This window comes from Rhodanobacter aciditrophus (assembly GCF_042679525.1).
Classification (GTDB): domain Bacteria; phylum Pseudomonadota; class Gammaproteobacteria; order Pseudomonadales; family Marinomonadaceae; genus Marinomonas; species Marinomonas aciditrophus.
In genome coordinates this window covers 340415-454917 of sequence record NZ_JBHTMN010000007.1, presented here as the reverse complement: position 1 = coordinate 454917, position 114503 = coordinate 340415, and the positions used below count along the sequence as shown (strand labels likewise).

Annotated in this window: 118 protein-coding genes and 1 riboswitch (1 of these 119 cut by a window edge); of the genes, 41 read left to right on the top strand and 77 right to left on the bottom strand. The window is 49.3% G+C overall.

What is annotated here, in order from left to right; translation table 11 throughout:
- Window positions 1–297 precede the first annotated feature (297 nt).
- Complete coding sequence (locus tag ACFQ45_RS07495; RefSeq protein WP_377366381.1) at window positions 298–2433, top strand: FAD-dependent oxidoreductase; 2136 nt, start codon at window positions 298–300, stop codon at window positions 2431–2433.
- 1 nt (window position 2434) lies between these two features.
- Here ACFQ45_RS07495 and ACFQ45_RS07490 read toward each other — a convergent pair whose 3' ends face one another.
- The gene (locus ACFQ45_RS07490; protein WP_377366380.1) at window positions 2435–3469 is read right to left on the bottom strand and encodes a DUF5666 domain-containing protein; all 1035 of its coding nucleotides are present in this window, start codon (window positions 3467–3469) and stop codon (window positions 2435–2437) included.
- Window positions 3462–4283, bottom strand: coding sequence for a DUF6502 family protein (locus ACFQ45_RS07485; RefSeq protein WP_377366379.1), 822 nt, complete (start codon window positions 4281–4283; stop codon window positions 3462–3464). Before ACFQ45_RS07485 ends, ACFQ45_RS07490 begins: the two co-directional genes overlap by 8 nt.
- 153 nt (window positions 4284–4436) lie before the next feature.
- On the opposite strand from ACFQ45_RS07485, the gene ACFQ45_RS07480 reads away from it, so the two are divergent.
- Window positions 4437–5000: a hypothetical protein gene (locus ACFQ45_RS07480; protein WP_377366378.1), complete on the top strand. Its 564-nt coding sequence runs from the start codon at window positions 4437–4439 to the stop codon at window positions 4998–5000.
- Between the two features lie 33 nt (window positions 5001–5033).
- Window positions 5034–5597: an outer membrane beta-barrel protein gene (locus tag ACFQ45_RS07475; RefSeq protein ID WP_377366377.1), complete on the top strand. Its 564-nt coding sequence runs from the start codon at window positions 5034–5036 to the stop codon at window positions 5595–5597.
- Window positions 5598–5675: 78 nt separating this feature from the next.
- Here ACFQ45_RS07475 and ACFQ45_RS07470 read toward each other — a convergent pair whose 3' ends face one another.
- The 11 genes from ACFQ45_RS07470 to ACFQ45_RS07420 all read right to left on the bottom strand — a co-directional run bounded on the left by ACFQ45_RS07470 (window position 5676) and on the right by ACFQ45_RS07420 (window position 15512).
- Entirely contained in the window at window positions 5676–7004 is a 1329-nt protein-coding gene (locus tag ACFQ45_RS07470; protein ID WP_377366376.1) for a hypothetical protein, read from the bottom strand.
- A gap of 40 nt (window positions 7005–7044) precedes the next feature.
- Complete coding sequence (locus ACFQ45_RS07465) at window positions 7045–7983, bottom strand: DMT family transporter (RefSeq protein WP_377366375.1); 939 nt, start codon at window positions 7981–7983, stop codon at window positions 7045–7047.
- 128 nt (window positions 7984–8111) lie between these two features.
- Window positions 8112–8256: riboswitch (FMN riboswitch) on the bottom strand.
- Between the two features lie 88 nt (window positions 8257–8344).
- Window positions 8345–9403: a methyltransferase gene (locus ACFQ45_RS07460; RefSeq protein WP_377366374.1), complete on the bottom strand. Its 1059-nt coding sequence runs from the start codon at window positions 9401–9403 to the stop codon at window positions 8345–8347.
- The gene (locus ACFQ45_RS07455; protein WP_377366373.1) at window positions 9393–9992 is read right to left on the bottom strand and encodes a gamma-glutamylcyclotransferase family protein; all 600 of its coding nucleotides are present in this window, start codon (window positions 9990–9992) and stop codon (window positions 9393–9395) included. Before ACFQ45_RS07455 ends, ACFQ45_RS07460 begins: the two co-directional genes overlap by 11 nt.
- Window positions 9993–10119: 127 nt before the next feature.
- Window positions 10120–10629: a DUF2867 domain-containing protein gene (locus ACFQ45_RS07450; RefSeq protein WP_377366372.1), complete on the bottom strand. Its 510-nt coding sequence runs from the start codon at window positions 10627–10629 to the stop codon at window positions 10120–10122.
- A gap of 75 nt (window positions 10630–10704) precedes the next feature.
- Window positions 10705–11271, bottom strand: a complete 567-nt coding sequence (locus ACFQ45_RS07445; protein ID WP_377366371.1) for a copper chaperone PCu(A)C — start codon at window positions 11269–11271, stop codon at window positions 10705–10707.
- A gap of 39 nt (window positions 11272–11310) precedes the next feature.
- Window positions 11311–11721, bottom strand: a complete 411-nt coding sequence (locus tag ACFQ45_RS07440; protein WP_377366370.1) for a hypothetical protein — start codon at window positions 11719–11721, stop codon at window positions 11311–11313.
- A gap of 100 nt (window positions 11722–11821) precedes the next feature.
- Entirely contained in the window at window positions 11822–13345 is a 1524-nt protein-coding gene (locus tag ACFQ45_RS07435; RefSeq protein ID WP_377366369.1) for a DHA2 family efflux MFS transporter permease subunit, read from the bottom strand.
- A 9-nt stretch (window positions 13346–13354) separates the two neighbouring features.
- Window positions 13355–14419, bottom strand: coding sequence for an HlyD family secretion protein (locus ACFQ45_RS07430; protein ID WP_377366368.1), 1065 nt, complete (start codon window positions 14417–14419; stop codon window positions 13355–13357).
- 38 nt (window positions 14420–14457) lie between these two features.
- Window positions 14458–14880, bottom strand: coding sequence for a MarR family winged helix-turn-helix transcriptional regulator (locus ACFQ45_RS07425; RefSeq protein ID WP_377366367.1), 423 nt, complete (start codon window positions 14878–14880; stop codon window positions 14458–14460).
- 212 nt (window positions 14881–15092) lie between these two features.
- The gene (locus ACFQ45_RS07420) at window positions 15093–15512 is read right to left on the bottom strand and encodes a GNAT family acetyltransferase (protein ID WP_377366366.1); all 420 of its coding nucleotides are present in this window, start codon (window positions 15510–15512) and stop codon (window positions 15093–15095) included.
- Between the two features lie 220 nt (window positions 15513–15732).
- Between ACFQ45_RS07420 and ACFQ45_RS07415 the strand changes: the two genes are divergently transcribed.
- A complete protein-coding gene (locus tag ACFQ45_RS07415) occupies window positions 15733–16221 on the top strand; it encodes a hypothetical protein (RefSeq protein ID WP_377366365.1) in 489 nt (162 codons plus the stop codon).
- Between the two features lie 17 nt (window positions 16222–16238).
- Here ACFQ45_RS07415 and ACFQ45_RS07410 read toward each other — a convergent pair whose 3' ends face one another.
- Both ACFQ45_RS07410 and pdxR read right to left on the bottom strand, forming a co-directional pair.
- Complete coding sequence (locus tag ACFQ45_RS07410; protein WP_377366364.1) at window positions 16239–16994, bottom strand: SDR family oxidoreductase; 756 nt, start codon at window positions 16992–16994, stop codon at window positions 16239–16241.
- Window positions 16995–17087: 93 nt separating this feature from the next.
- Complete coding sequence (pdxR, locus tag ACFQ45_RS07405) at window positions 17088–18587, bottom strand: MocR-like pyridoxine biosynthesis transcription factor PdxR (RefSeq protein ID WP_377366363.1); 1500 nt, start codon at window positions 18585–18587, stop codon at window positions 17088–17090.
- Between the two features lie 200 nt (window positions 18588–18787).
- Here pdxR and ACFQ45_RS07400 point away from each other — a divergent pair, with 200 nt between their 5' ends.
- Genes ACFQ45_RS07400 through tauA form a run of 3 tightly spaced genes read left to right on the top strand, consistent with a single transcriptional unit; the run spans window position 18788 to window position 21638 of the window.
- A complete protein-coding gene (locus tag ACFQ45_RS07400; protein ID WP_377366362.1) occupies window positions 18788–19645 on the top strand; it encodes a taurine ABC transporter ATP-binding protein in 858 nt (285 codons plus the stop codon).
- Window positions 19635–20591 (top strand): ABC transporter permease subunit, encoded by a 957-nt coding sequence (locus tag ACFQ45_RS07395; RefSeq protein ID WP_377366361.1) that lies wholly within the window; start codon window positions 19635–19637, stop codon window positions 20589–20591. The genes ACFQ45_RS07400 and ACFQ45_RS07395 overlap by 11 nt, the downstream gene beginning before the upstream one ends.
- Window positions 20592–20639: 48 nt before the next feature.
- A complete protein-coding gene (gene tauA / locus ACFQ45_RS07390; protein ID WP_377366360.1) occupies window positions 20640–21638 on the top strand; it encodes a taurine ABC transporter substrate-binding protein in 999 nt (332 codons plus the stop codon).
- A 57-nt stretch (window positions 21639–21695) separates the two neighbouring features.
- Here tauA and ACFQ45_RS07385 read toward each other — a convergent pair whose 3' ends face one another.
- Window positions 21696–22439, bottom strand: a complete 744-nt coding sequence (locus ACFQ45_RS07385; RefSeq protein ID WP_377366359.1) for a sulfite exporter TauE/SafE family protein — start codon at window positions 22437–22439, stop codon at window positions 21696–21698.
- 205 nt (window positions 22440–22644) lie between these two features.
- On the opposite strand from ACFQ45_RS07385, the gene ACFQ45_RS07380 reads away from it, so the two are divergent.
- Window positions 22645–24006 (top strand): aminotransferase family protein, encoded by a 1362-nt coding sequence (locus ACFQ45_RS07380; RefSeq protein WP_377366358.1) that lies wholly within the window; start codon window positions 22645–22647, stop codon window positions 24004–24006.
- A gap of 50 nt (window positions 24007–24056) precedes the next feature.
- Here ACFQ45_RS07380 and ACFQ45_RS07375 read toward each other — a convergent pair whose 3' ends face one another.
- The 5 genes from ACFQ45_RS07375 to ACFQ45_RS07355 form a co-directional block, all read right to left on the bottom strand.
- On the bottom strand, window positions 24057–24698 hold the full coding sequence (locus ACFQ45_RS07375; protein WP_377366357.1) for a LysE family translocator: 642 nt from the start codon (window positions 24696–24698) through the stop codon (window positions 24057–24059).
- A 143-nt stretch (window positions 24699–24841) separates the two neighbouring features.
- Window positions 24842–25570, bottom strand: coding sequence for an amino acid ABC transporter ATP-binding protein (locus ACFQ45_RS07370; protein ID WP_377366356.1), 729 nt, complete (start codon window positions 25568–25570; stop codon window positions 24842–24844).
- Window positions 25557–26207 (bottom strand): amino acid ABC transporter permease, encoded by a 651-nt coding sequence (locus tag ACFQ45_RS07365; RefSeq protein WP_377366355.1) that lies wholly within the window; start codon window positions 26205–26207, stop codon window positions 25557–25559. Before ACFQ45_RS07365 ends, ACFQ45_RS07370 begins: the two co-directional genes overlap by 14 nt.
- Window positions 26204–26866, bottom strand: a complete 663-nt coding sequence (locus tag ACFQ45_RS07360; RefSeq protein WP_377366354.1) for an amino acid ABC transporter permease — start codon at window positions 26864–26866, stop codon at window positions 26204–26206. The genes ACFQ45_RS07365 and ACFQ45_RS07360 overlap by 4 nt, the downstream gene beginning before the upstream one ends.
- A 10-nt stretch (window positions 26867–26876) precedes the next feature.
- The gene (locus tag ACFQ45_RS07355; RefSeq protein WP_377366353.1) at window positions 26877–27671 is read right to left on the bottom strand and encodes a transporter substrate-binding domain-containing protein; all 795 of its coding nucleotides are present in this window, start codon (window positions 27669–27671) and stop codon (window positions 26877–26879) included.
- Between the two features lie 349 nt (window positions 27672–28020).
- Here ACFQ45_RS07355 and ACFQ45_RS07350 point away from each other — a divergent pair, with 349 nt between their 5' ends.
- The 4 genes from ACFQ45_RS07350 (at window position 28021) to ACFQ45_RS07335 (ending at window position 31851) form a co-directional block, all read left to right on the top strand.
- Complete coding sequence (locus ACFQ45_RS07350) at window positions 28021–28710, top strand: PepSY domain-containing protein (protein WP_377366352.1); 690 nt, start codon at window positions 28021–28023, stop codon at window positions 28708–28710.
- 70 nt (window positions 28711–28780) lie between these two features.
- The gene (locus ACFQ45_RS07345; RefSeq protein WP_377366351.1) at window positions 28781–29470 is read left to right on the top strand and encodes a response regulator transcription factor; all 690 of its coding nucleotides are present in this window, start codon (window positions 28781–28783) and stop codon (window positions 29468–29470) included.
- Window positions 29400–30791: an ATP-binding protein gene (locus tag ACFQ45_RS07340; RefSeq protein ID WP_377366350.1), complete on the top strand. Its 1392-nt coding sequence runs from the start codon at window positions 29400–29402 to the stop codon at window positions 30789–30791. Before ACFQ45_RS07345 ends, ACFQ45_RS07340 begins: the two co-directional genes overlap by 71 nt.
- 247 nt (window positions 30792–31038) lie before the next feature.
- Window positions 31039–31851 carry a MurR/RpiR family transcriptional regulator gene (locus tag ACFQ45_RS07335; protein ID WP_377366349.1) on the top strand — a complete coding sequence of 271 codons (813 nt, stop codon included), beginning with the start codon at window positions 31039–31041 and terminating at the stop codon, window positions 31849–31851.
- 69 nt (window positions 31852–31920) lie between these two features.
- Here ACFQ45_RS07335 and ACFQ45_RS07330 read toward each other — a convergent pair whose 3' ends face one another.
- From ACFQ45_RS07330 to uraH, 8 genes are all read right to left on the bottom strand, one after another.
- Window positions 31921–32343 (bottom strand): DOPA 4,5-dioxygenase family protein, encoded by a 423-nt coding sequence (locus ACFQ45_RS07330; RefSeq protein ID WP_377366348.1) that lies wholly within the window; start codon window positions 32341–32343, stop codon window positions 31921–31923.
- A 67-nt stretch (window positions 32344–32410) separates the two neighbouring features.
- Complete coding sequence (locus ACFQ45_RS07325; RefSeq protein WP_377366347.1) at window positions 32411–33403, bottom strand: isopenicillin N synthase family dioxygenase; 993 nt, start codon at window positions 33401–33403, stop codon at window positions 32411–32413.
- 96 nt (window positions 33404–33499) lie between these two features.
- Window positions 33500–33973, bottom strand: a complete 474-nt coding sequence (locus tag ACFQ45_RS07320; protein WP_377366346.1) for a nucleoside deaminase — start codon at window positions 33971–33973, stop codon at window positions 33500–33502.
- A 24-nt stretch (window positions 33974–33997) separates the two neighbouring features.
- A complete protein-coding gene (locus ACFQ45_RS07315) occupies window positions 33998–34792 on the bottom strand; it encodes an ABC transporter permease (RefSeq protein WP_377366345.1) in 795 nt (264 codons plus the stop codon).
- Window positions 34770–35558, bottom strand: a complete 789-nt coding sequence (locus tag ACFQ45_RS07310; RefSeq protein ID WP_377366344.1) for an ABC transporter ATP-binding protein — start codon at window positions 35556–35558, stop codon at window positions 34770–34772. The genes ACFQ45_RS07315 and ACFQ45_RS07310 overlap by 23 nt, the downstream gene beginning before the upstream one ends.
- 5 nt (window positions 35559–35563) lie before the next feature.
- Complete coding sequence (locus ACFQ45_RS07305; protein WP_377366343.1) at window positions 35564–36547, bottom strand: ABC transporter substrate-binding protein; 984 nt, start codon at window positions 36545–36547, stop codon at window positions 35564–35566.
- 432 nt (window positions 36548–36979) lie between these two features.
- The gene (gene hpxO, locus ACFQ45_RS07300) at window positions 36980–38134 is read right to left on the bottom strand and encodes an FAD-dependent urate hydroxylase HpxO (RefSeq protein WP_377366342.1); all 1155 of its coding nucleotides are present in this window, start codon (window positions 38132–38134) and stop codon (window positions 36980–36982) included.
- Between the two features lie 199 nt (window positions 38135–38333).
- Window positions 38334–38690 (bottom strand): hydroxyisourate hydrolase, encoded by a 357-nt coding sequence (uraH, locus tag ACFQ45_RS07295; RefSeq protein ID WP_377366341.1) that lies wholly within the window; start codon window positions 38688–38690, stop codon window positions 38334–38336.
- Window positions 38691–38823: 133 nt separating this feature from the next.
- On the opposite strand from uraH, the gene uraD reads away from it, so the two are divergent.
- From uraD to ACFQ45_RS07260, 7 genes are all read left to right on the top strand, one after another.
- Window positions 38824–39366 carry a 2-oxo-4-hydroxy-4-carboxy-5-ureidoimidazoline decarboxylase gene (gene uraD, locus ACFQ45_RS07290; RefSeq protein WP_377366340.1) on the top strand — a complete coding sequence of 181 codons (543 nt, stop codon included), beginning with the start codon at window positions 38824–38826 and terminating at the stop codon, window positions 39364–39366.
- Window positions 39367–39444: 78 nt separating this feature from the next.
- Window positions 39445–40620: an amidase gene (locus ACFQ45_RS07285; RefSeq protein ID WP_377366339.1), complete on the top strand. Its 1176-nt coding sequence runs from the start codon at window positions 39445–39447 to the stop codon at window positions 40618–40620.
- A gap of 3 nt (window positions 40621–40623) precedes the next feature.
- On the top strand, window positions 40624–42210 hold the full coding sequence (locus tag ACFQ45_RS07280; protein ID WP_377366338.1) for a gamma-glutamyltransferase family protein: 1587 nt from the start codon (window positions 40624–40626) through the stop codon (window positions 42208–42210).
- Between the two features lie 44 nt (window positions 42211–42254).
- A complete protein-coding gene (locus ACFQ45_RS07275) occupies window positions 42255–43073 on the top strand; it encodes a sulfite exporter TauE/SafE family protein (RefSeq protein WP_377366337.1) in 819 nt (272 codons plus the stop codon).
- 9 nt (window positions 43074–43082) lie between these two features.
- The gene (locus tag ACFQ45_RS07270) at window positions 43083–44324 is read left to right on the top strand and encodes a pyridoxal-phosphate-dependent aminotransferase family protein (RefSeq protein WP_377366336.1); all 1242 of its coding nucleotides are present in this window, start codon (window positions 43083–43085) and stop codon (window positions 44322–44324) included.
- Complete coding sequence (locus ACFQ45_RS07265) at window positions 44321–45547, top strand: allantoate amidohydrolase (protein WP_377366335.1); 1227 nt, start codon at window positions 44321–44323, stop codon at window positions 45545–45547. Before ACFQ45_RS07270 ends, ACFQ45_RS07265 begins: the two co-directional genes overlap by 4 nt.
- Window positions 45548–45661: 114 nt before the next feature.
- Window positions 45662–46027, top strand: coding sequence for a cupin domain-containing protein (locus tag ACFQ45_RS07260; protein ID WP_377366334.1), 366 nt, complete (start codon window positions 45662–45664; stop codon window positions 46025–46027).
- Between the two features lie 57 nt (window positions 46028–46084).
- Here ACFQ45_RS07260 and ACFQ45_RS07255 read toward each other — a convergent pair whose 3' ends face one another.
- Both ACFQ45_RS07255 and ACFQ45_RS07250 read right to left on the bottom strand, forming a co-directional pair.
- Window positions 46085–46369 carry an addiction module antidote protein gene (locus tag ACFQ45_RS07255; RefSeq protein WP_377366333.1) on the bottom strand — a complete coding sequence of 95 codons (285 nt, stop codon included), beginning with the start codon at window positions 46367–46369 and terminating at the stop codon, window positions 46085–46087.
- A 125-nt stretch (window positions 46370–46494) separates the two neighbouring features.
- A complete protein-coding gene (locus ACFQ45_RS07250; RefSeq protein WP_377366332.1) occupies window positions 46495–46671 on the bottom strand; it encodes a type II toxin-antitoxin system RelE/ParE family toxin in 177 nt (58 codons plus the stop codon).
- Window positions 46672–46884: 213 nt separating this feature from the next.
- Here ACFQ45_RS07250 and ACFQ45_RS07245 point away from each other — a divergent pair, with 213 nt between their 5' ends.
- From ACFQ45_RS07245 to ACFQ45_RS07230, 4 genes are read left to right on the top strand one after another with little or no spacing between them, the layout of a single operon-like run.
- Window positions 46885–47226, top strand: a complete 342-nt coding sequence (locus tag ACFQ45_RS07245) for an antibiotic biosynthesis monooxygenase family protein (RefSeq protein WP_377366331.1) — start codon at window positions 46885–46887, stop codon at window positions 47224–47226.
- 26 nt (window positions 47227–47252) lie between these two features.
- Window positions 47253–47501, top strand: coding sequence for a DUF1272 domain-containing protein (locus ACFQ45_RS07240; RefSeq protein ID WP_377366330.1), 249 nt, complete (start codon window positions 47253–47255; stop codon window positions 47499–47501).
- A 17-nt stretch (window positions 47502–47518) separates the two neighbouring features.
- Window positions 47519–47941 carry a GNAT family N-acetyltransferase gene (locus tag ACFQ45_RS07235; protein WP_377366329.1) on the top strand — a complete coding sequence of 141 codons (423 nt, stop codon included), beginning with the start codon at window positions 47519–47521 and terminating at the stop codon, window positions 47939–47941.
- A 45-nt stretch (window positions 47942–47986) separates the two neighbouring features.
- Window positions 47987–49021, top strand: a complete 1035-nt coding sequence (locus tag ACFQ45_RS07230; protein WP_377366328.1) for an NAD(P)H-dependent flavin oxidoreductase — start codon at window positions 47987–47989, stop codon at window positions 49019–49021.
- A gap of 67 nt (window positions 49022–49088) precedes the next feature.
- Here the strand turns inward: ACFQ45_RS07230 and ACFQ45_RS07225 are convergent, their stop codons facing one another.
- The 5 genes from ACFQ45_RS07225 to ACFQ45_RS07205 all read right to left on the bottom strand — a co-directional run bounded on the left by ACFQ45_RS07225 (window position 49089) and on the right by ACFQ45_RS07205 (window position 54035).
- Entirely contained in the window at window positions 49089–49241 is a 153-nt protein-coding gene (locus ACFQ45_RS07225; RefSeq protein WP_377366327.1) for a hypothetical protein, read from the bottom strand.
- A gap of 15 nt (window positions 49242–49256) precedes the next feature.
- Entirely contained in the window at window positions 49257–50111 is an 855-nt protein-coding gene (locus ACFQ45_RS07220) for an ABC transporter permease (protein WP_377366326.1), read from the bottom strand.
- Between the two features lie 3 nt (window positions 50112–50114).
- Window positions 50115–51671, bottom strand: coding sequence for an ABC transporter permease (locus ACFQ45_RS07215; RefSeq protein WP_377366325.1), 1557 nt, complete (start codon window positions 51669–51671; stop codon window positions 50115–50117).
- A gap of 77 nt (window positions 51672–51748) precedes the next feature.
- The gene (locus ACFQ45_RS07210) at window positions 51749–52843 is read right to left on the bottom strand and encodes an extracellular solute-binding protein (protein WP_377366324.1); all 1095 of its coding nucleotides are present in this window, start codon (window positions 52841–52843) and stop codon (window positions 51749–51751) included.
- 91 nt (window positions 52844–52934) lie between these two features.
- A complete protein-coding gene (locus ACFQ45_RS07205) occupies window positions 52935–54035 on the bottom strand; it encodes an ABC transporter ATP-binding protein (protein ID WP_377366323.1) in 1101 nt (366 codons plus the stop codon).
- Between the two features lie 463 nt (window positions 54036–54498).
- On the opposite strand from ACFQ45_RS07205, the gene ACFQ45_RS07200 reads away from it, so the two are divergent.
- Window positions 54499–55539, top strand: a complete 1041-nt coding sequence (locus tag ACFQ45_RS07200; RefSeq protein WP_377366322.1) for a ParB/Srx family N-terminal domain-containing protein — start codon at window positions 54499–54501, stop codon at window positions 55537–55539.
- A 66-nt stretch (window positions 55540–55605) separates the two neighbouring features.
- Window positions 55606–56190 carry an HD domain-containing protein gene (locus tag ACFQ45_RS07195; protein ID WP_377366321.1) on the top strand — a complete coding sequence of 195 codons (585 nt, stop codon included), beginning with the start codon at window positions 55606–55608 and terminating at the stop codon, window positions 56188–56190.
- Window positions 56191–56204: 14 nt separating this feature from the next.
- Here ACFQ45_RS07195 and ACFQ45_RS07190 read toward each other — a convergent pair whose 3' ends face one another.
- Window positions 56205–57392, bottom strand: coding sequence for an MFS transporter (locus tag ACFQ45_RS07190; protein WP_377366320.1), 1188 nt, complete (start codon window positions 57390–57392; stop codon window positions 56205–56207).
- A 140-nt stretch (window positions 57393–57532) separates the two neighbouring features.
- Between ACFQ45_RS07190 and ACFQ45_RS07185 the strand changes: the two genes are divergently transcribed.
- Together ACFQ45_RS07185 and ACFQ45_RS07180 are read left to right on the top strand one after the other, a co-directional pair.
- Window positions 57533–58393, top strand: coding sequence for a LysR substrate-binding domain-containing protein (locus ACFQ45_RS07185; RefSeq protein WP_377366319.1), 861 nt, complete (start codon window positions 57533–57535; stop codon window positions 58391–58393).
- Window positions 58394–58647: 254 nt separating this feature from the next.
- Window positions 58648–59784, top strand: a complete 1137-nt coding sequence (locus ACFQ45_RS07180; protein WP_377366318.1) for a (R)-mandelonitrile lyase — start codon at window positions 58648–58650, stop codon at window positions 59782–59784.
- A gap of 50 nt (window positions 59785–59834) precedes the next feature.
- Here ACFQ45_RS07180 and ACFQ45_RS07175 read toward each other — a convergent pair whose 3' ends face one another.
- From ACFQ45_RS07175 to ACFQ45_RS07155, 5 genes are all read right to left on the bottom strand, one after another.
- Window positions 59835–60902, bottom strand: a complete 1068-nt coding sequence (locus ACFQ45_RS07175) for a methyl-accepting chemotaxis protein (RefSeq protein WP_377366317.1) — start codon at window positions 60900–60902, stop codon at window positions 59835–59837.
- 139 nt (window positions 60903–61041) lie between these two features.
- On the bottom strand, window positions 61042–62433 hold the full coding sequence (locus tag ACFQ45_RS07170) for an APC family permease (RefSeq protein WP_377366316.1): 1392 nt from the start codon (window positions 62431–62433) through the stop codon (window positions 61042–61044).
- Between the two features lie 72 nt (window positions 62434–62505).
- Window positions 62506–63798, bottom strand: a complete 1293-nt coding sequence (locus ACFQ45_RS07165) for an NAD(P)/FAD-dependent oxidoreductase (protein ID WP_377366315.1) — start codon at window positions 63796–63798, stop codon at window positions 62506–62508.
- A 26-nt stretch (window positions 63799–63824) separates the two neighbouring features.
- Window positions 63825–64247 carry a RidA family protein gene (locus tag ACFQ45_RS07160; protein WP_377366314.1) on the bottom strand — a complete coding sequence of 141 codons (423 nt, stop codon included), beginning with the start codon at window positions 64245–64247 and terminating at the stop codon, window positions 63825–63827.
- A 75-nt stretch (window positions 64248–64322) separates the two neighbouring features.
- The gene (locus ACFQ45_RS07155) at window positions 64323–65462 is read right to left on the bottom strand and encodes a tyramine oxidase subunit B (protein WP_377366313.1); all 1140 of its coding nucleotides are present in this window, start codon (window positions 65460–65462) and stop codon (window positions 64323–64325) included.
- Window positions 65463–65636: 174 nt separating this feature from the next.
- On the opposite strand from ACFQ45_RS07155, the gene ACFQ45_RS07150 reads away from it, so the two are divergent.
- Window positions 65637–66470: a helix-turn-helix domain-containing protein gene (locus ACFQ45_RS07150; RefSeq protein WP_377366312.1), complete on the top strand. Its 834-nt coding sequence runs from the start codon at window positions 65637–65639 to the stop codon at window positions 66468–66470.
- Window positions 66471–67203: 733 nt separating this feature from the next.
- Here ACFQ45_RS07150 and ACFQ45_RS07145 read toward each other — a convergent pair.
- The gene (locus ACFQ45_RS07145; RefSeq protein ID WP_377366311.1) at window positions 67204–68250 is read right to left on the bottom strand and encodes a helix-turn-helix domain-containing protein; all 1047 of its coding nucleotides are present in this window, start codon (window positions 68248–68250) and stop codon (window positions 67204–67206) included.
- 140 nt (window positions 68251–68390) lie between these two features.
- On the opposite strand from ACFQ45_RS07145, the gene ACFQ45_RS07140 reads away from it, so the two are divergent.
- Window positions 68391–68726, top strand: coding sequence for a DUF805 domain-containing protein (locus ACFQ45_RS07140; RefSeq protein ID WP_377366310.1), 336 nt, complete (start codon window positions 68391–68393; stop codon window positions 68724–68726).
- Window positions 68723–69289, top strand: coding sequence for a hypothetical protein (locus ACFQ45_RS07135; RefSeq protein WP_377366309.1), 567 nt, complete (start codon window positions 68723–68725; stop codon window positions 69287–69289). The genes ACFQ45_RS07140 and ACFQ45_RS07135 overlap by 4 nt, the downstream gene beginning before the upstream one ends.
- On the opposite strand, the gene ACFQ45_RS07130 is transcribed toward ACFQ45_RS07135, so the two are convergent.
- From ACFQ45_RS07130 to ACFQ45_RS07120, 3 genes are all read right to left on the bottom strand, one after another.
- Entirely contained in the window at window positions 69240–69857 is a 618-nt protein-coding gene (locus ACFQ45_RS07130) for a methyltransferase family protein (RefSeq protein WP_377366308.1), read from the bottom strand. The two genes, ACFQ45_RS07135 and ACFQ45_RS07130, sit on opposite strands and share 50 nt — an antisense overlap.
- A 117-nt stretch (window positions 69858–69974) precedes the next feature.
- Window positions 69975–70913: an allantoinase PuuE gene (gene puuE, locus ACFQ45_RS07125; protein ID WP_377366307.1), complete on the bottom strand. Its 939-nt coding sequence runs from the start codon at window positions 70911–70913 to the stop codon at window positions 69975–69977.
- A gap of 12 nt (window positions 70914–70925) precedes the next feature.
- Window positions 70926–71657, bottom strand: coding sequence for an aspartate/glutamate racemase family protein (locus ACFQ45_RS07120; protein WP_377366306.1), 732 nt, complete (start codon window positions 71655–71657; stop codon window positions 70926–70928).
- Between the two features lie 344 nt (window positions 71658–72001).
- On the opposite strand from ACFQ45_RS07120, the gene ACFQ45_RS07115 reads away from it, so the two are divergent.
- A complete protein-coding gene (locus tag ACFQ45_RS07115; RefSeq protein ID WP_377366305.1) occupies window positions 72002–73441 on the top strand; it encodes an NCS1 family nucleobase:cation symporter-1 in 1440 nt (479 codons plus the stop codon).
- 83 nt (window positions 73442–73524) lie between these two features.
- Here the strand turns inward: ACFQ45_RS07115 and ACFQ45_RS07110 are convergent, their stop codons facing one another.
- The gene (locus ACFQ45_RS07110) at window positions 73525–74721 is read right to left on the bottom strand and encodes a putative manganese transporter (protein WP_377366304.1); all 1197 of its coding nucleotides are present in this window, start codon (window positions 74719–74721) and stop codon (window positions 73525–73527) included.
- A 223-nt stretch (window positions 74722–74944) separates the two neighbouring features.
- Between ACFQ45_RS07110 and dld the strand changes: the two genes are divergently transcribed.
- Complete coding sequence (gene dld, locus ACFQ45_RS07105) at window positions 74945–76660, top strand: D-lactate dehydrogenase (protein WP_377366303.1); 1716 nt, start codon at window positions 74945–74947, stop codon at window positions 76658–76660.
- A gap of 371 nt (window positions 76661–77031) precedes the next feature.
- On the opposite strand, the gene cyoE is transcribed toward dld, so the two are convergent.
- The 8 genes from cyoE to ACFQ45_RS07065 form a co-directional block, all read right to left on the bottom strand.
- The gene (cyoE, locus tag ACFQ45_RS07100) at window positions 77032–77967 is read right to left on the bottom strand and encodes a heme o synthase (protein WP_377366302.1); all 936 of its coding nucleotides are present in this window, start codon (window positions 77965–77967) and stop codon (window positions 77032–77034) included.
- Window positions 77968–77979: 12 nt separating this feature from the next.
- Entirely contained in the window at window positions 77980–78303 is a 324-nt protein-coding gene (cyoD, locus tag ACFQ45_RS07095; protein ID WP_377366301.1) for a cytochrome o ubiquinol oxidase subunit IV, read from the bottom strand.
- Entirely contained in the window at window positions 78304–78912 is a 609-nt protein-coding gene (gene cyoC, locus ACFQ45_RS07090) for a cytochrome o ubiquinol oxidase subunit III (protein ID WP_377366300.1), read from the bottom strand.
- 2 nt (window positions 78913–78914) lie between these two features.
- A complete protein-coding gene (cyoB, locus tag ACFQ45_RS07085) occupies window positions 78915–80891 on the bottom strand; it encodes a cytochrome o ubiquinol oxidase subunit I (protein ID WP_377366299.1) in 1977 nt (658 codons plus the stop codon).
- The gene (gene cyoA / locus ACFQ45_RS07080; RefSeq protein ID WP_377366298.1) at window positions 80891–81853 is read right to left on the bottom strand and encodes a ubiquinol oxidase subunit II; all 963 of its coding nucleotides are present in this window, start codon (window positions 81851–81853) and stop codon (window positions 80891–80893) included. The genes cyoB and cyoA overlap by 1 nt, the downstream gene beginning before the upstream one ends.
- A 157-nt stretch (window positions 81854–82010) precedes the next feature.
- Window positions 82011–82400: a hypothetical protein gene (locus tag ACFQ45_RS07075; RefSeq protein WP_377366297.1), complete on the bottom strand. Its 390-nt coding sequence runs from the start codon at window positions 82398–82400 to the stop codon at window positions 82011–82013.
- A 363-nt stretch (window positions 82401–82763) separates the two neighbouring features.
- The gene (locus ACFQ45_RS07070; protein WP_377366296.1) at window positions 82764–83111 is read right to left on the bottom strand and encodes a DUF6404 family protein; all 348 of its coding nucleotides are present in this window, start codon (window positions 83109–83111) and stop codon (window positions 82764–82766) included.
- Between the two features lie 77 nt (window positions 83112–83188).
- Window positions 83189–83521 (bottom strand): DMT family transporter, encoded by a 333-nt coding sequence (locus ACFQ45_RS07065; RefSeq protein WP_377366295.1) that lies wholly within the window; start codon window positions 83519–83521, stop codon window positions 83189–83191.
- 112 nt (window positions 83522–83633) lie between these two features.
- Between ACFQ45_RS07065 and ACFQ45_RS07060 the strand changes: the two genes are divergently transcribed.
- Both ACFQ45_RS07060 and ACFQ45_RS07055 read left to right on the top strand, forming a co-directional pair.
- Window positions 83634–84074: a MarR family winged helix-turn-helix transcriptional regulator gene (locus ACFQ45_RS07060; RefSeq protein ID WP_377366479.1), complete on the top strand. Its 441-nt coding sequence runs from the start codon at window positions 83634–83636 to the stop codon at window positions 84072–84074.
- A 127-nt stretch (window positions 84075–84201) separates the two neighbouring features.
- On the top strand, window positions 84202–84624 hold the full coding sequence (locus ACFQ45_RS07055; protein WP_377366294.1) for an organic hydroperoxide resistance protein: 423 nt from the start codon (window positions 84202–84204) through the stop codon (window positions 84622–84624).
- A gap of 101 nt (window positions 84625–84725) precedes the next feature.
- On the opposite strand, the gene ACFQ45_RS07050 is transcribed toward ACFQ45_RS07055, so the two are convergent.
- From ACFQ45_RS07050 to ACFQ45_RS07000, 11 genes are all read right to left on the bottom strand, one after another.
- Window positions 84726–85592 carry an SMP-30/gluconolactonase/LRE family protein gene (locus tag ACFQ45_RS07050; protein ID WP_377366292.1) on the bottom strand — a complete coding sequence of 289 codons (867 nt, stop codon included), beginning with the start codon at window positions 85590–85592 and terminating at the stop codon, window positions 84726–84728.
- On the bottom strand, window positions 85589–86227 hold the full coding sequence (locus ACFQ45_RS07045; protein ID WP_377366291.1) for a 2-dehydro-3-deoxy-6-phosphogalactonate aldolase: 639 nt from the start codon (window positions 86225–86227) through the stop codon (window positions 85589–85591). Before ACFQ45_RS07045 ends, ACFQ45_RS07050 begins: the two co-directional genes overlap by 4 nt.
- On the bottom strand, window positions 86224–87153 hold the full coding sequence (locus ACFQ45_RS07040) for a 2-dehydro-3-deoxygalactonokinase (protein WP_377366290.1): 930 nt from the start codon (window positions 87151–87153) through the stop codon (window positions 86224–86226). The genes ACFQ45_RS07045 and ACFQ45_RS07040 overlap by 4 nt, the downstream gene beginning before the upstream one ends.
- Before the next feature lie 2 nt (window positions 87154–87155).
- Complete coding sequence (locus ACFQ45_RS07035; RefSeq protein ID WP_377366289.1) at window positions 87156–88664, bottom strand: aldehyde dehydrogenase (NADP(+)); 1509 nt, start codon at window positions 88662–88664, stop codon at window positions 87156–87158.
- A gap of 11 nt (window positions 88665–88675) precedes the next feature.
- Entirely contained in the window at window positions 88676–90421 is a 1746-nt protein-coding gene (araD, locus tag ACFQ45_RS07030) for an L-arabinonate dehydratase (protein ID WP_377366288.1), read from the bottom strand.
- Complete coding sequence (locus ACFQ45_RS07025) at window positions 90418–91182, bottom strand: SDR family NAD(P)-dependent oxidoreductase (protein ID WP_377366287.1); 765 nt, start codon at window positions 91180–91182, stop codon at window positions 90418–90420. The genes araD and ACFQ45_RS07025 overlap by 4 nt, the downstream gene beginning before the upstream one ends.
- Window positions 91179–92147 carry an AraD1 family protein gene (araD1, locus tag ACFQ45_RS07020; RefSeq protein ID WP_377366286.1) on the bottom strand — a complete coding sequence of 323 codons (969 nt, stop codon included), beginning with the start codon at window positions 92145–92147 and terminating at the stop codon, window positions 91179–91181. The genes ACFQ45_RS07025 and araD1 overlap by 4 nt, the downstream gene beginning before the upstream one ends.
- Before the next feature lie 12 nt (window positions 92148–92159).
- On the bottom strand, window positions 92160–93374 hold the full coding sequence (gene mmsB, locus ACFQ45_RS07015) for a multiple monosaccharide ABC transporter permease (protein WP_377366285.1): 1215 nt from the start codon (window positions 93372–93374) through the stop codon (window positions 92160–92162).
- Window positions 93375–93386: 12 nt separating this feature from the next.
- A complete protein-coding gene (gene mmsA, locus ACFQ45_RS07010) occupies window positions 93387–94910 on the bottom strand; it encodes a multiple monosaccharide ABC transporter ATP-binding protein (RefSeq protein ID WP_377366284.1) in 1524 nt (507 codons plus the stop codon).
- 73 nt (window positions 94911–94983) lie between these two features.
- Window positions 94984–96048, bottom strand: coding sequence for a multiple monosaccharide ABC transporter substrate-binding protein (gene chvE, locus ACFQ45_RS07005; RefSeq protein ID WP_377366283.1), 1065 nt, complete (start codon window positions 96046–96048; stop codon window positions 94984–94986).
- A gap of 182 nt (window positions 96049–96230) precedes the next feature.
- On the bottom strand, window positions 96231–97163 hold the full coding sequence (locus ACFQ45_RS07000) for a LysR family transcriptional regulator (protein ID WP_377366282.1): 933 nt from the start codon (window positions 97161–97163) through the stop codon (window positions 96231–96233).
- Window positions 97164–97318: 155 nt separating this feature from the next.
- Here ACFQ45_RS07000 and ACFQ45_RS06995 point away from each other — a divergent pair, with 155 nt between their 5' ends.
- The 6 genes from ACFQ45_RS06995 (at window position 97319) to ACFQ45_RS06970 (ending at window position 102937) form a co-directional block, all read left to right on the top strand.
- Window positions 97319–98332 carry an aldose epimerase family protein gene (locus ACFQ45_RS06995; protein WP_377366281.1) on the top strand — a complete coding sequence of 338 codons (1014 nt, stop codon included), beginning with the start codon at window positions 97319–97321 and terminating at the stop codon, window positions 98330–98332.
- Between the two features lie 49 nt (window positions 98333–98381).
- Window positions 98382–98735, top strand: a complete 354-nt coding sequence (locus ACFQ45_RS06990; RefSeq protein WP_377366280.1) for a metalloregulator ArsR/SmtB family transcription factor — start codon at window positions 98382–98384, stop codon at window positions 98733–98735.
- Window positions 98736–98747: 12 nt separating this feature from the next.
- Window positions 98748–99767 carry an ACR3 family arsenite efflux transporter gene (gene arsB / locus ACFQ45_RS06985; protein ID WP_377366279.1) on the top strand — a complete coding sequence of 340 codons (1020 nt, stop codon included), beginning with the start codon at window positions 98748–98750 and terminating at the stop codon, window positions 99765–99767.
- A 24-nt stretch (window positions 99768–99791) separates the two neighbouring features.
- A complete protein-coding gene (locus ACFQ45_RS06980; protein WP_377366278.1) occupies window positions 99792–100802 on the top strand; it encodes an ArsJ-associated glyceraldehyde-3-phosphate dehydrogenase in 1011 nt (336 codons plus the stop codon).
- A gap of 65 nt (window positions 100803–100867) precedes the next feature.
- Window positions 100868–102082, top strand: coding sequence for an organoarsenical effux MFS transporter ArsJ (gene arsJ / locus ACFQ45_RS06975; RefSeq protein WP_377366277.1), 1215 nt, complete (start codon window positions 100868–100870; stop codon window positions 102080–102082).
- A 369-nt stretch (window positions 102083–102451) separates the two neighbouring features.
- Window positions 102452–102937, top strand: coding sequence for a PH domain-containing protein (locus ACFQ45_RS06970; protein ID WP_377366276.1), 486 nt, complete (start codon window positions 102452–102454; stop codon window positions 102935–102937).
- A gap of 61 nt (window positions 102938–102998) precedes the next feature.
- Here ACFQ45_RS06970 and ACFQ45_RS06965 read toward each other — a convergent pair whose 3' ends face one another.
- Window positions 102999–103334, bottom strand: coding sequence for a zinc ribbon domain-containing protein YjdM (locus ACFQ45_RS06965; RefSeq protein WP_377366275.1), 336 nt, complete (start codon window positions 103332–103334; stop codon window positions 102999–103001).
- 134 nt (window positions 103335–103468) lie between these two features.
- Here ACFQ45_RS06965 and ACFQ45_RS06960 point away from each other — a divergent pair, with 134 nt between their 5' ends.
- Window positions 103469–104581, top strand: a complete 1113-nt coding sequence (locus ACFQ45_RS06960) for a heparin lyase I family protein (protein WP_377366274.1) — start codon at window positions 103469–103471, stop codon at window positions 104579–104581.
- Between the two features lie 26 nt (window positions 104582–104607).
- On the opposite strand, the gene ACFQ45_RS06955 is transcribed toward ACFQ45_RS06960, so the two are convergent.
- From ACFQ45_RS06955 to urtE, 10 genes are all read right to left on the bottom strand, one after another.
- The gene (locus ACFQ45_RS06955) at window positions 104608–105519 is read right to left on the bottom strand and encodes a response regulator (protein WP_377366273.1); all 912 of its coding nucleotides are present in this window, start codon (window positions 105517–105519) and stop codon (window positions 104608–104610) included.
- Between the two features lies 1 nt (window position 105520).
- Window positions 105521–108967, bottom strand: a complete 3447-nt coding sequence (locus ACFQ45_RS06950; RefSeq protein WP_377366272.1) for a hybrid sensor histidine kinase/response regulator — start codon at window positions 108965–108967, stop codon at window positions 105521–105523.
- 73 nt (window positions 108968–109040) lie between these two features.
- A complete protein-coding gene (gene ureG, locus ACFQ45_RS06945; protein ID WP_377366271.1) occupies window positions 109041–109688 on the bottom strand; it encodes an urease accessory protein UreG in 648 nt (215 codons plus the stop codon).
- 34 nt (window positions 109689–109722) lie between these two features.
- Window positions 109723–110400: an urease accessory protein UreF gene (locus tag ACFQ45_RS06940; protein ID WP_377366270.1), complete on the bottom strand. Its 678-nt coding sequence runs from the start codon at window positions 110398–110400 to the stop codon at window positions 109723–109725.
- Window positions 110381–110824 (bottom strand): urease accessory protein UreE, encoded by a 444-nt coding sequence (gene ureE / locus ACFQ45_RS06935; protein WP_377366269.1) that lies wholly within the window; start codon window positions 110822–110824, stop codon window positions 110381–110383. Before ureE ends, ACFQ45_RS06940 begins: the two co-directional genes overlap by 20 nt.
- 10 nt (window positions 110825–110834) lie before the next feature.
- On the bottom strand, window positions 110835–112541 hold the full coding sequence (ureC, locus tag ACFQ45_RS06930) for an urease subunit alpha (protein WP_377366268.1): 1707 nt from the start codon (window positions 112539–112541) through the stop codon (window positions 110835–110837).
- On the bottom strand, window positions 112541–112861 hold the full coding sequence (locus tag ACFQ45_RS06925; protein ID WP_377366267.1) for an urease subunit beta: 321 nt from the start codon (window positions 112859–112861) through the stop codon (window positions 112541–112543). The genes ureC and ACFQ45_RS06925 overlap by 1 nt, the downstream gene beginning before the upstream one ends.
- Before the next feature lie 12 nt (window positions 112862–112873).
- Complete coding sequence (locus ACFQ45_RS06920) at window positions 112874–113176, bottom strand: urease subunit gamma (RefSeq protein WP_055463059.1); 303 nt, start codon at window positions 113174–113176, stop codon at window positions 112874–112876.
- A 52-nt stretch (window positions 113177–113228) separates the two neighbouring features.
- Window positions 113229–114122, bottom strand: a complete 894-nt coding sequence (locus ACFQ45_RS06915; RefSeq protein ID WP_377366266.1) for an urease accessory protein UreD — start codon at window positions 114120–114122, stop codon at window positions 113229–113231.
- Between the two features lie 36 nt (window positions 114123–114158).
- A protein-coding gene (gene urtE / locus ACFQ45_RS06910) for an urea ABC transporter ATP-binding subunit UrtE (RefSeq protein WP_377366265.1) crosses the window boundary here: on the bottom strand, window positions 114159–114503 show its end. It continues 345 nt past the right edge of the window; 345 of the gene's 690 nt are visible here — the last part of the coding sequence; its start codon lies off the right edge, out of view; its stop codon occupies window positions 114159–114161.

Genomic DNA, 114503 nt, shown 5'->3' with positions numbered 1-114503 from the left:
CTGGCGTTACACTCCCTGTAAATTATTTGATTTGAGTTGATATATTTAGAGTAGAAACTATCTGGTCGTTAGGTAAAGAGAAATGAGCAAACTTCCTTAATTCTCATAATTCGCTTAAATTGTGCAAAGACCCAAAAAAGCTCAATATTTTCAATGATCTAGTTTTTAAATTTTCACGTAATTACATTTCTTTACGTTCTAAATTAGAAAGTAGATCACTATTAATTTGTAATAATATTGCTTGCTGGACGTCCAATCATGCATCTATGTAAACCGTCCGCACTCTGGAGCTCACTGATGAAAAAAGCGTTCACTGCCCTAATAATTGTTGCTTTGGCCACCTTGGGTATAAGCCAATATGGACACTTGCTCACCCTAGAATCGGTGCAAACCAACCTTGATCAGCTGCAACATTGGCGTGACCAACAACCTGTGTTCGCTTCATTGCTGTTTTTTATCCTCTATGTGGTGGCGACAGCACTCTCTTTTCCCGGTGCCACCATACTTACCCTTGCGGGAGGCGCTCTGTTTGGACTGGCTTGGGGCCTTACCCTGATTTCATTTGCCAGTGCCGTGGGAGCAACCATAGCGTTTTTACTGTCTCGATTTTTGTTTCGAGACTGGGTGCAAAAGCGCTTTCAACAACGACTTAAAACCATCAACCAAGGGGTTGAAAAGGACGGTGGCTTTTACCTGTTTACATTACGCCTTGTGCCGGTTTTCCCATTCTTTTTAATTAACTTGGTAATGGGGCTCACTCCTATCCGCACCTGGACCTTTTACTGGGTCAGCCAAGTGGGGATGTTTTTGGGGACTGCGGTGTACGTCAATGCAGGCACTCAACTGGCTCAGCTGGAAAGCCTCCGGGGCGTGTTGTCCGTCGAGTTAATTCTCTCTTTTGTACTGCTAGGACTCTTTCCTTGGCTGGCTAAACTCATCATATCGGGGCTGCAGAAGCGTCGCGTTTATCAAAAATACACGCCTCCCAAAAAGTTTGACCGAAATCTAGTGGTAATCGGGGCTGGTGCCGCAGGGTTAGTAAGCGCCTACATCGGCGCTACCGTAAAGGCTAAAGTCACCCTTATTGAACGTCATAAGATGGGAGGCGACTGCCTGAATTATGGGTGTGTACCAAGTAAGGCGATCATTAAAAGCGCCAAAGTCGCCGCACAAATGCGCCAGGCGGATAAATACGGTTTAACACCTCAGACACCTCAGTTTTCATTCAAAGGTGTCATGGCACGTATCCAAGAGGTGATCCGCGACATTGAGCCCCATGACAGCGTAGAGCGATACAGCGCTATGGGGGTAGACGTTCGTCAGGGGGAAGCAAAACTGATTGACCCTTGGACCGTCGCACTAACAGACGCTAAAGGTCACACCGAACAGATCACCACCCGCAGCATTATTTTGGCCACAGGGGCGCAACCTTTTGTGCCTGATATTACCGGTATCGAGACCATTCCTTACGTCACCAGTGACACCCTTTGGGAAACGTTTGCGGAATTAGAAGAACCACCCAAACGCCTATTAGTACTCGGCGGTGGGCCGATCGGTTGCGAACTGGCTCAAGCGTTTGCGCGCCTTGGCAGTCAAGTCACCTTACTCGAACGAAGCAGTCAGTTACTGAGTAAGGAAGACCCTGACATCAGTGCTCGAGTGCTTAAAAAGCTCACTGCTGACGGTGTGACAGTGCAGTTCAACGGGGAAGTTCAGGCCTTTGAAACCAGCGTCCAAGGTCATCTTGCTCAAACACAAAAAGGCTCGATCGAATTTGATTATGCATTAGTGGCCCTTGGGCGTGCAGCTCGTTTAGAAGGCTTTGGCCTAGAAGAACTAGGCATCCCAGCCACACGAACCCTAGACACCAATGACTACCTAGAAACCCTTTATCCAAATATCTATGCCGCAGGCGATGTGGCGGGCCCCTACCAACTCACCCACGTTGCCGCGCACCAAGCATGGTACGCCAGTGTGAACGCATTATTTGGGCAATTTAAACGCTTTAAAACAGACTATCGGGTGATCCCAGCGGTGACCTTCGTAGATCCTCAAGTAGCAAGGGTTGGACTCAACGAAACCGAGGCAAGCGCTCAAAACATTGCCTACGAGGTCGTGGAGTACGACGTATCGGACCTAGACCGAGCCATTGCCGAGAGCGCTGCAGAGGGAGTGATTAAGGTGTTAACCACCCCCAACAAAGACCGCATTTTGGGAGTGACCATAGTGGCGGAAAACGCTGGGGAAATGCTGCCAGAATTCGTACTGGCCATGAAACATGGTTTAGGCCTAAACAAGGTTTTGGGCACCATACATGCCTACCCAACGTGGGCAGAAGCCAACAAATACGCCGCGGGAGAATGGAAAAAAGCCCACGCCCCACAAGCGGCATTACGCTGGCTTGAGAAATACCATAACTGGCGTCGAGGTTAACTTAATGTCTCTTAGGACCATCGCCATGACGCCCGCCTGAGCTGCGATCACCTGAGGCTGGAGAAGACCCTTCTGTGTTTTTAGTGGGCTCCCCAAAGTGATTGCTGCGAGTATCATGCCTGTCTAAGTATGACCCTTGTCGATCGTCAGTAAATTCCATCCCATCATCTCCGCGGTGCTTAGGCTCCCCCTCTCGGGAGAAGCTTCGCTCAGGCTCCCGTTGCTGCATCTGTTTTAATTGATCGGCGGACCAATTTTTCACCGAGCGACCTTTTCGCAACGATGCATCCGGCGTTTCTATTAAGTAATTGGAGACTTGGCCTGCAAACGGTAACCGCTCATGCCTGACAAAATAAGCTGATTCACCTTGTGAAGTATTTCGCCCTCGCAAGGTGATGACCTCCCCATCTTTAGCGTCCAATATTTCCTCTGGCAGGACTCTCCCCGCCCAACGCCATTGGGTTTGTGACACAGCTTGCGCAGGTGCAACAATCTGCCATTGGTCCGTTTCAGGGATCTTTTCGATATCCGTTGCATAGAGTTGATCGCCAATAAAATAGCCGCTGACTCGAACGTTTTGCCCTAGATCTAACGATGGTAGCACCCCCGGCGCATCGGTGGCCGGAACAACGGATACTCCTTGAACCAGCCAACCTTCCGATTGACTCTCAACCACTTCGCCAATCACAGCATGTTGAATCCGCACCACACGTGCCCACCACTGGTCACCTTCTTGCGTGGCGAGCACAGCAACCTGTTGCCCAAGACGCAGATCTGACTCACTAGCAGCTCTACCGTCTCTGAGAATATTGGTCTTTTCATCAAGCTCTATCTCTAAACCATTTACCCAGATACTACCGAACTCTGTGATCGTACCAATTACCCCTGTGCCACCGATACCTCGGTCATCTCCTTGCGTATCCGATGGCTGCCCCATCATTTTACCGGTGCCGCCAATGCCTCGGTCATCGCTTGCCCAAATCACCAAGGACAGACTGAGAAGCAGGGTAAGTCCCCATCTAATCCAGTTAGCCATCTTGTTGATCCTGCTCACGGTAGAAATACACACCCAGAATAAATCTGTGATCGGCCTCCGCTTTGCCATCGTCTTCACGGGCCAGTTGTTGGGCTTGCTTATTGAGTTTCACGAGCAGGGCCTGGCTTTCATGGCTAGCAGTGTCTTGCAAAGCACTCACTGATTCGCAAGACAATCGGTTATAAAACACGGAACGTTCTGGTAATGGCGGCAGTTCGCCTCGAAGATTGTGTTCACAGGCAGCAATATGATCTGAGGTATTACGGGCAAAAAAGGAAACCTTTGTCGCCAAATCATCACTTGGAAATAAAGCATTTAAATTGAGCTGACATTGACCCTCTTGCTCCGTCAGCAAACCTCGATCCAACCACTCATCAAAGACTGTTCTAGGACGAATATCCACGCTGACTTCGCGAACTAAGCTCTCGAACGACAAGTCACCTTGCCGGGGCAGAAGGCAAGGCTCTCCCTGCTCGTCTAAAAAACGGCTATCTCCCACCCACAAACTAATTAATCGGGAAGTAAGGGATGATTTCTCCGGTACATACGACTCATCTGGGGCGTCTTCTAGAAGCCGCTTAACATCTTTTCTGTGCACTCCGCTGACCACACTGATACGACTTAAAGTGACTTTATCACCCTTGCGCTGCAGATCTTGGCGTACCTCATCCACATAAACCTTTTTCAACAACTCCAAAAACTCAGGATAAGTCACGCCATAACGAACAACCAAGCGAACTAAAGAGGATAAAACCTTCTTTAATGACTTAGTGATCAGCTGGCGCGTGCCTTGGCTAGGTGTGTCTTGGGACATATTGGCTCAATAAATAGTCAATTTTTCGAAATTTTATGTTGACGTGGGAAATTTATCCACTTAATTTAACCTCAATAATTAGTGGGAAAATATCCCACAAATAAAACAACACTCAATTATTACCCCATAACCCCCTCATATGGAGCAGCAGCCATGGCCAATTCCTCCTTACGTTTCATCGCTACTTTAGCGCTGAGCACTTTTCTATCATTTCCCCTTACCTCGCAGGTATACGCCAACGTTGTGGATGAAGAAGCTAACGCCACCAGCGACAGCAGTGCCACATCCGAAGACAGTACCGTCATAACAGAAGACACAACCACCAGTGATGAGAGCGCTACGAGCAGTGACACAAGTGGCGACGCCGCAAGTGAAGAAGGTACAACAAACTCTGATGAGACTTACTTAGCGGATGATAATAGCGTTGCTAGCGAGTCAGGCTCAGCATCAGATGAAACCTTTGTAGGAACGGACTCAGATAGCACAGTGACAGAAGAAGAGGCGAGCAACGCAAATCAGCAATCCTCTTCAGGGATCACATCCAAACAAAGCAATCGTCAACAAAACAGCGGTAGCCGCTCTGGTAGTCATAGCTCAGGCAACAAAAGCTCAGGGGGGCATAGTTCAGGTAGCAGAGGCAATGGCGGAAGCAAGAGCTCCGGTGGTCATAGCTCTGGTGGTCATAGCTCCGGTGGCCATGGTGGTAAGCGCCACTAATCACTTTTTTTCATTCATAATGAGGAATACATCATGTACTGCAAGAATCTTGTCTTTCTAACCGCTACCAGCTGCTTATTAATCACAGCTAACGCACAGGCTGAGACCAATGCCCAAATTGGTGGTGGTTACCATGCTCGCTATATTGAAGATGCAAGTAGCGATTACAGCGTAGATTTTGGCTCCCCTGTTTTCAGTGTGCGGTTGATCCCCCACGAAAATTTCGCGTTTGCGACAAATTATTACTACAACGGAAGTGGCTCTTATTCCCAAGGCTCTAACTCAGGCCCATCAGTATTTGAAACCTCCGGGCTAGAGCTCAACTTTTTGCTCGGTACATCATTTATCGACAAAGGGTTTTATGGGTACGCTGGACTTGGATATTTCAGCGAACATTGGGAATCTACCACCAGCAGCAGCGACTATATTGCTACCGGGTTACAAGCACCGATTGGCCTAGGCTATAACTTTGGTGACTTTGGCATGGAAGTCCAATATGCCTATCGTGACCCTAAGGCCTATCAAAAAGACGTATTCAGCGCGGAAAGTGACCCAAGCGCCAATACATTTCAAATCAAGTTGTTTGCCAACTTATAGACTGGCAGCTGCACCACAGATCTTCTCAAACAGCGGCGAAATGCCGCTGTTTTTTATGATACACACGTAAAGTATCCACTAAGGCAAGGTCCAAGTCAGTACCAACATGGCGAGAGCCACAACACCGGCCATTAACGCACCGTAGAACCAATTAGAGCGGGCAATCGCAAAGTTGTCTGCCCCATACTTGCCCGCCACCGAAAGGTTGATTCCTGACAAGGGACTGATGGCCGTACCCACGGCCCAGGTACACAAGGACACAAACGCCAACAAAGTATTGTCCGCACCGCTGGCTGGCACCATAGAACTCATCAAAGAGATCCCCACAATGGGGTGCAAGCCCATTAAAGAAATACCACAAATCACCAGAAAACACAGGTACGCCTCAAAGAAACCAAAGTGGTCAAACAAGGACCACCCTTCTCCCAGTAGACCCTGGAGCGCCAAGCTGACCGTAGTGGATAAAAACCCCGCCGCCAAAAATAACGACACCTCATTGGCCATATTTGGCAAACGAATGTGGGCATGGTCACGCAACCGCTGGCGGGTATGACGAGGACCACCTCTAAGAAATAAAAACAACACTACACTGATGGGACTTAACAAGGTGACAATGGACAAAATTGCCGCCTCTGGCATCACAAAATAATGAAAAATCAGCACCAAGGCCGCTAACAAAACGGGGAAGGCTAAGGAGCTCACTGATAAAGGAAACCCCTGAAAAGCCTCGATCTGACCGCTACGTTTAAACTCCCAGCAAGACAAGGCACAAGCCATAATAGAGAGGGGTAAACCAATCACAGCAAGGTGATGAAACTCTGCATCAGGGGCAATCGACAAGGCCACCGCAACGGACGCAAAAAACGGCGACCACCAACCAGCACTGGTCAAAGCGCGAACTAGAATCGAGTATTGAGGCCCAGATAACTGTCCGGACTGGCGTTGCAGCTTATCCCCCACCACAAACACCGCTGACATATTAATCACAGCGCCAAGTAACTGAATGCTCGCCCACGTGCTCGCAAAACCTTTTACCCCAGTCATAGGTGGCTTTGGCTTAGTCGAATCTGGCAATAACCCCAGCAAGGATACGCCCGTTAACATGGCCACAATGGCCAAGTTCCCCTGTAACAAAGAAAACACCGGCACAGTCACATCAGTAAAGACCGCCACCACCAGCGCCACAACCCCCACCACAAGTAAAAAGCCACATTGTCGTTTATTACGTCTGTTAAGACGCTGCCAAGCACTAACAAACACCGCCCAATAGACCATTCCAGACAAAATCAGCAGCCCACCCAGCCCAGGGATCAAGGCCAACAGAAACAAAGCGCAACCTAACGCTACCCCATATCCAGAGAGAGTTTTTATGTCGAGAGAAGCCAGCTTGAGCGACGGCAAACGCATAGGTACATCCTTTTAAAAACGGTTCAACCTATAGATTACATCAAGCACCTTGTGCCGTCAGGGTATCCTGCTGGGTGACTTTCGCATCTCGAAGGCGCAAGCCAATGTTGCCCGCGATTAATAAAATCGCCCCGGCAATTTGGTAAAGGGTGAGCGACATATCAAGAAACAACCAGTTAATGCCGGCCGCAAAGACAGGGAAAGTAAGCTCTGCGAGGGTCGCCAGTTGCGCTCGCACTGTCTTTAACCCTTGGTAGTACAACCACATGCCTAACAAGCCACTTAATAAGGCCATCACCACGAGTGCGCCCAAGTCCTCCGCTGGCATGGTGCTGATCTGATCTGTATTGCCCAAGGACAAAACTAACAGCACCAGCAAACCCGATAAGAAGCGCCCTGACATAATGGCGTTAGCAGGCACGCTTTGGTAAGACAGGTACTTACCACAAACGGTAGCGGCGCCCCATGCAGCCACGGCGAGTAGAGTAAAGCCGTAACCTTTTAGAACCTCCACTTCTTCATCACTGTAATGCCATTGTGCGTCTCCAAGTGCCATAATATCTGGGGCGATCATAAGGAAGCTTCCCCCAAGTATCACCAAGGACCAGCGCACAAAATGACCGCGGATCTGCTCTTTCAACACAGCAAAAGCCAACACAATCGCGATCACGGGCTGTAGTTTTTGCAGCAAGATCACTACTGTGGGATTCAGATAATGGAAGGCTTCAGTAAAGGCCAAGGTACCCAGAGCAGAGCCGACACCTCCGATGAAAAACAGACAAGCAAGGGATGCTCGGCGCATTTGTCGGTAATGATGACGATAACGCCAGATCAAGGGCGCAGTGATCAGTACTAAGGCCAGGTGCTCAAACAGCACGACCTGAAGAGTGCTATAGCCTACTCCCAGCAGAGGGTAGCGAATAAGGGTATCAAGGGCCCACGTAAAGCACGCAAGCATAATAAACAGTGTTCCTGCCATCTCTCATTCTCCAATAAATAAGAGTCACAGGGGTGATGATTGAACAGCCAAGTTGTAACCCACACGAGCGCATGGGTGAGCCTCGCCTTTAAAGGTGCGCCCATAGAGGCACCTTTAAAGGAGACTTGGTCGATCTTCTTTCATCCGGACTATAACCGTCGGCTCAGGAGTCACACCTGATCTGCTGACCCTTCCCAAAAGAAGGCGCTCGCGGGCTGTTTGCAAAGCAAAGTCACCGCCGGTGGGGAATTTCGCCCCGCCCCGAAGTTCGATTAATTAAAAATAAGCTAAAACTTTACCCCCAGCCTAACTGGGGCGCAATGCCCTAATATGAATACATTAGGGCAAATCTCAAGTGGGTCTAATTGCGCTTTTGTCGCGCGTGATACACCGCAAAGCCATTCTTACGCTCTAATTGCACGGACTTACTCAAGGCCGCATCCATCAAAGGGCTATAACGTAAGAAATCGTTAGCCACCACAAACACCTCACCATTCAAGGTAAGGTGTTGTTTTACATTGATAAAAAACTTCTCAGGGACACTGTAGTCTGTACTCACTCCCGTGTGGAACGGCGGGTTAGTGATCACATAATTAAAGCGTCCTTTCACTTCATTTAAACCATTGGAAGCTACCAAAGTCACAGCACCCACCGCTTGGTTCGCAGCAAACGTCAGCTCCGTGGCCGCCAAGGCCAAAGCGGAATCATCTAACGCATGGAGCTTGGCCCCTGTGTGCTTGTGCAACCACATACTGATGATGCCATCACCACAACCAAAATCTAACAAACGGGCATTGGCCACATCCGCCATAAATCGGTGGGATTGCATTTGCTCTAATAAGATCACAGTGCCACGATCTAGCTTACCGTGTCCAAAAACCCCTGGGATGCTGCACAAGGTAAAGGCTTGCCCCGCCACGTCTACATTCCAAGAAGTCACCCAATCCTCAAAGACAAAAGGCTTTGCTTCGTCGGCTTTTTGACCATTGAACAATAAACAATGCTTAGCGCCATCAAACTTACCAACGTGCTCTAAAGGCGACACCATACGCTTTGAAGACGATTTCACACCGCTTTTGTTGTCTCCAACGAGCCAAACTTGCCCTCCTTTTTTTAAGACGGGTAAGGTCGCCGCTAACAAATAATCCAGCAGTTCTTTTGCTTTGGGCTGATAAATAATGACGTGGTCAAAGTCAGAGGCAATCGTGCTGTCCCACTGGGCTGAAAACTGCACATTAGACTCAGACAGACCTACCCGTAAAAGCTGTTCGTAAACGGTATAGGACTGACACCAGGCAAACACTTCTGCCTGCCCTTTTAGCTCTTGAGGAAAAGCATCTTCAGGGTTGGCAAACAGCACTTTGCCGGTAAATTGCTCTGCGTTACGCTCCAGCAAAAGGCTGGGAGGATTAAGACTCATAAGTGATGGCTAACTCGTTTAAAGATAAAGTCGTAACCGGCGCTAACAATCGGTTGAGGCGCTCGGTCGATAAATTTGTTTGAGCACGAGGGTATCTCGGTTGCAAACGATCATTGTGTAGTGGCCCGCGCCACCCTTTTGTTAACGCTAAGAAATCCGTCGCAAAGGAATCCCCATGCTCAAGACAACCGGACAAAATCACGTCCACATAACTCAGTGCGATGGGGCATTCCGTATGGGGTTCTACCACTTCTTCCGTGTGATAAATCCAATAGGTACCGTCTGGCAACTCTTCGTCTAGGTAAGGAGTCAATTGCTCGCGCTCAATTTGCGTGCGTTGGTAGCCTTGTTCTCGTTCATCAAACAGGGTGAATTGATCTTCCGGTACTTCAATAAGAACACCATTGCAGGCTTTAGCATCCGACTTGACCACCGCAACAGAGCTCATCCCAAACTCTGATGTCATGATGGACCAATGACGCTCAAAACCATGCAGTTTCACCGGCCAAACTTGTCCTGTTTCACCGGTTTTAGCTCGGCTTTCTGAACTGATAAGGCTGCCATAGCCGAGAATGTAATGACGACTCATACTCTTCTCCTGTGCACGCAATTTAAAGTTTTTGGCCGCCGATAATAGCTTGGTCGATACACCAAAACCAGAGAAGATATATGACAACTGTCAGGGGCAATATGGTTTTTGCTAAGGAATCAATAGGTTACTGGCTTTTATAAATGGCACGGATTTGCGCCATAGAACGCCAAAGAATGAGTTTATGGATAGGAAAGACAGGAATCATATACAAACGACCAAGCCAATTTTTGACATGGACAACCGTTGTTACGGCTATGTGCGATTGATCACCCAAATCATTAATGTAAAAGGACACTCTCACATTTAGATGTTTATCGCAGTCCTCTAGCACCACCTCGTGATGTTCGTTTGAAACCACAGTAAAGATCCCCACCCGATCTCCTTTGATGTAGTCGCACGCATGCTTCACATGCAAAATTTCTTTAAAACTGCCGAGATTTTTAAGACCCACGGTGGCCCAGATATTATTGCGCAATTGCATCAAAGCATTCGCCCAACCAGGCATTCGGCGCATACTTTCAATATACAAGGTCATGGCGGTGATGTTTTTAGACGGAACGGATACAGACCAACTGTCCGCAAAGAAGGCGCGAGGTAGGTACAAAGCTATTTGAGATCCTTGAGGCACAGCCATCACACACTCCCTGATGTGATTGATAAAATATGATCAGGTCAAAGTATAACCAATGACCTGATCAATTGCCTTATCTTAATGGTGCTTTTTATCCGCCATGTCGCCGTGGCCTTGATGATCCATTTTGTCATGGTTCATCTTACTGTGATCCATGTCACCGTGATTCATATGATGCATAGACATACTGCCTGGGGCATAGGCAGCCATCTCATCAGGAGACAAAACAGGGGCAGACAACTTGATACGCTCACCGTTCTTCATCACTAAGGTAAGAGCAACGGAATCACCTGCTTTTAAAGGTTGTTTTAACCCCATAAACATAATGTGGTAACCACCCGGCTTTAATTGCGCATCACCATGAGCAGGGATCACCACCTGATCAACCTGATACATTTTCATGGTGTCCCCTTGCATCTCGCTTAGGTGAATCTCAACCTTATTTGCCACATTGCTTTCTGCAGCGACCAAAAAGCGCTCTTGATCCGAGTGGTTGATCAAGGTGACATAGCCACCACTAGTAGGCGCACCCGGTGGCGTAGCACGCACCGCAGGTGCGCTGAGTTCAATGGATGACGCCATCGCAATAGCCGAAGACATCCCTAGCGCTGCCAGCGCCAAACGAGAAATAAACCGTACAGACATAACTAACCCTTTCTTTTTTCAAGCAAAATTTTCGACAACTCAAACCGATGAAGGTGCTACGAAGAAAGGCGGGGCACGGGAGTAGTAATGAGGCACGAAAGTCGCAATAACGCGCTCATTATGGGGGATTGCCCAGAGTGACGGGGCAAAATCTCGTGGCGGCAACACAAAGTCAGCCGCAATCAAAGACATGTGATCCACGTTCAAGCCACACTTACAACTACCATGCAGCTGGCTGATGTGATCTTTGATTTGATTGTCTGAATACTCAGCAAGAGGGACTTTAATGAACTGAACACCGTTCATCAAAGTACATACCCGCAGTACGACAAAGTCGTCTTTTACCACTGGCTGGGTCGGCACCACTAGGGGGCCCAATAAGGACAAAGCCCAGGCGAATAACACCCAGCGTCCATATTTTCGTAACCGAGAAGCCAATGTCGTCGACATAGTCACACCACAAATAGAAGTGGCTGTATTGTAGAGAAGTTAGTTCGGAAAACCTAGAACCCAGTATTTTAATACTGGGTTCTTTGGATACTTAAGGTGACTAAGATGCTTGGCGCTTAGCAGGTCCACTTAAGATAAACACTAATGGCAAGGCACAGACTGTCACCCACATCATCAGACGGAAGTCCTGAAGGTAGGCTAAAGTTGCCGCTTGTACATTGACCATAGCATCCAACGCCGCTAGGCCCTGTGTGCTTTGAGTTGAATAAGTGCCGGCCTGCTCCGCCAATGACAGCCCCAAGTTGAATGGATTCACAAACTCAGAAAAGATCGCATGATTGATCTGAGTCTGCTGGGTCAAATAAGTGGCTACAATGGAGATACCGATACTGCTACCTATGTTCCGCAACAAGCTGAACAAGGAAGACGCTTCCGTACGCAAGGACGGATCCAAAGTCGAAAACGCAATAGTGGATAACGGTACAAAGACCAACCCTAGTCCTGCCCCCTGCACTACACCAGTACGAATAATATCGCCAGCGGTAGAGTCCAAAGTAAACTGGGTCATCTCCCACATGGAGAATATGATCAAAGACAGCCCGATAAAGATAAAGACCCTAGGATCTACCTTACCTGACAAACGCCCCACCAAGATCATCATTGCCATGGTGCCAAAACCACGGGGTGCGAGAATCGTACCGACGTCCACCACCGGATAGCCCATCAGGTTCTGCATAAAGGGCGGCAACAGAGCCATGGTCGCCAACAGAATCACACCCACAATAAAGATAAACACTAAGCCAACGGAGAAGTTACGATCACGGAACAGCCGAGTTTCGATAAAAGGCGTGCTGTGCGTATTGATGTGCACCACAAACATATACAAACACAATACCGCTAGCCCACACTCAATGATCACCTCAAGACTGCTAAACCAGTCCAGGGTTTCCCCACGGTCGAGCATCATTTGTAGGGCACCAATGCCAATAGCCAGCAAGAAGAAACCATAAAAGTCGAATTTTCGGTCTTTCTTCAGCTCCGTTTCTTTCACGAAACCACTGATCCCCATCCACGCCAAGATACCGAACGGCACATTGATGTAGAACACCCAGCGCCAGCTGTAATACTCGGTGAGCAAGCCCCCAAGGAATGGCCCCAAAATAGGCCCAACCATTACCCCAACGCCCCACATTGCCATGGCCGAGCCATGCTTCTCACGAGGATAGCTGTCAAGCAAGATAGATTGGGACAAGGGCACCAAGCTGGCACCGAAGACACCTTGCAATAAACGGAACAAAATAATCTGGTTGAGGGACTGGGCCATACCACACAGGATAGAGGTCACAGTAAAGCCAATCACCGACCATAGGAATAAACGCTTACGGCCAAAGCGGGCGGAGATAAAGCCAGTAAGAGGCATACAAATCGCCGCCGCGACGATGTAAGAGGTCAACACCCACGAGATCTGATCTTGCGTCGCCCCCATGGACCCTTGCATATGAGGCAGGGCCACGTTGGCAATGGTGGTATCCAGGGCTTGCATGATGGTGGCCAACATAACCGAGACCGTGATCATGATGCGCTGGAAATTGTCATCCCCTTGTTTTGCTTGGGTTAAGGTCATGGTGTCCCCCTAAAGCTTAACGCCAAGCAAAGAACGCTGATGCTCCGTATCTACCGTTACCGTCGTACTCAAACCACTGCGTAGCAAAGGCCCATTAGGGTCTTGTTCAATGTGAATACGGACCGGCACACGCTGGGTCACTTTCACCCAGTTACCCGTCGCATTTTCCGCAGGAATCACAGAGAACTCCGACCCTGTTGCTGGGCTAATGCTGTCCACTACCCCATGCCAAGTAATCTCTGGGTAAGCGTCTACTTCAATCTCAACGGCTTGTCCCGCATGCATATAGGTCATGTCTTTTTCTGGGAAGTTGGCTTCAATCCAAGGGGACTCATTACCAATCACAACCATAGCAACGGCCCCCGTGGAAACGTATTCCCCATGGTTTGGCACATTCGTCACAATGCCATTGGCCGGTGCATACACATTGACATGTTTAAGATCGATACGCGCCTGCTCTAAAGCGGCTTGCGCGGATTTATAGCTTGGATGCTCTTCTACTGGACGGGTCACATCACCGCCCAAGGACTCCTGCAAACGACGTAAATCTTTGCGTAGGGTGTTGATTTCCAACTGGCTGGTTTTTGTCGTTTGACTGGAAGCATCATACTGAGAATCAGAAATGTAATGCTGTTTTAGCAAGTCCGCCTGACGCTTCTCGTCACGCTGATTGTAGGCTAGGGTGTTTTCCGCTTGCTCGATTTGCGCTTGCTTCTCTTCGTAAGCCGCTTTTTGAGACAACAAGTCAATGCGTACCTGCTCAAGCTGCGCTTGTGCCTGGGCGACCGCAACGTTAAAAGGCGTCGGGTCCACAGAAAACAATAAGTCCCCCTGCTTCACCCATTGGTTTTCTTTGACGTTAAGGGTCTGAATCGTACCTGACACTTCTGCTGTGATCGGGGTTTTGTCGTTTTGGATGAAGGCGTTGTCCGTCTCAACGTAACGATCCCCATGCAGATAGATGTAAGTGGCAGCCAGCACGGCGACCACAGGGATCACAAACAGAAGAAAACGACGTTTGCCTTTTTGTGCAACCTGCTTAGGCACGTCAGGGGCAGTATTTTGGTCACTCATATAATGCTTCTATCCTCGTAGATGTCATGCAGCATGGATCATTCTTTGTCGCACAAATTGCTGTGCATGGTTTTTAACAAGCGAACCAATGTCTCTACTTCCTCTGCCGAGATCCCAGCGAGCGCCTTTTGGTTAACGTCAGCAACGAAAGAACCGATTTGGTCCAATCGTTGGCGTGCCCCCTCTGCCAAATACAGGCAATAAGCGCGGCGGTCAGTTGGGTCTTGGCGGCGAACCACCAAGTTATCTTCACTCAGTTGGTCGATGAGACGAGCCGTTGTGATGGGCTGAATTTCCAGGATTTCCGCCAATGCGACTTGCCGTATCCCTTCAAAACGTGACACGTAAACAAGGGCGCGAGCCTGCATCGGTGTGATGGGGGACTCACTTTTCAAATACTCGCGACGCATTAAACGTTTCACGTCAGCCAGCAGAAAACCTATTTCTCTTTCCAAACTCATACGGGGTTACTCATTTTATGTACAAGAATTATTATATACATTGCTTACTATATACAATGTAGCCTAACTAAGCTCCTCGCTTCTTTCCCAAACCACCCTAAATTGGCCTAAGTTTTTGCCCATTGCGCCGCGGAAGCATGGAGATATAACTAAATTGAAGGCAAAAAAAAGGCGACTTATTGTAAGTCGCCTTTTTCTTTAATCTGATTGGGTTAATCGTCGATCAGCTTACCCATACTAATACGCTGCTCAACTTTAAAACCAAGGGATTCGTAAAATGCCACCACTTCTGGGTTATTCACCTCACGAACTTGTAAATTCACCTTGATGCATCCAAGGGATTTTAGCGTATCAAAGGATGCGTTAATCAAGTTGGTCCCCACACCTTTACGACGGTGATCAGGGTGCACCGCAACCGCATACAACCAGCCACGATGGCCGTCATAACCAACCATGCACGCGCCAATCAGCACGCCATCTTCCCAAGCCACTAAAATCAAATCATCCACATCTAATTTAGTCGGTAGCATGGATCGCGGCGCGTTGTGCGACGGATCATCAGGGAAAACCATTTCCCATAGCTCAACCAGCGGTTCTAAATCGATTGGCTGTACTCTTCTTATTGTCATCATGTTATCTCCCATGAGCACACCATGTTGATAACAATATATACAAAACCGCGGCTCATGCCTATCACGCACCAAAATAGTTGCCATATGCTTTCTAAAAATTGCGCTGAAAATCAATCTCCCTTTCAAAATCTGCAATCACTTAGAACTCTTGTCTGCCTTCGCGGTCAATAAGAGGGTAAAATACGTCCTCGATTTTTAATTAAGTGAATAGAACTCTGATATGAAACCTTTTAGCAAAGCCGAATTGATTTTCTACGTAGGCGCCTTTGTCTCCGTCTTTGGCGTTGCCGCACTGGTAAAACTAATCCATTCAGAAGACCCTCTTCCGGATGCCCTCGGCCCCTGTAACTTAGACACAGGCCTGTGCACCCTGCAAGAAACCCCAGAACGCTTCAATGGTGCCACCATCCAATTTGATAAAGGCATCCAATTGAATCGCCGCATCGACACGGTACTCACCCTACCCAAAGCCGTGCAAAACGCCCAATCGGTTAACCTAGTACTAGAAGGTCGAGAAATGTATTTGGGTGTCTACGAATACCCATTAGTGAAACGCCCAGACAACACATGGCACAGCAAGGTCGTGGTCCCTTTGTGTACCGATGAACGTATGCAGTGGACACTCAAAGTCGAAATGAAAGACGCCATGGGGCGCGATAAAGAATGGGCCTACCTATTCAACATCGACAACCCCAATGAAGCGATTTAGTCTAAAAACTTAGGCTATTAGCGCTTAACCACGTTAAAATTGCTCCAAGCTTGTGACGTTGGCATTACTTCTAGACTATTGATATTAATGTGCGGTGGCTGACTCGCAATCCAAACCATGATGTTCGCAATATCTTCCGGTTGCAGTGCCTCTGCCCCAGCATACAGCTGATCATACTTTGCTTGGTCACCACCAAAGCGAACTAGACTGAATTCACTCTCGGATAGGCCGGGTTCCAGACTGGTCACACGAACGCCTTTACCTGCCACATCGGCCCGAAGATTTCTTGAGAATTGGGCTACAAATGCTTTGGATGCGCCATATACATGGCTACCAGGATATGGCCAGTTTGACGCAATAGAGGCTAGGTTAATAACGCTGGCCCCTTCTTTCTCCACCATTCGGGGCAGTATGGCATGGGTTACATTCACCAACCCTGTGATGTTTGTATCAATCATAGTATGCCAGTCTTTTAAGTCAGCCTCGTAACTTGGGCCTGCTCCCAAGGCTAACCCCGCATTGTTTACTAAACATTGGATACTCTGGAAAGCTTCAGGCAATGAGGCTACGAATTTGGCTACGGCGTCACCGTCTCTTACATCCAACACGTGAACCGATACAGGCACAAGGTCTTCTAGCTCTTCTTGTAAACGAAGCAGTCGGTCTTCACGTCTCCCGGTTAAAATAAGACGCCATCCTTCTGCGGCGAATTTTCTGGCTGCTGCCAACCCAAAACCAGAGGTTGCTCCCGTGATTAATACGCACCTTTTCATACACTACCTACTTAAACTGATACATTTGTCAGGCTAAGTTAGTAGAAGGCTTTCCCTTGCACTAGAACCAGTCTTAGTAACCTTAGGTACCAGTTAGTTCATGGTATGAGCATGTGTAGGAGCTTCTATTTGCAGTCGTTCAATAAGCTCTCCAAGGGTTTTAAGTCCTGAGTCTATTTTATTTTCGGGGATCGCAGAAAAACCAAGCCGCATGAAGTTTTTGGGGGCTGGATTCTGGGCAAACAGACTGTCTCCAGACTCCACCAAAATGCTGTAGTCTGAAGCAAGACGGACGAGATCCTCGCTTTTAATGGAAGACGGCAAACGTAGCCAAAAACAAAAACTGCCCCGAGTCTCCGTTACCTCACATTGGTAGAGGTATTTTTTGAGCCCCTCATGCATGAGATTCCACTTTGTTTCGTAGAGTGTTTTCATACGCCGTAAGTGGCTGTCATAGTAACCTTGGCTGATAAATAACGCTGCAACGGTCTGGTTGTTAGCAGGAGGATGACGATATTGTAGGCGACGAAGGGTTCTCAGCTCTTTAATCAATTCCGCATCGGCCACTAGGTAACCTATTCTCAATCCTGGTGACAAGGATTTAGAGAGGCTGCCTGTGTAAATGACTCGCCCTTCCTTATCCATACTTTTCAACGATGGCAGAGGCCGGTCGTGAAAATTAACCTCACTTTCATAATCGTCTTCAATGATAATAAAATCATCTTCAGACGCTTGAGCCAGTAGTTGTAAGCGACGTTCTATGGTCATTGTGACCGTTGTTGGATATTGATGGCTTGGCGTCACACACACATAATCACATTGACTGAGTTGGTCACCCACCACTACGCCTTGATTATCTAACTCTAAAAACTTCAGTCTCGATCTGGATGCACTAAAAATGTGCCTTAGATCTGGATAACCTGGGTTCTCTAGGCCCACTAACGTATCTTCATTCGTCAACACCCCTGCTAACAAAGAGAAGGAGTTCTGAGTTCCCATGGTCAATATGATCTCGCTAGGCGCTGCGGTAATGCCCCTTTTTGGCAAAATATTTAGACGAATCTGTTCTATCAGGGCTTTAGAGTCCATGTCCACATAGTCCTCTATCCACTCATGAACGGTTCCTCGGCTCTGAGCAATACGAGTACATTCACGCCATTGGTAAATGGGAAAATGCGTTGGCTCGATCTGACCATAGATAAATGGGTGAGAATACGTAATCCAGTTTTTGTCTTTACGTAGGGTGTTGAAATTTGCAGAGACTCGCTTAAACCTTTGCTGCCAAGCCAGTCCTGTAGGGGCTTCAAAAGAGACATCAGTAAGGGGCTGCGGTAGCTCATATTCACCCAGTTCAGGATTTACAAAGTAGCCGCTACGCTCTTTTGAGATAAGAAACCGCTCATCTACTAAACCTTCATAAACCAGCATCACAGTATTTCTTGAGACACCCAATAATTGAGCCATCTTTCGACTGGAAGGTAATGGCGCACTGCCAAAATAATCCTTCTGAATCAAATCAACGAGCTTCTCTCTAATCTGCTGCTGAAAGCTTCTTCCCGGTTGAAATTCAACGTTAATTAAATGATCAGTCATGGTTCAGCCTATTCAGAATGCACTGTTTCAAATATGCCTTGAAAGAAGCAAGAACCCCGCCAAGAGAAATCTATTTTGCTAACTGGACCATCAATTTAAACGATTGGCTCTATTGCTTATGGCAACAGACCCGTAACTTAACCTCCATGGTTTAACAGAAATATCTGCTCTAAGAGATCAAATTAGGATAGAGGTAAACAATGAATACATTAGATATTCGAGATGTATCAGTCATTTATCCGGCCTCTCAAGGGGGAGAAGCCGTCACTGCACTGTCAGACATCAATCTGACCATCGGCCAAGGGGATTTGGTCGTTGCTTTAGGGGCGTCAGGTTGTGGGAAAACCACTTTATTAAGTCTGATTGCAGGCTTTATTGCGCCAACCAAGGGTTACCTGACTCTGGGAGACAGCTCCATTAAAGGATACCCAAGGGTCGCTTGTGGTTTGGACCTTGGTGATGAAGTTCGAGGGCCAGGGGCTGACCGAGGTGTTGTATTTCAAAAGCATGCCTTATTGCCCTGGTTAGATGTCATAAGCAACACAGAGTTTGGCCTCAAGCTACAAGGTGTGGGTAAGCGAGAGCGCCGTGAGAAAGCGGCAGAATATTTAAAGCTCGTAGGCCTAGAAGATTTTCATCACCACCGGGGCTACCAACTATCAGGAGGCATGCAACAACGTGTGGGGATTGCCAGAGCGCTGACAAACAACCCTGAAATGTTGCTGTTAGACGAACCACTCGGGGCACTCGACGCCCTCACCCGTGAATCCCTACAAGAGCTGCTCCTCGATGTCTGGCAACAGACCAACAAGATGATGTTCTTTATCACACACAGTGTCGATGAGGCGCTCCTATTAGCGACACGATTAATTGTCATGTCCCCACGTCCAGGACGCATTACCCACCAGTTTGATTTGAGCTTTAACAAAGAATTTCTCGCCTGCCGCGATGCTCGAAAAGTGAAGTCCAGCGCTGCATTCATCAAAACCCGCGAAGAAATTCTATCCATCATTCATGGCGACGAAATGGAAACGCAAGAGGCTAAACATGAGCACTGAAACAATACTCCCAATGTCAAAAGCAGAGAGCAGCCCCAGCTCCAGCACTGGTAAACCGACCGAGAGTAAACCCCTAAAAGCGAAAGAATTCACGCCGCTGATTCAAAAGCTGTTGGTCTATATCAATCTAAAAATCCAAAAGCCATCGATTAAAAGTGGTGAGTTTTATGGCGCCCCCGGAGCGGGAGACAGCCGACTAATATCCGTCATTGCCACCCTCTTTTTTATTGGGGTTTGGGCACTTGTTACCGAGTTAGAAATGGTTGAACCCTTATTCCTACCATCCCCTGTAGATGTGTTTCAAAAGTTTCTAGACATTGCGAACAATGGCTTTGCAGGGGCGACCCTCTCCCAGCATCTATTTGCCAGCTTAACGCGTATTTTTGGGTCTTTCTTTTTCGCCTGTCTCATTGGCATTCCCCTAGGGATATTGATTGGTTGTAGCAATATTCTGCGAGGCATATTCGACCCACTTATTGAGTTCTACCGACCATTACCACCGCTTGCCTACTTACCCCTCATCATCATCTGGTTAGGGATAGACGAAGGCAGCAAGATGACTCTCATTTTCTTAGCCATGCTTGCGCCCATCATCTTAAGCGCTCGTTCGGGGGTTTCCTCGGTTCGAATCGAGCAGATTCAAGTTGCCTACTCAATGGGGGCGAGTCGTTGGCAGGTCATATTACAAGTCATTTCAAAAGGGGCACTACCGGATATTCTAACTGGGATGCGTATTGCCATAGGCTTTGGTTGGACAACGCTAGTGGCCGCAGAAATGGTCGCCGCTCAACGAGGCATCGGCTTTATGGTACTCAACGCCTCTGAATTCTTGCGCACAGATGTCGTGATCGCAGGGATCATTGTCATCGGCATTATCGCCTACTGCTTTGACTTATTCATGCGCTACTTAGAACGAAAACTCGTCCCATGGAAAGGGCATAACTAACACTTGGACAATCTTTTAAAAAAACAACTCATCACTTAAGGAGTGACTATGCGATTAATCAAAAAACTAGGCCTCATCGCAGGCGCAATGGCCTTCTCAGCCAGCCTTTTAGCAGAAGAAGTGACCATTGGTTACCAAGGTATGTTTAACCCCTACAAACAGATTATCGATGAAAAAATGGTCGAGGAAAAACTCGGTGTAACGGTCAATTGGCGCCGTTTTGATTCTGGCGCGAAGGCCATGACAGCTCTCGCTTCCGGTAGCGTCGATATCACTTCAGCAGGCTCAAGCCCTATCGCTGCAGCCGTGAGCAATGGCGTGGATGCGGAGCTGTTTTGGATCCTTGAAAACATTGGTGATGCCGAAGCCATGGTGGCTCGCAATGGTTCCAACATCATCAAGCCATCCGATTTAGTCGGTAAAAAAATTGCCGTTCCTTTTGTCTCTACAACCCATTTTCATACCATGTTTGCCCTAGAGCAGTTTGGTATCGAACCCAAGGACGTACAGCTACTGAACATGCAACCAAGTGCGATCGCAGCAGCATGGCGTCGTGGTGATATTGATGCGGCTTTTATTTGGGATCCAGTGTTAGGTGAGATCAAACAAACTGGACAGGTGCTCATCACCTCTAAGGCATTAAGCGCATGGGGCAAACCAACCTTTGATGGCTTAGTTGCAAACAAAAAATTCGCGGCCACTCACAAAGAGTTTTTAACCGACTTTGTTAAGTTAATCGCTTCCATCGATAAACAGTATAACGATAACAAAGCCAGCTTCACTGCTGACAATCCCATGGCGAAATCAATCAGCAAAGTGACTGGCGGCGATATCAGCACTGTGCCTGCGGTCATGGCGCTTTACGAATACCCATCCCTTGAAGCTCAAGCTTCTTGTGCTTGGCTAGGTTGTGGAGATAAAGGTGGTGCAGTTGCTTCGTTAAAATCCACTTCAGAGTTTTTACTTGAGCAAGATAAAATCAGTGGTCTAAAGGACAATTATGGGGACTTCGTCAACTCAGAATATGTTGAAGCAGCCTTAAATTAAGAACAGACGCTACGATAGTCAATCAAAGGCCAGTACTCACACATAAGTACTGGCCTTTTAACTCCCCCCAGCGAAATCACCGATTACATCGATTATTCCAACAACGGCCGTTACAGCCATCAGCGGCAATGACAAGGTTTTGAATGAACGCGGCGCGCGTTTATTAAAGCAATACTGACCAATCTTAACGCCCACCAGGGTCGGTAACAAAAGCCAAGCTATGGCATTTACCAACACTCCCGTTTGCAACAAACTCGCACCTAGCCCGATTAATGCAAGTACGTCGGACAACACAAAGAACAGCACCATGGTCGCTCGCTGAGTCACAACACTGAGGGGGCTAGAAAGCATGTAAAACAACACCATGGGGCCGCCTACTGAGGCACAGGTTGTACCGGCTCCAGAAGCAGCCCCCGTTACCATCTGACGCCAGCTAGAATCCTTTGTTTGCTTGGGAGACTTGCTCAGCAAGACGCCAATCAGACCTAGCACAAACAAGCAGATGAGCAATTTCAGCCAATAGCTAGGTAACATCAGCAGTAACGCCAAGCCGATAGGTGTTCCCATGGCCGCGCCAACAACCAGCCTTTTCAACACACTTAAATTTGCCTGCTTTAACGCCTGCCTTAACAAGCCAGCACTGCATAATAAATCCAATCCCAAAACAATCGGCACACTTTGAATGGGGGGCAAAAACACGTTTAAACCAATCACCGCAATCACCGCAAAACCGAATCCAGAATAACCTCGAACCAGTCCCGCAAAGAACACGATGGGAACTAGATACAGCAAATTTTCCATGGGTTTCTCACTCTTTCCAAAACCAAAATGATCACGGAGTATCGCAACCCACCGAGTCAAATCAGTAGAGCCAATTGGCAGTCTTCGTAGCACCAGATTTCACTTTTACCGCTGGCTCTATTGATTGCCTTTATTGGCTCTAAAGCCCTATAGATCAATCCGCTAAGCTGATTTTCACTACGAACAACACCTGTTGGAGAAAACTATGTCCCTCTTAGAGAGCCAAGCAATTGAGCAAGATAGAAATCACATCTGGCACCACCTGAGTCAGCACAGCGTGCTCAAAACTCAAGACCCTATGATCATGGTAAAGGGGGAAGGCTCTCGTGTATGGGATATAAAAGGAAACTCATATCTTGATGCCTCAGCGGGCGGCGTGTGGTGCGTCAATGTGGGGTACGGGCGCACTTCTATTGCAGACGCCATTCGCGACCAACTGTGCCAACTAAATTATTTTGCAGGCACCGCTGGCACCATACCTGGAGCACAGTTTGCGGAAAAATTGATCCAAAAAATGCCGGGGATGAGTCGCGTGTACTACGCAAGCTCAGGCTCAGAGGCCAATGAAAAAGCCTTCAAAATTGTACGTCAGATCTCCCACAAGAAATACGGCGGACAGAAGTACAAAATCCTTTACCGTGAACGTGATTACCATGGCTCCACCATTGCTGCATTAAGCGCCACGGGACAAGAAGAGCGCCGCGATCAATATGGTCCGTTTGTTCCAGGGTTTGTGTCCTTTCCCCATTGCAGTGAATACCGCAGCCAATTTGGCGACGTAGAGAATTATGGTGAACTCGCCGCATTAGAACTTGAGAAAGCCATTCTAAAAGAAGGTCCAGAGACAGTAGGCGCAGTCATTCTAGAGCCTATTACAGCCGGCGGAGGCGTCATCACGCCACCAGAAGGCTACTGGCCTAAGATCATGGAAATCTGCAAAAAGTATAATGTACTGCTGCACATCGATGAGGTCGTATGTGGACTTGGACGCACCGGTGAGTGGTTTGGTTACCAACATTACGGCATCCAACCAGATATTGTGACCTTAGCGAAAGGCGTTGCATCAAGCTATGCCGCCATTTCATGTACCGTGACCACCGAGGAAGTCTTTAATGAGTTTCTTGGAGAAGGCAGCGAGCGCGATGTCTATTTTCGAGACATCAGTACCTATGCTGGCTGTACCGGTGGCCCTGCTGCTGCCATAGAAAATATGCGCATCATCGAAACAGAAAATCTCGTGAAGAACAGTGCTGAAATGGGGCAATACCTATTAGAAGGTCTGGAGGCATTAAAACGTAAATTCAGCCTTATTGGCGATGTGCGAGGTAAAGGCTTACTGCTGGGAATCGAGCTAGTAGCGGACAGACAAACAAAAGAGCCTGTACCAGAATCCGTGGCCATTCGAGCCGTCGGTATGTGTATGCAAAAGGGACTGATTATTGGCCGTACCAACCGATCATTTGAAAAATTAAACAACACCCTTTGCTTATGCCCTGTGATGACATTAACCAAGGACGAAGCTAACTTTATCTTAACCACCCTTGAGTCGGTCTTCGAAGAACTCTAGTACCACACAACAAAGCGAAGCACCTTGCTTCGCTTTGTTCAAAAGACCGTCTAGCCGCTGCTTTTCATCAACGCCAGTTTTGATCCAAATCCGATAAATACCACGCCGATAAAAGAGTTTAGCCATTTCTTAAAGCGTTCACTCTGGGTCATGGACTTCACGCGCGACAGCATCATCACCATCAACACAAACCACAGCACGTTAACGATGGCGTGGGCAGTGACCAAGGCGTACGCCGTTAATGGGCTTTGATCAAGGGACATAAACTGAGGAAAAGCGGCCAAGTAAAACATGGAGACTTTTGGGTTCAAGACGTTAGTTAAGAAGCCTTCAAAAAAGGCTTTGCGTAAGGAGGCTCTTCGGGGCGCTGGTTTTGGGCCTTTCCCAGGGATCGGTTGGCCCTGTTTGAAGGCGCTACGCAAGGCTTTAATACCAATCCAGATCAGATAGGCCGCCCCTAATAGTTTGAAAACCATAAACGCTTGGGCCGATTGTACGAGCAATAAAGAGACGCCGAAGATAGACAAGGTGCCATGCACATAGAAAGCGGCAACAAACCCTGAAATATTAGCAAAGGCAGCATTGCGACCAAACATAGGCACAGTCTTGGCAATCAAAAAGCCATTTGGCCCAGGGGAAATCACCAGTAATGCGGCCACAGCCACAAAGGTCAAAATCGTTTGTAACTCCATCAAAGCTTCACTCCCTTTTTCTATCAAAGACTTCGCCCAGTGCGAGTCAATCTTCGACTTTACAGTAATTTTTCCACAAAAAAAGCGGCGCCTCTGGGAGATCGCCGCTTTTTATTTCATCTGAACTCATGACCTCTAAAAAGTTAGAGCACAGCACCAATAAATTGCTTCAGTTCTTCTGTCTCAGGGTTAGACAGCAACACTTTTGAGTTGCCCTCTTCCCACACTTTGCCTTGATGCATAAACACGACCCGATCACCCACGTCACGGGCGAAGTTCATCTCATGGGTCACTAGGATCAAGGTCATGCCTTCCTTCGCCAATTGTTCTAGGACTTTCAGTACGTCCCCGACCAATTCTGGGTCTAGGGCCGAGGTGATCTCATCACATAGCAGCACCTTGGGGTTCATAGCAAGAGCACGGGCGATGGCCACACGCTGCTGCTGGCCACCGGACAATTTCTCTGGATAACTGTCGAACTTATCCCCAAGCCCAACCTTCTCAAGCATAGCTCGGGCGGTCTTGGCAGCCTCTTCTTTGCTCTTTTTCAAGACAATCGTCGGTGCCAGCATGATGTTTTCACCCACGGTGAGATGGGGAAACAAGTTAAAGTTCTGGAAGATCATCCCCACACTCAGAGCCAAACGGCGCACCTGAATGTCTTCGGACGTTACTTCTTTGTCATCCACGGTAATACCGCCCTGCTGGTATTGCTCAAGGCCGTTAATACAACGCAACAGGGTGCTTTTACCCGAACCACTTTTACCGATGATGGAGACGACTTCACCCGCTTTGATATTCAGATCAATGCCTTTGAGCACATGGAAGTCGCCATAGTATTTATGGACCTGATTAAGTTTAACGAGCGACATGATATTTCTTCTCCAAATACTTGCTGCACAAAGACAGCGGGTAACACAAGGCAAAGTAGATAAGCGCCACAAAGGCAAATACCTTGAAGGGCTCAAACGTGGCATTGTTAAGCATGGTGCCAGCCTTGGTCAGCTCCACGAAGCCAATCACAGAAGCCAGTGCCGTGCCTTTTACCACCTGAACAGAGAAGCCAACGGTTGGCGCAAAGGCAACCTTAGTGGCTTGGGGTAAGATCACATGACGCAAGGTTTGTAGAAAACTCAACCCTAATACGCGGCTGGCTTCCCATTGTCCTTTAGACAAAGTATCGATACAGCCCCGCCAGATCTCCACCAAGAAGGCACTGGTGAACAAGGTCAGAGACAAGATCGCAGCGCCCCAAGCGGAGATTTCATAGCCAATCATGGACAAACCAAAGAAACACAAGAACATCTGCATAAGCAGCGGCGTACCTTGGAAAATCTCCACATAGATTTTGACCAATCGCAGCATGGCTGGGTTACGAGTTAAACGCATGGCCGTAAGCGTCAACGCCACGATGGAGCCACCTAGGAAAGCCGCGAGGGACAACAACACCGTCCACTGGGTCGCAAACAGCAGGTTACGCAGGATGTCCCAGTTACTAAATTCAATCATGGGGCCTCCCGATAGGCAAAGAAGCGTTTGCCAATTAGGCTAAAGATGTAGCGCATCAGCATCGCCAACCCAAGATACATCAAGGCTGTTACCACGTAGCTTTCAAATGCGCGGAAGTTACGGGACTGAACCAAGTTCGCAGCATAGGTCAAGTCTTGTACCGAGATCTGCGACAACACAGCAGAACCCAACATCACAATGATGCATTGGCTGGTCAGCGCCGGGTAAATCTTTTCAAACGCCGGGGTGAAAACAACGCGGGTCAGGGTCTGACGAAAGTTCATCCCCAACACCTTCGCCGCTTCCCACTGGCCTTTTGGAATATTGCTCAGTCCAGCACGGATAATCTCGGTACTGTAGGCACCAAGGTTAATCGTAAGAGCAATGACACTGGCTTGCCATGGTGACAACATCAACCCAATGGATGGCAGGCCAAAGAAAATGAAGAACAGCTGCACAATAAACGGCGTATTACGGATCAACTCCACATACGCCGCTACCACACGCTGACTGACGGGATCACCGTATTGGCGAATGGCGGCACATGCTGTGCCCACCAAGACGCCTAATACTGTGGTCAAAACGGTGAGTTGAATGGTGGTCATCAGACCCCCTAAAAACACATCCGTATAAGGTAATAGATCAGTAAAATTCAGCATGGCTTAAGCCTTATGCACCGAAGCCTTTAGGCAGTGGCGCTTTCAACCATTTCATGGAAATATCGTTTAGAGTGCCTTCAGATAGCGCTTTAGCAATGATGGCATTTACTTCCGCTTGCAGGGCTGTTTCGCCTTTCGCCATACCGATGTAGCAAGGAGAATCTTTCAACATGAATTTCGCTTCTGGCGCACGGGCTGGACGGCGTTTTGCGATTTCTGTCGCCACTAGGTTACCCGTTGCGATCAAGTTCACTTGGCCAGACAGGTAAGCCGTCAAAGTAGTGTTGTTGTCTTCAAAACGCTGCACGGTGACATCGCTCGGTGCATTTTTTTCCAGCTCAAGATCTTCTACTGAACCGCGTGTTACACCCACTGTTTTACCCGATAAATCCTGTAGAGAGCCCACGGCAACACTTTTTTCACCAAATACACCTAAGAAGAAAGGAGCATAAGGAGTAGAGAAGTCGATGGCTTTTTCACGCTCAGGGTTTTTACCCAAGCTAGAAATCACCAAATCTACCTTGTTGGTTTGTAGGTAAGGAATTCGGTTCGCGCTGGTCACTGGCACAATGGTCAGATCCACACCCAGTTGATCCGCAATGTAGTTAGCCATGTCCACATCGATACCCTGAGGTTTCAAATCCGCACCCACAGAGCCAAATGGAGGGAAATCCTGTGGCACAGCGATACGAATCTCGTCACGGGATTTGATGTCGCTCAGCACATCAGCTGCTGCAGTCATGGCAGTGCCTAAGCATGCGGTAGCGAGAAGGGTTTTTCCTAGCAGTTTCTTAAGTGATTTCATGTTGGGTTTGCCTCGTTTCATTTTATGTCGTTGTGAAACAGAGTTAGCAATCCGTATGCCAATATGAAACTAACGTTTCACACAAAGTGCATTTTGAGACATAAGTATCAGCTATTACTTACTTTTCTTTATTTTCACCTTCCATTTCGACGTAAGTATTTGACCGATAAGTCAAATTTATTTAAGAACCATTGTGACGCTCAAGCAGATAAAGCCGCACCAACATAATGCAAAGACACGCCCTAAGGAGAATTTCAATACATTAAAAAAGTTTAATGTGTCGTCCACCTTAGCGTTAAGCATGGTTGGCTATAGTGCATGTCAGGATCACGAAACAGAGGATTACATCATGAACCGCAAATCAAAATACGGCATCATCGCCACTAGCACTGTTACCACTCTATCTATGTACGCAGCATTGACTTCTGCACTTATGTTCGCAGGTCCTGCGTCTGCTGATGATTGGGAAAAAGAGCGTATGCATGACCGCGACCGTGGCCATGAAATGGAACGGGATCATAAGTTCGACAAAAAAGAGGGTCGTAAGCACCGTGACAATGAACTGGAAATGCTAGCCCTGAAATCCGCCGACACCAGCATGGAAGATGTTATTGCTGAATTCCGTAGCAAATACTCTGGCACCGTGGTTGAGGTAGAATTAGACGACAAAAAACACAGCATAGTGTACGAAGTGAAAGCCATCGACTTGGATGCTGGCGAAGGTCACAAAGCGTCTTACACCCTACGTGGCAAGCAAGAAACCGAGTACAACAAACGTTCTTTGAATGTATTGGGTTTCAGCAAATTGGATGACGATGACGCGGCGGCAGTAAAAGCCGTACAAGCAGAAAGCGCCATTTCCATGGACAAAGCCCTAGAAATTGCCCGCAATCACTCAGATGCTTACATTGAATCCATTGAGCTAGAAAACAAGCGCGGCCTCACCTTTTACAAGGTAGAATACATGGGTCCAGGTAAAGAGCGTCGTTTGCTAATCGATGCCCTATCCGGTGAGCAAGTGCCATCAATGCGTCGCTAAGCGACACTTGGGTCTAACCTTTGCAAAGCCGTTGCCCTAAGCAACGGCTTTAGTCATATGAGAGAACACAGTGCGTATTCTTGTAGTTGAAGACGATCAAGTCACTCAAAGCTTTTTAAAGAAAGGCCTCACAGAACAAGGCTATCAAGTGGATGTTGCCAGCGATGGTCAGGAAGCCCTGTTTCAAGCCCTTGAGATAGACTATCAACTGATCATATTAGATCGCATGCTGCCTAAGCTGGATGGACTAACGGTGCTTGGCACCCTTCGTGCCGCAAACAAAGAGCTGCCAGTATTAATCCTGAGCGCCTTAGATTCCGTAGACGAACGGGTTAAAGGTCTGCGCAAAGGCGGAGATGATTACCTTGTTAAGCCCTTTTCCTTCTCGGAATTGTTGGCTCGGGTTGAGATCCTCCTAAAGCGTCATTCTGCACCCAGCGCCGCTCCAACGTCTCAATTACAAAGCGGCGATCTCACTATGAATCTTCTCACCCGTGAAGTAACAAGGGCTGGCCAAAACATCCCCTTGCAGCCTAAAGAATTCCAAATATTACAGTACCTTATGGAACATCCAGGACAGGTAGTCACGCGCACGCTACTGTTTGAAGCCGTTTGGAACTATGACTTTGACCCACAAACAAATGTGATTGACGTGCATGTGGCACGCTTACGTAAAAAGGTAGAAGCTGATGATCTTCCGACGATTATTGAAACCATACGTGGCGTCGGCTACCGCTTGGTTGATAAAACGATTCTCTAGTTTCGCCTGGCGCTTTACCTTTTTATTCACCTCCTTGCTGCTGATCTTAATCAGCTGCTTGTTGTTTGTGCTCTATCAACTGAGCGTGGGTGAAATCAGCCGCAACCAAGCGCATCAGCTTAGGCTCACCATTCAGCAGCAAAACCTTCTCAGTCGAGAGCTGTCTTCCGAGGAATTCTTACGCCAATTAACCGTACAGACCCAACAAAGGGCCAATCCAATTTTGGCGTTTCAAAGCCCTGATTACTCCCTTGGCATTTTAAGTAGTATTCCTTCTCGCTTATCTCGCTGCCCGCGACAGAGTACCTTTTTAGTGGAAACAGGAGAGGACGATCTGCGAGTGTTCTCTGGTTGTGTCGCTCGAGTCGGCCAAGGCATCATGTTGGTGGCTACGGACAATGGTACCCTGCACTTTTTACAAACACGCTTTATGCATGCCAGCGTCGTGGCCTTGATCTTAACCATCTTCTTAGGGCTGTTTTCTGGGCGCTATATTTCCCGTCAGCTGCTGACACGTATTAAAGGCTTTAACCAGATTGCAGGAGAGGTGCAGCGAGGGGATCTCGGTGCGCGGATGCCCACCAGTGAACGGGACGACGAATTCGACTTGTTGGCCCAAAACATCAACCGCATGCTGAACCAAGTGGAACATTCCTTCCAAGCGGTCTCTGGGGTGACGGATGCCATTGCCCATGACTTGCGGACCCCATTAGGGCGTTTACGTTTGATGCTAGAAAGCAGCCTGATTGAGCATTCTAAACACCCAGTATCCGAACACACCCTTCACACCATGCTGGAAGAGTTAGACAACATTCTAACGACCTTTAGTTCCATGTTGGAGCTTAGCCGCCTAGAGCACAAACAAGCGAACAAGGCCCTTGTAAACTTGGATATGGAAGACATTACCAGCGACGCGGTGGACCTGATTCAGCCCTTGCTCCAAGCTCAGCAGCAAACCCTGACTTTGACTCAAGCAAGTTTCAGCAGCACCTCATTAAAAGGGGATAGAACCCTAGTGTTCCGAGCGCTTTTTAACACCCTTGAAAATGCAGTGAAGTACGCTGGAGAAGGCGCTCAAATACAACTAGAGGTGACCCCTACCGGCTTCATTGTGGCAGATAATGGCCCCGGGATTCCCGAAGCCTATCGAGACAAGGTGTTCCAGCGCTTGTACCGCATGGAGTCTAGCCGTACCAGCCCTGGCTATGGCCTTGGTTTGCCCCTAGTACAAGCCATTGCTCGTTTCCATGGGGGCAAGGTCACCCTGTCAGACAATCATCCAGGATTACGGGTGGAAGTGACATTTCAAGGGGCTCTCTGAGCCTCTTGATAACCCTGTAAAATAGTTTGGGGTCTTTACGCACCCATTCTTGCTTCATCTGCTCGCTAATGGGCTTTAGCTCATTTAGCAATTGCTGTGTAGGCTGTGAATAGGTGTCGGTCAAAGTAATACTGCTTCGTGGAATGATGAAACAAAAGTGCCATGAGAAATAATCTCAGTTGGCACAAAACCCGCTTTAGATTACCGTATATACCATTCACTTACTTAATAAGGCTATCAACTCATCGTGAAGCAGGATGTACTTTCGTTAATTGAACAAAATTACCCTTCGCTGTCGCCTTCAGCCCGTGCCATTGCAAACTACTTGCAGCAGCACCCGCTGGCGATTGTGAGCCAAACCTCAGCGGAAATCGCTGAGAAAACCAATACGTCCAAAGCGACGGTGAGCCGTTTCTTTCGCCAGCTAGGGTTTGAGTCACAGCAGGATGCCAAACAAGCACAATTGGCACTTCGTGAGAGCGGTGTCCCCGTATTAACTCAAGGTAGTAATATTGATCAAACCGCAGAGGAGCTAAGCAACCTGTCGCGCACCTTTGAAGGGTTACGCCCGGAGATTTTGAACGACATCAGTGCACAAATCGCCGGTGCCAGCCGGGTGACCTTGATTGGTTTTCGTAATGCCTACCCGATTGCCCTACACTTTCGCCAGCAATTACAGCAGGTTCGTCCCTCCATTCGCCTTTTGCCGCAACCGGGACAAACCCTAGGAGAGGACCTACATGACATCATAGATGGGGAAGTGATCGTATTATTTGGCTTCCGCCGCCGGACTCGCACTTTCAAAAAGATCGTGGAAGCATTGGAAGGCCGTAACACCATCTTGATTACCGACCCGACAGGACAGGTGTACAACCAGCAAGTGAATCATGTACTGGTTTGCCACCTTGGTAATGACAGCCCATTCGACAGCTACGCTGCCCCCATGAGTCTGGTGTCCATGCTGTGCAATCGGGTCTATCGCCACATCGGCAAAAATGCTCAACGCCGCACTCAGGCCATCTCTAATATTTACACAGAGCTGGATGAGCTAGAGCCCTAACCTGTTTTGTACCCTGTCTTAGAAACACAACAGCCGCTTTATTAGCGGCTGTTTTACAGGTTCAAGGAGTCATCTGTTTCGTTCAAAATGGCTCAGATTGATGTCCACTTCTTCCCCCAGCCAATAGGCATGGGTTGTGTGATCTTCGTAATTATCCCCTGTGTCCCCATGTACCAGAACACTTAAGCCCCCTCGATGGGCATCCAACCAGCTCAAAAACTCATCAAACACCTCATGGCCAAACAAGATCTGACAACTCCAGCGCATGTGGGGCCCTACAAGTTTTTCATGAACACGGCCCACCTTAAGACCAAACGTCTCCCCGGCTTGATGGCATAGATCTGTGGCAAATTGAACGGTCTGCTCGTCGAAATAAACGTGAGCATGGTAAGACTGGTGAACATTAATCGGGCGCTTCGGAGCAGACATCGCATGGAAACCTAAATCAAATGGTAAGCACAAAGAGTAATCCCTTTGGCAAATCACGTCCATGGGAGCGCTCTGCTCGACCCCTAAAATGAAGAGATGACCTCCCCGTTTGAGGAGGTCATTGTTGCGCTTAAGCGTCTGCTTTGGTGAAGTTTGCTTGAATACGCTGGTTCAAGAAATCCTGAGCAGAAATTGGCTGGTAGCGCTGGTTAGGGCCTTGGATCATTTGATTCTTATTCGCCTGACAAAAGAAGGCCACAGAGTAACGACTACCACAGTATTCATCCACTCGTGGTAAGCGTACACGGTGCAGGTTGGAGTTGAGCTGATCGTCGCTCCAACGCATTAGCATGTCACCGATGTTGCAAGTGATCACTTCCGGTAGGGGCGGAATGCTGGTCCAGCGTTTAGTGTCCGCTTCTTTGCCCGGACACACTTGCAAACCGCCATGGCCTTCGTGTTGAAACAAAAGCGTCAAACAGTCAAAGTCCGTGTGAGCCCCTGCGCGCCAAATATCCCCTTGTTCTGTCACACCTTCCGTTGGGTAGTAATGCAACAGGCGCAAGGTTGATTGGTAATCGTCTTGCTTAGGATCATGGGCTTTGGTGAAAAAATCACGCTCAAAACCAAGCTTGTCCGCAAAACAGGACAACACCTGCATGCCCACTTCCCAACATTGCTGCTCAAAGCGCATGACGTTGGCTTGGAAATTCGGTAGTTCGGCTTCCGTTGGCCATAGACCATCCATGTGGTATTGGGTGATTTGGTAGGATTCTTTTTGATCCGCGGTGCCCGTTGAAGGGCGAATTTGGCTGCGGGTTTCCCAGCCAGCATTCACACCTTTTGGACGTGGGTATTGGCCTTTTACGGCATCAGATAACTTAAAGAAACGATCCGCTTCGTGAAAAACAGCGTCCACTTCCGGTTGTTCAATACCGTGGTTTTTCAACTGAAAAAAGCCAATTTCAGTGGCGGCTTGCCACAGTTCATCGGCGATTTCAGCGCGGCGCTCTTCGAAGTTACTCAGATCAATAATGGGCACTTGGCGGTCGTCGGCTTCAATGCCCGCGCCACCAAAGGTGGTTTCACGTTGCAGTTCTTCCAGAGAATAGGATTGAGTCATAAGAGTCTCCTAAAAATTCTGGAGCAATGACCTGGCCAAGGGCCTGACTGCTTCTACTCCGTTGATTTAAATTGTCTGTGTGAGGTTAGCGAATGCTTACCACACACCTTCTTGCAAGGCCGCCGCTTCGTCCTCAAGACAAGGGCCGACCACTTCCACCTTGCGCTGACCGGCTTCGAATACCGCACGGCAAGGCAAATCTAACGTTGGGTTTTCTGGGTGATTACCAGTGATGATTTTTAATCGAGCTTCGCTCAAGCCATACACCACACGTCCAATCCCCGCCCAATAAGCGGCCCCCGAACACATGGCACAGGGTTCCGCCGACACATACATGGTACAGCTTGCCAAGAACTCTGGACGGTAGGCCTTGCTGGCACGGGTCATTAACTTACGCTCTGCGTGGCCTGTCATATCCAGATCTGGCAAATAGCCATTCACTTGGCTCATCAACTCATTGCCTTCGCCATCAACAAGGATGGCGGCAAAGGGGTGAATGCCCTGTTTTTTGGCGTCGTCCGCCAATTCAAAACTACGGCGTAACAGGGCTTCGTCTTTCGCGTTTAACATGTTCAACAACCTTTTCTTAACGGCTTAATGCTTTTTCTTTGGCAAGCTCCAAGGGAACCACCAAGCTTGAATCCACTGCACTGATTTGAACAGCAGCAAACTGATACCCGCTAAGAAGATCAAACCTGCAAAGGCTTGTGGGATCTTAAAGAAGGAGGTGGAAAACTGGATGAAATAGCCCAAACCTTCTTCTGCTGCCACAAACTCTGCAACCACCGCGCCAATAATGGCCAAGGTGATGGAAACACGTAAACCACTGAAAATATGGGGGATCGCGTAAGGAATACGGATCTGCCAAGTTTCACGGTAGCGAGGAGCACGCAGAGACTGGCTCAGCTCAATCATTTCAGGTGGTGTTTCCAACATACCCGTTGTGGCCGACACTACCAGCGGGAAGAAGGTGATCAAGCAAGTGATCAACACCCGAGACGGATCATCCGTACCCAGCAATACAATGATCAAAGGGGCCACCGCCACAACTGGGGTGGATTGGATCACGATCAGTAATGGATACAGAGTACGATTCAATAACTCAGAGCGAATCATGGCAATGGATAACGGGATCGCGATGGCAATAGACAAAGCAAAGCCCATTAACGCAACCCTCAAGGTCGCCCACAAATGCCCTAACCAACGGTCAAAGGACACATCGAAAAACGCTTTAATGATCGCCGAAGGGGAAGGCAGAATGTAATTAGGCACCTTACCCACCTGACAAATCAGTTCCCACAAAGCGATCAAACCCACAAAGAACATGACTGGCGCATAACGATACGCCTGCTGGCCAATCCAAGATTTAGGCTGGTACGTTTGGCTCATAAATATGCCCTCGAATTAAATCAGTCAGTTCTACAAAGCGTGGTTCGTTGATGGTCTTACTCGTACGTGGTCGTGGTAAATCCACTTCAATTAAATCCAGCACCGTACCGGGACGTTTACTCATGACCAAAATACGGTCCGACAAGAGCACCGCCTCACTAATGGAGTGGGTGATAAACAAAACGGTTTTGGGGTTTTCTTCCCAAATTTTCAGCAAATCAAAACCAATCTGCTCACGGGTCAAAGCGTCCAACGCAGAGAAGGGCTCATCCATTAGCAAGATATCTGGGTTCAACAACAAAGCACGGACAATCCCCACCCGTTGCTGCATACCTCCGGAGAGTTCATCCGGCATCTTGTCTGCAAATTGCGTCAATCCCGCCATCTGCAGCAGCTCTTCTGCACGTTTCTCGTCTTCCTTAGAGTAGCTGCCGTACTTATGCTTCAACGGAAACAGCACATTCTTGCGCACCGTCAGCCAAGGCAATAAGTTTGCCTTTTGAAACACAATGCCCACGTCATCACGGGGCTCAGTCACTTGGCGATTAAACACCGACACTTCCCCATGGGAGGGGATCAATAAGCCTGACACCATGCGCAACAAGGTAGACTTGCCGCAGCCAGAAGGGCCCACCACCGCCACGAACTCGTGACGGTGAATGTCTAAATCAATATCTTGCACAGCCATTGGTGCTTCTGGACGCGGGTCATAGCGATGACCCACTCCCTTCATGCTCACATAGGCTGCTTGTTTACTACTTTCCATTACCATTACTCCGGCATGAAGCTCATGTTGACAGCTGTTTGAGGATCTAGGGCATCCTCGCTCAAACCGTTCGCTTCTGACACGTATGTCCAAGTTTGTTGAATACGCTCTGGGGTGAAGACGCCAAAACCATCGGCTTCTGTGACATCGTTATAAACAAGGTTAGTGATGCTCTCGATCTGAGCTGCCGCAATGTCCGCGTCCACTTCTGGCACCATGGCGTGAATGTCTGCACCGGCTTGAGCTGGATTGGCGTAAGTAAACTCAAGGGACTTAGCAAAAGCCTTCACAAAACGTTTTGCCACGTCAGGACGCTCGCTTAAGAAGCGCTCAGACGCCAACAAAGACGAGCTGTACAAAGACAAGCCCGCGCTCGACCAAGGCATTTCTACAATTTCTTTGCCCGCTTCCGCGGCTTGGGTAGTGAACAAAGCGGTGTTGGTGACCCAGGCGATGATGGCATCTGTGTTACCTGTGATCATCATTGGGCCTAGGGCACCTGGATCGGTTTTCACAAGCTGGATATCATCCTCTGATAAACCGTTTTCCTTTAGCACTAAAGGTAAAAACGCATTTGAAGACGTGAAGGGTGACGTGGCGACTTTTTTACCTTTTAGATCTTCGATCGAGTCAATGCCTGAACTTTTCAAAGCAAAGAAAGCATGGGGAGCTTGGGTGAAATACGGGAACACAGCAACGACCGGGATGCCGTCCTGAGCTTTTGCTGCCATCAAAGCACCAATATCTGAACTGCCCACATCGGACTGACCCGTAGCCATCTTAGTCAAAGCGTCGGTAGAGCCACGACCACTGGCGATGGAGACTTCTAAGTCTTGTTCTGCAAAGAACCCCTGTTGAATACCCACATAAACAGGCGCTTTATCACCACCTGGCAACCAATCTAACTGGAATGTCACCTTATCCGCCGCCATCGCTGCGGAGCTCGCCATCATAGTAGCCAGTAGTGAGACCTTCAGTGCTGCTTTCATATTCAACTCTCCAATGGTAAGTACAGGGTTGTGAGACTATCGTTTCATATATTTACCATTAAGCAACAATCGTTCCAGCTTTACACCAAGCTTAAAAATGAATTTAACCCTATGATTTAAATGGTTTTATTGATCGACAGGAAGGAAGAACGGAAGCAACACAAGAAACACTCGTTCCAACTGGGAGCGAAACACTTGTTTCAGTGCACCAAACTAGAACTGGGGTTCAATCTCGGCCATTTCTGTTTGTCGCAGAGGTTGCTGGGGCGTTGTCGCGATGAATCACGACCTACAGAAGAGCCAGTTCTTGAGGACACTTCTGCCTGGCATCTGGGATGCTGACCTCGTCGCTGATGCAATCAGCTCCTACAATTTTGTATTGGCCAAAAAAAGGGGCCGAAGCCCCAAATCATTATGTCAAACGGTCATAGGTTAGCCTAAGGGCCCACCTAATATGGTTTTCGACAGTCCCTGCATAATGCCAGTACCTGTCTCTTCCCGCAGTTCGTCGTACCATGCCTGAGTGACTTCCGGGTTGAAGCCATGGGTCACGTCACAGCGAACACGGGCCTTGAGTACTAAATCCTTAACACGCTCTACTCGCGCATCGTTGTACTGGGCCAAGGCCATTTCAATGTCTTGTGTCTCGGCAAAGCACTGCCCCAGTACCACAGAATCCTCCATGGCCGCACAACCACCTTGGCCAATGTCTGGCGTAGTGCTGTGTCCCGCATCCCCTAATAAAGCCACCTTACCTTTCACCAATGGGCGGAACGGCTCAACATCGTGGATCTCAATGCGGTTGGTGGTATCTGGGTTAATAGCATCGATTAATGTCTGTACGGGTTGCGCCCAACCATCAAAATAGCCTTTTAGGTCAGCCTTCACCGTGGATCGATCTTGCTCAAGCCCAAGAGGCAGAGGCACATCAAAGAAGAAGTAAAAGCGGTTGTCTGCAATCGGCATTACTGAAACGCGTTTGCCATCGGCCACAAACATAGTCCACTGGTCGGCAGGGGCAATGGCATCATCGACCTCTACCAAGCCATTCCAATTCACATAGCCTGCGTAGCGTCGTTCAACCTTCTCACCCAAGACGTATTCGCGGGCAATCGAGTGAGCGCCATCTGCGGCGATCATAAAGTCAGCGGAAGCGGTGGAGCCATCGGTAAAGGTGGCGGTGACACCTTCTTTGTCTTGGGAGACGGATTCAAGGCGCTTACCAAAGTTGACCTTGTCACGTCCCCACCAATCGATCATCTGTGCTTGAAGATCCGCTCGAGCAACCGGACACGGACGCTCGCCAACCTCTTCCACCAAGGGAGCCAAACTAAATTGGGTCATGGTGGCACCGGACAAACCTTCGTTATAGGCCATCTTGCGCATCGGCCCACCCAAGTCATCCATGATTTTCCCCATCCCTAGATGGTTCATGCATTTGACACCATTGGACCAAATCGAAATCGCTGCACCGACAGGCTTCATCTCTTTGACTGCTTCAAAGATCTCACACTCAATGCCTTTTTGTTTCAACGCGACGGCTGCCGACATGCCGCCAATACCTGCGCCAATGATGATTGCTTTCATGGTTTTCCTCTTCAATGCAAAACAAATCTATTCTTCTGCTAGGGCAAGATTCATACCTAAAACGATTGTTTCCGCATTATTTTTTATGAAACAATAATTTCAAAGGGTTTGCGGCGAAATCTGAAACATCTGATTCAAGGTCAAACCAACCGCGCCATTGCACCACCATGGAGCGAGGCGCACAAAGACAATGCAATAACTAGCTACCGCGGTAAGTGCTGTAGGAATAAGGCGTCACAAGTAATGGCACGTGGTAATGACTGTCTTCATCGGCAATACCGAAGCGCAGCACGACCACATCTAAGAAGCGTGGCTCAGACATGGGAACGTCCTTTGCAGCGAAATAATCGCCAATAGCGAACTCTAGTTCGTATTGTCCTGAAACAAACGATTCACCGCTTAGCAAAGGGGCATCACAGCGACCGTCCTCATTTGAGAGGGTTGTATGTAACTCTGTACGAGTACCATCCCCATTCACTCGTGACAATCGAATGTGCACCCCTGGCGCCGCAAGGCCACAGGTAGTATCTAGAATATGTGTTGTTAAATTTCCCATGCTGATTCCTAACATTTTAAAGTGAACGGGTGGGCGAAGATCTTAAAATTAAGCGCTTTCCCAACGCAAAAGTGAACAGTGCCAAAACAAAAAACATGCCATTCATGATGGCCATTACACAAGGAAACCAACCATGACGACCACCAATGGGTCACTTCTTTCCCTAGATAAAGCCAGCTTTATCAATGCCTTAAAAGACATCTATGAGCACTCCGAATGGGTTGCTGAAGGCGTGTTCGAACAACGTAACGCCCTAGCATCCAGCTCGCTTCCCCTTCACGATGCAGTGCGAGACGCCATGCAGGCCTTGGTGGACCAAGCAGACCATGAGCGCAAACTGGCTTTACTATGTGCCCACCCAGACTTAGCAGGCAAGGCCGCTTTAGCGGGTGAGCTGACTCACGCCAGCACCAGTGAACAGGCGGGTGCCGGGCTAGACCAATGCTCCCCTGATGAACTGGCCACCTTCACCGAACTCAACAACACCTACCGGAGCAAGTTTGGTTTTCCCTTCATCATGGCCGTGAAAGGCGCCACCAAAGAACAAATCTTGGCAGGTTTCAAAGAACGAGTTCCAAACGACCGTGACACAGAGTTTGATCGGGCGCTGAAGGAAGTTCACAAGATTGCAGGCTTTCGTTTAGGGGATTTTCCAGCGGAATTTTGGCAACGCTAACAAAAAACGACTAGCCGCTTGTTTCAGTTGACAAGATCACGAAACAATTGTTTCATAAAAAAATACACAGGAGCATCCATGAAACATTCACTCGTTCAACATCCTTTTTTGCGTTTGCCGACCGCTTATTCAGCCCCCGCAGGTGCTGAGGTTCAGTCGCAGCCTCTGCAAAGTTTTCGTTTAGCGGTGAAAGACTTGTTTCATATGGCAGGCTTGCCCACTACAGCGGGCAACCCAACTTGGCTTGCGACTCATGCAACACCAACACACACCGCTTCCTGTGTTAGCAAACTCATCGCCGATGGTGCCACCTTCGTGGGCAAAACCATTACTGATGAACTGGCTTATAGCCTTAACGGACAAAACATTCATTACGGAACACCGCAAAACCCGGTGACCCCTAACCGCCTCCCAGGTGGGTCGTCATCAGGTTCAGCGGTGGCTGTGTCCCAAGATTTAGCAGACATTGGTCTTGGTACCGACACTGGTGGCTCTATTCGTGTGCCGTCCAGCTATAACGGCTTATACGGTTTACGCCCTACTCATGGGGCCATCCCTGCGGACAATATGGTCGCTTTGGCACCATCGTTCGACACCGTTGGTTTTATGACCCGCACCCTGCCAAGTCTTGAAAAAGTGGCCCAGTCACTGCTACCTAATCAGCAACCAAAGTTATCTAAGGTGTTGATTGCAAACACCTTAATGAACCAAGTAGAGCACAAGGTCGAGCTTGCACAGCAGCTAAACGATTGGCAACAAGCGGGTAAACTGACCTTAGACGGCTCCTTGGAAATTGATCCAATACATTGGCAAACAGGCGCCACCTTCCGCACCCTACAAGGGGCTGAGATTTGGCAAACCCACGGTGCTTGGATCATCCAACATGATCCAGACTTTGCCCCTGACATTGCCAGCCGATTTGAATGGACCAAGACCCTAACGGCCAGTGATGTTGAACAAGCCAAAACCCAGCAAGCCGCCTTTCGCGCGTGGATGGATGAGGCGATCCAAGACAGTATTTTAATCCTGCCAACAACACCGGGGCGCGCTCCGGAGTTAACCATGGCAGACGCTGAGCTGGCCGACTATCGCAACCAGTTACTAGAACTGACCGCCATCGCTGGCTTATGTGGTTACCCACAACTGCACCTTCCTGTTTGCGAGATAGAAGGCGCTCCCTGTGGCGTGTCCCTCATCGGCCCACGGGGCAGTGATTTGTCGTTAATCGCTTTTGCTAAATCGTTAATGGAGTAACCCATGGCTCATATCGCTTTTACCGCGCCCCACCACGAAGCCACTAAAGCTGGACAAGCCATTCTCGAACAAGGTGGCACCGCTATTGAAGCCATGGTTGCGGCTGCGGCCACCATTGCTGTGGTATACCCCCATATGAATGGCCTTGGTGGCGATGGCTTTTGGCTGATTAGCGAGCCGGGTAAAGCCCCTATTGGCATCGATGCATCAGGTAAGGCTGCACAGTTGGCCACTCTCGATTTTTACCAAGGGGAAGATTCTATTCCTGCCCGTGGCGGCAAAGCAGCATTGACCATGGCAGGTGCCGTGGCAGGTTGGCAAAAGGCGTTGGACATCAGTGCTTTTTGGCAAACACCTAAGTCACTTAGCAGTCTATTGAGCAACGCCATTAACCACGCTGAGTCAGGCATCCAGATCACCGAAAGCTTACAAGCGGCAAGCAACAAAGTTCATGCAGATTTAGCGATGTTGCCGGGTTTTTCTCAGTTTTTAGATGATAATCAGACCTTAACTGCAGGCAAAACACTGTCGTTAACCACCCTTGCTGAGACCTTAAAACACCTCGCAGAGGTGGGATTAGACGATTTTTATCAGGGCGCTATTGCCGAGCGGTTAGCTGCCGATTTGGAAGCCGCGGGCTCTCCTATTCGATTAGCCGATTTTCATAATTACCGTGCAGAACAAGTAACGCCATTAAGTGTCACCACCCAAGCCGGCACCCTTTACAATTTACCCGCGCCGACACAAGGCATTGCCTCCTTGATCATCTTGGCTCTATACGACCGTATCCACGCGTTAGGAGACGGCAGTGATGTGGACATGGCCCACTTGCTGATTGAAGCCACGAAACAAGCCTTTATCGCCCGTAATGAATACGTCACGGATACCGCTCGTTTGGCCTTGGATTTACAAGACCTACTAAGTGACGCCTCACTAGACAGCATGGTTGAGAAGATCCAACTCAACACGGCTCAGCCTTGGCCCCATGCGGCAAAACACGGGGATACCATTTGGATGGGAGCCTGTGACGCAGAAGGACGCATGGTGAGCTACATTCAGAGCTTGTACTGGGAATTTGGCAGCGGCATTGTTAGCCCAAGTACCGGCATTGTTTGGAATAACCGAGGTTCATCCTTTAGTTTAGAAGCGGGCCATTTGCAAGAACTTAAGCCCAATTTAAAGCCATTTCATACATTAAACCCGGCCTTTGCCGAACTGTCCGATGGCCGTCGTATCAGCTACGGCACCATGGGAGGGGAAGGCCAGCCACAAACCCAAGCAGCGCTATTTAGTCGCTATGTTTACCATAAGATGCCCCTAGAAAAGGCCATCAGCGAAGGACGCTGGCTGCTAGGTCGCACTTGGGGGGATGTCAGCCATAACCTCAAGGTTGAAGCCGATTTCGCCGAGCTGGCAGGCAACACCTTGATTCAGCGAGGCCACGACATGGTCGTCGTCGATGCCTGCAACGAACTCATGGGGCACGCTGGCGCGGTGGTGCTCAAACCTGATGGCCAAACCGAAGCGGCCACAGACCCTCGCAGCGATGGCGCCGCCATAGCCTGCGACACCCAATCAATCACACAGTAGACGTAAATCGTCAATTAACACCGAATGTTAGGAGTAAGCGTAAGATGTCATTCATAATGGAAAACTATTCCATGATTCTCGCCATGATGGGCACAGGCGTCATTGCTGGTATTCTCGCAGGATTACTGGGCGTAGGAGGCGGCATCGTCATCGTGCCGGTGCTGTTCTTCCTGTATCAAGGCCTTGGCGTCAGTGCAGATACCGCCATGTTAGTGGCCACGGCCACCTCTCTTGCGACCATTATTCCCACCTCTATCAGCTCTATTCGCGCGCACAGCGCTAAAGGCAACGTGGACTTCGCGCTGCTGAAGCAATGGGGCGTGTTTATCTTTTTAGGCGTGTTAATTGGTAGCTATGTGGTAACTCAAGTAGACGGCCAATGGCTTACCCTATTATTTGGTGTGATCGCCACCCTGTCCGCCATCAATATGTTGCTGGGTAAAAAAGACGCCTTGTTTCAATCTTTGCCAGGCAAAGGGGGCCAAAGCATCATTGCAACTTGCATTGGCTTCTTCAGCTCTATGGTCGGCATCGGTGGCGGTACCCTCACCGTCCCAACACTGACGTTCTGTAACTACCCTGCTCACCGTGCAGTCGGTACTGCAGCAGCAGTGGGTTTGATCATTTCTTTGCCTGCCGCGGTCACCATGTTGATCGTTGGCCAAACCCCAATTGATTCGCCTTTTGGCACAGTGGGTCTAGTTAACCTAGTGGGTGCAGCCTGCATTATTCCGTTAACTGTCTTGTTTGCCCCTGTGGGTGCTGGTCTTGCACACCGCTTGAATGCGGCCATGTTGAAAAAAGTCTTCGCCATCGTACTCATCTTCACAGGTGTACGTATGTTGTACCAAGTTTTAGCCTAGGAGCCCCTGATGCAGCCATTGTCTTTACCCCCAAGATTGCTAATGGGTCCCGGCCCAATTAACTGCTACCCACGCGTATTGCAGGCCATGTCCACTCAGTTGGTGGGTCAATATGACCCAGCCATGACGGGTTACATGAACGAAACCATGGCGCTTTACCGTCAGGTATTCAAAACTCAAAACCAACAGACCTTCTTGATCGATGGCACTTCCCGTGCAGGCATCGAAGCTGCCTTGGTATCGGTTTTAGAGCCAGGAGATAAGGTACTGGTGCCTGTCTTCGGTCGCTTCGGCCATCTACTGACCGAGATCGCAGAGCGTGCCGATGCGGAAGTACACACCATTGAAGTGCCTTGGGGCGAAGTGTTTGATCCGCAACAGATCGAAGACGCGATTAAGCGTGTCCAGCCAAAAGTGCTGGCCATTGTGCAAGGGGATACGTCAACCACCATGTTGCAGCCTCTGGAAGAACTAGGCGCCATTTGCCGCGCCCACGATGTGTTGTTTTACACGGATGCCACAGCGTCCATCGGTGGCAACCCATTTGAAACCGATGCGTGGCAAGTGGATGCTGTGACCGTTGGTCTACAAAAATGTCTGGGTGGCCCATCTGGCAGCGCCCCTATCTCCATGAGTGATCGTTTTGTTGAGGCGGTACGCAAACGCCAACACGTGGAAGCCGGGATTCGTGACAGCCATCACCAAGACGCAAAAGGCCAGCGTATCCGCTCAAACTACTTTGACTTGGCTATGATCATGGATTACTGGGGCGACGAACGTCTTAACCACCATACTGAAGCGGCTACCATGCTATTTGGCTCTCGGGAATGTGCCGTGGGCCTGCTAACGGAAGGTCAAGACGCAGTATTACAACGCCACGTGAATGCTGGCACAGCCATGCTTAAAGGCATTCAAGCCATGGGATTGAAGCCATTTGGTGACCTAAAACACAAGATGACTAACGTGGTGGGGGTTTACATCCCTGACATGGTGGATGGCGAGCAAATTCGTCATGACCTGCTAAACATCTTTAACATCGAAATCGGCACCAGCTTCGGCCCATTAAAAGGCAAAATCTGGCGCATCGGCACCATGGGCTACAATGCTCGCCAAGATGCCGTATTGCATACCCTGCAATCTCTAGAAACCGTGTTACGCCGCGCTGGCTTCTCACTCCCCGCTGGCGCAGGGGTAGACGCTGCGTTGGCTGTATATGCTGACGCCGCGGCCAATGGCAAGGGCAGTCTATGAAGGATTTCCAGCAACTTGCTCAGCAGGTGATGGATCGCTTGGAGACCCTAGGCAAAATTAGCCAATCCAGCGAACACCTTGACCGTCGCTACCTGACACCAGAACACCAGCAGGCCAATGCCTTAGTGGGAGACTGGATGAAAGAGGCGGGCATGAGCACTTGGCAAGACCAGGCAGGCAACCTCTGGGGACGCTGGGAAGCCAGCACCCCCGACGCCCCGCGCTTTATCATGGGCAGTCATTTAGACACCGTCCCTAACGGTGGCAAATACGACGGCATGTTAGGTGTGGTGGCTCCGGTGACCTTGATTGCGGCCCTGCAAGCCGCCAAGGTTCGTTTGCCATTTCACTTGGATGTGGTGGGTTTTGGTGACGAAGAAGGCACTCGCTTTCGCTCGACCCTGTTAGGCAGCCGCGCCCTCACAGGCCAATGGCCAAGCAGCTGGGCTGACCTAGAAGACGAAAATGGCATCAGCCTTGCCCAAGCCCTACAAGACTTTGGACTGTCCTTTGACGCCATCCCCGAAGCCGCTATCCCTACGGATAATCTGGCGGGCTACCTAGAGCTTCATATTGAGCAAGGTCCGGTACTGGAAGACTTAGATCTACCAGTAGGCGTGGTCAGCGCCATAGCTGGGGCCAAGCGTTTTGAATTTTCCGTCACTGGTATGGCAGGACACGCGGGCACTGTGCCTATGCCACTGCGTTTAGACGCACTTGCTGCCACCAGTGAAATGATCTTGGCGGTAGAGTCCTGTGCGATCAAACACGGGGTGGTTGCCACCGTTGGTCAAATCAATAACCGTCCAAATGGGGTCAATGTGATCTCTGGGGCCACCACTTTTTCGTTAGACATTCGCAGCGAATTTGATGACCGTCGAGACGTGGCATTGACCGATATTTTGGCTCAATTTGCTGACATTGCCGAGCGTCGTAAGGTGACGTTAAAACGCGAACCTACCCATGCTGCCAATGCCGTCCATTGCGACCAAGGGATGCAAGCCAGCTTACGCCAAGCCATTGAAGCCCAAGGCATCACGTCTCATACGCTGTTTTCTGGAGCGGGACATGACGCCATGGCCATCGCGGACATTTGCCCCGTAGCCATGCTGTTTATGCGCTGTGACAAAGGTATTAGCCATCATCCAGCGGAAGCGATTGAGACCTCAGACGTGGCCGTCACCTTAGCTGTGCTAAGCCACACGTTACAGAACTTGAAGTAGCGAATTTAAAACCAGCTGAAAAGGGGTCAGATCCCTTTAAAGAGAGCAGTGCGAAGGCGATACCATAAGACGCTTAAGGGATCTGCCCCCTTAAATAACTTACAGGAATTTACCATGCAATTTACACGCATTTATAACGACGATCAGGGCAAAAGCCACTTTGGCGAGGTGACTATTCCCGTACGTGATGGTGGCCCCATTGGCATGCTGTCTGAACGCTTCGCCGCAGGGGATATGATTTTCCGAGAAACCCCTGGGGACTACGATTTTAAATGGCACCCCGCGCCACAGCGGCAAGTATTGTTCATTTTAAAAGGCCACTGTGAATTCACCGTTTCCTCTGGTGAGACCCGTCAGTTCGCGGGCGGTGACGTGCTGTTGCTAGAAGATACGGAAGGAGAAGGCCACTGCTCCAAGGCGCTGAATAACGAAATCCGCCATTCGATCTTTGTTACTTTGCCAGAAGGCACTGTGCTGTAAGCGCCATTGTTTCGACTTGTCCCTGCTCACCCTGAAGCTGGCGGGGATAAGGTCATGTTAACCAACAATTTTTAGCTCTAATCCGAGCGCTTTTAACACTTTCAAAATCGTGTCGAATTGGGGTCGCGAACCTGAGCGCAATGCCTTATATAAGCTTTCTCGTCCAAGACCGCTTTCCTTCGCAATCTGGGTCATACCTCTCGCTTTGGCAATATGACCAATTGCCGCAATTAATTCTTCGGTATCGCCTTCGTCTAACACCATCGATAAGTATGCTGCGATATCCGCGTCATCACGCAGTTGCTCAGCCATATCAAAGTTTTTCAATACTGGACTGCTCATAATCGCACCTCCTTTAAATTGTTCGCAATTTGCTTAGCTCTTGTTATATCTCGACTCTGGGAAGACTTATCACCACCTGCAAGCATGATGATCAAGGTGTCGCCTTGCTGAACGTAATACATACGTCAACCTGGACCAAAATGCTCTCGCATCTCAAATACGCCTGCACCGACAGTCTTCACATCTCCCAACGCTCCACGAGACGCTTTCTCCAAACGTCGAGCAAGTCGTAATCGGGCCACATTGTCTTTTAAGCCACTGAGCCAAACATCAAATTCTTCCGTGAGTTTAATGCTATACATGGTCAACATCCGTATCCAAGTGAATACAGGCTAGCTGATAAAATAGTCTTTTACAACTTAACATGAACTAGAAGCTATTCATTTGCGCAAGAGATCACCACTCTAAGCATAAGAATGTCTGTGTGGTACACTCTAGGTGACTTGGAAGTGTCCACTGAACCAGTAGTGATTCAGTTGCTTCGATCATAGAGCTTGGTACAAGGAAGCTTAAGCATGTCCAATTTAACCGACTCAAAATCATCTCTCTTTGCCAACACCCCAAAGCCTCCTTATTACGCAGTCATTTTCACGTCCCTGCGCACCCAAGGGGATGATGGTTACGGAGAAATGGCTGTTAAGATGGTTGAGCTCGCCGCACAGCAGTCAGGCTTTTTAGGCGTCGAATCCGCCCGCGAAGAAGTAGGCATTACGGTATCCTATTGGTCGGATCTCGAATCCATTAAGCAATGGAAAGCCAATACGGAACACCTAAAGGCCCAACGCACTGGCCGCGAACGTTGGTATGACAGCTATCAGGTACGCATTGCAAAAGTAGAACGCGACTACGGGTTCTAGCCCAAATTATCTAAAAGGAGTCCACCATGTTAGAGCTTCGCCCAAATTGCGAATGTTGTGATAAAGATCTTCCACCAGACTCTAACGAGGCATTTATTTGTACCTTTGAGTGTACTTTTTGCGCCACTTGCAAAAGCGATGTACTTAAAGATATCTGCCCAAATTGTGGTGGCAACTTGGTTCCTCGCCCGATTCGTCCTGCAGATAAGCTAGTGAACAATCCCGCTTCCACCCAGAGAGTCGTGAAAGCAGGCGGTTGTGCAAAACATCATTAACCCATAGAGGTGACTCCATGACGCTTTTGATCCGTGCTGCCGAGCCAAGTGATACGATAGGCATCCATAGGGTGTCTCAGTATTTGGGCTATGGTGATCAATCCCTTGCGGACACCCAACAGGCTTTAGAGGAGCTGCTAGATTCCCCCAATGATATGGTGTTTGTTGCCCTAAAAGACGGTGAGTTAGTGGGTTGGATTCACGCTTTTTGGGCGCAACGGTTGGCCTCAGCGTCGTTTTATGAAATTGGCGGTTTAGTGGTGGCTCCCAACGTTCGCCGCCAAGGGATTGCCAATGCGTTGGTGCAGGAAGTTCTTACCCAAGTGGATGGTACAGTCAGAGTTCGCTGTAATGAACTTAGGACAGACGCACACCAGTTTTACCAGGCGCTGGGATTCATCACCAATAAGAGCCAGCGTATCTTTGAGAAATCCTGCTAGCCCATTAAAAATGACGCAGCGAAACAATAAGAAGAGGGATTTTAAGTGTCTATTCAAACCTTATTGGGTATTGAACTACCCATCATTCAAGCACCCATGGCAGGGGTTCAAGACCATAAACTGGCCGTAGCGGTTTCCAACGCTGGCGGTTTAGGATCGCTGCCCTGCGCTATGTTAAACGCCGAAAGCTTAGCGGCCGAGTTAACCGCCTTGACCAGCAAGACTGACAAGCCTTACAACGTAAATTTCTTCTGCCATACGCCTCCTACGCCTGATCCGGAGATTGAAGCTCGCTGGCGTACTACCTTAGCCCCTTACTACCAAGAGCTTGGTGTTGACCCAAATGACGCACCAACCGGAGCAAGTCGAGCACCTTTCAGCGACGCTATGGCGGATGTTTTAGAGCCATTTAAACCGCCCATTGTCAGCTTTCACTTTGGCTTACCCTCCCCAGCGCTGATGCAACGCATCCGTAGCTGGGGCAGTAAAATTCTTTCCAGTGCCACCACGGTTGAAGAGGCCCTTTGGCTCGAAGAGCGAGGCGTAGATGCCATTATTGCTCAGGGCATCGAAGCGGGCGGCCATCGTGGATTCTTCCTGTCAAAAGACCTCACCACACAAGTAGGCACATTTGCCTTAGTGCCACAGATCGCCAGAGCCGTTTCTGTTCCAGTGATCGCGGCCGGTGGGATTGCCGATGCTCAGGGTGTCGCCGCAGCACTGGCCTTGGGAGCCTCCGGTGCTCAAATCGGCACAGGGTATTTACTGTGTGACGAAGCCAACACAACAGACATTCACCGGGCCGCTTTACAATCAGAGCAGGCAAAATATACGGCATTAACCAATATCTTCAGTGGTGGTGCGGCACGGGGAATTATTAATAGAGTCATGGACGAGCTTGGGCCAATCAGCCAAGACGCGCCCCCCTTTCCATTGTCCACCCCTGCGCTTGCCCCACTTCGTAAGCAAGCTGAGAGCCTAGGCTCAGGTGACTTTTCGCCATTGTGGGCCGGACAGAATGTCAGTGGTTGCCGCCCTGTTTCTGCCGCAGAGCTCACACGTTCACTCTTCCCGGGCTAAGGTCGCTGCAGACGATACCAGTGATGCTGACCTTTGCGATTATGGAAGCGGAGCCGAGCTTTTTGCGTTATTGATTGTCACCCGCGGCGTCTAGGTGAGGAGTTAAGCGATCTAGAGCCTGCTCAAGCACCTGAAATGGCCGTTGTCTGTGTGGCAGGTGCAAAGCGCTTTGGCTAATTAACCAAAAAAGGGCCGCAAACTGCGGCCCTTTTTTATTCATAGGTGCGTTCCTAGACTAGCCCGGCGACATGCCTCGGATGCGCTCCGAACGACGGCGAAGTATTTCGACCAAAGCCAGTAGCAAGATAGACAAGAGCACCATGATGGATGCCACCGCCAAAATAGTCGGACTGATTTGCTCACGCAGTCCTGTAAACATCTGCCATGGTAAGGTCTTTTGACTCGCGGAGCCGACAAACAGCACCACAACCACCTCATCAAATGAGGTAATGAAGGCAAATAAGCCCCCGGAAATGATCCCCGGCAATATCAATGGCATTTGAATACGGAAAAAGGTGGTAACAGGGTTCGCCCCCAAATTAGCCGCAGCCCGTGTTAAAGAGCGATCAAATCCCACCAAGGTGGCTGTGACGGTAATGATCACAAACGGAATACCCAACACCGCATGGGCAAGCACAACCCCCCAATAGGTACCTTGTAATCCGATACGGCTATAAAAGAAGTACATACCCGCAGCAGAGATAACCAATGGCACAATCATCGGCGAAATCAGAATCGCCATGATGGCTCGCTTAAACGGCACATGGGATTGGCTTAAGCCAATGGCCGCCAAAGTACCAAGCCCTACAGACAGCAAGGTTGCCACCGGTGCAATGCGTACCGAGTTATACAGCGCTCCAGTCCAGTCGGAGTTAGTAAAGAAGTCCTCATAGTGCTTCAAAGAATACCCCGCCGGGTCCAAAGCAATCATTTCCTTAGTGAAAGTAAAGAAGTCCTCGGCGTTAAACGACAGCGGAATAATCACCACAATCGGCGCAATCAAAAAGAAGAATACCAGCCCACAAATCACTCGAAAGGCATAGAACCAAAACTTTTGTAGCGGCGTGGCGTAGTTCGGTAAATGGATCATAAGCTACCCCAGTTTCATGTTATCAATGCCGACAAATCTGTCGTATAGCCAATAGAGAATCAGCACCACCGCGAGCAAGATTGCCCCCAAGGCGGATGCCAAGCCCCAGTTCAAGGAGCTGGAGATGTGGTAAGCGATTCGGTTCGAAATGAACACGCCTTGAGTACCACCTACGATTTCTGGCGTGATGTAGTAACCAATAGACATGATAAACACCAAGATCGAACCCGCACCGATACCCGGAATAGACTGAGGGAAATACACCCGTCTAAAGGCAGTCCAGTCATTGGCTCCCAGAGATTTTGCCGCACGCACATAGCTCGGCGGTATGGTTTGCATCACGGAGTACAAGGGTAAAATCATGAAAGGCAGCAAGATATGGGTCATGGCAATGATGGTACCCAGCTGGTTATTGATCATGATTAACCGCCCTGCTTCATCAATTAGACCACTCCACACTAGGATGTCGTTGATAACCCCCTGTTGCTGCAACAGCACCTTCCAAGCGGAAGTACGTACCAGCAAGGATGTCCAAAACGGCAACAACACAAGTATTAACAATAAGTTAGCAGATCTACGGGAGATGTTTGCCAATAGGAATGCCACCGGGTAGCCCAAGAGGATGGTACAACCCATGATAAACAAGGACATGTAAATAGTGCGTGCAAACAAGGTACCGTAGATACGTTCGTTCTCCGGCTTAAGCTCCGCACCGTCTGTGGTTTGTTCCATGTCCACGGCATTTAAGAAGTAACCCGAAGTGTACTCCCCAGAATAAAGTTTGATCGTCGCCCAATACTGAGGGTCAGCCCAATCCTCATCCGCATCGATGAACTGCTCTTTGAGGCTCACGCTTTCAAAGCTGCCCACGGCATTCATCCCATTGCGAATGTCTGCATTACGCACGGAGGCACCGCGCTCAGACAGTTTCATCAGATCGCGATACAAGGAGGTGTAAACGAAATCTTCTGGGGTTTCCTGATTAGGGTCGTCTTCTTCGCTGATGATAAATTCACGCCAGCCTGCATAGCTGGAAGCGGTTTCTGGCAGCAATTGCTGCACCCGCTCATTGTCCATAAAGCTCGCCCAGAACGTGGGAGATGCCCATTGTGGGTTCAAGGCTTCAAATTGGTCGGTATAGACATCCGTATCGAAGCGCTGGACACGGCGGCCCGTCTTACGAAAAAGGGATGAAATGCCCGTTTGTTGGTAGTTTAGGCGGGAGCCTAAACGAGTGTGAGTTTTATACTCTGATGCCAAATATAAGTCGGTGTAAAAGGCTGCAAAAACATCTTCGCCGGGGGCTTCGCCACTGTCCTCAGACCAGTTTTCGAGCTGCACAACCGTGCGCGGCAAGGTGTTTGAGACGATGTCATTTTCCACGGACCTAAACAGCATGTCGTAGATCGGGAAAATAAAGGTAATCAGTACAAAGATCAGCAGCGGAGCAATGAGCATCAAGGCTCTTAATTTCTGCATCCGCAATGCGCGATTAAGGCTGCTCTTTAACGGGGTGCCATCTGCTGCGAGCAGTGGCTGATTTGAAACTTTTTCACTCATAGGCCATCAGTCGTATCAGGGTGAGACTCACTCTCCTCATTAGGAGAGTGAGTGAGGATTCGCCTTAGTGCGAACGATTAGCGTGCCAACCAAGCTTGGAACTTCGCATCGATGTCATCACGATAGTCCGCCCAAAACTCATAGTTGTACAAGAAGGTGTTGGTGGCGTTTTTAGGATCTGTAGGCATGTGTGGTGCCATGTCGATACCTAGCTCCGCATGCTTACCCACCAATGGCGCAGAGGATTCACGCGCAGGACCGTAGGAAATGTATTTCGCTTGATCCGCTAGACGCTGAGAATCCGTCGCAAAGTAAACGTAGTCCAATGCAGCTTCTAGGCGATCTTCTGGAAGACCGGCTGGGATAATCCAACCATCAAGGTCAAATACCTGTGCGTCCCATAGCATGGCCACTGGCTGCTCTTTCTCTACGATCAAAGAGAACAGACGACCGTTGTAAGTAGAACCCATAACCACTTCACCGTCGGCCAGTAACTGTGGCGTATCCGCACCAGCAGACCACCAGATCACATCGTCTTTGATGGTGTCTAGTTTCGCTAGGGCACGCTCTTGACCTTCTGGGGTTTCAAGTACGTCATAGACCTCATCTTTGGCAACGCCATCACACATTAACGCCCACTCCATGTTGTTGATTGGACGTTTTTCGAGAGCACGTTTACCTGGGTATTTCACTGTGTCGAACACATCACACACACTGGTTGGAGGTGTATCGCCTACCATGTCTGTACGGTAACCAAAGGTCGTAGAATATACGATTTGAGGAATGAAACATTCAGAGACAATCAAGTCGCCAAAGTCGTCTTCAGGGGAGGAACCATCAACCCCTGGCGCTAGCATTTCGTCATGGTCGATTTCCATGGCCAAGCCTTCATCACACAGACGCATGGCGTCGGATGCGACCACGTCAACTACGTCCCAAGTAACATTACCCGCTTCGTTCATGGCACGTAATTTGGCCACCGCTTCGTTGGAGCTTTCGTCGTTGATGATGTTCACGTCTGGGTTCATTGCCATGTAAGGCTCGCTGTAGGCCTTCAGCTGTGAATTGGAATATGCGCCACCCCATGACACGACCGTCAAATCCTTGGCCGCTACGGTTAATGATACTGAGGCACTAACGCCCGTTAGGAGCAGTTTCGTTGCTATCTTCATTACTTATCTCTCCGTAGTTCACCCCGAGTTCAGTGCAGTGTTTCCTCGACGGGGACGACGGAAACACCTCATTCAAATTGTGTGTGGCTGACTAGCCAGCCGTATCCATATCCAGTGCTCGACAATCTTCCGGTGCCCAGCCAATTTGAGCCGTTTGACCCACTTGTAGAGGGCTGTTGCCCGGAGCATTAGGCACCTTCACGATAAACTCATCATCGCCGTGGACAGACATGCGACAACGCACATGGTCGCCGAGATAGATTTGTTCCAGTACCGTGGCTGTCACAGTGTTTGATTGCGCTTTGTCACCGATTAGGACACGTTCTGGACGAATAGAAAGGGTGGTTTCACCGCCAACTTCTGGGCAGTTCACCGCCAGAGCTTGGCATACCTCGCCGGACGCAAGACGCACGCTAGCGTAATCACCGTCAGTCGCTTCAACCTTACCCACTAGGCGGTTGTTTTCACCGATAAACTGAGCCACAAAGGCATTGTCGGGTTTATCGTAAAGCTCTTCAGGTGGTGCTAACTGCTTAATCACGCCGTCGTTAAACACCGCCACACGGTCCGACATAGTCAGAGCTTCCGATTGGTCGTGGGTAACGTACACAACGGAGATGCCTAAGCGTTCGTGCAAGCGTTTGATCTCCAGCTGCATGTGTTCACGAAGCTGCTTATCCAAGGCGCCAAGGGGTTCGTCCATTAACACCAGCTCTGGCTCAAACACCAAGGCACGGGCCAAGGCGATACGCTGCTGCTGGCCACCGGATAACTGCACTGGGCGACGATTAGCAAACTTACTCATCTGCACCATGTCCAGCGCGCGGCGAACTTTCTCTTGTTGTTCGGATTTACCGATGTTGCGAACCTGTAGGGGAAACGCCAAGTTTTCTGCCACGGTCATGTGTGGGAACAAAGCGTAGTTTTGAAACACCATTCCGATACCACGCTTATGGGGCGGAATGTTGTTGATCGGACGGCCATCGAGCAAGATGTCCCCATGGGTAGCAGTTTCGAATCCTGCCAACATCATTAGACAGGTAGTTTTACCAGAGCCCGAGGGGCCCAACATGGTGACAAATTCGCCTTTGGCAATCGAAAGATTTAAGTTTTTAACAACAAGCGTTACGCCGTCATAGCTTTTCTGAACTTGGTCAAAAACAACAAAACCTGAGTCATTATTGGAATCCAAAACTTTCCCTCTTCTCGCCAAAATTGTAAGCAATATTAATTAGAGTTCTAATTTCCATATTAAGATCGATCATTTAAATGAAAGTTTCAAGTAATGATTTAACAAGATCTTTACTGCATGAACCATGCCTAATAGATTATTTTATATACAAAAAATCGCTCTGAGGCGCGCCACAACTGATTTGAAGTCTATCCATATAACTCTTAAAACAGCTTTAAAACTCGTCAAATATTTAACCGAATGTGCAATTTTGGTTAGCAACAAAATCCCATGCACCTACCTGATGCAATGCAACTAAAACCATCGACCAAACAAAATTATCAAGCAAAAAATAGAGAAAAAGCCAACTCACCATGCACAAATAACAAATATCGCTCACACAACAAGCACGAAACATAATATCGCTGTCATACTCTCTCACTAATGTGGTGTTCAGACGCTTTATTAATCCAGAGGACGCCCTATGTTGTTTAAAACGCTTATCACCAGTGCCACCTATGTGGCCTGCGTAACCGCCTTACCAAGTTATGCCTTAGACCTGAAGCAAGGCGACATTGTGGAAGTGACACTTAATCAACTTCACCCTACTCAACCTTCAGTTGGTTACGATCAGATCATGTATAAACTGGGCCGCTATCAATTTGATCGGGAGAAAATGTATGACGAGATCTGTGAAGCCAATGGGCAAAAAGGCGTTTCATCCATTCAAAACAACGCACACCCTAATATCGCCAACACATTTCAATGTGATGACCCAGTCGGCACCCATAAGAAAGACATGAAAACCATCGTCATAGCACCCGATGGGGACTATTACTTAACCGATGGCCACCATACGTTTAATGCTTTCTATCAAATGTCCGATGGCGGCGCGGATTTTCGTATAAACGTGGTTATAGACAAGGACTACCGAAACCTTAACTCCATGGAAACCTTCTGGAAAATGATAAAAAAAGACGGCAACGTCTGGCTTTTAGATGAAACAGGTAATTCCATCAGTGGGCAAAACTTACCTCAATCTTTAGGTATTACCCAGTTCACCAATGATCCGTACCGCTCACTGATGTATTTTTCCCGTGACGTTGGCTGGGACAAGCCGAAAGACCCCATCCCTTTCCTAGAATTTTACTGGGCAAAAGAACTACGAAATCAGATTGATATCAGCGCATTCGATTTGAACTCTATGACTGGCTACGAAGAGGCCATTCGCGCTAACAGTAACGCCATTTTAGGGATAAAAAGCTCAAACATAGGTGATTCACAGCGTTCGGCAAAAGCCATGGGGCAATTTAGCGGATTCAATCAAAAGGGCTTAGACAAGCTCCTTAAAAAAAATGGCAAGGTAGATTACATGCTGCGCTATAAAACCAGCGCTTCCGGCCAAGGTTTAAGCTATGACCTGACAGTGAAAACTGCTCCCACACTGAAGATGATCGACACTACTACCCTTGCCGTCAACAGAAGCTTCAATCATCACCCTGCGATCACTAAAGAGGGCAAATAACTTGGCGAATGCTGATCACTGGGTTAGTGTCACGACTCTTTCGCTTCACCTAGGTACTGCATTGACATGTCTTCTTCTCTTGCTCTATCACAACAAATCCAGTTTCTAAAAGAGATCGATCAACTCAAGTCCGTGGTCCGTAAATCCCCCTTGATCGACCAATCCCGCAAGGAAAACTCCGCCGAGCATTCTTGGCATTTGGCCATGTATGCCTTGATCCTAAAAGACACAGCAGACGAGCCAATCAATGTGGAGCGCGTCATTAAAATGCTGCTGATTCATGACATCGTTGAGATTGATGCAGGGGACCACCCAATCCACGAAACCAGTGACAATTCCGTGCAAGAAGCCACCGAACAGGCGGCTGCGGATCGAATCTTTGGTTTGCTCCCGACCGAGCAAGGGATAGAACTTAAGTCCCTTTGGTATGAGTTTGAAGCCGCTGAAAGTGCCGACGCACGTTTTGCTAAATCCTTAGATCGCTTACAACCCTTGGTACACAATATCGAAACCCAAGGGGGTACATGGGTGGAAGGAAAGGTGAGCAAGGAGCAGGTGACATCCCGCTACGGTAGTGTGATTAGTAAAGGTTCAAAAGCGCTATGGCAAGTAGCCTCCAAATGGGTTGAAAGCCACTTTTCCAATAGATAAGAAGGTGTGAGACATCACACCTTCTTTGGCCCCCATACAAGTTGAAAAGCTGACAAATAAATGTAACCCGCGATCACAACTAAGCCTAAGGCAATCAAGGCAATAACGACATACATCAACTCAAGGGAGCCCGTAGTACTTTGCACCGCCCCTGCCATCAAGTTGCCCAAGGCACCACCCAGACCAAAAGTAACCATTCCGATACCATTGATCTGCATGGTCGCCTTGGAGCTGTAAGTTTTACTCAGCCAACCAGCAATGATGCCCCAAATAGGGAAGTACATGAGTCCGTAACCAAAGCCTGCCAGCATCACAAAGCGCCCAGGATTGTAGAGGAAAGCGAATACACTTAAGGCAAACGCCACAAAAATCAGCATCAAAGCAATACCATGACCGTATCTATCCGATAACTTGCCAGCAGCAAAGCCAGCGACCATACCCGTCACGCCAATCACACCCCAAGCATAACCTCCCAGTGCCGTCGGTAAAGACAGCTCAGCTAAGTAGGTATTTAACCAAGTAGAGAAGGTCATGGCCGCCATGCCCACCAAAAACAACATCAAGCAGGACAAGAACGCAGTCCGCTCACGGAGAACTGTTTTAAATAACTGCCCAGTTCCCATGGCAAAAGTAACATCCACGTCTTGGGTGTCATTTTCTATTCGTAATCGTTTAATCAGCCGATAAGTAGCAACCCAAACGAAAGCCCCCACCAATGCAGCCACCATCCAGCCACTGCGCCAGCCTAACACTGGTACTACAAGCAGAATCACCAGACCATTAATGCCATAGCCCCATGCCGAACCACTGGAGACGATGGATAAATTGGTTGCAGTGCGGTCCGCTCTGCCATGGCGCGTAACCAACTCCACAATACCTCCCCAACTGATAGCCGCACTGGCAGCCATCACCGCTAAAACCCCAAGCATGATCAAAGGGTCGCTCAACCATGCCATGACCCCTAGCAAGACAGTCGTAATGGCCCCTGTCGTCAACATGAGACGACCTGATTCCACCCGCGGCCCGATGACACCCAATAACATCGCCCCTGCTAAATAAGAGATCTGCGTTAAAGCGCCAGCGATGGCTAAATACCAGCTCTCAATCTGAATATTGGCCTGCATTAACGGCATCAAGGCCGCAAACAAAAACAAACCAAAGCCGTGGCTAATTACCTGATTAAATCCAAATGTGATGGCCATGCCCATAAAACACCTCTCGGCACTCAAAGCAGTATTAGGGGCCTCTCGAAAGAGGGAATCTGCGCATCATAAAGTCTTGCGTAAATTCAGAAAATCGATAAATATTCAAAACTACGTTCAACTTTATTGAAGACTGACCGATGCACGATTTGCCGATCTCATTACTGCGTACTTTTATGGTGGTCGCCGACACCCTGAACCTCACCGAGGCTGGGCGTCAGCTTCACAAAGCCCCCTCCACGGTAAGCATGCAGCTGAACCGTTTAGAGGATTTGGTCGCTAATCCATTAATGGAACGGGGACAATATGGCGTACGTTTAACGGCCGCAGGCAACCAACTCAAAGGCCACGCCCAACAGTTGCTGAATCTCCATGACCAAATCGTGGGGACCTTTCAGAACATGGACATCAACGGCGTAGTGCGTATTGGTACCCACGACCAATACGCCAGCGGCATCCTTGCCCCCATCTTGCAGGAATTCATCTTGAGCTACCCAGAAGCGGAGCTAGAGGCCTTTTGCGACTATCGCCCAGATCAACTTATAGATCGCCTCGATCGAGGAAAGCTCGACTTGGCCTTGGTGGAAATGACCGCAGACTCCCAAGGTGGCACCCGTCTTCGACGAGACCAACTTATTTGGGTCAGCGCCAAAGATCATTTCGTACACACCCAAGAAGTCTTACCTTTGATTGTCTTTGAGGAGGGTTGTTTACAACGTAAATTGGCGTGTGCGGCATTAGAAGCAAAAGGCATCCCCTATCGAATCGCCTTTACCAGCCAATCTCGCACGGGTGTGCTGGCGGCCGTTAGAGCCGGTATTGGGGTCGCCATACTGCCAGATAATACCCTCGATCAGGGGGAAGATTTGGTGGTCCATTGGGACTTGCCCAAGCTTCCAGAAATGGAAGTGACCCTGTTCAGTGCCAGCAAAACCAACGAGGCAACCAAACGTTTGGAAGGCATTATTCTAGACAGTCCGATTTTCCAATCCGGCGTTTAACTTAGTGACTCGACAAGTCAGGTCAAATGATGTGCTCGGGAAGTGGATATCAACCACTGCTGAGAAGACCGACCTTGCCCCCATTTAGAATAAGGACAAACTCAGCACGGATTACCCAAATCAGTTCCTCTTTTGCTAGAGAATCAGGCAAGCCTTCTGGACAATCTCGATAATCTTCCCTCCCGCCCAATGCTGTAATAAAGCCTCAGCTTTTTAATCTTAACTGATCACGTTATGGGTAATTGGAGGTTTTTATGTCTAAAGAAGTACGCATTAGCACTGCCGCGTTGCTAGCCGTTGCAGGCCTGTCTGGCGAAGCAATAGCAACGGAAAAGCAGCAAGTTCTATATGGATCTAGTAGCCAACCATCCTTTGTTGGTCCAGATGATAAGTTTACTGGGGACGTTAGTGTGCAAATGGCCTTTCCGGGTCAAGATGATGTTCCTTACTCTGGCGCATACGTGACCTTTGAACCCGGCGCTCGCACTGCTTGGCACGATCACCCTGCTGGTCAACACATGATTGTGACCAAAGGCACAGCCATTACCGCAACACGTGATGGACAAGTCATTGAGTTCCACGAAGGGGAAGCCGTTTGGTGTCCTGAAGACGTTGATCACTGGCATGGGGCTACGCCAAACTCCAGCATGACACACTTCGTCGTCACGGCAAGCAAAGGCGATGAGAACGTTCGCTGGAAAGAAAAAGTAACGGACGAGCAATATCACGCAGCGCTTGCCGCCACACAACATCATCATAGCCATGCCCATTACGATGCGATTTCAGAGCGTTATCAACACCTTACGCTTGTGGCAGCTTTTGCAGCTTCTGACGACTTAGGCTCTCTAAAAGTCGCCATTAACCAAGCCTTAGATCACGGAACAACGATCAACGAACTGAAAGAGGCGCTTGTACACTTGTATCCATATGGTGGTTTTCCAAAATCGCTTAATGCACTAGGTACACTGATGAGCGTTGTAGACACTCGTAAAGCCGAAGGCAAAACGGATGCAGTAGGTGATGAGCCTAACGAACTGCCTGAAGACTCGTTAACACTCGGCACAGAGGTGCAAACGGAATTGGTAGGACAGCCCGTTGCAGGGCCGTTATTTGACTTTGCTCCGGTGGCAAACACCTTCTTGCAGAAACACCTTTTTGGTGACGTTTTCGCACGCGGCATTTTAAACAACCAAGATCGCGAAATGCTTACCGTTGCCATTTTAGCCTCTATGTCTGGCACAGACCCTCAGCTACGCAGCCATATCAACATGGCGATGAATACAGGTATTACCCAGCAAGAGCTGTCCGTCTTAGCGGATTACCTTGGCCACACAACCACCCGCACCGTCGGTCAGCGCATCGCTGATGCGATTGAGGCAACAAGCAAATAATTAAGAACTACCCCTTGATTAGCAAGCGCCCCTCAGGCGCTTGCCATTTTTTATAGATGCTTAAAAAGGTATGCCTGCACCGCTTCTAACTGGCCATGAAGAGCTCGAATGTGATGTTGTACTGCGGCTTCTAATCCCACCAAATCTGCTGGAGCACTTATAGCCCAATGACTTTCTCTTAGCTCATCGAGCTGCTCTAAGTGACCTAAAATCTTCTGAAAAGCATCCTGCTGTCGAAAATCAAATTCATTGTCTGTCCCTTGAAGATACCACTGACCAAATTCTGTATCGCGCACGGAGCGCTCAAACCGCTGACCATTTTGTGCCGCCAAAAGCACATCCATTTTCCATTGCTGCAACTCTAATAACACGGTTGCTGTATGGGCAAACGCCATGGAACGGTAACCCGCATCCATCAGACCTGTCGTGCTAGCAACAGTGCGCTCAAAGGACTGGTCAAGCTGATAACAGGCATCGTTTACCGACACGGTTTGCTGGTGCAACGCATTAATTTGCTCGCTTACGCCTCGGGTACGCTCATCAATTTGCGCCACCAACACAGAAATCTGTTCACTGGACTCTCGCGCCTTGTTGGCTAGGGTACGCACCTCATCCGCCACCACCGCGAACCCCCGGCCGTATTCCCCTGCTCGAGCCGCTTCAATGGCTGCATTTAAGGCCAGTAAATTGGTTTGTTCAGAGATACTCTGGATGATATCAGTGAAGTTTTTAATATCTCCTGCCGTCTGCTGTAAGACATTTACATCACTGAGACTGGTTTGAGTTTGCGCCGCGATTTGTCGAATGGCTCCAGACAATCGCTCAATCTCTTGTTGGTTTTTTAAAATGTCCTGATTCGTCCCTTCTGACGCACTCATTGGTTCAAACAAGTGATCTGACACCTGTGAAATCACCGCTAACACTGGGGCTAAGCCAGCGGCCTGAGCGGACAAAAGGTGATCGTCATCATTCGCAGGTTGCAAGCGACTCTCTATTGTCTGCTGCGCTTCAGCCAAGGCACTGGTTAAACTCAGCTTGTCACGTTCTAACTGTTCGACTTGCGCTTCTCGAGCGGCCAGTTGAGCCTCCAGCTGCAGTCTTTTCTGCTTACCAAACATATGACGCCCTCTCTCAAGAATCAAAAAATACCCGAGGGTTTCGATCTAAAACCACTCGGGTAGTTACCCTATCTCCCTTCAGTTTAGGGAGGCAAAACCAAGAAAGATTGGGCGCAAACACACTGCCAAAGCAGCTAATTTACTCACTGTCTGGCTCAAACAAGCCACGCTTCATAAAGACTTTTACCCACACTGCAGCAATCACACTGATTACCAGCAACATTCCCCCAGCAATGCTGTACACCAGCTGCGTCATTTCCGGTGCAGGAGAGTTGTTTAGCGCCACATACAGCATGGCAGCGATGCCTAGAATCTGTGGCAATGGGTAAAACGGAGAACGGTAAGGACGCTTGTGGTTCGGCATGCGCTGACGCAGCACGATGACATTAATGTGGGCAATGATGTAAGCCAGCAAATAACTCGTTGTGGCCGCGATCACAAGAACAATCAAGGAATCGATGTCGAGCAATAGAAATGGCAAGGCAGACAAAACAGCCATCATCACCACACCGACCCAAGGTACATTATGGCGATTTAATTGCTTCAATTGTGGGAACGCCTGCTTATTTTCCGCCATGCCATGCAACATACGAGGCAGCGCCGCAAAAATCGTGTTCACTGTACTGCACGTTGCCGTCAGCGCCATAATCGTTGCGATGGTTAATCCTGCTGGGCCAAAAACAGCACTGGCGTAATCCAAGTAAGGGATTGGAGATCCCAACAAGGTATCAGTGTCCAAGAACAAGGTGGCACCGTAAGCAAACGCCGCGAAGATGGCGAAAATGGCAAACAGAGACAAACGCATGGCACGGGGAATGCTCTTAACGGGATCTTTCACTTCATTGATCATCGGGCAAATGTACTCTGCGCCAACGAACAACCACATAGCCAATGCAATCAAGCCAATGAAACTGCCATCCATCACACCGCCAAAGCTCCAATCCACCGGAGTGCCGGTCAAAGCAGGCGCTTCAGAACCACTGCTAAAGGCCACCAGCCCCGTCACGATCAAGGCCGACACCATGACAAACGCCAAGATATTCTGCACCTTAGCAAAGACATCTGCACCAATAAGGTTGGTCACCGCAAGAATCACAATGATCGCCAAAGGCACTAGTTTTTCAGGGAACATGCCCGGTAACAGCTCACCGATCATGGCATCCACCAAGAACAGCTCCACTGGCAATGCCAGCATGGCCACCACCACATACCCCGCAAACACCGCTACGATCGCAGGAAAGTGACCAATGGCTTTTTGTGTATAAGTCGCCAAGGTGCCCTCTTGAGGGAACATCAAAGACAGTTCAGCGAAGCTCATGGCATTAAACTGGGCAATAATGAGGGCAGCAATCATCGCAAAGATAAATGCCATGCCTCCGATACCAATCCCCTGTAGAGCAGAGATCATGGCACCCTGAACGATGACCATGCCTATGCACACAGCCATCATGGTAATTAATCCTATCTTCTTCATTTTTGACGCACTGGAGCTGCCAGCAGCTAAGCTCTCTGTGGTTGTGATATCGCTCATTCTTTAGTTCCTCTTGTGATTTACACAATATTTTTATGCCCTGACGGGTGAACACTTACGGCTCAGAACACCTTAAAATCGGCTAAACCGATAAGGTGTTGGATCGACTAATGGCGACTCTCCTGTTACGAGATCTGCGGCTAACTGCCCCGCAGCAGGGCCAGTTCCGAAACCATGGCCAGAAAAGCCTGTGGCAATCGTCAACCCTGGAATCGTCTCAATCCGATCAATCACCGGTGATGAATCCGGTGTGACATCAATTAAGCCTGCCCACGACTCTTCTATCTCGGCGTTTTCAAAGGCAGGCCATGCATTGATTAGGTTGTTCAGAGCATCACGATTAAGGCCATGATTGACCTTAGGATCGCGCACTCGCACCGTCTCAAACGGCGTAATATCTTTATTGTGCCAACGGCGAGGCAGGGCTAGATCGTCAAAGAAATCCTTACCAAGGCTGACTTTTAAGAAGTCTCCAGCAGTACGCAGCTGGTCTCGGTATTTCCAGCCGATCTTGAGATGATCCAACAGAATTGGCGCGTCCAACTTACCTCGCTGAGTGATAATGAAGCCGCCGTTTTCGTGTTTTCGGAAGGAGAAGTCAGGTCCCCCAACGGCAATATTGGTAGGACCTTCCATCGCCTTGGTGCGCAGCACAGAACAAATCAACGGCAAGGTTGGCAAAGACACACCATGATTACCCAAAAAGCGACGGGACCAAGCCCCACCCGTGAGTAATACCTGATCACAGCGGATTTCACCTTTTTCCGTCATCACACCACTCACTCGGCCTGCGGATTGAATCAGCCCTCGCACCGCGCATTGCTGCACAATGACAGCCCCCTTTGCTATGGCCGCTTGCGCCATGGCAGCAGTCGCTTTGGCGGGCTCAGCTCGGCCATCTGACGGGGTATAAATGCCCCCTTGCCACTGTCCCTTGCCCCCTGGGACAAGTTGATCAACCTCTTGGGCTGACAACAGTTTTGAATCCAAATCCAGATCCGACACCGACTTTAGCCAACCCTCGTGCATGGCCATTTGTTCCTCGGTTCGCCCCAAGAACATGATGCCGGCTTGCTGATAACCCACCTCTGCACCCACGCGCTCAGCCATACCATGCCAAAGGCGATCCGCGGCCTGCGCCAAGGGCACATCGGCGCCATGGCGACTGGTTTTTCGAATCCAGCCTAAGTTGCGGGACGACTGTTCTCCTGCAATGTGCCCCTTCTCTAGCAGCACCACAGGGATATTACGTTCAGCAAGGGTCAATGCCGCGCTGACGCCCACAATGCCCCCACCAATGATGACGACCGAGGTCGACTCAGGCAGGGCATTTTCGGTAGCAAAGGTGGTCAGAGTTTTCGTCATGTGTCGGGTCTCGGGGGCTGAATGAATTATTGATTTAGAACGATCTTTTTAACATTAGCCTTGCCAGCACCACGGTATGCAGTGACTTCTAGCTCAACCTTGTAAACCGTGGAACCTAACGGTGGGCAGGTCACAGTAGTCGCAGGATCAACACCACGGAACTTTTCTCCGATAAAGGCCATCACTGCGTTCGTGTCTTCTGGGTTTTGGATAAACACGCGGGACATCACTACATCATTTAATGACGCATCGACGCTCTCTAGCGCTCGCTCAATGTTGGCAAACACCTGCTCGGTTTGTTCCAACACATCCTCGGGAATGATCTGAGTTTCTGGATTACGGCCAGCGGTATTCGAAACAAACACCCAATCTTCCACTGCCACGACTCGGGAGTAGCTCGCGATTTCTTCGAATTTAGAACCTGTTTTTACTTTTACGATTTGTGTCATAACGCACCTAACTAAATAACTTAACGACCCCAGCCCAACGAAACGGACATGGGCCAAACAAACAGATAAATGGGATTAACGCAGTGCGGGGGTGTCCCAAAGGTTCAGAGGTACACCTATGCCTTTTTCAATGGCGTTGCGGTAAATCTTGGTAGCCCAAGCAACGTCTTCCACTGGCATGCCACCCACTGACAAAATGATGATTTCGTCTTCGCTTTGACGACCAGCGCTGTCACCGGCAACGATCTTGCCTAGGTCTTCAAGGTCATCTAGGGTGATCTGACCTTCTTCGATCATGTCCATAAAGCGCACACCCGGTAGCGGAATGTGATGGTGAGCAGGCTTAGGCACTTCTTCATACCAAGCTTGGTAAAGTCCTGTGTTATCCAGCACCTTACGTACATCATCGCGCTCCATATCTGCATCCAATTGGCAGTAGCCCGGCATAGACAGGAAGGCACCCGGCTTCACCCACTCGCGCTTAACCAATGGGTACTTGGATGGATCCCCGGTTTCACCAGAGTTGCAGTAGGTCACAATGTCCGAATCACGAACCACTTCTTCTAACGTATCGACCACTTGAATGGAGGTGATTTGTGGGTAGTTCACGCTGACCCAAGTGATGAAATCATCAAGGCTCTTTTGCCCGCGACCTTTCACCTTGATCGTATCGATCTGGGGGCAAACGGCCACAAATGCCGCGACGGAAGTGCGCCCCATAACACCTGGCCCCAACAGACCAATCACTTTAGAGTCTTTACGTGCTAGATGGCGTGCCCCCACACCTGGTACAGCGCCAGTACGGTAAGCTGATAACAAGTTGGCGGACATGTAAGCCAAAGGTGCACCAGTCTCGATGTCATTCAGAATCATCATCAAGATCGAACGAGGCAGGCCTTTCTCGCGGTTGGCAATGTTAGAGCCGTACCACTTCACACCACAGGTTTGAAAATCGCCACCAAGGTAAGCTGGCATCGCCATCAAACGACGGTCAGCTGTGGGCTTTGGCATCATTGGAAACGGGGATTCTTCTGGGAAGGTAATCATGGCGCCATGGGAATCACTGTTAGGACCCGCCATGCGATAATCACCGTGATAGAGCAAGGCAAACATCTCTTCCATGGCATCGACACACCCAGGCATGTCCGTTACCCCAGCTTTGATCATGTCTGGCTCAGACAGGTAAATAAAATCAATCTTTGTGCTCTCAGACATCGTTTCACCTTCAAAAAAATTCGTGTTGGTTGTTACTGTCTTTTCGATGCTAGAGGGAGAAAAACACTCTGTATTGAACTTTTGCGACATGGAAAAAAGTCTTTAACAGTCGCCAAAATGTGGCATCTTGCTTGCAAAACAAGAGATCTAACTCTTTTCGTTTTAGGTCTTGCTATGCCACATCAAGCAGTCATTAGTCGGTTAGAAAGGATTCGCTCAAAACAACCTTGGCTGGTACTCAGTGCCGCTGAGAAATTCTATATTGCTGGTTCAAATAACCCGGCGATTTCCCATTTCTACAGTTTCAAAGCTGGGGACAATGTGGAGGAAAGCTTCGCGATTCCCGACGGCTGCGTAGACATGCTGTTTGATTGTGATGCCACCTGCCCAACCGCAGGGGTGTTTGGCACGCCTATGTCCGCCATCGACATCGAATTAAAGCGCCAACATCAGTATTTCGGAGTCCGTTTCGCATCAGGGGTGATTCCCGATTGTTTGAAGGTGTCAGCGGAGGAGTTAATCGAGCATCATTTTGATTTTGTGGATGTAGTTCCCCATGCAAATCAACTATTTGAAGCCATCATCAGTGAAAAAAGCTTCGCCTCACAAGTGGCTTCTTTCCAGCAGTTTTTTGAAGGCAAAGCCAACCGAGTCATGTCACCTTTAACCCGTTATGTGGTCGCCAATATTTTTGAGCAACAGGGCAATGTTCGCATCGACGCTATGGCACAAGAAACGGGCTACACCACTCGCACCATTCAACGCCAATTCAGGGCCGATATGGGGATGTCGCCGAAAGCATTTGGCCGAATTATTCGTTGCCAGTCCGCTGTTTATCACATTAATCACCATGACCAAGTGGTGTTTTCTGACATGGCATTTGATCTTGGCTTTAGTGATCAATCTCACTTTTTAAGAGAGTTTAAAAAGCTCGTAAAAGCCACCCCAATGGCCTATCAAAACCGCGTAAAGCAGCAAACTTACTACGATAGAATCCAGCATTTTTGATCCAAAAAAGCGCGCATACACCTACTCCTGCTCAAAACCAGTGCAATTTTCCTATTGGCAGAGGTGAACATTTTTGTCAGATCAGGAGAAAAAAACACCCATTGCGGCCGTTGATGATCGCCATTGCCTATCCCAAAGCATCTCATTCCCCTCATTTTGTCGATCAAAAGCGCCTATGAACACTAAGACTGCCTCGGATATTTCGTCATCGTCTCCATCAATTTGAGCGATAACGGCAGTAAATCGGAAGTATCTTGTAGGGGAAATCTGACATCGGCGTAGGAGTTTTCTCTATTACATACTAGATAGTTAGAAAATCAGTAAAGAAATCATGCAACATATTGATTTATAAGTAGAAAACCTTATTTTCTGGAGTTTTTACCAAAGTTGCAAAGGCTATTGGGATGACTTACATTCTCATTATCCAAAGGGACCTCAAGGATTGAGTGGCACATAGATGTGCAGCAAAGCATGAAGCTTTGCGGGATAGCTGGAATTGAGTGAGGAACATTCAGAGACGGATTCTCACAGGATAACAGTTCGAAGGATTCGAACGTTAGGCCAAGATGGCATGTTACGGATTGACGGCGATGGAATCGCACTTCAAGGACAGATAGCTTTAACGGATTAAAGCAAAAACAGGCAGCTTAGGCTGCCTTTTTTCGTTTCTGAGGCGAGCAAACGTACTCTATTTGCCCTCACCTACTTCACATGGGGTTGCCAATCCCCACCTCTAAAGACTCTGCTGTTTTCGATAAGCCGATGGCGTACACCCCACTTGCCGAGAAAACTCCCGATGGAAGTTTGACTTAGTTTGAAATCCTGAATCCAAATAGATCTGCGTGACGGGCAAATCGGTTTGCTCAAGTAGGGCCTGGGCGTGTTCAATGCGATAGCAGTTTATCCATTGGGAGACATTCATTTGCAAGACCTGATTAACCCCTTGAGAGATCAATCGACTCGGCACTCCAGATTTACGCGCCACTTTAGCCAAGGTTAAGTTAGGGTCGAGAAACAAGGTTTGGCTAACTAATACTGACGACACCTGCTCCATCGTTGCCTGCATTTCCGACAAGCTAGGGCTGTTGCTCTGCAAGCCGTCTGAGGAAGCGGAGCTGGCCTTCTCACCATCTAGCACATTCACGTCAAGGGCGCTGGGTTGTGTGTGGGCACTGATCCAAATCACCGCTAAGGACAACATAGGCAATAGGATTCCGTGCCCCAATGCCAATATGTTTTGGGCATGACTCCCATCCCAAAACATAAAATCCACCGACAGAGCCCCATCAATCATCGCTGAAAACAACAACATACTGCCCGCCACACGCATCACTAAACTCGCCGCAGGTAAATCCGACACCGCAATGTTTTCCGACCAAGCCACTTGATGCAATGCCAAGTACCAAAGACCAATCCCATAAGCTAGGTACATAAGGGTCAACATAAGATCTATGGGGGGATGCCACCAAGGATAGGTAATTGAACTGACAATCAAAATACTGGGCATGAGCCCATGCCACCAGGCAATGCCCTTTGATTGATGGGCTTTAGCAAAGACATACCAAGCCAACACTGGAATCAAGCTCGCCAACACGGGCTGTAGCATACGCAAGATGGACCAATCTAATAGCCACCGTAACCCCACCACCCCAGTGGTCAAAGCACACATGATTAAGAAACACGCAGCCGATTTCTGCTCAGTACCTTTTTGACTAAACACAGCCCCTGCTAAGACTAATAACAACAGGGACACGACAAACGGCAAAGGGATCGACACCATTAGCTCATCTCACTCCATGAATAGGTTGACCAGTATGTCCTAAAACGCCTTTTCAAACGTCCTAAATCCGGATTTAGGACGCACTTGGGGGCTTCTTCAACCAAATTAGTACCTGATTTACTCAATTGAAGGAGCCTAAAATGAACGACTACTTATTAGCCTTTAAGCATGCCACAGACTTCTCCGGACGCACACAGCGTGCAGGGTTTTGGTGGTTCATGCTCATCAACTTGCTCATCACATGCGCCATTGCAGTATTTGAAGTCTCTCTGGATAACCTCGGCTGGATCGACCTGTGTTATAGCCTAGTGACCTTGTTGCCAATACTCTCGATCAGTTGTCGGCGATTGCGGGATACCGGTTTGTCTCTTTGGTGGTTTTTGCTGTTATTAGTGCCCGGTGTGGGGTTGTTGTTCCTACTCATTTTGCTTGCGTTTCCAAGCCAGCCAGAGCCATTACAGGAGCAACCATTATGATGCGTCAGCTTGTGATTCTTTTATCCCTGTTTGTATGTCTACCCAATGCCAAGGCCGTGGAACGTCCTCTGTTTATCCCGGAAGGGGCATTCGGTGTGGTCCAGATTTCGGACCTAATCGTCGGCACCCTAACATTGTTAAAGGGCATAAAAGGGGAAGGCCGTTATCTTACACACAATGCTCAAGGCGACCTATGCGAGGTTTCCCCCGTGCGCTTTCTGGCAGGAGGCTTTAATGGCCGCACCATTGGGGTGGAGCACGGCGCTGAGGACATAGTGATACAAGTGTATTCTGAAGAAATATCCGAACGACTGATGCAAGCCCGCGAAGTCAACAGCGTAGACTTCCCCGCAGAACGTGTTCATTCATCACAGGCGGGATGGGTGGTAACAGCAGGATTAGAAACCATGGAAGCCTTCATTCTCCATCCACAACCAACTTGGTCGTCATGGTGGCGATACCAAGAAACGCAGCTGCCATGCCGCCCGATTCACCAGCCTCCAGTCACTGGCACTACAGCCAGCGCCTTACTCGGGAGCAGTAAAGGGTATAGTGGTCCCTAAAGACTTGTGACAGGTGCGCTTCTTCCACTTGGGTTTGGCGCACTATGGTCATGACCCCCACCACAAAACACACTATTGAAAAAGCCGAAGGCAGCGCCAGCATAAAGCCTAATTGCGCAGTCAGTACCCCAAGATAGATGGGATTTCGAGACAGACCATAGACCCCCGCGGTCACCAGCGTCATTTTGCCCTGTTGATCCACGCCAGAGGTCCAAGCACTTCCCAATGAAAAATGCCCGAAAATCGCCCAAGCAAAGCCTAAGGTGAGCAACAGGTTGCCGGCGATGATCAACCAAGGATAAGCATGGAGGGGCAAAATGCCTAATGCCGAGTCTATGGACGGGAAGAACAGGCGCCACACACATACCATCCAAATGAGCACCCGAAAGACGCCAAAAATCTTATGGTGCCACCAATTTAGGGAGCCTCGCTTGCCATGGAAGACGCGGTTTTGTTGAGTGGAACGCTGCAAGGTCACAATGCGCACCGTATAGAACAGCGCAACGAACGTATAAAAGAACGCCAAATAGCCTCGGGTAAACTCCCAGACCCAATCTGGAGACGGCATTACTAACCTCAAGCGTTAAGAATTTAATGATGACAATACTGACTTAGTACACAGGTGCCAAGCATAAAAAAGACGCACTGGGCGTCCTTTTATGCTTACTCTGAACTCACAAGCCCATTAACCCTGAGCTTCTGGCGGATGATTCGTCATCCAGTGTTCCGCAATATCGCTGCGTCGCGTGATCCAAACATCCTCATGGGATTGCACATAATCGAGGAATTTTTTTAGCGCCATAAAGCGGGACGGTTTGCCCAAAGTACGACAGTGCATACCAATAGACATCATTTTGGGAGCGGTTTCGCCTTCAGCGTACAGACAGTCGAAATTGTCCTTCAGGTACTGGAAGAATTCATCCCCATGGCTGAATCCATAAGGGGAAGCAAAGCGCATATCATTACAATCTAGGGTGTAAGGAATGATCAGGTGAGGCTTAGTCTGTTCAGAATCTTGGTGATGCGGTACAGACACCCAGTAAGGTAGGTCATCCCCGTAGTTGTCCGAGTCGTATTTTAACTGGGATTGCTCGGCGACCAAGGCACGGGTATTAGGGGAATCACGCCCTGTGTACCATCCCATGGGCATCACACCGGTCACGTCTTGAATGATCTTGAGGGCTTCTTGCATGTGCGCGCGCTCTTCTTCAATAGACATTTCTTGGTAGTGAATCCACTTCAAACCGTGGCAAACCAACTCATGACCACCCTCTACAAAGGCTTTTGCCACGTCAGGATTGCGCTGCAAAGCGGTGGCCACAGCAAAGATAGACAGAGGCAAACCACGCTTCTCAAACTCGTTTAAAATGCGCCACACACCCGTGCGGGAGCCGTATTCATACAAGGACTCCATACTCATATGGCGATCTTTAAAAGGCTGGGCGCCAAAGATCTCCGACAGGAAGGTTTCCGCATGTTCGTCACCGTGTAACACACAGTTTTCGCCACCTTCTTCGAAGTTCAGAACAAATTGCAGGGCAATGCGTGCGTTGTTTGGCCACACCACTTTCGGTGTATTGTGGCGGCCGTAACCTGCGTAATCTCGTTCTAAGTAATGTTTCATATTAATTTCCTGTTAACGGGTCCAATGCTCATATCTACCGACATAAGACTTTTGTACGGGGGCGCCGAAATGCCCGACTTTAGAGGTTTTAATTCCGAGCTGGTGAATGGCTTCTGCCCACTTAACCGCTGCACTGACCCCATCAATAATGGGCACTGGCAGTTCGCTTTGCAAACGAGCGACTAGAGACGACATACCAGCGCATCCTAAAACAATCGCTTCTGCGCCATCCTCTGTCATCGCTTGTTCGCACTCTCTCTTAAGCAAAGCGTATGCCTGCGGCTCAAGATGCTCTAATGCAAGTACTGGAATGTCCGTGGCACGAACGCCACTGCAATGCCTTTCGTAGCCATACTTATATAAAAGATGCTCGCTGGCAGGCAAGGTGCGTGACAAGGTGGTCACCACACCAAACTTAAACGCCACAATACTGGCCAATTGAAAGGCGGCTTCCGCGATGCCAATGACAGGCGCATCGGCCAACTCCCTTGCCGCTTCCAAGGCCGGATCACCAAAACATGCAATGATGTGAGCATCTACTCCTTGCTCCTTCCCAGCTTGAATAAGATCCAGCAAAGCCGCAGAGGCAATGGCTTCATCTAAAGCGCATTCGATACTTTGTGGGCCATGCAATGGGGTACTGGCGAGGATCTGAGTGGTCGGTAATGCGGCCTGATGGGCGCTGGTCGCCATGGCATCGGTCATGGTTGCGCTGGTGTTAGGGTTGATAAGTTGGATAAGCATGGGATATCCGCGTCCTTTATAAGCTGACTTGTTGCACATAAAAGTCATCAGGATGATCTAAGCACCAACACCGACTGACTCAATATATTGTATACAATACTAGAAATAGATCGCATACATAAAGACTTTTTAAAAATCATATCAGCTCCACAAGACACACCAAAAACCCAAAATACGCACAGATAAAGAGCAAAAAGGATTATTTTGTCGCAAATGTGTGCACTGATTTCTCTACCTAAGAGAAAAAACATTGTCAGAGTAGCAAATATAGGTTCCCTGAAAATTGGCACAAAAGTTGTATTCGACATTGTATACAATAAGCAAACCAACGAAGGAACTCTCGCATGACCCAGAAACTCCCAGTAAGCCCTCGGCTCAGCAACGAGGATCTCAAGCCTGATACAGAACAAAAGTGGGGATGGTATTCTATCTTTGCTTTTTGGATGTCAGATGTGCACAGTGTCGGCGGCTATGTGTTTGCAGCCAGTCTGTTCGCTCTTGGATTAAATGGCATTCAGGTATTTATCAGTTTGCTCGCGGGCATCTCCATTGTCCTACTGTTTGCTAACTTAATGGGCAAACCCGGACAAAAAGCCGGCGCACCATTCCCAGTTATCGCACGTATGTCCTTCGGGGTCTTCGGCGCCAACATTCCAGCGGTTATCCGCGGCCTGATTGCGGTGGTTTGGTATGGTATACAGACTTTCTTGGCCTCCAGCTCCTTTATTATCTTGTTGCTGTATTTCTTCCCAGGCATGAGCACCTTGGCAGACGACAGTTTCTTAGGTCTGTCTTACCTTGGCTGGATTGGATTCACTGCCATGTGGATCCTACAAGGCATTGTCTTTATGTTCGGCATGGACATGATTCGTAAGGTCATTGATTGGTCTGGCCCTGCTATTTATGTGGCCATGTTTGCCTTATGTGTGTACATGGTGAATCTAGCGGGTTGGGAAAACATCAGCTTCACCCTAGGTGATGCGAGCTTATCTGGTATGGATGCCATCATGCAGATGATCATTGCCATTGCCTTGGTGGCTGGCTACTTCGCAGGGCCAACCCTTAACTTTAGTGACTTCTCACGCTACTGTGGCAGCTACAAACAATTGAAGTTCGGTAACCTACTTGGACTACCTTTTAACTTTATCTTGTTCTCCATCTTCAGCGTAGTGATCGTATCTGCATCTATTCCAGTATTTGGCGGTATGATTACTGACCCTGTAGAAACAGTTCGCCGCCTAGACTCAGGATTGATTACCGTACTTGGCGCAATGACCTTTATCTTTGCCACTGTGGGCATCAACATCGTGGCAAACTTCGTCGCTCCTGCGTTCGACTTTTCTAACGTATCGCCACAGAAAATCAGCTTTAAAGCCGGTGGCTTTATTGCCGCGTTCGGCTCAGTTCTGCTGATGCCTTGGAACCTGTTTAATAACCCAGAAGTAATCCACTACACCGTCGATGTGTTGGCCGCCATGATCGGCCCCCTATACGGCATTATCATTGTGGACTACTTCTTTATTAAGAAAGGCAAAATCGACATTGATTCTCTGTACACAGAATCTGAACAAGGCATTTATTGGTACGACAATGGGGTAAACAAGAAGAGCGTCTACGCCCTTGTGATCGCAGGCATCGTAGCCATCTTCTGTAGCTTTGTCTTTACTGCCCTAGCCAATTACGCATTGTTTATTGGTGGCTTCACGGCGGCGATCCTTTACCGCTATCTAATGGAGTCTGAGCGCGTTGCTCTACATGGTTTAGAAACAGCCAAGCAAGGCTAATTTTAACGCCATTGAAGCAGGCATCCCTATTGCCTGCTTTTTGCCTCATTGCCCGCCGTACGGAAACGTACTGCGGGATTTTTTTATGGCATCTCTACTATCCAATAGTAGCCATAGCCCGCTATTAAGGCAGGTACAAAAGAGTATAGGGTGGCCAGAGCCGCGGCTTTAGGTGCCAAAGCAATCGCTGGAAATAAAGCATCTCCATCATTACTGACCGCGTTAGCGATCAAAGCAGACATGGGAATGGTATTTTGCAAATAAAAGCTTGTGACTAATATCTGCGGGCCACATCCCGGCAGTAGGCCAATCAAGGCCGCGAGCAAAATAGAACCACTCAGCCATGGGCCTGAGAACATAAAGTCATTCTCTCCTACCAGCAGCATGGCGATCTCAAACACAATAAAAGCAACCACTACCCAACTGGTGACGAACTGAGTATCTTGTGCAACCTTGCGCATCCAGTGCCTTGGTAGTTCGTTATCATTTTCTCGTGCTAATTCAGAGTAGCGATCACTTCTTGCAGATAACGCCCAAAGCAAAAGACACACAAATCCTGCCATAGCCCCTAGGCTGTGAACCCCATCAGCCGACAACCAAGGGATTTGGTCCATGTCATATTGCATGGCAATAAGCAGCGCGATGATGGCCATAGGTATAATAAGAACACCCCAGAAAGCCACATTGATTCGAGATATCCATACATCCACCGATGACATGTATGTGGACGGTGTTTGATAGGGCTCAGGTTTACCTTCCCTCTCCCCAAAAGAGAGCTTCGGAGCGGGCAAAAATTGGTTTGTAAACAGCCCAGAGAGCACCCCTACCAACATGCAAACAGACAAAACAATGACTGCATCTTGAGGTCTTTGACTGATCAGCAAAAACGCAGCATCCCCCATAGTACTGGTTAACACAGCCACAACCGCACCAAACCGAATCTGTCCTTTGGTATATTGGGTGATGACAACGATGGCACCACCACAACCTGGTAACACCCCCATGACACTGGCAAACAGAATTTCTCGATAGGCTTTACTGCTCACCCAGTTTTGAATGCCTTTAACACTAAAGCTATGACTTATGCCGTAGTACAGAGCCAAAGTTGCCGCCACAAAAGCAGATACTTGTAGAAAGGCATCAGACAAAACGCCGGACACAAGGCTCCGGGTAGCAGGGTAACCCCACAGCAAGGCCACCAAAATAGGCACCAAGGCTCGCTTGTTGGCAAAGGTTTGCAACAACATTCTGGGGGAAGATGATCCGAACACAGCCATCATAGAAGAGACACTCACAAATCTTTATTGTTAATGATTATCAATAACAATAAAATAGTCAAAGCTTTTCCGGTGTCTATCAGGTTTTTTTAGGACACCCATAACGAGCGATGATTAGCTAAACCCTCGAAAAACTTATAAAGTAGTGCGTTCTTGAATATTGTGGCAGCCCCTCCCAGCGCTTATGTGAAGCGTTATTGGCTAACTCTCATTGGTACAGGCATTAATGAATACTGAACTTTCTTCTCTTCCTCTCGCCGACACCCTCAAAGGCATTGTCGGTGCTAAATACCTCTATACAGACGACGATAAAAAAGCCCCATTTTGCAAAGGTTTCCGTTTTGGCAATGGCAGCGCATATGCTGTGGTTCGCCCAGGGAGCCTGGTAGAAATTTGGCACGTGCTACAAGCCTGTGTCGAAGCCGATGTCATCGTCATCATGCAAGCCGCGAACACGGGCTTAACGGGTGGCTCTACTCCAAGTGGCGCCGATTATGACCGCCCAGTGGTGATTGTTAGCACCATGCGCATCGATGAAGTACAAATCATTAAAAATGGTGAACAGATCATCGGCTTACCGGGTAGTACGCTATTTGGTCTAGAAGAAGAGTTAAAACCTCATGGCCGTGAGCCACACTCTGTGATTGGCTCCTCTTGCATTGGCGCATCCATCGTAGGTGGCATTTGTAATAACTCTGGCGGCGCTCTGGTACAACGAGGCCCTGCTTACACAGAAATGTCTCTCTACGCAGAAGTCACCCATGACGGCAAACTAGAGCTGGTCAATCACTTGGGGATTAAGCTTGGAGACTCCCCAGAAGAAATCCTAAGCAACCTAGAAAACAAGCGCTACCAAGCGTCTGACATTCTTGATACCGCACAACGGGCCTCAGACGTGGAATACGAACAACGCGTCCGTGACGTGGACGCAGACACACCATCACGTTTTAACGCCGACCCACGTCGTCTTCATGAGTCTGCAGGTTGTGCTGGTAAGCTAGCGGTATTTGCCGTGCGCATGGATACGTTCCCGATTCCTGAAAAGCAGCAAGTATTCTACATGGGCACCAATGACCCTAGCGTTATGGAAGACATCCGCCGCCATATGCTATCCCAGTTCAAGCATATTCCTGTGTCGGGTGAGTACATGCACAAGAGCTGCTATGACCTAAGTAAAAAATATGGCAAAGATACCTTTATAGTCATCGATAAACTGGGCACTAAGTACATGCCTAAATTATTTGCCGTGAAACGTACTGTGGATCGTATTTCAGGGAAGTTCAGCTTTATTCCGAAGCAGTTTTCTGACCGGGCTTTGCAGTTCATGAGCAATTTCTTTCCGAATCATTTGCCGAAACCCATGGAAGACTTCCGCAAACAATACGACCACCACTGGATCATTGAAACCGCAAACCAAGGTGTCGACGAAGCGCGCGCCTACCTTACTCAATATTTCAAAGAAAACCCTGAGAAAGGCGGCTTCTTCGAGTGTACTGAGCGAGAAGCGGAACAGGCCATCCTACATCGTTTCGTGGCAGGTGGCGCATTGAGCCGCTTCCACTTAATTCAAAATAAGGCGCAAAACCTCGGCTCCATCATGACCATAGACGTGGCTTTCCCACGTAACGAACGAGATTGGTACGAGACTCTACCACCAGAAATTGATGAGCAAATCGCTGTGAAGATGTACTACGGTCACTTCTTTTGTCACGTGATGCACCAGAACTACGTCCTAAAACAAGGGGTAGACGGCAAGGCTCTGAAGAAACAAATTCTGGCGACCTTCGATGCCCGTGGCGCGAAATACCCAGCAGAACACAACGTGGGACACGAGTATAAGGCAGAAGAAAGCTTAAGCTCCTTCTACCAAAAGATCGACCCCACCAACAGCTTTAATGCTGGCATCGGCCAAACCAGCAAGAAGAAAAACTGGCAAGCCTAAGCAACAAAGCCCGCTTCGATGAAGTGGGCTTTGTTTTTCAGAAGACACTTACCTGCTTTTAATTTGCTTGCGTATTGTCTTCGTTCCTCGACACGTCTGCGCAAATCCAAAATCAGGTAACCGTCTAGCAGATCACTCAGGCTTTAATTCTAAATTCCACGAGCCTTCTGCTCGACGGACTTGATTAACCTTAATACCACTATCCCTCCATCTTTTAAGCGTTCCATCAAATTCGCTACAAGCTTTTATCAGCGCCCCCTATCTGCTTTGAGACGTTCGTTAGAGTCTAACGAAGAGGCTTTATAACGCCCAATAAAAAACGCCCCGCTGGTTTCCCAACGGGGCGTTTTCAATTCTTCAACGAACTAGGCTCAGCGGGCCAGCATCACTAGATAATCCGGCCCTACGGCACGAAAGTCTAATGACATGGTTACACTCAGCGCAGTCACCGTAATGATAGAAAAGAAGAACACTTGGCGTGCCCAACGATTCACATCAATGTCTTTACGGTAGCCTTTCAGCGCCATGTACAACCACCAAAGGCTGGTCGAGGCCGCAACCGCCATAAAGCCCACACCAACATAACCTGTCAGAGGCAGCATAGCCGTTGCGATACCAAACGCAGCGATCCATAACACAATGTGATGTTTCGCCTTCTGAATGCCCTCAGCAACCGGTAGCACAGGGATACCTGCTGCTGCGTAGTCCTTGTAGCGGAAGATGGCAATGGCATAGGAATGAGGCATCTGCCAAATACTAAACATTACCAACAAAATCGCCGCACCTGCATCGAACTGCCCTGTAACTGCACAGTAACCCACCACTGGTGGTACTGCACCAGACAAGCTCCCGATCAAAGTTCCGTAAACCGAGTTGCGTTTGAAGTATAGGGTGTAAAGCACAACGTACACGAAGTAACCGAAGGCTGCGAAAAACACAGCCACGGGATTCGTGAAATACGCCAGCAATCCAAACCCAACCACGCCTAACACCAACCCATGGGCGAGAGCGGCCTTTAAAGACATCTCACCCGTTACGGTTACGCGGTTACGAGTACGCTGCATCTTAGCGTCAATGTCGCGGTCGACACAGTTATTGATCGCACAGCCAGAAGCCACAACCAGTGACAATCCAATGATGGTCACTAGCATGATCAGCCAATCAATGTCTCCGCGAGCGGCGAGGAAGTATCCCCCCGCCACGGAGATCAAGTTGCCCATAATGATGCCCGGCTTGGTTACTTTAACGTAACGGTCGAACACACTATGCTGCTCTGGTTGTTGCGACGAGGATTTCCGCTTAAACATACGTTTCTTCGCCTAGTACATCATCATCAGAACGGATTCGTAGATAATCCAAACGGACAACGCTACAACCATTACGATAATCAGTGCAGTAAAGATAAATGAGAAAGTATCGATCTTGCCTTCTTTAGTGAAGTTTAGGTGCAAGAAGTACTTAAGGTGCACAACGATCTGAACCACAGCTGTTACAACGATAACCGCAAACAGCGTGGCGCGATCAAAAGCACCAGTCATTACTGCCCAAAATGGAATCACTGTCAAAATAACAGACAGAACGAAACCAATAACGTATGAGCTTACGCTACCGTGAGAATGTGCATCGTGATCATGTTGACTCATTTACATAGCTCCCATTAGGTAGACGAAAGAGAATACACAGATCCAGATCACGTCTAGGAAGTGCCAGAACAAGCTTAGGCAACCTAAGCGAGTTACAGTGCGGTCTTTCAGACCACGCTTAGCCACATCAATAAACAAAACTGTGATCCATAATAGACCCGCCGTTACGTGCAAACCGTGAAGACCTACTAACGAGAAGAAGGCAGTTAGGAAAGCACTAGCGCTTGGGCCGTGACCTGCGTGAATCAAGTGATTGAACTCGTACAATTCAATCGCGATGAAGGTAGCACCGAACAAGAAAGTCACGGCTAACCAAAATAGCACGCCACCTTTGTTTTGCTTGTACGCACTGATCATCGCAAAGCCGAAAGTAATCGAGCTTAACAATAGGGCAGCAGTACCGCCCGCAATCAGATTCAGGTCAAAAATATCTTTACCAGACACACCACCCGCTGTGTTCATAAACAACACAGCGTAGGTTGCAAAGAAGGACGCAAACAAGATGCAGTCCGTCATTAGGTAAATCCAGAAACCTAACGTAGTGTTACGTCCGGTATCGTGGTGCTCGTCATGGTGCGCATCGTGATGCGCAGTTGCAGAAGTACTCATGCTTACCCCTTAGCCACGTTATCAAGATGTTCGTTTTCGATACGTGTCACTTCATCAGGCTGAACGTAGTAATCAGTGTTACTAGCGTACGCACGACAGATGAAGGCAACGATCAGACCAATAAAGCTTGCACCAGCCAACCACCAGATGTGCCAGATTAGGGCAAAGCCCATAGCAGTTGCCAACGCACCCATGATTGGGCCAGCGTTTGTGTTGCTTGGCATGTGGATAGGCTCGTAGCTTTCATGACGCTGGTACGCAGTACCTTTCTCTTTCATGTCAGTGAAGGCATCAATGTCATCAACATGCGGGATTTTCGCAAAGTTGTAGAACTGTGGAGGAGACGCCAAAGACCACTCAAGAGTGTGACCGTTCCATGGATCGCCAGTTTTGTCCAAGTTCTTGTCTTTGTTTTTGAAGCCAAGGAACAATTGGATGAACTGAGAAGCGATACCAATCGCGATAACAAAGGCACCTACAGCAGCGATGTATAGCCAGATGTTCCAATCAGGGTTGTCCGTGTGGTTAAGACGACGAGTCATACCTAGGAAACCAAGAACGTACAATGGCATAAAGGCTAGTAGGAAACCGATTGTCCAACACCAGAAAGAGATCTTTCCGTATTTTGGATCTAGGTGGAAGCCCATTGCTTTCGGGAACCAGAAGGCAAAGCCCGCTAGGTAACCAAACACCGCACCACCGATAATCGTGTTATGGAAGTGAGCGATTAGGAACAATGAGTTGTGCAGTACGTAGTCTGCACCTGGTACAGCAAGTAGTACACCAGTCATACCACCGATCGAGAAGATCACGATGAAGCCAAGGGTCCAAAGCATAGGAACTTCAAGACGTACACGGCCTTTGTACATGGTGAACAACCAGTTGAACAGTTTCACACCCGTCGGAATCGCGATGATCATCGTCATGATACCGAAGAAGGCGTTAACGTTGGCACTCGCACCCATGGTAAAGAAGTGGTGCAGCCATACGATGAAACCTAGGATGGAAATCGCACCAGAGGCGTAAACCATCGACTTGTAACCAAATAGGCGCTTACCTGTGAACGTAGACACGATCTCAGAGAAGATACCAAACGCTGGTAATACAAGGATATATACTTCAGGGTGACCCCAAGCCCAGAACAAGTTGATGTACATCATCGAGTTCCCGCCAGCGTCGTTGGTGAAGAAGTGGAAATCCAAGTAACGGTCAAGCGTCAACATGGCTAGGGCAGCAGTCAGGATCGGGAAAGATGCAACGATCAAAACGTTGGCCCAAGTACAGGTCCAAGTAAAGATCGGCATATCCATCAACTTCATGCCAGGTGCACGCATCTTAAGTACAGTTACCAAGAAGTTAACACCTGTTAGAGTCGTACCGATACCAGATATCTGCAACGCCCATATGTAGTAATCAACACCTACCCCTGGACTGAATTCAAGCCCCGACAACGGAGGGTATGCCACCCAACCAGTCATAGCGAATTCACCAAGACCTAGAGAGATGTTCACTAGCACTGCACCCGAAACCGCCAACCAGAAAGACAAGTTGTTAAGGAACGGGAAAGCAACGTCACGAGCACCGATCTGTAGAGGAAGCACAATGTTCATCAAACCGATCATAAATGGCATCGCCATAAAGATGATCATGATGACACCGTGTGCCGTAAAGATCTGGTCGTAATGGTGCGGTGGCAGGTAGCCTTCCGAACCATTGGTTGCCACAGCAAGCTGTGTACGCATCATAATCGCGTCCGCAAAACCACGGATCAACATTACGAATGCTAGGATGATGTACATGATACCCAAACGCTTGTGGTCAACAGACGTCAACCATTCACGCCATAGCCAGCCCCATTTCTTAGCAAGCGTCATAAACACGAACAACGCCGCGCCGCCGATAGCTACTACCGCAAGGGTGCCTAGGACAATAGGGTCATGAGGGATCGAATCCCAAGACAATTTACCTAGAAGATTCATTAGTGAGAGGCCTCCTCAGCTTCATGGGAAGTGCTAGTACGCTCACGCTGAGGCAAAATCACGCCTTCAGGAAGTTCTGCACCGTATTCAGGCTTACCGTAGAAATCAATACGGCCCATGTCGCCCATGTATTCCCAGATGATGTCGAAGTACAAGCCATCTTTCACCGAACCGAAGTATTCCACAGGGTGGTATTCAGTAGGCTCAAGCAGCTCTTCGTAGCGCTCAGTTGTTAGCGCTTCACCTGATGCTTTGACGTTTTCAACCCATGTTTGGAAATCTTCACGAGTAGGCGTTGCGATCGCTTCGAACTGCATACCAGTGAAACCATGACCAGAGTAGTTTGCCGAAATACCTTTGAAAGTACCTGGCTCATCTGCGATCAAGTGAAGTTTGGTTTCCATGCCAGCCATAGAGTAAATCTGACTGCCCAGCTGAGGGATGAAGAATGAGTTCATTGTGCCCGCAGACGTGATCTTGAAGTTCACAGGAACGTTCGCTGGGAACGCTAACTCGTTCACCGTTGCGATACCAAGATCTGGGTAAATGAACAACCACTTCCAGTTCAGAGACACGACTTCAACAGTCACAGGCTCTTCATCAGATTCAATTGGTTTGTATGGGTTCAACGCGTGCGTTGATTTGTACGTAATAACACCAAGAATCACGATGATGATAATTGGAATCACCCATACGACGGTCTCAATTTTTGTGGAGTGCGACCATTTTGGTTCGTAAGCTTCACCACGACCTTCGCGATATTTCCAAGCGAAGTAAAGCGTCATGAAGATAACTGGAACCACGACAAGCAGCATCAAGACAGTCGCTGTAATAATCAGCTCCTTCTCTTGAACACCGATTTGTCCTTTCGGGTCAAGCACACCACCCTGACAACCAGCTAGTAATACAACTAGTGCTGCCAAAGCGACTTTACTTAAGTTACGAGTTAACAAGAGATTCATCCTCTAACCCTAGATTGACGTAGGCTGACATCGAAACGATGACAGGATTCAAGCCGGCTAAGCCGGAAGTTTTCCAACGGAGGAGTTTTGCGCGCCCAAGGAGCACGAGATATAAACCGACACTCGTGAGAATGCTGAGATATATCTACAAAACTCTTTAAGCTGAAACTGGGGGTGCGCGACAAGCCAGTACAGTACTGTATAGGGCTTGGCGTAGGACCGTCTCGCGAGGCGGTCTTGCGTATGTGCGGCGCTGTGTTGGCCACACAAATTGCCCACTGGAGGTACAAAACAACCAGTAGACAAACACAAATAGGCTGATAATGCCGAAAAAGGCATACAGGGATATTAGAGGTAGGTCTTTAAAAACCGTGTGGAAAAAGTCACTAGGATCGTAAGCCCCACCTAATGGAAAGATCACTAAGTTCACCATCACAACAGCAAACACGAAGGCGTACAAACGGGCCGCCCACTTCACTGTCTGAAGAGGCTGACGCAGCTCGCCAAAGCTGTTGCGCATGTTAATGTGACTGTGTCCTACTTCCAAAGTTGGATACCTACTTTTTACCTGAGACAGACAAAACTGATTGGTTTTTAATCAATTCTGACGAAAATAAGAATTTCGACCGAAAATTGTACACATTAGTTAGAAATCTCTCCACCTAAATTTTAGCTTAACATGCCCCAACCTGCTTCATTTTCATCATAACGCCCATTCTTGAATCATTTGCGTCACTGGAAGCGGCTCAAACTTGAAAATATTTCATAAAATATTTTTGGGCATCCCCTGCATTTCTCCTATTTGCTTTAAACCAACATGAGCCTAAGTCATTCAGAGAAACAAAACCGACAAAAAAGCCCCAAGGTGCGTGCAACACTTTGGGGCTTTCCGAAAGGACAGAGTCACTAATTAATCAAAATCAGACCAACGACTTAGCTGTAATTTTTTACGACGTACCGCGTAAAACACCCCCATCCCTAAACCATAAACAAATCCCCATACTACGGCTTTATCCATGGCTGACTTAAGGGTTTCATCGTTACCTAATAAGCCAAAATACATGACCAAGAAAATGATAATGGCAAAATACCAAAAGGCGATCAGAGCATTCAAATGAAAGCCTAAGTAATATGGCGGTGGCACCTTGATGCCCAAAGCACGCAACAAACTAAACATAGGCGGCTTATAGTTGGACAACCACACATTGTGGGATTGCAACTCAGCATGGGCCTTGGCTAAACGGTCTTCAAATGACACGGACAACTCCTAAAACAAATGATAAAAACTGTGTGACATCCTACTGTGAAAACCACAGCAACAACAGACATTCCCTATCAATGGCCATTTGTGGATGAAAAGACGTTAATGACCAACACCCCAGCAAGAATCAAAGCAATGCCCGCAAACGCCGCGAAATCGAGTCTTTGCTGAAAGAACAACCAGCCGATCACAGCCGTCAACACAATCCCCAAACCAGCCCAAATAGCATAGGCAATCCCCACTGGCATCACCTTTAACGTCAACGACAATAGGTAAAAGGCCAAACCATAACCCACCACCACAAGGACGCTTGGCACCAGCTTAGTGAAACCATCGCTCGCCTTTAGAGCCGACGTCGCCACCACTTCAGAAACGATGGCCACCAACAAAATAACCCATGTTTTCATCACCTACTCCTTGTTTAGGCTCGTAAACAGAGCGCAATGTACCATGAGAGATATTTTGGCGGTCAGTATTTTTACGGTATCCTGTGCCCTCACGTCATCAGCCGAGGCTTCCATGGATACCAACAACCCACTCGCATTGGATAACCAACTTTGCTTCACCTTGTATTCCGCGTCCCTCGCCATGACCCAAGCCTACAAGCCCCTATTAGAACCTCTTGGGCTGACCTATCCCCAGTACCTAGTAATGCTGATTTTATGGGAGCAAGATGGTCTTCAATTAAAAGAGATCGGCGCACGCCTAGGACAAAAATCCGGTGCACTGACCCCCGTCATTAAACGCTTAGAAGCAGAAGGTCGAGTACAGCGGGTACGAGACGCCCAAGACGAGCGCGCCCTAAGCATTTGTCTCACACCCGCGGGCAAGTCTTTACAAAAGCAAGGCCGAGAAGTGAATCAATGCATTCTGAAAGCCTGCTCTATAGACATAGACGAACTCATTGATTTGAAAGAAAAACTAGACAACCTTAGAAAAAACATTCATGAAAATAACTGACTGAGGCTTGCGCTGAATTAGTTATTGCGATAACTTAATTATCAACCAGAGGCCAGAACGGCCTTTATTTTTAATCATATAGTTATCGCGATAACTATACTCATTCGAAACAACAAGGAGCAAAATTATGGCTATCCTATACACAGCTCAAGCGACATCAACTGGTGGCCGCGATGGTCGCGCTGTCTCAGACGACAACAAGCTCGACGTTCAACTAAGCACACCGAAAGAGCTAGGTGGTGCAGGCGGCGAAGGCACTAACCCAGAGCAATTGTTTGCCGCAGGCTACTCTGCTTGTTTCATTGGTGCCTTGAAGTTGGTTGCGTCCCAAGCCAAGGTCAAATTTCCAAACGACCCAAGCATCACAGCGAAAGTAGGCATCGGCCCAAACCCAAACGGCGCAGGCTTTGCCATTGATGTAGACCTAGACGTCACAGTAGAAGGCATGGACAAAGAGACATTACTGCCATTGGTCGAAAAAGCCCACGAAGTATGTCCTTACTCCAATGCAACACGTGGCAACATCCGCGTAGGCCTGAACGTTAACTAAGCTTTCTCAACGTTCCAGTGCTAAAAACGTTCCAGTGCTAAAAACGTTCCAGTGCTAAAAACGTTTCAGTGCTAAAGCAGCCGGTCACATGGCCGGCTGCTTTAAATTAACTGGAATGGCCGACTCGGCGCTCCCCTCTGCTCTACCTCCAACGCCACCACCTGCCCAGCCAAAGGCTGCTCAGCAAGCTGATCTTCCAATCCGACACTCGCTGAGGTGATAAATAAGGTTTTCCCTTCTGGCCCACCAAATGCGCAACTGGTTGGACGAGCGAATGGCAACTTCAAAACCGCCCCTTCAGAGCCATCTGGTAGATAGCGCACAATACGCTGACCATCCCATTGAGCATTCCAAAGGGCGCCTTCGTCATCCATAGCAGAGCCATCCGGCCCTGAGCCTTCTGGGGTCTGAGCAAACGCAGCCGCGCCTCGCACATCTTGAAACCCGGGATACGGAAATTTATGGATTTGCCCTTTCATCGAGTCTGCAAAGTACATACAACCGCGACTTTCATCCCAAGCAAAGGTATTGGCGATACCGACATTGTCTAACAAACACTGCTTTTGCCCATCTGCTGTAATACGCCATAGGCGACCTTGGCAAAGGACTTCGTTGTCATCCATGGTGCCCACCCAAAGGGAGCCGTCAGGAGCCACTTTGGCATCATTTCCCCGATTACTAGGAAGATCATCGTCCAGTGTGCAAAGTGTCTCTAGTCGATGAGTTTGACAATCAAACACCGCCACACGAGTGGCCAGCACCACCAGCAACACATCCTTTTTATTGGTTGCGAATACCGCAGACACCTTCTCAGGCATTAGCCAATGTTGATGTTCGCCAGTGAGTGAGTCCCAGCACCAGACTTGCTGCATGGGGATATCGACCCAAAATAAACGAGCAGTTTCAGCGCACCAATAGGGGCCTTCGGCCAATTGATGTCTTTGCGAACTGATGGTTTTAAACGTCATAGGGAGCCCTTATGTCGGTTTCGCCAAGCGGCGACAAAGGCGGCCGCTTTATCTGTGGTTTCACTCACCTCTTGCCCAGCCTTATATAGGGCGGAGCCAAGACCAAAGCCATTGGCTCCCATGGCGACGTACTCTGCCAAATTATCAGGGGACACTCCGCCAACCGGACAAAACCAAAGGGGTTTAGGCAGCACTGCCCACATTGCCTTAATCACTTTAGGTGAAGGTATGCCTTCCGCTGGAAACAGCTTGAGCCCATCAGCCCCCGCATCCAGTGCCGCAAAGGCCTCCGTTGCAGTAAAAAAGCCTGGTAACGCAAACAAAGATTTCGCTTTCGCGTAGCGAATTAAGCTGGTATCCGTATGGGGACACACCATTAACTTAGCGCCTAGATCAGCCAGCTGATCCACCTGTTCCATCGTCATCACAGTGCCAGCGCCGATCAAGGCTTGTGAGCCCAATGACGCCTGCAAAATCGCAATACTTTCCATGGGGTCAGGAGAGTTCAAAGGCACTTCGATGATCCGAAAGCCAGCATTCACGAGCGCTTGCCCATGGGACAGCACCTCATCTGGCTTAACCCCGCGCAAAATGGCCACTAAAGGCAGCTCTGCCATACAATCATGAAAGTTCATAGGGTGACTCCTTGTGCTTGTGCCGATCTTGCTAGGGCAACAAAGCCCTGCACACTGGCGTCTTTCGCAGTCAGTTGGGAAACGTCCACAGCAAATCGGGACAGCACCCGCTGATAGCGTGCGCTCACCGTATCTGAACCAATCAGGTACAGGTGTCGGTTGTCACATAGATCTAAATTTGCCAGCACATCCGTACCTATCAAGATGCCAGACAAATAACTGGCAAGGCCGGAAGCGGGTAATTCACCTGTAACCGTACGGCTGCGCACCGTAAACAACTGATGCATTAAACCGCCCTGTTCTTCTGCCAGTATCACACCCGCATCAAACCAATCCTGATCAAACTGAGAAGCTGAGTCTGCCTGCCCTTTTGCCAAACTGGAGTGCTGGCACAGCAACGCAAATAGCTCCCCTGTCATAACAGTAGAAAAGCCCTCTAACCTGCTTTGATCTAATTGCCCCCATTTGCAATGGGTGCCCGGTAAGCAAAAGGTCATAGGCCCGTCACTGTCAGAGTGAGCCCCCCATAAGCCCAGTAGCTGCGTTTCTTCACCCCGCATCACATCCACTTGCCCAGCCGCTCCAACCCCTTTCACCCCGGGCACAATGTAAACCGCAATCGGTAATGCTGTATCGAGTTGATGAAGTTGCGTGGCAAGCCCATCTAAGCCAAGGGGACACTCTAGATAAGGCACTTCCTGCCAGCCACTACGACTCCCCACCATGCCAGCCATTAAGACTGGCACCTGATGGTGTAACCAAGGCTGAATCAAGTCACTGAGCACAGGTTCGAAGTCCCCCTGTGCTAATGACAGCATGCCCTGATCGCTGGCTTGCTCTGCCATCACCTTGCCATCATGATCAATCAAATAGACTCGTAAGTTGCTTGTCCCCCAGTCCACCGCAATGCATAAAGGCTTGCTCATACTCATCCCACCAAATCGGCTGGGAGAATCTGCGCCGGAATGTTTTGATAGCACACAGGCCGCAAGAATCGACGAATGGATAAGGTACCAACGGACGTGGCACCGAAGTTAGTAGACGCTGGATAAGGCCCACCGTGAACCATGGTGTCGCACACTTCGACGCCCGTTGGGAAAGCATTGGCCAGCACACGTCCGGCTTTACGCTCAAGAATCGGCAATAAACCACGAGCACTGTCATAATCCGCTTCTGATAAATGCAGGGTACAGGTCAACTGACCTTCCAGCTGTCGAGCAAGGGCCATCATTTGCTCGATAGATTCCGCCACCACCACTAAACCCAAAGGCCCGAATACTTCATGATGGAGAGAAGGCTTATCCAGCCACTCTCGAGCCGCTACCCGATACAAATTAGGCAATGCCTGACGTCCCTGAGCATCCTTCGTACGCAACACCGATTGGGCCCCAGACTGATCAAACACCGCCACCCCTTCCCGGTAAGCATCCGCTATACCATGGGTCAGCATGGCTTGTTCTTGAACTTGAGTTAATGCAGCGGAAGCCTTTTCAATAAAGGTCTCACACCCTTCGCCTTCTAACACAATGGCGATCCCAGGGTTGGTACAAAACTGCCCAGCGCCCATGGTGAGCGACTGAGCCCAGCCTGATGCCAACGCTTCAGTGTCTTGATCCAGCTTATTTGGCAAGACAAACATAGGGTTTACGGAGCCTAGCTCCCCGAAAAATGGAATGGGCTCTGGGCGAGCAGCACACAAATCAAATAAGGCGCGACCGCCCCCAAGACTGCCAGTGAAACCCACAGCTTTGATCAGTGGATGTTGCACCAAGGCGCTGCCTACTTTTCGGTCTCCCCCTTGAATCAAGGAAAAGACCCCGGCTGGCACACCACAAATTTTTATTGCTTTATCAATGGCTTGAGCCACTAACTCCCCAGTCCCCGGATGCGCTGAGTGGCCTTTTACCACCACAGGACAACCCGCCGCGAGGGCCGCAGCGGTATCGCCCCCCGCCGTTGAAAAAGCCAATGGAAAGTTCGATGCACCAAACACCGCCACTGGGCCAATAGGACGCTGCATCATACGCAAATCTGGACGCGGTAAAGGCGTACGATCAGGGAGCGCCTCATCGTAGCGACGATCCAAATAATCGCCCGCCAAAATGTGTTGGGCGAATAAACGCAGCTGCCCAGTCGTGCGCCCACGCTCACCAATCAAGCGTGCCTCTGGCAAACCTGTCTCAGCACATCCCACTGCCGTAATCTCATCACCAAGGGCGTCTATCTCGTCCGCGATCTGATTTAAAAAACCAGCACGAGTTGCTCGGCTGCTGTAGCCAAACACATCAAAAGCGGCTTCAGCAGCTTCCACCGCGGCGTTTACGTCTTCCACCCGCCCCACTGAAAATTCGGCATCTGTGTTATTGACCGTGGCAGAGTGGAAGGTATTTGAAGCGGCAACCCACTGCCCAGCGATTAAGTGTTTACCTGATAACATAAGCTCTCCGGTTAATGGCTGTCTTTCGGCACAGGCGCACCACGGCACCCTTTAAGGAAATCAAAATCGGCACCGGTATCGGCACCCTGAATATGGTCAAAGAACAACTTGATGTAGCCCGATTTAGGCGCCTCGATACTGGACTTCCAAGCGGCTAGACGGGCTTCTAATTCACTGTCAGGAATGTCCAACTGCAATCGACGAGCATCCACATCCAACTCAATCATGTCGCCATTTTGAACGATCGCCAGTGGGCCACCCGCCGCAGCTTCTGGGGTCGTGTGCAGCACGACAGTGCCATAGGCAGTACCCGACATACGCGCATCTGAAATACGCACCATGTCCTTGATCCCCTTGCGTAGCACCTTAGGCGGCAAGCCCATGTTGCCCACCTCAGCCATGCCCGGATAACCTTTCGGTCCACAGTTTTTCAGCACCATGACGCAGGTTTCATCAATGTCTAAGCTTTCGTCATTGATCTTAGCTTTGTAATCGTCGATGTCTTCAAACACCACGGCGCGACCACGGTGTTTCAACAAGTGCTCCGAAGCGGCAGACGGCTTCAGCACCGCGCCTTGAGGTGCCAAGTTACCTTTCAGAACGGCAATCCCCCCTTTTTGGGTAAGCGCTTTTTCCACCGGCAGAATCACGTCTGGATTGGAGTTGCGAACGTCTTTGACTTCTTCCCAAACACTGCCCCCAGACACGGTAAGCGCGTCTTTATGAAGCTGTCCGGCTTCTGCCAAATGTTTGATGACCACCGGTAGACCGCCGGCATAGAAGAACTCTTCCATCAGATATTTTCCCGATGGCATCAGGTTCACTATGGTGGCTATTTCATGCCCCAGCTTATCCCAGTCATCAAGGCTAAGATCGATGCCCACACGGCCAGCAATGGCTAATAGGTGGATGACGGCATTAGTCGAGCCACCAATGGCACCATTTACTCGAATGGCATTTTCAAAGGCTTGACGGGTCAATATATCGGAAGGCTTCAGATCATCTTTCACCATGTCCACAATGCGACGTCCGGTAAGATGTGCCATCACTCGACGGCGACTGTCCACTGCAGGAATGGCCGCGTTGCCAGACAGGGCCATCCCTAAGGCTTCAGCCATGGAGGCCATGGAAGAGGCGGTTCCCATAGTGTTACAGGAGCCCGGAGAACGGGACATGGATTGCTCTGCTTCTAGGAAATCCTCAGAGGTCATCTTGCCCGCTTTGATGTCTTCCGACATTTGCCACAGGGCCGTGCCTGAGCCCACACGCTCACCACGGAAGTAGCCATTCAACATAGGGCCACCGGACACCACGATAGAGGGAATGTCCACACTGGCAGCACCCATTAACAGGGCAGGAGTGGTCTTGTCACACCCTGCTAACAACACCACACCATCCAGTGGGTTGGCTCGCAGGGCTTCCTCCACGTCCATGGCCGCCATATTGCGGTACATCATGGCCGTAGGGCGTAGGGAGCTTTCTCCCACAGAGAACACAGGGAACTCAAGGGGCAAACCGCCCGCTTCGTAAATACCGTGCTTCACACGCTCCGCAAGATCCCGCAAATGGGCGTTACAAGGGGTAAGCTGGGACCAGGTATTACAAATACCAATCACTGGACGTCCGTCGAATAAGTCGGCTGGCAGACCTTGGTTTTTCATCCAACTGCGGTGATAAATATGGTCTCGGGACGTGCCGCCGAACCATTCCGTAGAGCGCAATTTGCGCGGCCAAGGCTTTGGTGTGAATTGGCTCATACCCAACCTCCATCAACAATAAAGTTTTGAGCGGAACACATTTGCGACGCATCAGACCCAAGGAAGAGCGCCATATTGGCAATGTGTTCAGGAAGTACAGAGCCCGCAAGGCATTGGCTCTGCTTGATTTTTTCTTTGGCAGCGTCATCCACCCAAAGCTGCAACTGCTTTTCAGTCATAACCCAACCGGGGACTAGGGTGTTTACGCGAATGCGATCCCCCCCTAAATCTCGGGCAAGGCCGCGAGTGAGACCGTGCATGGCTGCTTTGCTGGCTGCATAAGTAGGGTAACCAGCGGACGCCATCATCCAGCCCACCGAGCCGAAGTTAATGATGGAGCCACCACCAAGCTCTTTCATCATGGGCGTCACGACTTGTGCCGCAAACAGGGCATGCTTCAGGTTTACCCCCACCAGATCGTCAAAACGCTCCGAGCTAAGGGAGTCCAACGAATGACGCACATCGTTGGCGGCGTTATTAAGCAACACCGAAATCAGCCCAAGATCATTGGCCGCATCACGAATAGCCGCTTGGTAAGCGCTAGTGTCCGTCACATCACATTGGCGAAACCAAACCTGATGTCCCTGCTCCATCAGCTGACGGGTAAGGGTTTCACCCGCCTCTTTATCCAGATCCACAAAAGCGGTTTTAGCCCCTTGTTGCGCAAAGGCGGTCACCAAGGCTGCACCAATGCCCGTGGCACCACCGGAAATAAACACGGTACGTTGGGCCAAATCAGGGTAATTCGCTACCGAACTCATAGGACGTTCACCTTTGTATCTGGCGCCTCCTCGATGGCTAAAGCATTGCGCAATGGCAAACCAAAAGTCGGTGAAGAGATTTCAAACACGTCACCCGGCTGCGCAGCAACGCTATCCGCAAACGATAACGTGGCCGTGCCAAACATGTGCACATGCAGATCTCCCGGCTGACGGAATAAATCGTATTTAAAATGGTGATGTTCTAAGTTGCGAAAACTATGGGACATATTGTCTTCACCTGACAAAAAGTCCTTACCCCACAGGGTGTTACCGTTTCGTTCAATTTTTGAATGACCTTCAATGTGTGCGGGCAACTCCCCTACTAATAACTCAGGACCAAAAGACGCTGGGCGCAGTTTGGAGTGAGCCAAGTAGAGGTAGTTTTGCTTCTCTGTCACATGGTCAGAAAACTCATTCGCTAAGGTGTAGCCAATGCGGTGTACCGTTCCATCGTCACCAATCAAATAGAAGCCTGCGATCTCTGGTTCTTCACCCCCATCTAGGGCAAAGGAAGGGGATGGCAAAGCACTGCCAGGGGCAACCATGCCGGCACCATTCCCCTTGTAAAACCACTCTGGCTGCACGCCCTCTTCCCCTGCTGCGGGCTTGCCTTTCTCCACTCCCATCTGGAAGATTTTCATGGAGTCGGTCATGTCATCGCTGTTGCCATGCATCGCATTTCGCGTGGCAGCAGACCCCAAGTGCGTTAAGCCAGTACCAGTTAAATACGTGTGAGCTGGATCGGGGTGGCGCACAGGGCAGTCGAGTTCGCCATTGGCGTAAAGGGCGGCCAAGTCCACCGTATCACCGAAGCCCTTTTGCTCCACCAGAGTGGCTAGAGACAGGCCAGCGCTCACGGCTTCTTGTGCTAGGGCATAGACAGATTCTGCATCCTGTACCCATTTCGCAGTCTGGCCCATGCGGCACATCACGCCGCCGTTTTTATGTTGAGACAAATACATCATGAGGACTCCTGCCTAGCGCGCTTTCTGTTTGTTGTAGACATCGAAGATAACGGCCGCTAACAAGACCGCACCTTTGATCACTTGCTGCCAATCGATACCGATACCTAGGATCGACATGCCGTTGTTCATTACACCCATAATCAAGGCACCCACCACGGCACCGATGACCTTACCGACACCTCCTGTCATGGATGCACCACCGATGAAGACCGCTGCGATCACATCCAGCTCGAAGGCAAAACCAGCCTTAGGGGTAGCGGTATTCAAACGGGCAGCGAAGATCAAACCCGCTAAGGCCGCTAACATGCCCATATTGGCGAAGGTCAAGAAGGTCAGGCGCTCTGTGTTGATGCCGGACAGCTTGGCCGCTTTCACATTGCCCCCCAGAGCATAGATACGACGCCCAATGGTGGTGGAGTTGGTGAGGAAGGTGTACACAGCCACCAACACCGCCATGGTGATTAGCACGTTTGGCAAACCACGGTAGGTAGCAAGTAAGTAAGAGATGTAAATCAGTGCCACAGCCACTAAAGCATTCTTCACAATGAAAAAGCTAAATGGCTCATCTTGAATACCGTAACGGGCTGCTTGGGCACGCTGACGAGCGGCTAAAAATACAATGGAAGTCGCTGCCAACACGCCTAGTACAATCGCCGTGACGTTTGGACGACCAATGCCAAAGATGTCTGGCACAAAGCCCGTACTCATCAACTGAAAGGATTTAGGGAAAGGCCCTACGGACTGCCCCGCAAGCAATGCCAGAGTCAAGCCGCGGAAGATCAACATGCCCGCCAAGGTCACAATGAAGGACGGTATTTTCCAATAGGCGACCCAGTACCCTTGCGCTGCACCGATCAATAAACCGACAAATAGACACACCGGAACCACCACGACCGTAGGCAGCTCAAAGTTCACAGCCATGACGGCTGCTAAGGCGCCAATAAAGCCCACCACTGAGCCCACAGACAAGTCGATGTGACCAGCGACGATCACCAACAACATGCCAATGGCCATAATGATGATGTAGCTGTTTTGTAGGAATAAATTGGTTAAGTTCACGGGACGCATCAAGGTACCTTCAGTCAGCACCTGAAACATCACCATGATGGCCACAAGGGCCAGTAACATGCCGTACTCGCGCATGTGGTTCTTTAAAAAGCCCATGGCTGAGGGAGCCTGAGGCGGCTCGTTTTGAACGGGGGTTTCTGTTTTTGTTGTTGTATTCATGGTTCTCTCCGATTAGCCCTTGACGATCATCGACATGATTTTTTCTTGGCTGGCTTCGTCTTTATTCAGCACGCCCTCAAATCGACCTTCGTTCATCACGTAGATGCGATCACACATGCCAAGTAGCTCTGGCATCTCTGATGAAATCATCAGCACGCCTTTCCCATCTTTCGCTAGCTCATTGATAATGCTGTAAATTTCAAATTTGGCACCGACATCGATACCCCGTGTTGGCTCGTCTAAGATCAACACATCAGGCTGGGAATACAGCCATTTACTGAGCACCACTTTTTGCTGGTTACCACCAGACAAATTGCCCACGGTTTGCTGTACGCTTGGGGTTCGAATACGTAAGGCTTTGCGATAGCCTTCCGCCACATGTTGTTCTTCTGACTTGTTGATCACGCCACGCTCTGCCACACGATCCAAGGCCGCCATGGTGGTGTTCATCTTGATGCTTTCATCCAATACCAGCCCCAGCTCTTTGCGGTCTTCGGTCACGTAAGCCAAACCACTCTTGATGGCTTTAGGTACATTGGACACATCCACTGGTACGCCGCGCATCTTGACTTCCCCTTGGATGTTTTTGCCGTAGCTTTTACCAAAGATACTCATGGCCAGCTCGGTACGACCTGATCCCATCAAGCCTGCAATACCCACGACTTCCCCTGCGCACACGTCAAATTGAATGTCTTCGATGACTTGGCGTTCGGTTTGGATAGGGTGCCAGACGTTCCAATTGGCGACCGACATAAGCTGCTGCCCAATGGCCACATCCCGACTTGGGTAACGGTTCGCCATGTCTCGTCCCACCATGTCACGGATGATGTCCGCTTCACTGATTTTCTGGGCATGGCAGTCCAAATTCGACACGGAAGCACCGTCTCGAATCACGGTAATGGCATCTGCAACACGGCTGATCTCGTTCAATTTATGGGTGATCAAGATGGAAGAAATGCCTTGAGCTTTGAACTCCAACAACAAGTCCAACAACTTGGCACTGTCGTTCTCCTGCAGCGCTGCAGTGGGCTCGTCTAGAATCAACAGCTTTACCTTTTTCGCCAAGGCTTTGGCGATCTCTATCAACTGTTGCTTACCCACCCCAAGACTGCCCACCTTAGTAGACGGGGATTCTTTTAGGCCAACCTTGGCTAATAACTCTTGGGTACGTGCGAAGGTGTGTGGCCAGTTAATCTTGCCCCCTTCCACGTTTTCGTTGCCGAGAAAGAGGTTCTCTGCAATCGACAAAAGCGGCACCAGCGCCAGCTCTTGGTGAATAATAATGATGCCTTTTTCTTCGCTGTCGCGAATGCCACCGAAGGCCACGGTTTCCCCTTCAAATAGAATATCGCCGTCGTAGCTCCCATGGGGGTATACGCCACTCAGCACCTTCATCAGGGTCGATTTACCGGCACCGTTTTCCCCTACTAGGGCATGAATCTCACCGCTCTTTACTTGCAGATTCACATTATCCAGAGCCTTCACCCCGGGAAATTCTTTGGTGATACCGCGCATCTCTAAGATTACGTTTTGCATGACAATCCCCTGAGCAGGCGGCACAGAGCCACCTGCTGCTGTTACAACAAACTAGTGTTTACTAGGGTTTAACTTATTTCACTTGGTTGGATTGGTAGTAGCCACTGCCCAGTAGCACCTCTTCCCAGTTGCTTGCGTCAACTGCTACAGGTTCTAGTAGGAAGCTCGGTACCACCTTGTAACCATTGTCATAGGTTTCGGTGTCATTGATTTGCGGCGTCACATCGTTCAACACGGCTTGCACCATGCCAACGGTCACGTCTGCCAACACTCGGGTATCTTTAAAGATGGTGGAGTATTGCTCACCGGCAACGATAGATTTAATGGAAGGAAGTTCTGCGTCTTGGCCAGTTACAATGGGCATTTTCATACCGCCAGAGCCGTAACCCACCCCTTTCAAAGACGACAAGATACCGATGGATAGACCATCATAAGGAGACAAGACCCCATGGAGGGTTTTTTGGGTGTAGTAAGTCGACATTAGGTTGTCCATGCGCGCTTGGGCAACGGAACCGTCCCAACGCAAGGTTCCCACAGTGTCCATGCCTTGCTGGCCAGACACCACATCAATCTTACCGGAGTCGATCATCGGTTGTAGCACCGACATGGCACCATTGTAGAAGAAGTAAGCGTTGTTATCGTCAGGAGAACCGCCAAACAACTCAACATTGTATGGGCCATCACCAAAACGCTCTTCTAGGCCAGACACTAGGGACTTAGCCTGCTGTACGCCCACTTGGAAGTTATCAAAGGTTGCATAGTAGCTTACGTAGGGGCTGTTTTTGATCAAGCGATCGTAGGCGATCACTTCTATGCCCGCTGCGTTGGCGTTTTCAAGGGCATTCGATAGGGTAGTACCATCGATGGCGGCAATCACCAGCACGTCCACCCCTTTTACGATCATGTTTTCAATCTGTGCTAGCTGGTTCGGGATTTCGTCTTCCGCATATTGCAGATCGACCTTGTAACCCTCATCTTCAAACAGCTTGACCATAGACTCACCGTCACTGATCCAGCGCGCTGAAGACTTGGTCGGCATCGCTATGCCCACATACCCTTCACTCGCGTAGGCACCTGTCCCAAAGACCATGCCCGCACCCAGAATCGCCGTAGCAATACCGCCTTTTACAAAATTCATTAGCTCCTCCTATGGCAACCCACGTTGTTTAGAATGCGCCGGCTGCCGGGTTTTTTTATCTTTATTTTTAGCCAATCAGGTTATCTAACCTGCCAAGTAGAGTAGGAATATCCCCCATACCATTCAAATAGAAAAAACGACGCCAGCCATATCATTTTTGGTATAAAGCTAGCGAAATTAGATTAACGTTTAGACAATTCTGCCCGAATCAGGCGTTCTAGCTGGTGCGCAAGGGGGGACAAGTTACGCCCCTTCAATTTGAGCAAAAAGTAAGGGCTCAACTCGATTTTTCGCTCCAAACGCAACACGGTGAGCTTAGCCCCCACGGACTCGCTCATGAGCAAATCCGCCACCTCACTGGCGAGGGGAGCAATACTGTTGGACGACACCAAAATGGCGATCAAAGCCAGTAGAGACGTACTGTTAGTGATGGCAGAGGGCAAGCTGGCACGCTCAGCCACAAACGCCCCTTCCACGGCTTCGCGGATCGGTGCCCGATGGGATTGCATGACCCATTCGTATTTAGATAAATCCCGCATGGATACTTGATCGGCCTCGGCCAAAGGATGACCTTGTCGCACCAAGAGCGCCACGCTTTCGGTACGGGCTGGCAGGATTTCGAATTCAGAAGAGTTGTAATGACTGGGCAAACGCGCCACGACAAAGTCGTTGTTTCCCGTGATGAGGTCTTTTACCAGTGCTTCACTGGTATCGACGTTGATATCGATTTCGGCTTTAGGTGCCACCGCTCGCAACTGCTGGATCGCAGGGATCACAAAACCCACCGCAGCCCCCGTGACCGCACCGATAGCAGTGGATCCCCCGTTGCCCTGCTTCAATTCCTCCACTTCTCGGGATAGGTCACGCAGCTCCACCACCAAGTTATGGGCCCGACGGCAAATAGCCTGCCCCACCAAAGTAGGCACCATGCCTTTGGCATGTCGGGTAAACAGCTTAGCACCTAAGGTGGACTCTATTTCGCTGAGCATGCGCGAGGCAGCAGGCTGAGTGATTGCCAGTTCATCGGCAGCGATACTAAGTTGGCCGAACTCGGCGATGATGGCAATCAACCGCAATTGGTTTAATTTCAGGTGTTTTGACAACCCGATATCCATGGTTCCCCCTATGACACAGGCATTCATTCCTGCATCGCACGTTTACTTATTTTTATTAACAGTGTTTTCTATATAGGCGATCTGTGGGGGCAAAGAACACTGGCAATGGCCACGCTTACCCCCTCTCCCAACAATAACAAGACAGGACAACACGGATGATTAAGGTGTCACCATTTGGTCAATGTAATGGGCATGTCATAGATAAAATAACCTTATCTAACCAACATATCACGACCAGTTTTATAAATCTTGGGGCAAGAATGACAGAACTGAACGTCGCGGATCGTGACGGGATTGTTAAGAATATTGTGCTCAACTACCCAGATATAATCGGATATCAAAAAGACACCTCCTACCTAGGTGCGGTGTGTGGCCGCTTTGCTAACCGCATCGCAAAAGGACAAATGATTCTCGACGGGAACACTTTTCAGCTCGATAAAAACGAGGGTGAGCACCACCTCCACGGGGGAACCAACGGGTTTCACCAGCGGATTTGGGACTATGAAATCGATCCGTCAGACACCAGCGTTTGCTTCACACTCAGCTCTCCTCACCTTGATATGGGTTACCCGGGGAACTGCCATGTAAAAGTGACATTTCAGCTCATAGAAAATCAGATAAAAGTGCTGTTTGAAGCCACCACTGACCGCCCAACCGTGCTTAACCTCACCCATCACAACTATTACAATTTATCCGGAGAGCTGCATTCAAGCATTCGCCAGCACACGTTGCAGGTGCAGGCCGAGCAAATCACTGTCACCGATAAAAACAACCTTCCAACCGGCGCATTATTATCGGTCGCAGACACGCCTTTCGACTTTCGTACACGTCGCCCTTTAGAGCATGAACAGGCTTTTTCAAACACTCAAAGGGGCTATGACCACAACTTTGTCCTTAATGGAGAACGCCACACCGAACGCCTCGCCTGTCAGCTGGCAGAGACCCGATCAGGACGCGTGCTGCAGGTGTACACCACTGAACCTGGGCTACAGGTGTATACCGGTGGCTACCTAAGTCATGACGGACGTTATCAGGATTATTCTGGCATCGCCCTTGAGCCACAAAACTTCCCCAACAGCCCTAACCTTTCTCACTTTCCATCCTCTTTGGTAACACCACAGACCCCCTATCGACATACCACCAGGCTGGTGTTTACAACGTCATCTTAGAAATATATGATATTTTGCATATACGAAATTCCATATATACGAACGATTCATGACCCTAGATCCGATAAATTTTTACAAATGCCTCGCTGACGACACGCGCCTGCGGGCACTTATGCTGATCTTTTTAGAGCAAGAGCTGTGCGTCTGCGAGCTAGTAGAAGCTCTGCAAGAAAGCCAGCCTAAAATCTCTCGCCATCTGGCGCAGTTACGCCAGTGCGGCTTGCTGACCGACCGCCGCCAAGGCCAGTGGGTGTATTACCGCATCAATGAGTCTCTCCCAGAATGGGCAGAGCTGGTGCTGCAAATCAGTACGGTAGAAAACCCGTCATACACCGAAGATGACCGCGCACGCTTGCACAGCATGGGTGACCGCCCTGCCCGTATGCAATCCTGCTGTGGTTAATAGGAGCCTCTAATGGGAATATTTGAACGTTATTTAAGCCTTTGGATTGCTCTGGCGATCTTAGCTGGTGTGGGGCTAGGACTGTTTGCGGAACAGCCTTTGATGGTCATTGCCAGCCTTGAGTACGCCCATGTGAATCTGGTGATTGCCGTGCTGATCTGGCTGATGATTTACCCCATGATGGTGCAAGTGGATTTCTCAGCCATCAAGGATGTGGGTAAAAAGCCCAAGGGCATCGTCCTCACTTTGGTGGTTAACTGGTTGATCAAACCTTTTACCATGGCACTGCTTGGCTGGTTGTTTTTTAAGGGAATTTTTGCCGATTGGGTCGATCCGCAAACCGCTACTGAATACATCGCTGGGATGATTTTATTAGGGGTTGCCCCCTGTACCGCTATGGTGTTCGTCTGGAGCCAGCTCACCAAGGGTGACCCGAATTACACCTTGGTACAGGTATCGATCAATGACGTCATTATGATTTTCGCCTTTGCTCCGATTGCGGGCTTCCTATTAGGCATGACTGACATCACAGTGCCATGGAGCACCCTTACACTATCGGTTGTCTTGTATGTGGTGATCCCCTTGATAACGGGTGCGATCACCCGCCGAGCCTTAGATCGTGCGGGGGATTTAAGCCGACTAGATGAGTTATTGGCTAAGCTTAAGCCTTGGTCAATTATTGGTTTATTGGGCACGGTAGCTTTGTTGTTTGGGTTTCAAGCAGACACCATCCTTGATAACCCTCAAGCCATGGTATTAATTGCCATCCCGCTGCTGATCCAAAGTTATCTGATCTTCGCCATCACCTATGCCATGGCGAAAAAGCTAGGCTTGGCCCACAAAATTGCGGCTCCAGCGTGCTTGATCGGCACCTCTAACTTCTTTGAGTTAGCCGTCGCCGTGGCTATTTCATTATTTGGTTTGCACTCTGGTGCGGCTCTAGCCACCGTGGTCGGTGTGCTAGTGGAAGTACCGGTTATGCTGAGTTTGGTGTGGTTTGCCAACCGAACTCGCCATTGGTTTCACTCATAACATCGTTAAAAAAGGCGAGAAATTATGACAATTAAAGTTGGTATTAATGGGTTCGGTCGTATGGGGCGCCTCTCTTTTCGCGCCGCCTTTGACTGGGACGAAATAGAATTTGTCCAAATCAATGACCCAGCAGGCGATGCGGGAACCCTAGCTCATCTCATCACATTCGACTCTGTTCACGGCCGTTGGCACCACGAAGCCACTGCCGAGGGCAATGAGATGATCATCAATGGCCAGCGTATTCCATGCACACAAAACAAAGCCATTGGCGAAACAGATTGGTCTGGCTGTGATGTGGTGATCGAAGCCAGTGGCAAGATAAAAACCAAAGCCCTGCTTCAAGCTTACCTAGATCAAGGGGTAAAGCGTGTGGTGGTGACTGCCCCAGTGAAAGAAGAAGGCGTGCTCAACGTCGTTATGGGGGTTAACCATGATCTGTACGATCCAGCTAATCACCCCATCGTGACCGCTGCATCCTGTACCACAAACTGCTTAGCACCTGTGGTAAAAGTGATACATGAAAAGCTGGGGATTCAACACGGGTCCATGACCACTATCCATGACATCACCAATACCCAAACTATCTTGGATGCCCCCCACAAAGATCTGCGTCGCGCCCGCGCATGCGGTGCTAGCTTGATCCCAACCACTACGGGCTCCGCCACTGCCATCACTCATATCTTCCCTGAGCTGAAAGGTAAGCTAAACGGTCATGCGGTACGTGTGCCATTAGCGAATGCGTCGTTAACCGATTGTGTCTTTGAAGTCAGCCGCCCGACCACAGAAGCAGAAGTCAACGGCTTCCTAAAAGACGCAGCAGAGAACGAACTAAAGGATATCTTGGGTTACGAAGAGCGTCCTCTGGTGTCCGTGGATTACAAAACCGACCCCCGTTCCAGCATCATCGACGCCCTGTCTACCATGGTCATCAATGGCACACAGGTGAAGCTGTACGCTTGGTACGACAACGAATGGGGCTACGCCAACCGCACCGCTGAGCTAATGCGTATGGTTGGTCGTTTAGATCACAGCTGACCCCACCCTAACCCTCCCCTTGTTTCCTTAAGGGGAGGGAGCCACTCTTGGAGCCACTACGAGTAATGGATACACTAGCCAACCTTTCTCCAGCGATCCGCCAATACATGGTGGTCACAGGAAATTATTGGGCCTTCACGTTAACCGATGGCGCCTTGCGTATGCTGGTGGTGCTGTATTTCCATGGACTGGGCTACAGCCCACTGGAAATCGCCATGCTGTTTTTGTTTTACGAAATCTTTGGCGTGGTAACCAATCTCGTAGGGGGCTGGCTCGGAGCGCGGTTAGGGTTAAACCGCACCATGAACATTGGCCTGTTTCTGCAAATCCTCGCCTTGAGCATGTTGCTGGTGCCCGCCAGTGCCTTAACCGTACCTTGGGTTATGGCTGCCCAAGCCCTATCAGGTATTGCCAAAGACCTGAATAAGATGAGTGCCAAAAGCTCTATCAAGCTGTTGGTTCCCGGAGATGCCCAAGGGCAACTGTACAAATGGGTTGCCCTGTTAACCGGCTCTAAAAATGCGCTAAAAGGCGTAGGCTTCTTCCTTGGTGGCGCACTGTTGAGCTTATTTGGCTTTAAAGGTGCCGTGCTTGGCATGGCCGTCGTTCTCACCCTGGTGTGGATTGCAAGTCTCCTATCTCTCAAAAAAGATCTTGGAAAAGCCAAAAACAAACCGAAATTTGGCGATATCTTCTCGAAAAGTGCTGCGGTGAACTACCTCTCTGCAGCACGCCTATTTTTGTTTGGCGCGCGGGATGTTTGGTTTGTCGTGGCTCTACCCGTATTTCTGGCCAGTACGTTTGGCTGGGATCACTGGTACGTGGGTGGCTTCCTCGCTGCTTGGGTCATTGCCTATGGTATCGTTCAAGGTTTTGCCCCGCGCTTTACCGGTAAAGCATCTGGCAAGGTGCCTGATGGCCGACAAGCCCTACGCTGGGCCTTGGTACTAGGCATTATCCCCGCGGCCATTGCGTTAGCACTCACCTTCAACTGGCAAATAGAATTCGCCGTACTGGCTGGTTTGCTGGCATTTGGAGCAGTCTTCGCAATTAACTCCTCACTCCATAGTTACTTAATCGTCAGCTATGCAGGTCAAGATGGCGTTTCTCTTGATGTGGGCTTTTACTACATGGCCAATGCCATGGGTCGCCTTATTGGCACCCTATTGTCCGGCTGGCTGTATCAGGAATATGGCTTAGCCGTGTGCTTATGGGTGTCCGCTGGCTTTATCGGCTTAACCGCATTGATTTCGGTGAGGTTGCCTAGAACCAAGGAATAGGTTAAAAATACGCCAGATGAACCGTTTCTAAGTTCATCAATGGCTAGGACGCCATCAACTGAGGACTCAAAAGTCATGAACAACTAATCCCAACTAGAATTTTTGTTCGCAGGGAAGCAGAGCAAGATTTGTATGATTCGCCTATGTCTATCAGGGGAGTCACTCTTAAAACAGGCTAATGATGGCATCTAGGTTTTGATGGCATCAGCGCCAAGCTGCTCTCACCCCTTTCTTAACCTTGTCGTCTCGCGATAGACGCTCATTCGCCGCTTTCAACAGATCATGGTTTTCAGACAACCAATGAGAACAATGGGAAGAGTGCGTACAGCATCCTATGGTCCCGAGCGCCACTAAATAAGGTTCATGACAATGGAATGTAAAACCGACTTAAAATACCTTAAAACCTCAAAGATTCCTCGGGCAATTGAAGCCCTTTTAGAGCTAATCATCCAGTTAGCGGGGATAAGTATTGTCTACTTATCGTTTAAATATCTCTTATGGTTAACTGACGCATCGGACAATAGCCAAGACATCTTAATCAGTATGCTGCTATTACCATCGCTCTATATCTTAAAAGATGTCTATAAGATCGCAGAACCGTTCACCGTCAAAATCGAGATGCACCACAACAGGGTCGCCTCCCATCGAGGGTTTGCCACTAGGACGGAAGATGTGTTGGAGTTTATCCACTCTGAGAATCAAGAAAAGACCACCACACCGTTTGGCCGGCTTTTTGGCTACGCCACTATTCGGCTCTACTCTCCGGGTGGTTATATTGAGCTACCCTATGTTTGTCATCCGAAAGACGTGGAAGATCACATTACCTTCGCCAAGGAACAAAACAAGAAGGCTTAAAAAAGGTATCGACAAAAAAAAGCCCCCATAAAAGGGGCTTTTTATCAAATAAAACAGACCGTTAGGCTTTTTTGACGAACTTTGATTTCAGCATCATGTCACCTGCGCCATCCACCTTACAATCGATGTCATGGTCGCCATCAACAAAGCGCTTGATCGTCGCTTTAGTGCCCACTTTAAGCACTTGCGAAGAGCCTTTTACTTTCAGATCTTTGGCCAATGTGACCTTGTCCCCTTCCGCCAGCAAATTTCCATTTGCATCTTTTAGGATCAGCGCATCCTCATCAACCACTTCTTCATTTGGGTTCCATTCATGGGCACACTCTGGGCAGATCAACATGGATTGATCTTCGTAAACATACTCAGAGCTACAGTTTGGACAGGCCGGAAGACTCATATTCTAAAAACCTTTTATAAAAACCAGATTAAATGTGCGGGTATTATAACACCTTGAGAAGCGTTTTTTGTTAGCGATTATCGGCAAATATGCTTACATTTGTTGTTAAAGGAACTAACGTAAAAGAGCCCCTCATGATCAAACTACATACCCTATTGCTCAGCGGCTTAGTCGCAGGGACTATTTCTGGCTGCGCGACGACCGGTAGCGACACTAATTTAACTTATAAAAAAAGCCTGCCAATTGGCTTTCAACCTTGGGGCGTTATGAGTGTTACCAGTGACGAAGGATATCCTACTCGCACTGGGAACAGCTCCATCCGGTTTGAAGTACGTGACGGGGACTGTGCCCGTAACGACGTTTGGAGCGACTGTGATAATGACCGTCAGCGTCACGAGTTCACAACCAAGGGAACCTCTGGAGATGTTTGGTTTAACTGGTCGCTCTATATCCCAGAGGATTTTCCAAGTCTCTATCCATCTACTGTTACCTTAGGTCAATTTCATCAACGAAGTGGACCAAATCCACCTTTTTTGTTTCAAGTTTCCAACAAATGGGAGAATCAAAAAGCTGGCTACCGAATTGATAGGCAACAAAGGGGTGGCACGTCAGAAAACAAGCCTGTTATGCAAGACGAGGAGATGCGTGGAAAGTGGTCTGACATTCTTGTCCATGCTAACTTTAGAGCGGACTATCAAGGTTTTTTTCGGATCTACATCAACGGAGAAACTGTACCTAGATACCAGTATTCAGGCAGCACCATCGATAGCGATGGGGGAGCAGCCTACTTTAAATTTGGCATCTATCAGTCATTTATTTCACGCTACTTAGAATACGCTGGGGAAGGCGCAAAAACACCTACCCAGGTGGTTTATTATGATGATGTTTTCACATCCCCCCAGTGTACAAAAGCCGCCATATACTTCGATTGTGAAGCAATTGAACAGTACGAAGCAACGCTGCCAGCTCCGTCACCACCAGCAACTTACAAACGCGATGAAACCATTCTTTACTGGCGCTATTCATGCTTGGAAAAGCAGCTTATTGCGAATGACACCACTGAGTTAATGCCCAGTTCAAATGATATTCGCACGCTCGGTCGTGAACTCAAGGACTTTGACTCATATGTCTCACACTTCAAGCTACGCCAAATACTTGGAGCAGAGGTGGTGAACGCCCACAAAGAAGACCTGCTACACCTAGTGAATTTCCAAGGCACAACGGAAGAGTACTGCGCGTCCTTGTGAGCGGTCCTGTCGGACTAAAGTAAAACCTACTCCGCCACTAGAACTCTCAAGGCGACGCCAGCGGCGGCGGTGCGGTTTTCCACTCCGAGTTTGGGGAAGACTTGTTCCAGGTGCTTGTTAACGGTGCGTGGGCTCATTTCGAGGATTTCGCCAATCTCTCGGTTGGTTTTGCCATTGGCGATCCAGTAGAGCACTTGGGATTCACGCTCTGTCAGGGTGAGTTTGGATTTGAGCAGGTCTGCTCCAGCCAGTTTGTCCCCGTCTTCGAGTTTCACCAGTGCTTCGGATTGCTCGGTAAAGCCCATGAATTTTAGGGCAATGGGGTATTCTAAGCCTTGCAGGGTCAGGCTGTGCCCAGCTTCAGGCCTGTGATTAAGCCAGGTGCGTACTTGCGATGCCAGTTCTGACTCACGCCACTCTGGCGTAATCCGCGCCTTTGCCATGAGTGCATAGGCTTGGGGTGTCGCCCAAGCAACATCCCCTTGTCCATTAAAGGTCATCAAGTATTGTCCCATGCTGTCTAAGGCAGACTGGGCATTGTTACTCAAGCGGGCATTAGACAAATGCACCCGCATGCGAGCGATGAGTTCATTAGGCTGAATGGGTTTGGTGAGATAGTCCACGCCCCCCGCTTCCAGTCCACGAACAATGTCATCGGTTTCGCTCAGGCCGGTCATAAAGATCACTGGAATACTGGACAAGCTCGGATCCGCCTTCAAGGCACGGCAAGTCTCAAAGCCATCCATATTAGGCATGATGGCATCCAGCAAGATGATGTCTGGACGAATACGCTTGGCAATGGTCAAAGCTTGGCGACCTTCCAAGGCCACCAAAACATCCATATTGGCGGACTCTAAGGCATCATGAATCATGCTAAGGGCATCAGGGGAGTCATCTACCACTAATACGATGTCGCTGTGAGTTGTCCCATTCATCATGTTAATTACCGTCAGAGGCCGAATGTTGTTGTAAGTACTGGGCAATGCCGTCGAACTGGAAGCTTTTGTAGAGGGATTCTAACTGTTCCAGATGAGCATCGCTGATTATATGCTGTGCACGGATTTGATCCAGCACGCCACGGACACCTTTTTTGTAGCCCATTTGCGCAAACGCTGTCAGTTCGCGGATACTTTCATGGTCTGGAATCGGCGTCAGATCTGGGCTGTCTGATTCTTGTTCAGGGGCACTGGCCGCCGGATCAAACAAACTCACCCCATGGGCAGCTTCGGTTTCTTGATAGACCCATTCCAATGCCAACCAATGCTGTAATGTATCCAACAGAGCACTGTTTTTCACTGGTTTAACAATGTATTGGTTAAAGGCATTAGCCTCTTCTGGCCCTCGCTGATTCTCTTGGGCATCCGCCGACAGCATGACGATTGGGGCCCCATAGTTTCGCTCCCGCAACACCTTCGCGAGAGTTAAACCATCCATTCCAGGCATGGACACGTCTAAGATGAACAGATCAGGGGAGCAGGTCGCAAGCTCTTCCAAGCAAGCGTTCGCATCCGCTGCCTCAATGACGTTAAATCCTAAAGGCACCAAGATATCCGACAACAGCCCTCGCACCACCGGATCATCGTCTACCACCATGATGGTACGTTGATAACCTCGGTAACTGACGATCCGCTTAGACACACTCGGCAAGGACGTGGGCTGGCTGAGCCACGGCAACATCAAGCTGACTTTGAACTCACTGCCTTCCCCCACTTTAGAATGGGCTTGAAGATCCCCGCCCATGATGTCCGTCAACAGCTTCACTATGGTCAAACCTAATCCGGTACCCGGTAGGTTTGCGGTGCTTACGTCACGTACCCGCTCAAAGGGGTCGAAAATGCGCTGCAGATGCTCCTCTTTGATACCCAATCCAGTATCCCGAATCACAAACTCCGCCACCTGGTTACGATAGTTCACTTCAAACACAACCGAGCCTTTTGGCGTATATTTCACCGCATTTGACAGCAGATTGATCAGAATTTGCCGTAATCTCTTTTCGTCTGTGACCACGTGATTCGGCAAGGGCGCGAGGATTTTCGCTTGAAAGGTGATCCCCTTTTCCCGGGCTTGCATGGCAAACATGCTGTTAAGCTGATCAATCAACTTGGGTAGATCCACGGTGTTGCGATACAGGTCAAAGCGTCCCGCTTCGATCTTAGAAATATCCAATAGCCCTTCGATCAAATCCGCCAAATACATGCCACTGCGCTGAATAATATCCAACCCGTTTTGATGTCCGGAGGGGGTATTTTCCTTTTCCGACAGCAATTGTGCATAACCAATAATGGATTGCAGGGGCGTTCGAAGCTCATGACTAATCCCACTGAGATAGCGGCTCTTGGCTTCGTTGGCATGTTCCGCTTGCTCCTTCGCACTTTGTAGCGCCAAATCGGTTTCTTTATGGGCCTCGATCTCCCGAGTTAGCTTACGGGTTTGTCGATTGGATTCTTTTTGGGCCACCACTCGGCTTTCATGGGCCAACAAAAATAACCATGACAACACTCCAGACACAATCAACAACGTAAAAAACAGCGCCCACATGGCTTCTTGTAGCAACAGGGATTCACTGGGGGTTTCCGGCGCCATCTGACGATAGATCAGCATCATCAAGGCGGCGTTAATGATGTTGATGGAGACCAGCAGGGAAATGAACCGACCAAGTCTTGAACTGAGTGCCTTCACCGTACGTTTAGGCAAAAACAACTTAAGGAAATAGTCGCTCTGCTGGCTAATACTCGCCTGAGGCTTACAGCTATCAAGACAACGCACATCCAAAGAGCAACAAAGAGAACAAATAGGCTGCTGATAGGCGGAACAAAAGCTCATGTCTTCTGCTTCAAAGGGGTTCTCACAAATGCCACAGGTTAAAGTGACCAGACGATTAGGATGTCGCGCTTGCTCAATGGTCAGCAAGGGCACCAGCTCTGGGCTTTGGCGAGCGATGTAGTATTTCCCCTTAGTGATCCAAGCAATCAAGGGCACGCAGACAAAGCAGGCCGCAATGGAAATAAAGTGCGACAAACTCTTCGCCACCTCACCAAACACCCCCAAATAACTAATTAAACCAAGGGTGGTAGCGATCAACATGGAGCCAGTGCCCACAGGGTTGATGTCATACAGGTGCGCCCGCTTGAATTCCACGTAATTGGGGCTCAAACCAAGAGGCTTATTAATCAATAAATCCGCTGACAAGCTCGACAACCAACTCACCGCACTGATGGCAAACACACTCAAGATAGCGCCCAAGGCTTGGTAAATACCCAGTTCCATTAACAACAGGGCAATGGTGACATTAAACACCAACCACACCACGCGGCCGGGATGGGAGTGGGTCAAGCGAGAGAAGAAATTCGACCAAGCAATGGAGCCAGCGTAGGCGTTGGTCAAATTGATTTTCATCTGACAAATGAACACAAACACCGCCGCCAGCATCAAGGCAATGGCTGGGGAAGTGGTCAAAAATAGGAAAATGCGCTGATACAAATAAGTAGGGTCCGTGGCCTGTAGCGCCGTCGCCCCTTCTGAAATAGCCAAATAGGCCAAAAATGACCCCAGCAGCATCTTGATGGCCCCCATAAAGACCCAACCGGGTCCTGCAAGAATCAGCCAAAACCACCACTTTTTACGGTTTTCTGGGGTCTTCTTCGGGAAAAAGCGTAGGTAATCCACTTGTTCGCCGATTTGTGCCATAAGGGCAAATAGTACCGACGCCGCCGCGCCAAATAACACCCAATTGAACCCCGTATCTTGGGGCAAATGGGCTGGGACGTACTCGGTCCAGCCGTAAAAATTTTGGTATTCCTGAGTCACCACCACACCGATGGCGGCAAACTGTAGCACTAGCCAAATCCATTGAGTGCCGTTTTGAAAACGGCTAATTGCCCGAATCCCATGGGTCACAATGGGAATCACAAATAAAGCCGATAAGGCGTAACCAATGGGTAATGGAATGCCCAGCAGCACCTCCAAGGCCGAAGCCAAAATGGCCGCCTCGATGGCAAAAAAGATAAAGGTGAAGGTGGCGTAAATCAGGGACGTGATGGTGGAGCCCAGATAGCCAAAGCCCGCCCCACGGGTCAACAGATCAATGTCTAGGCCATGTTTCGCAGAGTGGTATGCGATGGGAAAACCAGTAATGAAAAACACCGCCAGCACCGTCAGGATAGCCGCTACCGCGTTGGTAAAGCCGTATCCTAATGTAATCACCGCCGCCAAGCCTTCGAGCGCTAAAAATGCCGCCGCGCCTAGGGCCGTGTGCCCCACTCGCTCGATGGTCATGGTATGCCCCTGCTTGGACGTATAGCGTAGGGCATAGTCTTCAAGGGTTTGATCGGCCACCCACTTGTTATAGTGGCGCCGGACTTTAAAAATCTTTTGCGCGGCTGTCATAGCACCTCAATGAACAGTGGGCACACAGGGTTACCCACTGCATTTTATTGGCCTATCTATCGATAGGTTGCCTTTATACGACCGCTTTAGCGGGCGGAATTTCTTTCGCTTCTAACATGCCTTCGGAAACAATGAACTGAATGATGTCATCCAGTCCTTGGGCGGCTTTTAAGTTAGAGAACACAAAGGGACGGGGGCCACGCTGGGCTTTCGCATCTTCGTCCATGACCTCTAAGGATGCCCCCACTAAAGGTGCCAAATCGATCTTGTTGATGATCAGCAGGTCGGATTTAGTAATACCCGGACCACCTTTACGGGGAATCTTATCCCCAGCAGACACATCAATCACATAGATGGTTAGGTCAGACAGCTCTGGGCTAAAGGTCGCACTGAGATTATCACCACCTGACTCCACGAATACCACGTCTAATTCACCATGGCGTTCTAACAGTTGATCAATGGCGGCTAGGTTCATGGAGGCATCTTCACGAATCGCCGTATGGGGACAACCACCGGTCTCCACCCCTATGATGCGATCAGCTTCTAAGGCTTCGTGGCGGGTTAAGAATTTAGCATCTTCTTGGGTATAAATGTCATTGGTTACCACGGCGATGTTGTAATGCTCGCGCATGGCAGAACACAGGGAACGTAGCAAAGCCGTTTTACCTGATCCCACTGGACCACCTACGCCAACGCGCAGTGTTTGTTTTGGTTTACTCATGTTTCCTTCCTCTTTGTATGGGTCAGGCGATCTTCTATGAACGGAATAATCGCGAATATTGAGTTTCATGTAAGCAGCTGGCAATGGCCACCGCAGGTAAGCCTGCGCCAATGTCGTCCTCGTCCAGCTGGTCGGCCAGAGTAATGGCCTCCATTAATACGGGTTGCAGCTTCCCTAATAGTTTTTGCGCTTGAGTTTGCCCAAGAGGCACTAACTTAGTGGCTGCGGCAATTTGATTTTCTAGCCAAGACCAAGCAAATCCTAAGGCAGCAGTGTCATAGTCGATCTGCCAATGTTTTGCCGCAATGGCAAATAACACAACAAAACTGATGTCTTCCAATCGCACAAAAGGCGTGGGGATCTCCAAGCTTCGTAACAGACGTGCTAGGGCTTCTCCCATAGCGGTGTCATTTAGGCGCAGCTCCTTGGTCTCACGGCAGGCCAACACAAGATCGTTTAATTCAACGATGCGACCTTCGTCTTGAGTGCCCCAGGCGTCCATGGCCAAGCGCAACACAGGCAAATCCACTCGAGCTAGGGACTGGGTTAACTGTAAGGCGGTCCAATCCGCCACCTGTTGTTGCTTGGTCACCCAGCCAGTCTCTATGGCGTATTCCATCCCTTGGGAAAAGGCATAACCTCCCACTGGCAAACTCACGCTACTGAGCTGCATGATACGCAGCATGGCCTGATTAGTGGTGGTGATGACCATGGCTATAGGCCCCTGATTCTGGATTAAATACCCCCTGCTCATGGGTGACGACTAGACCAAGGAGGTGCAGCATTTCTTCCAATACGTGGTCTGGTTTAATGCGCAACCAACGCTCTCCCACTTCCACCTTGGTGTGGCGGTTGCCTAGGTGATAACAGGCTTTGGAAAAGGTCGTCCAATCGTCACAGCTAGCGTGGGCGATGTCTTCTGTTGCACCAAGGATTTGAATGGTTTTACCGCACTCAGAGCGTAGATATTCCCCTACTAGTAGAGGCTTACCACGCTCCAAAAACACACGAATGTCTTCGCCGTTTTCGCCGGTTAACTTCAGACGTCCACGTTCCCGTTGTTCATGATCTAAAACCACTGTGGTGTACACCTCATCGTGGCAATGGGTGCCAAGGCGAGTATAAATGTCCAACATATCCAATTCCTTAAAACAGGTTATACAACTGAGCCAAAGGCAGCTGCTCGGCAGGCTCACAGGTCAGTAATTCACCATCGGCGCGCACTTCATAGGTTTGCGGGTCTACCGTGATGTTGGGCATCCAAGCGTTGTGCACCATGTCTGATTTACTGATGTTGCGGGTGTTTTTACAGGCCACCAAGGTACGATCCAAACCCAGCTGTTCCTTAATGCCATTTTTCAATGCGGCTTCTGACACAAAAGTCACAGAGGTAGCGGCACTGGCTTTACCAAAGGAGCCAAACATAGGACGGTAATGCACAGGTTGCGGCGTAGGAATGGAAGCATTCGGGTCACCCATGGGAGCGCTGGCGATCATGCCACCTTTGATGATCATGGAAGGTTTCACCGCGAAGAATGCAGGCTTCCACAAAACCAGATCCGCCAGTTTGCCCGGCTCAATAGAGCCTATTTCATGGCTCACCCCGTGGGCGATGGCAGGGTTGATGGTGTATTTGGCGATGTAGCGTTTAGCGCGGAAGTTGTCGGCACCGATTGTCACATCTTCTGGCAGTAGGCCAAATTGCTGCTTCATCTTATGGGCCGTTTGCCAAGTACGGGTCACCACTTCCCCCACTCGCCCCATGGCTTGGGAATCTGATGAGATCATGGAGAAGGCACCACGATCGTGGAAAATGTCTTCTGCTGCGATGGTTTCCTTACGAATACGTGAATCCGCAAAGGCAACGTCTTCAGGGATATTGCTGTCTAAGTGGTGACACACCATCAACATATCCAAATGCTCATCCACCGTGTTGTGAGTGTAAGGACGGGTTGGGTTGGTGGACGATGGTAAAACGTTTGGATGACCCGCTGCACGGATGATATCCGGTGCGTGACCACCGCCAGCACCCTCAGTATGGTAAGTGTGGATCACTCGATCTTTGAAGGCGTTCAGGGTGCTGTCCACAAACCCCGACTCGTTTAGGGTATCCGTATGGATCGCCACCTGAACGTCGTATTTCTCCGCAACGGACAAACAGCAGTCGATGGACGCTGGTGTGGTGCCCCAGTCTTCATGGAGTTTTAAACCACAGGCCCCGGCTTCTAATTGCTCTTCCAAGGCTTCCGGCAGGCTGGCGTTACCCTTTCCTAGGAAGCCTAAGTTCATAGGCATGCTGTCGGTGGCCTGCATCATCTTACCCAGATACCAAGGACCAGAGGTACAAGTGGTTGCATTGGTGCCTGTGGCTGGCCCTGTGCCGCCACCAATCATGGTGGTGACCCCTGAGGTTAGGGCTTCTTCAATTTGCTGTGGGCAGATAAAGTGAATGTGAGCATCGATGCCACCCGCGGTCAGAATCGAGCCTTCACCGGCGATGACTTCCGTGCCCGGCCCTACCACGATGTCCACGTTATCTTGTACGTCTGGGTTACCGGCTTTGCCCACTTTGAAAATGCGGCCATTCTTAACGCCCACATCCCCTTTAACAATCCCCCAGTGATCCAGCACCAAGGCATTGGTAATCACTAGGTCGACGGCCACGTCGTTGGTGAGCTGACTTTGCCCCATGCCATCACGAATTACCTTGCCGCCACCGAATTTCACTTCGTCTCCGTAGGTGGTGAAATCCTTCTCCACTTGAATCCAAAGATCTGTGTCCCCCAAGCGCACTCGGTCACCAGTGGTCGGGCCAAACATCTGTGCATAGCTGTGTCTGTCCATCGTTGCCATTAGCCTTCTCCCTCTGTTAAGCGACCCATGACATCACCACGGAAGCCATAAATGGTCTTTGTACCGGCGTATTCCACCAGCTCCACCTCACGACCTTGGCCGGGCTCAAAGCGTACAGCGGTGCCAGAGGCAATGTTCAGGCGGTAGCCTTTTGCTTGCTCTCGCTCAAATACTAACGCGGGGTTAACCTCGTAAAAGTGGTAATGGGAGCCGATCTGCACCGGACGGTCGCCGGTGTTTTCTACTCGTAATGTGAGGGTCTTGCGGCCTTCGTTTAAATTGATCACACCGTCAGCGACCTGAATTTCTCCTGGAATCATGTTGCCTCCTGCTTAGTTGATCGGATTATGAACGGTGACTAGCTTAGTGCCGTCAGGAAAGGTCGCTTCCACTTGAACCTCGTGGATCAAGTCTGCCACCCCGTCCATGACTTGCTCGGCACTGAGCAAGGTTTTACCAAAGGCCATCAGCTCCGCTACGGTTTTGCCATCTCGAGCACCTTCGATGATTTCCATGGTGATGTAGGCCATGGCTTCTGGGTAGTTCAGCTTCAAACCTCGATTCAAACGGCGCTCCGCCAACAGTGCCGCGGTAAAAACCAGCAGCTTATCTTTTTCTCTTGGTAGTAATTCCATGGTGTCACCTTTTTAGGTCGCAATAGGTTTAATCAATGTCTCAGACGCAGAATCAAGTGGCCCAAATACGCGGGGCGCAGGCGTCTTTTGCTAACAGTTCTGGGCGCAACACACCCCAGCACTGGGTAAACAGTCGTTTCATTTTTTCGCTGTCATGGCTGAGGCTGCGCACCACGACAAATTCATCTACTAGGGTCACCCCTGATACACCGTCTGCGTCTCGGCACAGCTGACGTAAACGCTCTAAAGCATCGTCATCAAACGCAGTAAACGGCCCAGCCAACATCAAGCCATTCACAGGACACCCTTGTAATCCGGCTTGTCCACCCATGAGGGTCTGACTCTGAGCATCCACCCGCAACCGCTCTCGCAATCGCAAACGGCCATCCACACGAATCTGAAAACTCTGGTCAGCATGGCCAACACCAAAATCCAGCTGATTCGCTGGCAGCCCAAAGCAGGTGATTTCCCAGCCGATAAAGCGGCCATTGGCGGATAATTCGATCTGGTTACGTAAACGGGTATTGGCGTCAGGGTAGAGGATGGTTTCTTGAGGGAGCCATTCCATGATGGCGTCCTTGGGAACGTTCAGGCGGGTCGTTTGGCACTGTAACGTACGATCGGGGCGAGCCTTGTAGACCCGCCCCGCTCCGGGGGTGGTGATTAATACATGGGTGTCGGGGGCTTGGTTTGATTCGATCACCAGCTCATCCCCAGACACTAAACCGCCCGGAGGATGAAGCAAATAGATGTGTGCGGTATCTGGCCCTTCTGGATAGAAGGGCTTTTGCACATATAAGGGACCTTTGTGATCGCAGGTTTTTAATACTGTGCCCCGAGCCGTTTTGGTAAAACCTAGGGTTAGGTAGGCTTGCCATTGGCTCCCTTGGGGTGGGCGCTCGTCAGCGCTGACCTTTGGGGTCACAGCTTCACTCACTAGACTCATGTCACTCCTTAGTCTGCAGGATTCAATACCTTGGGGTTACACCGCAAGGTATTGTTTAATCAGCTCGTCGTTGAGATTTTCCATCTTGTCAGCCGCCACAATACGACCTTTTTCCATTAAGCGGAACTCTTTCCCCACACGACGGGCGAAGCCAAGCTTCTGCTCAATCAAGATAACCGTCAGGCCTTCCTCTTCGTTGAGCTTCAAAATGACGTCCCCAATTTGCTTCACGATATTCGGTTGAATCCCTTCATTGGGCTCGTCCAAGATCAGTACTTTAGGCTCTAACACAAGGGCGCGACCAATGGCCAACTGCTGTTGTTGACCACCCGATAAGTCGCCGCCACGACGATGGAGCATTTCTTTCAGTACCGGAAACAG

Bases quoted from the DNA above. Each gene is read 5' to 3' on its own strand.
- ACFQ45_RS07120 (WP_377366306.1), bottom strand. From the start codon at position 71,657: ATGCTTATCCAACTTATCAACCCTAACACCAGCGCAACCATGACCGAT.
- arsB (WP_377366279.1), top strand. From the start codon at position 98,748: ATGGGAATATTTGAACGTTATTTAAGCCTTTGGATTGCTCTGGCGATC.
- ACFQ45_RS07485 (WP_377366379.1), bottom strand. From the start codon at position 4,283: ATGTCCCAAGACACACCTAGCCAAGGCACGCGCCAGCTGATCACTAAG.
- chvE (WP_377366283.1), bottom strand. From the start codon at position 96,048: ATGAATTTTGTAAAAGGCGGTATTGCTACGGCGATTCTGGGTGCGGGC.
- ACFQ45_RS07385 (WP_377366359.1), bottom strand. From the start codon at position 22,439: ATGGAAAATTTGCTGTATCTAGTTCCCATCGTGTTCTTTGCGGGACTG.
- ACFQ45_RS07140 (WP_377366310.1), top strand. From the start codon at position 68,391: ATGAACGACTACTTATTAGCCTTTAAGCATGCCACAGACTTCTCCGGA.
- araD (WP_377366288.1), bottom strand. From the start codon at position 90,421: ATGAGCCAATTCACACCAAAGCCTTGGCCGCGCAAATTGCGCTCTACG.
- dld (WP_377366303.1), top strand. From the start codon at position 74,945: ATGAATACTGAACTTTCTTCTCTTCCTCTCGCCGACACCCTCAAAGGC.
- ACFQ45_RS07280 (WP_377366338.1), top strand. From the start codon at position 40,624: ATGGCTCATATCGCTTTTACCGCGCCCCACCACGAAGCCACTAAAGCT.
- arsJ (WP_377366277.1), top strand. From the start codon at position 100,868: ATGGATACACTAGCCAACCTTTCTCCAGCGATCCGCCAATACATGGTG.
- ACFQ45_RS07430 (WP_377366368.1), bottom strand. From the start codon at position 14,419: ATGAGTGACCAAAATACTGCCCCTGACGTGCCTAAGCAGGTTGCACAA.
- ACFQ45_RS06965 (WP_377366275.1), bottom strand. From the start codon at position 103,334: ATGAGTCTTCCGGCCTGTCCAAACTGTAGCTCTGAGTATGTTTACGAA.
- ACFQ45_RS07110 (WP_377366304.1), bottom strand. From the start codon at position 74,721: ATGATGGCTGTGTTCGGATCATCTTCCCCCAGAATGTTGTTGCAAACC.
- ACFQ45_RS07275 (WP_377366337.1), top strand. From the start codon at position 42,255: ATGTCATTCATAATGGAAAACTATTCCATGATTCTCGCCATGATGGGC.
- ACFQ45_RS07135 (WP_377366309.1), top strand. From the start codon at position 68,723: ATGATGCGTCAGCTTGTGATTCTTTTATCCCTGTTTGTATGTCTACCC.
- hpxO (WP_377366342.1), bottom strand. From the start codon at position 38,134: ATGAAAGCAATCATCATTGGCGCAGGTATTGGCGGCATGTCGGCAGCC.
- ACFQ45_RS07210 (WP_377366324.1), bottom strand. From the start codon at position 52,843: ATGAAGATAGCAACGAAACTGCTCCTAACGGGCGTTAGTGCCTCAGTA.
- ACFQ45_RS06920 (WP_055463059.1), bottom strand. From the start codon at position 113,176: ATGGAATTACTACCAAGAGAAAAAGATAAGCTGCTGGTTTTTACCGCG.
- ACFQ45_RS07265 (WP_377366335.1), top strand. From the start codon at position 44,321: ATGAAGGATTTCCAGCAACTTGCTCAGCAGGTGATGGATCGCTTGGAG.
- ACFQ45_RS07200 (WP_377366322.1), top strand. From the start codon at position 54,499: ATGTTGTTTAAAACGCTTATCACCAGTGCCACCTATGTGGCCTGCGTA.
- ACFQ45_RS07055 (WP_377366294.1), top strand. From the start codon at position 84,202: ATGGCTATCCTATACACAGCTCAAGCGACATCAACTGGTGGCCGCGAT.
- ACFQ45_RS07445 (WP_377366371.1), bottom strand. From the start codon at position 11,271: ATGTCTGTACGGTTTATTTCTCGTTTGGCGCTGGCAGCGCTAGGGATG.
- ACFQ45_RS06915 (WP_377366266.1), bottom strand. From the start codon at position 114,122: ATGAGTCTAGTGAGTGAAGCTGTGACCCCAAAGGTCAGCGCTGACGAG.
- uraH (WP_377366341.1), bottom strand. From the start codon at position 38,690: ATGGGAAATTTAACAACACATATTCTAGATACTACCTGTGGCCTTGCG.
- ACFQ45_RS07130 (WP_377366308.1), bottom strand. From the start codon at position 69,857: ATGCCGTCTCCAGATTGGGTCTGGGAGTTTACCCGAGGCTATTTGGCG.
- ACFQ45_RS07220 (WP_377366326.1), bottom strand. From the start codon at position 50,111: ATGATCCATTTACCGAACTACGCCACGCCGCTACAAAAGTTTTGGTTC.
- ACFQ45_RS07420 (WP_377366366.1), bottom strand. From the start codon at position 15,512: ATGATGACAATAAGAAGAGTACAGCCAATCGATTTAGAACCGCTGGTT.
- ACFQ45_RS07400 (WP_377366362.1), top strand. From the start codon at position 18,788: ATGAATACATTAGATATTCGAGATGTATCAGTCATTTATCCGGCCTCT.
- ACFQ45_RS07115 (WP_377366305.1), top strand. From the start codon at position 72,002: ATGACCCAGAAACTCCCAGTAAGCCCTCGGCTCAGCAACGAGGATCTC.
- ACFQ45_RS07480 (WP_377366378.1), top strand. From the start codon at position 4,437: ATGGCCAATTCCTCCTTACGTTTCATCGCTACTTTAGCGCTGAGCACT.
- tauA (WP_377366360.1), top strand. From the start codon at position 20,640: ATGCGATTAATCAAAAAACTAGGCCTCATCGCAGGCGCAATGGCCTTC.
- ACFQ45_RS07225 (WP_377366327.1), bottom strand. From the start codon at position 49,241: ATGAATAAAAAAGGGCCGCAGTTTGCGGCCCTTTTTTGGTTAATTAGC.
- ACFQ45_RS07450 (WP_377366372.1), bottom strand. From the start codon at position 10,629: ATGGCTGTGCCTCAAGGATCTCAAATAGCTTTGTACCTACCTCGCGCC.
- mmsB (WP_377366285.1), bottom strand. From the start codon at position 93,374: ATGAATACAACAACAAAAACAGAAACCCCCGTTCAAAACGAGCCGCCT.
- ACFQ45_RS07155 (WP_377366313.1), bottom strand. From the start codon at position 65,462: ATGTCTGAGAGCACAAAGATTGATTTTATTTACCTGTCTGAGCCAGAC.
- ACFQ45_RS07365 (WP_377366355.1), bottom strand. From the start codon at position 26,207: ATGATTGAATTTAGTAACTGGGACATCCTGCGTAACCTGCTGTTTGCG.
- ACFQ45_RS06990 (WP_377366280.1), top strand. From the start codon at position 98,382: ATGACCCTAGATCCGATAAATTTTTACAAATGCCTCGCTGACGACACG.
- ACFQ45_RS07455 (WP_377366373.1), bottom strand. From the start codon at position 9,992: ATGAGTCGTCATTACATTCTCGGCTATGGCAGCCTTATCAGTTCAGAA.
- ACFQ45_RS06940 (WP_377366270.1), bottom strand. From the start codon at position 110,400: ATGGTCATCACCACCACTAATCAGGCCATGCTGCGTATCATGCAGCTC.
- ACFQ45_RS07495 (WP_377366381.1), top strand. From the start codon at position 298: ATGAAAAAAGCGTTCACTGCCCTAATAATTGTTGCTTTGGCCACCTTG.
- ACFQ45_RS06995 (WP_377366281.1), top strand. From the start codon at position 97,319: ATGATTAAGGTGTCACCATTTGGTCAATGTAATGGGCATGTCATAGAT.
- mmsA (WP_377366284.1), bottom strand. From the start codon at position 94,910: ATGCAAAACGTAATCTTAGAGATGCGCGGTATCACCAAAGAATTTCCC.
- pdxR (WP_377366363.1), bottom strand. From the start codon at position 18,587: ATGACTGATCATTTAATTAACGTTGAATTTCAACCGGGAAGAAGCTTT.
- ACFQ45_RS06950 (WP_377366272.1), bottom strand. From the start codon at position 108,967: ATGACAGCCGCGCAAAAGATTTTTAAAGTCCGGCGCCACTATAACAAG.
- ACFQ45_RS07185 (WP_377366319.1), top strand. From the start codon at position 57,533: ATGCACGATTTGCCGATCTCATTACTGCGTACTTTTATGGTGGTCGCC.
- ACFQ45_RS07315 (WP_377366345.1), bottom strand. From the start codon at position 34,792: ATGAGCCAAACGTACCAGCCTAAATCTTGGATTGGCCAGCAGGCGTAT.
- cyoE (WP_377366302.1), bottom strand. From the start codon at position 77,967: ATGTTTAAGCGGAAATCCTCGTCGCAACAACCAGAGCAGCATAGTGTG.
- ACFQ45_RS07325 (WP_377366347.1), bottom strand. From the start codon at position 33,403: ATGACTCAATCCTATTCTCTGGAAGAACTGCAACGTGAAACCACCTTT.
- ACFQ45_RS07470 (WP_377366376.1), bottom strand. From the start codon at position 7,004: ATGCGTTTGCCGTCGCTCAAGCTGGCTTCTCTCGACATAAAAACTCTC.
- ACFQ45_RS07490 (WP_377366380.1), bottom strand. From the start codon at position 3,469: ATGGCTAACTGGATTAGATGGGGACTTACCCTGCTTCTCAGTCTGTCC.
- ACFQ45_RS07000 (WP_377366282.1), bottom strand. From the start codon at position 97,163: ATGGATATCGGGTTGTCAAAACACCTGAAATTAAACCAATTGCGGTTG.
- ACFQ45_RS07460 (WP_377366374.1), bottom strand. From the start codon at position 9,403: ATGAGTCTTAATCCTCCCAGCCTTTTGCTGGAGCGTAACGCAGAGCAA.
- ACFQ45_RS07350 (WP_377366352.1), top strand. From the start codon at position 28,021: ATGAACCGCAAATCAAAATACGGCATCATCGCCACTAGCACTGTTACC.
- ACFQ45_RS07285 (WP_377366339.1), top strand. From the start codon at position 39,445: ATGAAACATTCACTCGTTCAACATCCTTTTTTGCGTTTGCCGACCGCT.
- ACFQ45_RS07320 (WP_377366346.1), bottom strand. From the start codon at position 33,973: ATGTTAAACGCGAAAGACGAAGCCCTGTTACGCCGTAGTTTTGAATTG.
- ACFQ45_RS07395 (WP_377366361.1), top strand. From the start codon at position 19,635: ATGAGCACTGAAACAATACTCCCAATGTCAAAAGCAGAGAGCAGCCCC.
- puuE (WP_377366307.1), bottom strand. From the start codon at position 70,913: ATGAAACATTACTTAGAACGAGATTACGCAGGTTACGGCCGCCACAAT.
- ACFQ45_RS07410 (WP_377366364.1), bottom strand. From the start codon at position 16,994: ATGAAAAGGTGCGTATTAATCACGGGAGCAACCTCTGGTTTTGGGTTG.
- ACFQ45_RS07050 (WP_377366292.1), bottom strand. From the start codon at position 85,592: ATGACGTTTAAAACCATCAGTTCGCAAAGACATCAATTGGCCGAAGGC.
- ACFQ45_RS07475 (WP_377366377.1), top strand. From the start codon at position 5,034: ATGTACTGCAAGAATCTTGTCTTTCTAACCGCTACCAGCTGCTTATTA.
- ACFQ45_RS07190 (WP_377366320.1), bottom strand. From the start codon at position 57,392: ATGGCCATCACATTTGGATTTAATCAGGTAATTAGCCACGGCTTTGGT.
- uraD (WP_377366340.1), top strand. From the start codon at position 38,824: ATGACGACCACCAATGGGTCACTTCTTTCCCTAGATAAAGCCAGCTTT.
- ACFQ45_RS07260 (WP_377366334.1), top strand. From the start codon at position 45,662: ATGCAATTTACACGCATTTATAACGACGATCAGGGCAAAAGCCACTTT.
- ACFQ45_RS07180 (WP_377366318.1), top strand. From the start codon at position 58,648: ATGTCTAAAGAAGTACGCATTAGCACTGCCGCGTTGCTAGCCGTTGCA.
- cyoB (WP_377366299.1), bottom strand. From the start codon at position 80,891: ATGAATCTTCTAGGTAAATTGTCTTGGGATTCGATCCCTCATGACCCT.
- ACFQ45_RS07215 (WP_377366325.1), bottom strand. From the start codon at position 51,671: ATGAGTGAAAAAGTTTCAAATCAGCCACTGCTCGCAGCAGATGGCACC.
- ureC (WP_377366268.1), bottom strand. From the start codon at position 112,541: ATGGCAACGATGGACAGACACAGCTATGCACAGATGTTTGGCCCGACC.
- ACFQ45_RS07435 (WP_377366369.1), bottom strand. From the start codon at position 13,345: ATGACCTTAACCCAAGCAAAACAAGGGGATGACAATTTCCAGCGCATC.
- ACFQ45_RS07270 (WP_377366336.1), top strand. From the start codon at position 43,083: ATGCAGCCATTGTCTTTACCCCCAAGATTGCTAATGGGTCCCGGCCCA.
- ACFQ45_RS06955 (WP_377366273.1), bottom strand. From the start codon at position 105,519: ATGATGAATGGGACAACTCACAGCGACATCGTATTAGTGGTAGATGAC.
- ACFQ45_RS07240 (WP_377366330.1), top strand. From the start codon at position 47,253: ATGTTAGAGCTTCGCCCAAATTGCGAATGTTGTGATAAAGATCTTCCA.
- cyoC (WP_377366300.1), bottom strand. From the start codon at position 78,912: ATGAGTACTTCTGCAACTGCGCATCACGATGCGCACCATGACGAGCAC.
- ACFQ45_RS07310 (WP_377366344.1), bottom strand. From the start codon at position 35,558: ATGGAAAGTAGTAAACAAGCAGCCTATGTGAGCATGAAGGGAGTGGGT.
- araD1 (WP_377366286.1), bottom strand. From the start codon at position 92,147: ATGATGTATTTGTCTCAACATAAAAACGGCGGCGTGATGTGCCGCATG.
- ACFQ45_RS07160 (WP_377366314.1), bottom strand. From the start codon at position 64,247: ATGACACAAATCGTAAAAGTAAAAACAGGTTCTAAATTCGAAGAAATC.
- ACFQ45_RS07330 (WP_377366348.1), bottom strand. From the start codon at position 32,343: ATGGACGTGATTTGCCAAAGGGATTACTCTTTGTGCTTACCATTTGAT.
- ACFQ45_RS07195 (WP_377366321.1), top strand. From the start codon at position 55,606: ATGTCTTCTTCTCTTGCTCTATCACAACAAATCCAGTTTCTAAAAGAG.
- ACFQ45_RS07165 (WP_377366315.1), bottom strand. From the start codon at position 63,798: ATGACGAAAACTCTGACCACCTTTGCTACCGAAAATGCCCTGCCTGAG.
- ACFQ45_RS06970 (WP_377366276.1), top strand. From the start codon at position 102,452: ATGGAATGTAAAACCGACTTAAAATACCTTAAAACCTCAAAGATTCCT.
- ACFQ45_RS07340 (WP_377366350.1), top strand. From the start codon at position 29,400: ATGATCTTCCGACGATTATTGAAACCATACGTGGCGTCGGCTACCGCT.
- cyoA (WP_377366298.1), bottom strand. From the start codon at position 81,853: ATGAATCTCTTGTTAACTCGTAACTTAAGTAAAGTCGCTTTGGCAGCA.
- ACFQ45_RS07175 (WP_377366317.1), bottom strand. From the start codon at position 60,902: ATGTTTGGTAAGCAGAAAAGACTGCAGCTGGAGGCTCAACTGGCCGCT.
- ACFQ45_RS07360 (WP_377366354.1), bottom strand. From the start codon at position 26,866: ATGCTGAATTTTACTGATCTATTACCTTATACGGATGTGTTTTTAGGG.
- ACFQ45_RS07440 (WP_377366370.1), bottom strand. From the start codon at position 11,721: ATGTCGACGACATTGGCTTCTCGGTTACGAAAATATGGACGCTGGGTG.
- ACFQ45_RS07065 (WP_377366295.1), bottom strand. From the start codon at position 83,521: ATGAAAACATGGGTTATTTTGTTGGTGGCCATCGTTTCTGAAGTGGTG.
- ACFQ45_RS07170 (WP_377366316.1), bottom strand. From the start codon at position 62,433: ATGAGCGATATCACAACCACAGAGAGCTTAGCTGCTGGCAGCTCCAGT.
- ACFQ45_RS07235 (WP_377366329.1), top strand. From the start codon at position 47,519: ATGACGCTTTTGATCCGTGCTGCCGAGCCAAGTGATACGATAGGCATC.
- ACFQ45_RS07380 (WP_377366358.1), top strand. From the start codon at position 22,645: ATGTCCCTCTTAGAGAGCCAAGCAATTGAGCAAGATAGAAATCACATC.
- ACFQ45_RS06980 (WP_377366278.1), top strand. From the start codon at position 99,792: ATGACAATTAAAGTTGGTATTAATGGGTTCGGTCGTATGGGGCGCCTC.
- ACFQ45_RS07060 (WP_377366479.1), top strand. From the start codon at position 83,634: ATGGATACCAACAACCCACTCGCATTGGATAACCAACTTTGCTTCACC.
- ureG (WP_377366271.1), bottom strand. From the start codon at position 109,688: ATGAGTAAACCAAAACAAACACTGCGCGTTGGCGTAGGTGGTCCAGTG.
- ACFQ45_RS07465 (WP_377366375.1), bottom strand. From the start codon at position 7,983: ATGGCAGGAACACTGTTTATTATGCTTGCGTGCTTTACGTGGGCCCTT.
- ACFQ45_RS07305 (WP_377366343.1), bottom strand. From the start codon at position 36,547: ATGAAAGCAGCACTGAAGGTCTCACTACTGGCTACTATGATGGCGAGC.
- ureE (WP_377366269.1), bottom strand. From the start codon at position 110,824: ATGTTGGACATTTATACTCGCCTTGGCACCCATTGCCACGATGAGGTG.
- ACFQ45_RS07035 (WP_377366289.1), bottom strand. From the start codon at position 88,664: ATGTTATCAGGTAAACACTTAATCGCTGGGCAGTGGGTTGCCGCTTCA.
- ACFQ45_RS07255 (WP_377366333.1), bottom strand. From the start codon at position 46,369: ATGAGCAGTCCAGTATTGAAAAACTTTGATATGGCTGAGCAACTGCGT.
- ACFQ45_RS07245 (WP_377366331.1), top strand. From the start codon at position 46,885: ATGTCCAATTTAACCGACTCAAAATCATCTCTCTTTGCCAACACCCCA.
- ACFQ45_RS07370 (WP_377366356.1), bottom strand. From the start codon at position 25,570: ATGTCGCTCGTTAAACTTAATCAGGTCCATAAATACTATGGCGACTTC.
- ACFQ45_RS07045 (WP_377366291.1), bottom strand. From the start codon at position 86,227: ATGAACTTTCATGATTGTATGGCAGAGCTGCCTTTAGTGGCCATTTTG.
- ACFQ45_RS07250 (WP_377366332.1), bottom strand. From the start codon at position 46,671: ATGTATAGCATTAAACTCACGGAAGAATTTGATGTTTGGCTCAGTGGC.
- ACFQ45_RS07040 (WP_377366290.1), bottom strand. From the start codon at position 87,153: ATGAGCAAGCCTTTATGCATTGCGGTGGACTGGGGGACAAGCAACTTA.
- ACFQ45_RS06960 (WP_377366274.1), top strand. From the start codon at position 103,469: ATGATCAAACTACATACCCTATTGCTCAGCGGCTTAGTCGCAGGGACT.
- ACFQ45_RS07425 (WP_377366367.1), bottom strand. From the start codon at position 14,880: ATGAGTTTGGAAAGAGAAATAGGTTTTCTGCTGGCTGACGTGAAACGT.
- ACFQ45_RS07375 (WP_377366357.1), bottom strand. From the start codon at position 24,698: ATGGAGTTACAAACGATTTTGACCTTTGTGGCTGTGGCCGCATTACTG.
- ACFQ45_RS07355 (WP_377366353.1), bottom strand. From the start codon at position 27,671: ATGAAATCACTTAAGAAACTGCTAGGAAAAACCCTTCTCGCTACCGCA.
- ACFQ45_RS07415 (WP_377366365.1), top strand. From the start codon at position 15,733: ATGAAACCTTTTAGCAAAGCCGAATTGATTTTCTACGTAGGCGCCTTT.
- cyoD (WP_377366301.1), bottom strand. From the start codon at position 78,303: ATGAGTCAACATGATCACGATGCACATTCTCACGGTAGCGTAAGCTCA.
- ACFQ45_RS07025 (WP_377366287.1), bottom strand. From the start codon at position 91,182: ATGAGTTCGGTAGCGAATTACCCTGATTTGGCCCAACGTACCGTGTTT.
- ACFQ45_RS06925 (WP_377366267.1), bottom strand. From the start codon at position 112,861: ATGATTCCAGGAGAAATTCAGGTCGCTGACGGTGTGATCAATTTAAAC.
- ACFQ45_RS07150 (WP_377366312.1), top strand. From the start codon at position 65,637: ATGCCACATCAAGCAGTCATTAGTCGGTTAGAAAGGATTCGCTCAAAA.
- ACFQ45_RS07145 (WP_377366311.1), bottom strand. From the start codon at position 68,250: ATGGTGTCGATCCCTTTGCCGTTTGTCGTGTCCCTGTTGTTATTAGTC.